General features: G+C 59.6%; 101 protein-coding genes, 1 tRNA gene and 4 pseudogenes (1 of these 106 running past the window's edge). 45 read left to right on the top strand and 61 right to left on the bottom strand.

Annotation, left to right across the window (positions count from 1 at the left end; all coding sequences use genetic code 11):
* From LRP59_RS07415 to rpsA, 7 genes are all read right to left on the bottom strand, one after another.
* Positions 1-210, bottom strand: the start of a protein-coding gene (locus tag LRP59_RS07415; RefSeq protein ID WP_187361744.1) for an amino acid ABC transporter ATP-binding/permease protein. It extends 1,461 nt beyond the left edge of the window; 210 of the gene's 1,671 nt are visible here — the first part of the coding sequence; its start codon is at positions 208-210; its stop codon lies off the left edge, out of view.
* Entirely contained in the window at positions 207-1,937 is a 1,731-nt protein-coding gene (locus LRP59_RS07420) for an ABC transporter ATP-binding protein/permease (protein WP_002513897.1), read from the bottom strand. The genes LRP59_RS07415 and LRP59_RS07420 overlap by 4 nt, the downstream gene beginning before the upstream one ends.
* On the bottom strand, positions 1,916-2,719 hold the full coding sequence (locus LRP59_RS07425; RefSeq protein WP_002521824.1) for a heme ABC transporter ATP-binding protein: 804 nt from the start codon (positions 2,717-2,719) through the stop codon (positions 1,916-1,918). The genes LRP59_RS07420 and LRP59_RS07425 overlap by 22 nt, the downstream gene beginning before the upstream one ends.
* Positions 2,719-3,777, bottom strand: a complete 1,059-nt coding sequence (locus LRP59_RS07430) for an iron ABC transporter permease (protein WP_002513899.1) — start codon at positions 3,775-3,777, stop codon at positions 2,719-2,721. Before LRP59_RS07430 ends, LRP59_RS07425 begins: the two co-directional genes overlap by 1 nt.
* On the bottom strand, positions 3,774-4,616 hold the full coding sequence (locus LRP59_RS07435; RefSeq protein WP_002533122.1) for a hemin ABC transporter substrate-binding protein: 843 nt from the start codon (positions 4,614-4,616) through the stop codon (positions 3,774-3,776). Before LRP59_RS07435 ends, LRP59_RS07430 begins: the two co-directional genes overlap by 4 nt.
* 382 nt (positions 4,617-4,998) lie before the next feature.
* A complete protein-coding gene (locus LRP59_RS07440) occupies positions 4,999-6,402 on the bottom strand; it encodes an HtaA domain-containing protein (RefSeq protein ID WP_002532188.1) in 1,404 nt (467 codons plus the stop codon).
* 231 nt (positions 6,403-6,633) lie between these two features.
* On the bottom strand, positions 6,634-8,130 hold the full coding sequence (gene rpsA / locus LRP59_RS07445) for a 30S ribosomal protein S1 (protein ID WP_002513903.1): 1,497 nt from the start codon (positions 8,128-8,130) through the stop codon (positions 6,634-6,636).
* 447 nt (positions 8,131-8,577) lie between these two features.
* Here rpsA and LRP59_RS07450 point away from each other — a divergent pair, with 447 nt between their 5' ends.
* Positions 8,578-9,231: a class F sortase gene (locus tag LRP59_RS07450; protein ID WP_002521828.1), complete on the top strand. Its 654-nt coding sequence runs from the start codon at positions 8,578-8,580 to the stop codon at positions 9,229-9,231.
* A gap of 79 nt (positions 9,232-9,310) precedes the next feature.
* Positions 9,311-12,154 carry an FAD-binding and (Fe-S)-binding domain-containing protein gene (locus tag LRP59_RS07455; RefSeq protein WP_002513906.1) on the top strand — a complete coding sequence of 948 codons (2,844 nt, stop codon included), beginning with the start codon at positions 9,311-9,313 and terminating at the stop codon, positions 12,152-12,154.
* 162 nt (positions 12,155-12,316) lie between these two features.
* On the opposite strand, the gene polA is transcribed toward LRP59_RS07455, so the two are convergent.
* Positions 12,317-14,995: a DNA polymerase I gene (gene polA, locus LRP59_RS07460; RefSeq protein WP_002533126.1), complete on the bottom strand. Its 2,679-nt coding sequence runs from the start codon at positions 14,993-14,995 to the stop codon at positions 12,317-12,319.
* Positions 14,996-15,066: 71 nt separating this feature from the next.
* Between polA and LRP59_RS07465 the strand changes: the two genes are divergently transcribed.
* Entirely contained in the window at positions 15,067-15,480 is a 414-nt protein-coding gene (locus tag LRP59_RS07465) for a PaaI family thioesterase (protein WP_002513908.1), read from the top strand.
* Between the two features lie 19 nt (positions 15,481-15,499).
* On the opposite strand, the gene LRP59_RS07470 is transcribed toward LRP59_RS07465, so the two are convergent.
* A complete protein-coding gene (locus LRP59_RS07470) occupies positions 15,500-16,147 on the bottom strand; it encodes an ANTAR domain-containing response regulator (RefSeq protein ID WP_002521832.1) in 648 nt (215 codons plus the stop codon).
* A 163-nt stretch (positions 16,148-16,310) separates the two neighbouring features.
* Between LRP59_RS07470 and LRP59_RS07475 the strand changes: the two genes are divergently transcribed.
* Positions 16,311-16,393 (top strand) — tRNA-Leu (locus LRP59_RS07475).
* Between the two features lie 8 nt (positions 16,394-16,401).
* Here LRP59_RS07475 and LRP59_RS07480 read toward each other — a convergent pair.
* The 23 genes from LRP59_RS07480 to mraZ form a co-directional block, all read right to left on the bottom strand.
* The gene (locus tag LRP59_RS07480; RefSeq protein WP_002513910.1) at positions 16,402-16,773 is read right to left on the bottom strand and encodes a CrcB family protein; all 372 of its coding nucleotides are present in this window, start codon (positions 16,771-16,773) and stop codon (positions 16,402-16,404) included.
* Positions 16,770-17,276, bottom strand: a complete 507-nt coding sequence (locus tag LRP59_RS07485; RefSeq protein WP_002513911.1) for a CrcB family protein — start codon at positions 17,274-17,276, stop codon at positions 16,770-16,772. The genes LRP59_RS07480 and LRP59_RS07485 overlap by 4 nt, the downstream gene beginning before the upstream one ends.
* A 205-nt stretch (positions 17,277-17,481) precedes the next feature.
* On the bottom strand, positions 17,482-18,915 hold the full coding sequence (pyk, locus tag LRP59_RS07490) for a pyruvate kinase (protein WP_002513913.1): 1,434 nt from the start codon (positions 18,913-18,915) through the stop codon (positions 17,482-17,484).
* A gap of 117 nt (positions 18,916-19,032) precedes the next feature.
* Entirely contained in the window at positions 19,033-19,953 is a 921-nt protein-coding gene (locus LRP59_RS07495; protein WP_002513914.1) for an RluA family pseudouridine synthase, read from the bottom strand.
* 41 nt (positions 19,954-19,994) lie between these two features.
* Positions 19,995-20,510 carry a signal peptidase II gene (locus LRP59_RS07500; protein WP_002513915.1) on the bottom strand — a complete coding sequence of 172 codons (516 nt, stop codon included), beginning with the start codon at positions 20,508-20,510 and terminating at the stop codon, positions 19,995-19,997.
* A complete protein-coding gene (locus LRP59_RS07505) occupies positions 20,507-20,986 on the bottom strand; it encodes a TraR/DksA family transcriptional regulator (RefSeq protein ID WP_002513916.1) in 480 nt (159 codons plus the stop codon). Before LRP59_RS07505 ends, LRP59_RS07500 begins: the two co-directional genes overlap by 4 nt.
* Positions 20,987-21,150: 164 nt before the next feature.
* Entirely contained in the window at positions 21,151-22,236 is a 1,086-nt protein-coding gene (locus tag LRP59_RS07510; protein WP_002513917.1) for a DivIVA domain-containing protein, read from the bottom strand.
* Between the two features lie 151 nt (positions 22,237-22,387).
* Positions 22,388-22,678: a YggT family protein gene (locus tag LRP59_RS07515; RefSeq protein WP_002513918.1), complete on the bottom strand. Its 291-nt coding sequence runs from the start codon at positions 22,676-22,678 to the stop codon at positions 22,388-22,390.
* A gap of 10 nt (positions 22,679-22,688) precedes the next feature.
* Positions 22,689-23,207, bottom strand: coding sequence for a cell division protein SepF (locus LRP59_RS07520; RefSeq protein ID WP_002513919.1), 519 nt, complete (start codon positions 23,205-23,207; stop codon positions 22,689-22,691).
* A 126-nt stretch (positions 23,208-23,333) separates the two neighbouring features.
* Complete coding sequence (locus tag LRP59_RS07525; RefSeq protein ID WP_148378301.1) at positions 23,334-24,119, bottom strand: polyphenol oxidase family protein; 786 nt, start codon at positions 24,117-24,119, stop codon at positions 23,334-23,336.
* A gap of 1 nt (position 24,120) precedes the next feature.
* The gene (ftsZ, locus tag LRP59_RS07530; RefSeq protein WP_002513921.1) at positions 24,121-25,374 is read right to left on the bottom strand and encodes a cell division protein FtsZ; all 1,254 of its coding nucleotides are present in this window, start codon (positions 25,372-25,374) and stop codon (positions 24,121-24,123) included.
* Between the two features lie 122 nt (positions 25,375-25,496).
* The gene (locus tag LRP59_RS07535; protein ID WP_002513922.1) at positions 25,497-26,210 is read right to left on the bottom strand and encodes a cell division protein FtsQ/DivIB; all 714 of its coding nucleotides are present in this window, start codon (positions 26,208-26,210) and stop codon (positions 25,497-25,499) included.
* A complete protein-coding gene (murC, locus tag LRP59_RS07540) occupies positions 26,210-27,625 on the bottom strand; it encodes a UDP-N-acetylmuramate--L-alanine ligase (protein WP_002513923.1) in 1,416 nt (471 codons plus the stop codon). Before murC ends, LRP59_RS07535 begins: the two co-directional genes overlap by 1 nt.
* Before the next feature lie 11 nt (positions 27,626-27,636).
* Positions 27,637-28,755, bottom strand: coding sequence for an undecaprenyldiphospho-muramoylpentapeptide beta-N-acetylglucosaminyltransferase (gene murG / locus LRP59_RS07545; protein ID WP_002513924.1), 1,119 nt, complete (start codon positions 28,753-28,755; stop codon positions 27,637-27,639).
* Positions 28,756-28,797: 42 nt separating this feature from the next.
* Positions 28,798-29,973 carry a putative lipid II flippase FtsW gene (gene ftsW / locus LRP59_RS07550; protein ID WP_002513925.1) on the bottom strand — a complete coding sequence of 392 codons (1,176 nt, stop codon included), beginning with the start codon at positions 29,971-29,973 and terminating at the stop codon, positions 28,798-28,800.
* 106 nt (positions 29,974-30,079) lie between these two features.
* Complete coding sequence (murD, locus tag LRP59_RS07555) at positions 30,080-31,576, bottom strand: UDP-N-acetylmuramoyl-L-alanine--D-glutamate ligase (protein WP_002513926.1); 1,497 nt, start codon at positions 31,574-31,576, stop codon at positions 30,080-30,082.
* Complete coding sequence (mraY, locus tag LRP59_RS07560) at positions 31,558-32,628, bottom strand: phospho-N-acetylmuramoyl-pentapeptide-transferase (protein WP_002513927.1); 1,071 nt, start codon at positions 32,626-32,628, stop codon at positions 31,558-31,560. The genes murD and mraY overlap by 19 nt, the downstream gene beginning before the upstream one ends.
* Entirely contained in the window at positions 32,625-34,082 is a 1,458-nt protein-coding gene (gene murF, locus LRP59_RS07565) for a UDP-N-acetylmuramoyl-tripeptide--D-alanyl-D-alanine ligase (protein ID WP_002521840.1), read from the bottom strand. Before murF ends, mraY begins: the two co-directional genes overlap by 4 nt.
* Positions 34,079-35,578 (bottom strand): UDP-N-acetylmuramoyl-L-alanyl-D-glutamate--2,6-diaminopimelate ligase, encoded by a 1,500-nt coding sequence (locus LRP59_RS07570; RefSeq protein WP_002513929.1) that lies wholly within the window; start codon positions 35,576-35,578, stop codon positions 34,079-34,081. Before LRP59_RS07570 ends, murF begins: the two co-directional genes overlap by 4 nt.
* Before the next feature lie 86 nt (positions 35,579-35,664).
* A complete protein-coding gene (locus tag LRP59_RS07575) occupies positions 35,665-37,452 on the bottom strand; it encodes a penicillin-binding protein 2 (protein WP_002532197.1) in 1,788 nt (595 codons plus the stop codon).
* A 134-nt stretch (positions 37,453-37,586) separates the two neighbouring features.
* On the bottom strand, positions 37,587-37,940 hold the full coding sequence (locus tag LRP59_RS07580) for a hypothetical protein (RefSeq protein ID WP_002521842.1): 354 nt from the start codon (positions 37,938-37,940) through the stop codon (positions 37,587-37,589).
* Between the two features lie 107 nt (positions 37,941-38,047).
* Positions 38,048-39,061, bottom strand: coding sequence for a 16S rRNA (cytosine(1402)-N(4))-methyltransferase RsmH (rsmH, locus tag LRP59_RS07585; RefSeq protein WP_014604503.1), 1,014 nt, complete (start codon positions 39,059-39,061; stop codon positions 38,048-38,050).
* Between the two features lie 142 nt (positions 39,062-39,203).
* The gene (gene mraZ, locus LRP59_RS07590) at positions 39,204-39,632 is read right to left on the bottom strand and encodes a division/cell wall cluster transcriptional repressor MraZ (RefSeq protein WP_002513933.1); all 429 of its coding nucleotides are present in this window, start codon (positions 39,630-39,632) and stop codon (positions 39,204-39,206) included.
* A gap of 275 nt (positions 39,633-39,907) precedes the next feature.
* Between mraZ and LRP59_RS07595 the strand changes: the two genes are divergently transcribed.
* Genes LRP59_RS07595 through LRP59_RS07605 form a run of 3 tightly spaced genes read left to right on the top strand, consistent with a single transcriptional unit; the run spans position 39,908 to position 44,384 of the window.
* Entirely contained in the window at positions 39,908-40,951 is a 1,044-nt protein-coding gene (locus tag LRP59_RS07595) for a MoxR family ATPase (protein ID WP_002513934.1), read from the top strand.
* A complete protein-coding gene (locus tag LRP59_RS07600) occupies positions 40,948-42,174 on the top strand; it encodes a DUF58 domain-containing protein (RefSeq protein WP_148378298.1) in 1,227 nt (408 codons plus the stop codon). Before LRP59_RS07595 ends, LRP59_RS07600 begins: the two co-directional genes overlap by 4 nt.
* A complete protein-coding gene (locus tag LRP59_RS07605) occupies positions 42,171-44,384 on the top strand; it encodes a DUF3488 and transglutaminase-like domain-containing protein (protein ID WP_002513936.1) in 2,214 nt (737 codons plus the stop codon). The genes LRP59_RS07600 and LRP59_RS07605 overlap by 4 nt, the downstream gene beginning before the upstream one ends.
* Positions 44,385-44,410: 26 nt before the next feature.
* On the opposite strand, the gene LRP59_RS07610 is transcribed toward LRP59_RS07605, so the two are convergent.
* Positions 44,411-44,839: a DUF3040 domain-containing protein gene (locus LRP59_RS07610; protein ID WP_002513937.1), complete on the bottom strand. Its 429-nt coding sequence runs from the start codon at positions 44,837-44,839 to the stop codon at positions 44,411-44,413.
* Positions 44,840-44,965: 126 nt separating this feature from the next.
* Between LRP59_RS07610 and gcvT the strand changes: the two genes are divergently transcribed.
* Genes gcvT through gcvP form a run of 3 tightly spaced genes read left to right on the top strand, consistent with a single transcriptional unit; the run spans position 44,966 to position 49,482 of the window.
* A complete protein-coding gene (gene gcvT, locus LRP59_RS07615; RefSeq protein ID WP_002513938.1) occupies positions 44,966-46,081 on the top strand; it encodes a glycine cleavage system aminomethyltransferase GcvT in 1,116 nt (371 codons plus the stop codon).
* 39 nt (positions 46,082-46,120) lie between these two features.
* The gene (gene gcvH, locus LRP59_RS07620; RefSeq protein ID WP_002513939.1) at positions 46,121-46,492 is read left to right on the top strand and encodes a glycine cleavage system protein GcvH; all 372 of its coding nucleotides are present in this window, start codon (positions 46,121-46,123) and stop codon (positions 46,490-46,492) included.
* Positions 46,492-49,482 carry an aminomethyl-transferring glycine dehydrogenase gene (gene gcvP, locus LRP59_RS07625; protein WP_014604506.1) on the top strand — a complete coding sequence of 997 codons (2,991 nt, stop codon included), beginning with the start codon at positions 46,492-46,494 and terminating at the stop codon, positions 49,480-49,482. Before gcvH ends, gcvP begins: the two co-directional genes overlap by 1 nt.
* Positions 49,483-49,538: 56 nt before the next feature.
* Here gcvP and LRP59_RS07630 read toward each other — a convergent pair whose 3' ends face one another.
* Complete coding sequence (locus LRP59_RS07630; protein WP_032501753.1) at positions 49,539-50,267, bottom strand: FadR/GntR family transcriptional regulator; 729 nt, start codon at positions 50,265-50,267, stop codon at positions 49,539-49,541.
* A 169-nt stretch (positions 50,268-50,436) separates the two neighbouring features.
* Complete coding sequence (locus tag LRP59_RS07635) at positions 50,437-51,144, bottom strand: FadR/GntR family transcriptional regulator (RefSeq protein ID WP_002513942.1); 708 nt, start codon at positions 51,142-51,144, stop codon at positions 50,437-50,439.
* A gap of 109 nt (positions 51,145-51,253) precedes the next feature.
* Here LRP59_RS07635 and LRP59_RS07640 point away from each other — a divergent pair, with 109 nt between their 5' ends.
* Positions 51,254-51,838: a gluconokinase gene (locus tag LRP59_RS07640; protein WP_002513943.1), complete on the top strand. Its 585-nt coding sequence runs from the start codon at positions 51,254-51,256 to the stop codon at positions 51,836-51,838.
* A gap of 29 nt (positions 51,839-51,867) precedes the next feature.
* On the top strand, positions 51,868-53,238 hold the full coding sequence (locus tag LRP59_RS07645; RefSeq protein WP_002513944.1) for a gluconate:H+ symporter: 1,371 nt from the start codon (positions 51,868-51,870) through the stop codon (positions 53,236-53,238).
* 72 nt (positions 53,239-53,310) lie between these two features.
* Here LRP59_RS07645 and LRP59_RS07650 read toward each other — a convergent pair whose 3' ends face one another.
* The gene (locus LRP59_RS07650) at positions 53,311-53,769 is read right to left on the bottom strand and encodes an Hsp20/alpha crystallin family protein (protein WP_002513945.1); all 459 of its coding nucleotides are present in this window, start codon (positions 53,767-53,769) and stop codon (positions 53,311-53,313) included.
* A 119-nt stretch (positions 53,770-53,888) separates the two neighbouring features.
* Positions 53,889-54,682: pseudogene (locus LRP59_RS07655) on the bottom strand (alpha/beta fold hydrolase).
* Here LRP59_RS07655 and LRP59_RS07660 point away from each other — a divergent pair.
* Positions 54,668-55,834 (top strand): carotenoid dehydrogenase, encoded by a 1,167-nt coding sequence (locus LRP59_RS07660; RefSeq protein ID WP_148378295.1) that lies wholly within the window; start codon positions 54,668-54,670, stop codon positions 55,832-55,834. The pseudogene LRP59_RS07655 and the gene LRP59_RS07660 overlap by 15 nt on opposite strands.
* 85 nt (positions 55,835-55,919) lie before the next feature.
* Positions 55,920-58,142, top strand: a complete 2,223-nt coding sequence (locus tag LRP59_RS07665; protein ID WP_252236839.1) for a UvrD-helicase domain-containing protein — start codon at positions 55,920-55,922, stop codon at positions 58,140-58,142.
* A gap of 53 nt (positions 58,143-58,195) precedes the next feature.
* Here LRP59_RS07665 and LRP59_RS07670 read toward each other — a convergent pair.
* Positions 58,196-58,524, bottom strand: a pseudogene (locus tag LRP59_RS07670) (methylenetetrahydrofolate reductase).
* A 217-nt stretch (positions 58,525-58,741) separates the two neighbouring features.
* On the opposite strand from LRP59_RS07670, the gene LRP59_RS07675 reads away from it, so the two are divergent.
* Entirely contained in the window at positions 58,742-59,839 is a 1,098-nt protein-coding gene (locus LRP59_RS07675) for a polyprenyl synthetase family protein (protein ID WP_002513952.1), read from the top strand.
* A 24-nt stretch (positions 59,840-59,863) separates the two neighbouring features.
* Here LRP59_RS07675 and LRP59_RS07680 read toward each other — a convergent pair whose 3' ends face one another.
* Both LRP59_RS07680 and LRP59_RS07685 read right to left on the bottom strand, forming a co-directional pair.
* Positions 59,864-60,262: a barstar family protein gene (locus LRP59_RS07680; protein ID WP_002513953.1), complete on the bottom strand. Its 399-nt coding sequence runs from the start codon at positions 60,260-60,262 to the stop codon at positions 59,864-59,866.
* Complete coding sequence (locus LRP59_RS07685) at positions 60,259-60,702, bottom strand: ribonuclease domain-containing protein (RefSeq protein ID WP_002513954.1); 444 nt, start codon at positions 60,700-60,702, stop codon at positions 60,259-60,261. The genes LRP59_RS07680 and LRP59_RS07685 overlap by 4 nt, the downstream gene beginning before the upstream one ends.
* Positions 60,703-60,822: 120 nt before the next feature.
* Here LRP59_RS07685 and LRP59_RS07690 point away from each other — a divergent pair, with 120 nt between their 5' ends.
* Positions 60,823-62,241, top strand: a complete 1,419-nt coding sequence (locus LRP59_RS07690) for a protein kinase domain-containing protein (protein ID WP_002521854.1) — start codon at positions 60,823-60,825, stop codon at positions 62,239-62,241.
* Positions 62,242-62,290: 49 nt separating this feature from the next.
* Positions 62,291-63,247 carry a DMT family transporter gene (locus LRP59_RS07695; RefSeq protein ID WP_312845850.1) on the top strand — a complete coding sequence of 319 codons (957 nt, stop codon included), beginning with the start codon at positions 62,291-62,293 and terminating at the stop codon, positions 63,245-63,247.
* A gap of 15 nt (positions 63,248-63,262) precedes the next feature.
* On the opposite strand, the gene LRP59_RS07700 is transcribed toward LRP59_RS07695, so the two are convergent.
* The 4 genes from LRP59_RS07700 to LRP59_RS07715 all read right to left on the bottom strand — a co-directional run bounded on the left by LRP59_RS07700 (position 63,263) and on the right by LRP59_RS07715 (position 66,985).
* Positions 63,263-63,910 (bottom strand): MBL fold metallo-hydrolase, encoded by a 648-nt coding sequence (locus LRP59_RS07700; protein WP_002513957.1) that lies wholly within the window; start codon positions 63,908-63,910, stop codon positions 63,263-63,265.
* Between the two features lie 103 nt (positions 63,911-64,013).
* A complete protein-coding gene (locus tag LRP59_RS07705) occupies positions 64,014-65,432 on the bottom strand; it encodes a class II 3-deoxy-7-phosphoheptulonate synthase (RefSeq protein ID WP_002530952.1) in 1,419 nt (472 codons plus the stop codon).
* 73 nt (positions 65,433-65,505) lie between these two features.
* Positions 65,506-66,063 carry an acyltransferase gene (locus LRP59_RS07710; protein ID WP_002521857.1) on the bottom strand — a complete coding sequence of 186 codons (558 nt, stop codon included), beginning with the start codon at positions 66,061-66,063 and terminating at the stop codon, positions 65,506-65,508.
* A gap of 166 nt (positions 66,064-66,229) precedes the next feature.
* Positions 66,230-66,985, bottom strand: a complete 756-nt coding sequence (locus LRP59_RS07715) for a 1-acyl-sn-glycerol-3-phosphate acyltransferase (protein WP_002513960.1) — start codon at positions 66,983-66,985, stop codon at positions 66,230-66,232.
* 59 nt (positions 66,986-67,044) lie between these two features.
* Here LRP59_RS07715 and LRP59_RS07720 point away from each other — a divergent pair, with 59 nt between their 5' ends.
* A complete protein-coding gene (locus tag LRP59_RS07720) occupies positions 67,045-67,452 on the top strand; it encodes a hypothetical protein (protein ID WP_252236836.1) in 408 nt (135 codons plus the stop codon).
* A gap of 4 nt (positions 67,453-67,456) precedes the next feature.
* Here LRP59_RS07720 and LRP59_RS07725 read toward each other — a convergent pair whose 3' ends face one another.
* Positions 67,457-68,527 (bottom strand): ROK family glucokinase, encoded by a 1,071-nt coding sequence (locus tag LRP59_RS07725; RefSeq protein WP_002513962.1) that lies wholly within the window; start codon positions 68,525-68,527, stop codon positions 67,457-67,459.
* 6 nt (positions 68,528-68,533) lie between these two features.
* Positions 68,534-69,664, bottom strand: coding sequence for an NlpC/P60 family protein (locus LRP59_RS07730; protein ID WP_214613946.1), 1,131 nt, complete (start codon positions 69,662-69,664; stop codon positions 68,534-68,536).
* Between the two features lie 240 nt (positions 69,665-69,904).
* On the opposite strand from LRP59_RS07730, the gene LRP59_RS07735 reads away from it, so the two are divergent.
* A complete protein-coding gene (locus tag LRP59_RS07735; protein WP_230619653.1) occupies positions 69,905-71,743 on the top strand; it encodes a DEDD exonuclease domain-containing protein in 1,839 nt (612 codons plus the stop codon).
* Here the strand turns inward: LRP59_RS07735 and LRP59_RS07740 are convergent.
* Together LRP59_RS07740 and LRP59_RS07745 are read right to left on the bottom strand one after the other, a co-directional pair.
* Positions 71,663-72,241, bottom strand: coding sequence for a rhomboid family intramembrane serine protease (locus LRP59_RS07740; RefSeq protein ID WP_002521863.1), 579 nt, complete (start codon positions 72,239-72,241; stop codon positions 71,663-71,665). The two genes, LRP59_RS07735 and LRP59_RS07740, sit on opposite strands and share 81 nt — an antisense overlap.
* A 183-nt stretch (positions 72,242-72,424) precedes the next feature.
* Positions 72,425-72,937, bottom strand: a complete 513-nt coding sequence (locus tag LRP59_RS07745; RefSeq protein WP_002513965.1) for a peptidylprolyl isomerase — start codon at positions 72,935-72,937, stop codon at positions 72,425-72,427.
* Between the two features lie 182 nt (positions 72,938-73,119).
* Here LRP59_RS07745 and LRP59_RS07750 point away from each other — a divergent pair, with 182 nt between their 5' ends.
* From LRP59_RS07750 to LRP59_RS07760, 3 genes are all read left to right on the top strand, one after another.
* Positions 73,120-74,235: a DUF5324 family protein gene (locus LRP59_RS07750; protein WP_002513966.1), complete on the top strand. Its 1,116-nt coding sequence runs from the start codon at positions 73,120-73,122 to the stop codon at positions 74,233-74,235.
* A gap of 294 nt (positions 74,236-74,529) precedes the next feature.
* A complete protein-coding gene (locus tag LRP59_RS07755) occupies positions 74,530-75,009 on the top strand; it encodes a hypothetical protein (protein WP_002515220.1) in 480 nt (159 codons plus the stop codon).
* A gap of 9 nt (positions 75,010-75,018) precedes the next feature.
* Positions 75,019-75,729, top strand: a complete 711-nt coding sequence (locus LRP59_RS07760) for a hypothetical protein (RefSeq protein ID WP_002513968.1) — start codon at positions 75,019-75,021, stop codon at positions 75,727-75,729.
* On the opposite strand, the gene LRP59_RS07765 is transcribed toward LRP59_RS07760, so the two are convergent.
* The gene (locus LRP59_RS07765) at positions 75,716-75,883 is read right to left on the bottom strand and encodes a hypothetical protein (RefSeq protein ID WP_002513969.1); all 168 of its coding nucleotides are present in this window, start codon (positions 75,881-75,883) and stop codon (positions 75,716-75,718) included. The genes LRP59_RS07760 and LRP59_RS07765 overlap by 14 nt on opposite strands.
* Positions 75,884-75,993: 110 nt before the next feature.
* Positions 75,994-76,503, bottom strand: coding sequence for a response regulator transcription factor (locus LRP59_RS07770; RefSeq protein WP_002521865.1), 510 nt, complete (start codon positions 76,501-76,503; stop codon positions 75,994-75,996).
* Between the two features lie 286 nt (positions 76,504-76,789).
* On the opposite strand from LRP59_RS07770, the gene LRP59_RS07775 reads away from it, so the two are divergent.
* From LRP59_RS07775 to LRP59_RS07790, 4 genes are read left to right on the top strand one after another with little or no spacing between them, the layout of a single operon-like run.
* A complete protein-coding gene (locus tag LRP59_RS07775; RefSeq protein WP_002513971.1) occupies positions 76,790-77,383 on the top strand; it encodes a heme-copper oxidase subunit III in 594 nt (197 codons plus the stop codon).
* Positions 77,384-77,414: 31 nt separating this feature from the next.
* On the top strand, positions 77,415-78,218 hold the full coding sequence (locus LRP59_RS07780; protein WP_014604512.1) for a c-type cytochrome: 804 nt from the start codon (positions 77,415-77,417) through the stop codon (positions 78,216-78,218).
* Complete coding sequence (locus LRP59_RS07785) at positions 78,185-79,267, top strand: ubiquinol-cytochrome c reductase iron-sulfur subunit (protein ID WP_041444695.1); 1,083 nt, start codon at positions 78,185-78,187, stop codon at positions 79,265-79,267. The genes LRP59_RS07780 and LRP59_RS07785 overlap by 34 nt, the downstream gene beginning before the upstream one ends.
* Positions 79,267-80,946 carry a cytochrome bc complex cytochrome b subunit gene (locus tag LRP59_RS07790; protein WP_002513974.1) on the top strand — a complete coding sequence of 560 codons (1,680 nt, stop codon included), beginning with the start codon at positions 79,267-79,269 and terminating at the stop codon, positions 80,944-80,946. Before LRP59_RS07785 ends, LRP59_RS07790 begins: the two co-directional genes overlap by 1 nt.
* Before the next feature lie 48 nt (positions 80,947-80,994).
* Here LRP59_RS07790 and LRP59_RS07795 read toward each other — a convergent pair whose 3' ends face one another.
* Complete coding sequence (locus LRP59_RS07795; protein ID WP_002513975.1) at positions 80,995-81,312, bottom strand: MGMT family protein; 318 nt, start codon at positions 81,310-81,312, stop codon at positions 80,995-80,997.
* 38 nt (positions 81,313-81,350) lie between these two features.
* Between LRP59_RS07795 and LRP59_RS07800 the strand changes: the two genes are divergently transcribed.
* The 5 genes from LRP59_RS07800 to LRP59_RS07820 all read left to right on the top strand — a co-directional run bounded on the left by LRP59_RS07800 (position 81,351) and on the right by LRP59_RS07820 (position 88,014).
* Positions 81,351-82,832 carry a GuaB1 family IMP dehydrogenase-related protein gene (locus LRP59_RS07800; protein ID WP_032504757.1) on the top strand — a complete coding sequence of 494 codons (1,482 nt, stop codon included), beginning with the start codon at positions 81,351-81,353 and terminating at the stop codon, positions 82,830-82,832.
* A 64-nt stretch (positions 82,833-82,896) separates the two neighbouring features.
* Complete coding sequence (locus LRP59_RS07805; protein WP_002521870.1) at positions 82,897-83,553, top strand: NAD(P)H-binding protein; 657 nt, start codon at positions 82,897-82,899, stop codon at positions 83,551-83,553.
* A 1,026-nt stretch (positions 83,554-84,579) separates the two neighbouring features.
* A complete protein-coding gene (locus LRP59_RS07810; RefSeq protein ID WP_225070436.1) occupies positions 84,580-84,831 on the top strand; it encodes a peptidase inhibitor family I36 protein in 252 nt (83 codons plus the stop codon).
* Positions 84,832-84,904: 73 nt separating this feature from the next.
* Complete coding sequence (locus LRP59_RS07815; RefSeq protein ID WP_014604515.1) at positions 84,905-85,579, top strand: ABC transporter ATP-binding protein; 675 nt, start codon at positions 84,905-84,907, stop codon at positions 85,577-85,579.
* Positions 85,576-88,014: a hypothetical protein gene (locus LRP59_RS07820; RefSeq protein ID WP_002513981.1), complete on the top strand. Its 2,439-nt coding sequence runs from the start codon at positions 85,576-85,578 to the stop codon at positions 88,012-88,014. Before LRP59_RS07815 ends, LRP59_RS07820 begins: the two co-directional genes overlap by 4 nt.
* 55 nt (positions 88,015-88,069) lie before the next feature.
* Here the strand turns inward: LRP59_RS07820 and LRP59_RS07825 are convergent, their stop codons facing one another.
* The 6 genes from LRP59_RS07825 to LRP59_RS07850 form a co-directional block, all read right to left on the bottom strand.
* Complete coding sequence (locus tag LRP59_RS07825) at positions 88,070-88,465, bottom strand: cytochrome c oxidase subunit 4 (RefSeq protein ID WP_002513982.1); 396 nt, start codon at positions 88,463-88,465, stop codon at positions 88,070-88,072.
* Positions 88,465-90,183, bottom strand: coding sequence for a cytochrome c oxidase subunit I (ctaD, locus tag LRP59_RS07830; RefSeq protein WP_148378289.1), 1,719 nt, complete (start codon positions 90,181-90,183; stop codon positions 88,465-88,467). The genes LRP59_RS07825 and ctaD overlap by 1 nt, the downstream gene beginning before the upstream one ends.
* Positions 90,180-90,893: a cytochrome c oxidase subunit II gene (gene coxB, locus LRP59_RS07835; protein WP_002521874.1), complete on the bottom strand. Its 714-nt coding sequence runs from the start codon at positions 90,891-90,893 to the stop codon at positions 90,180-90,182. Before coxB ends, ctaD begins: the two co-directional genes overlap by 4 nt.
* Before the next feature lie 375 nt (positions 90,894-91,268).
* Positions 91,269-91,622, bottom strand: coding sequence for an iron-sulfur cluster insertion protein ErpA (erpA, locus tag LRP59_RS07840; protein ID WP_002513985.1), 354 nt, complete (start codon positions 91,620-91,622; stop codon positions 91,269-91,271).
* 170 nt (positions 91,623-91,792) lie between these two features.
* The gene (locus tag LRP59_RS07845; protein WP_002513986.1) at positions 91,793-92,083 is read right to left on the bottom strand and encodes a PspA-associated protein PspAA; all 291 of its coding nucleotides are present in this window, start codon (positions 92,081-92,083) and stop codon (positions 91,793-91,795) included.
* A complete protein-coding gene (locus LRP59_RS07850; protein WP_002513987.1) occupies positions 92,080-92,880 on the bottom strand; it encodes a PspA/IM30 family protein in 801 nt (266 codons plus the stop codon). Before LRP59_RS07850 ends, LRP59_RS07845 begins: the two co-directional genes overlap by 4 nt.
* Before the next feature lie 198 nt (positions 92,881-93,078).
* Here LRP59_RS07850 and LRP59_RS07855 point away from each other — a divergent pair, with 198 nt between their 5' ends.
* Both LRP59_RS07855 and LRP59_RS07860 read left to right on the top strand, forming a co-directional pair.
* Positions 93,079-93,834, top strand: a complete 756-nt coding sequence (locus LRP59_RS07855; protein WP_002521875.1) for a DUF3043 domain-containing protein — start codon at positions 93,079-93,081, stop codon at positions 93,832-93,834.
* A gap of 43 nt (positions 93,835-93,877) precedes the next feature.
* Positions 93,878-94,096: a hypothetical protein gene (locus tag LRP59_RS07860; protein ID WP_252236837.1), complete on the top strand. Its 219-nt coding sequence runs from the start codon at positions 93,878-93,880 to the stop codon at positions 94,094-94,096.
* Here LRP59_RS07860 and LRP59_RS07865 read toward each other — a convergent pair.
* Positions 94,066-94,545, bottom strand: coding sequence for a hypothetical protein (locus tag LRP59_RS07865; RefSeq protein WP_002521876.1), 480 nt, complete (start codon positions 94,543-94,545; stop codon positions 94,066-94,068). The genes LRP59_RS07860 and LRP59_RS07865 overlap by 31 nt on opposite strands.
* Positions 94,546-94,580: 35 nt before the next feature.
* Here LRP59_RS07865 and LRP59_RS07870 point away from each other — a divergent pair, with 35 nt between their 5' ends.
* The 6 genes from LRP59_RS07870 to lipA all read left to right on the top strand — a co-directional run bounded on the left by LRP59_RS07870 (position 94,581) and on the right by lipA (position 103,864).
* Positions 94,581-96,107, top strand: coding sequence for a leucyl aminopeptidase (locus LRP59_RS07870; protein ID WP_032504758.1), 1,527 nt, complete (start codon positions 94,581-94,583; stop codon positions 96,105-96,107).
* Positions 96,108-96,265: 158 nt separating this feature from the next.
* Positions 96,266-97,636 (top strand): 2-oxoglutarate dehydrogenase, E2 component, dihydrolipoamide succinyltransferase, encoded by a 1,371-nt coding sequence (gene sucB, locus LRP59_RS07875; RefSeq protein ID WP_002513993.1) that lies wholly within the window; start codon positions 96,266-96,268, stop codon positions 97,634-97,636.
* Positions 97,637-97,809: 173 nt separating this feature from the next.
* Complete coding sequence (gene lipB, locus LRP59_RS07880) at positions 97,810-98,628, top strand: lipoyl(octanoyl) transferase LipB (RefSeq protein WP_032499643.1); 819 nt, start codon at positions 97,810-97,812, stop codon at positions 98,626-98,628.
* 49 nt (positions 98,629-98,677) lie between these two features.
* Entirely contained in the window at positions 98,678-100,621 is a 1,944-nt protein-coding gene (locus LRP59_RS07885) for a cytochrome c oxidase assembly protein (protein ID WP_032504759.1), read from the top strand.
* A complete protein-coding gene (locus LRP59_RS07890; protein WP_002521882.1) occupies positions 100,618-102,861 on the top strand; it encodes a cation-translocating P-type ATPase in 2,244 nt (747 codons plus the stop codon). The genes LRP59_RS07885 and LRP59_RS07890 overlap by 4 nt, the downstream gene beginning before the upstream one ends.
* 10 nt (positions 102,862-102,871) lie before the next feature.
* Positions 102,872-103,864, top strand: a complete 993-nt coding sequence (lipA, locus tag LRP59_RS07895) for a lipoyl synthase (RefSeq protein ID WP_002513997.1) — start codon at positions 102,872-102,874, stop codon at positions 103,862-103,864.
* 286 nt (positions 103,865-104,150) lie between these two features.
* On the opposite strand, the gene LRP59_RS12030 is transcribed toward lipA, so the two are convergent.
* Together LRP59_RS12030 and LRP59_RS07900 are read right to left on the bottom strand one after the other, a co-directional pair.
* Positions 104,151-104,276 (bottom strand): hypothetical protein, encoded by a 126-nt coding sequence (locus LRP59_RS12030; RefSeq protein WP_002513998.1) that lies wholly within the window; start codon positions 104,274-104,276, stop codon positions 104,151-104,153.
* A 162-nt stretch (positions 104,277-104,438) separates the two neighbouring features.
* Positions 104,439-104,662, bottom strand: a pseudogene (locus LRP59_RS07900) (hypothetical protein).
* A 593-nt stretch (positions 104,663-105,255) separates the two neighbouring features.
* Here LRP59_RS07900 and camp2 point away from each other — a divergent pair.
* The gene (gene camp2 / locus LRP59_RS07905; RefSeq protein ID WP_002514000.1) at positions 105,256-106,059 is read left to right on the top strand and encodes a CAMP factor pore-forming toxin 2; all 804 of its coding nucleotides are present in this window, start codon (positions 105,256-105,258) and stop codon (positions 106,057-106,059) included.
* A 103-nt stretch (positions 106,060-106,162) separates the two neighbouring features.
* On the opposite strand, the pseudogene LRP59_RS12135 reads toward camp2, so the two are convergent.
* Positions 106,163-106,516 (bottom strand): annotated as a pseudogene (locus LRP59_RS12135) (hypothetical protein); the annotation flags it as partial.
* A gap of 256 nt (positions 106,517-106,772) precedes the next feature.
* Between LRP59_RS12135 and LRP59_RS07910 the strand changes: the two are divergent.
* The 5 genes from LRP59_RS07910 to LRP59_RS07930 all read left to right on the top strand — a co-directional run bounded on the left by LRP59_RS07910 (position 106,773) and on the right by LRP59_RS07930 (position 115,244).
* Positions 106,773-108,305 (top strand): MFS transporter, encoded by a 1,533-nt coding sequence (locus tag LRP59_RS07910; RefSeq protein WP_002521889.1) that lies wholly within the window; start codon positions 106,773-106,775, stop codon positions 108,303-108,305.
* Positions 108,306-108,377: 72 nt separating this feature from the next.
* Positions 108,378-110,693: a sialidase family protein gene (locus LRP59_RS07915; RefSeq protein ID WP_002514002.1), complete on the top strand. Its 2,316-nt coding sequence runs from the start codon at positions 108,378-108,380 to the stop codon at positions 110,691-110,693.
* Between the two features lie 248 nt (positions 110,694-110,941).
* Entirely contained in the window at positions 110,942-112,459 is a 1,518-nt protein-coding gene (locus LRP59_RS07920) for a sialidase family protein (RefSeq protein ID WP_032502403.1), read from the top strand.
* A 201-nt stretch (positions 112,460-112,660) separates the two neighbouring features.
* Complete coding sequence (locus tag LRP59_RS07925) at positions 112,661-113,431, top strand: DUF4191 domain-containing protein (RefSeq protein ID WP_002514004.1); 771 nt, start codon at positions 112,661-112,663, stop codon at positions 113,429-113,431.
* A 7-nt stretch (positions 113,432-113,438) separates the two neighbouring features.
* Positions 113,439-115,244, top strand: a complete 1,806-nt coding sequence (locus LRP59_RS07930; RefSeq protein ID WP_002514005.1) for an ABC-F family ATP-binding cassette domain-containing protein — start codon at positions 113,439-113,441, stop codon at positions 115,242-115,244.
* The last annotated feature ends 99 nt before the right edge of the window (positions 115,245-115,343 follow it).

Below are 115,343 nucleotides of genomic sequence, written 5' to 3' on the forward strand. Positions count from 1 at the left end.
TGCCAGCCCGACAACCCATCCCAACCACGCCCACGCCGACCAGCCAGCGGTAACAACAGCGACCATTCCCCCGGCGGCCATCGAGAACAGGCCGATGTCGGCTAGCAGGTGAACAACCCTCATGAGGGTCGAAAAGTACAGCGGTGGATGCACTGGACGGGTGATATTGGTGAGCCACCTCACGACTTGGCGGGTCGATGGTTCAGTCATGCCCAGTCCTCCGTCTCAGTTCGGTCATCCTCGATGGAATCGACATCGTCAGCCGGTGAGAGCGTGCCTGCGCTGACCCGCTGGACGTCGTGGGCCAGTCTCAACAACCGGCGACGATGAGTCACCATCACGACGGTGGTGCTGTCACCAATCTGCGAGATAGCGTCGATAATGCGGCGCTCGGAATCAGCATCGACGTGAGACGTCGGCTCATCAAGCAGCAGGATGTTACGTCCTGACAGGAAAGCCCTGGCTAACGAGATCCGTTGAGCCTGCCCGCCCGACATCAATCTTCCTTGCTCCCCCACATCGGAGTCCAGACCCTTCGGCATCGCCTCAACTTCGTCGGCCACGCCAGCTCGTCGTAATGCATCCCGCATCTGCTCACGTGTGGCGCTCGGGTTCGCGATCGCAAGGTTGTCTGCCACAGTGCCCGCAAAGAGCCAGGTACGCTGGTTCACTGAAGCACTAATACTCCTGACTGCCCCCGGTGCAGCTGTTAAGGCGTCGAAACCACCGACATAGACCTCCCCGCTCTTAGGAGGCAGAGTCCCGCTAAGGACAGAAAGCAACGTCGACTTGCCAGCCCCAGAACGGCCAATGATGGCGGTACGACCACCGTGGGTAATATCGAGGCTGACCCCGTGCAGGACCTCGGTTTCACCGTATCCGACGCTGACGTTACGCAGCCGAATAGTTCCGTCCTCTGACACAGGGACATGAGCTGACCGCTGCGATGTCGGCATCGAGGATGCGGAATCCGAAGTCATTAGCGCTGACGGAGCCGCGTCGAACCACTTCCTCAGCGCCTTCTGGGAGGCGATACCCCCCATGCCGATGTAGAAGAAAGCAGCGACCTGGTGCAGCGGTTCCAGCAGCAGCACCGACAGCAGCACGATGGTAATCGCCGAAGTCGCCGAAATATCGTCACCCTGCCACCTCGTCATGGCCAAACCCGCAGCCATAGCGATGAAGAGCAGGGAGAACAGACCATCAACGACAACAATGACGATCTGATTGCCAGCCAATAGCTTCATGATGGTCCTGCGGTTAGTCTCACCTCGTCGACGCAGATCGTCCTCCACTCGCCGTCCCGCACCCAGCATTCGGATGAGGACGAGATTTGACAGAGCATCCAAGTAGTGAGCAGTAAGACGGGCACGCTCACGATGAGAATCTGACGATCGCTTGCGAAACAGCTTGACGAATCCACCAATCAGCGTCGGAATGAGGGGGCAGGCTAGTAACACGACCAGGCCGGTGAGCCAGTCCAAACCGACGAGGATAACCAGACACACCAACACCGGAGTGGCCAGGGCCGCAAGGATGTCAGGGAGAAAAACTTGACGATACTCACTGACCCGCTCAGCATTATCGGTAGCTAAAGTAATGACTCGTTCCCCCTCGTCTGCGGCAGGCGGGCCAGTGAGGGATCGACGGTAAAGAACATCGAGAACTTTGGGGTGCAGAGCTGCCTCCTCAGCACGGGCATGACGGCCCGACATCGACACCGCAGCCCCAGCCGCAACAGCAGCCACCACCCCACCGATGCCCATCGCCCAGCACCAGCCAAGAGCCGGGGCGAAATCCTCGAAACGACCACCGATAATTTGGCCTACTGCGACGAGGAAAAGGCAAGTAGCGACGACCTCCACAATATGAACGGCAGCCACACGTCGGGCTCGCGAACCCGACTGTGGCGACATCACCGATACTGAACCCGACATGGCTTCCTTCGCTCATCGTGGCTGGCGGTTCGGGCGCGTCTCGGCAGGATGACGAGCTCCCCTCCCGGCAAGGTGACGACCTCGATGGGCCATCGATACACCGTGGTGAGATTATCCTCGGTGAGCACCTCCACAGCTGGCCCCACGGCCAGTATTTTTCCTCCGGACAACAAAGCGATCCGGTCGCAGCACGCTGCCGCCAACGCCACGTCGTGCATGACGGCAACGACCGCGCACCCCGCATCGGCCAATTCGTGACAGATCGCCATAGTGCGTTCCTGATGACAGATATCGAGGGCAGCAGTCGGCTCATCAAGGAAAACACAGGGTTCCTGCTGGGCAAGCACCCTGGCCAACGTCACCCGGGCGCGTTCGCCACCTGATAGACGCGTCACCTCTCGATCGACAAGGCCAGTGACCTCGGTACGTTCCATCGCCCTATCGACGATGACGGCGTCGTCAGGGCCGCGTGGATGTGGGGATCGTCCCATCATGACAATGTCGTGAACGAGATAGGAGAAAGGGAACTCGCTGAACTGGGGCATCACTGAGCGACGCAGCGCCAGCTGGGGACGAGAGAGCTTTTGAAGAGGCGCTCCGTCGAGTTCAACCGTTCCCTGCCAACCCTCAAGGTCACCACAGAGCACGCTCAGTAGGGTGGATTTACCCGCGCCATTCGGCCCCAGCAAACCGACGAATTCACCTGCTTGGACGTCGAGGTTGATCCCGTCGAGGATCCTTCGCTCCCCGTAACAAAAGGTCACGTCCCGCGCACGGATCATCACAGGGCTTTCTCACCACCCATGCCTCGTCTCAACAATATGAAGAAAGTAGGACCGCCAACGATGGCAGTAAAGATGCCAATGGGCAGATCGGCGTAGGGCACCACAGTTCGAGCAGCGATGTCGGACAGTGTGACCAACAGACAACCTCCCAACAAGGCAGACGGGATGAGCCATTTGTTGGCTGGCCCGATGAGCAGCCTCAAAACATGCGGCACTATGAGCCCCACAAATGTGATAACTCCGGCATAAGCCACCGCCGCCGAAGTAAGCAGTGCTGTCAAAGCTATCGATGACAACCGTAACCGATTGACGTTGACTCCCAAGTGCCCTGCAGCCCTCTCGCCCAAGGCCAGAGTGTCGAGCTTGCCAGCAATAAGGATGGCCCAGACAATCCCGACACTGGCTACCGTCCCGACCGTTGCCACGTGACTCCAGGTTGTCCCGCTCAGGGATCCCATCTGCCAGAAGACAATTTGGTCCCGGGCGGTAGTCGGCGCAACATAAGTGGATATTGAGGTGATAGCCGAACACACGGCCGTCACCGCGATGCCAGTCAGAACTAGGGTCGTCGACTCAGCTCGTCGTCCGGACCGCGCCATAATGTAGACCGAACTGGCCGCAAGCAGTCCGGACACAAATGCCGCTGCCGGCACCCCGAACCCGGACAAAAAATTGGGGGCGACCACAATCATGATCGATGCCCCCACAGCCGCCCCCGATGACACGCCAATGACACCGGGTTCAGCGAGCGGATTGGAAAACAGCGCCTGCATGACGGCTCCGGCCACAGCAAGACTAGCCCCCACTAGCAGGCCAAGAACAATGCGCGGAAAGCGGATCTGCCACAGCACCGACTCGGCCATGGCATCAGTGGCCGACCTCCCGAAAACGATTTTGATGACGTCGGTGGCCTCGACGCGGTACTGACCAACCATCGCTGACAACAGCACTAAACCACACACGATGATGACGAGGCAGATGGTGGAGATAACGCGAACCCGAGTCCGTCGCTCAATCCCAGAACGCTGGACAACCGGCTGTGACAGGGCGCTCATTTGACTCCGTACAAAGCCTTGGCCACAGCGGTCAGGACCTCCCCGGTTTGGGGCCCGAAAGACAGCGAGATTCCATCAGGAATGGAAATAACCCGTTGCTTGCGCCCTGCGGTGGTGTTAGCGACGCCAGCTCTAGCCAGCAGTCCCTTCATCCCCCCGGTGGAAGCAAGCCCATCCCTCATGACGAAGATCGCATCCGGGTTGATGGAGACCAGGGATTCGGCGTTGGCAGGTACGAGGGTCTTTATGCCTTTGTCGGAGGCGACGTCATCGGCACCCACCCCCTGGATAAGCTCGTTGGCCCCGTTCTCAGAACCAAGAATGAAGAAAACGCCAGCACTTCCGCGAACGTAGAGGAAAGCGACTCGCATCGGCTTGGCAGGTTTCCATGCTGCTATCTGCTTTTTGGCCTGGTCGATCTGCTCTTGGGTACGTTTCACCAGGGCTTCGCCTGCATCAGGCTTTCCGACGGCCTCGGCAATAGTGCGAATAAGCTGAGGAGTGGAGCCGACACTGCGGTGGGGATCTACGAGCACCACCGGAATCCCGGATTTACGGAGCTGATCGAGGGCCTCCTTCGGACCCACGCTGCGGTCGGCGATGATGACCGACGGTTTCAGACCTGCGACGGCCTCGACGTTAAGAACGTGTCCGTTTTCTGTCACCACGGGGCGGTCATGCAACTGCTTTTCAGTGGAGGAAACAGTGCGCCCGACGATCTTGTCGCCCAATCCAAGTCCAATGAGGGTGCGTGACAAGGTGCCGTAGAGGTCAAGAGCGAGAATTCTCGAGGTGCTTTTGATCGTCACCTTGTTCCCCTCGACGTCAGTGACGGTCACTGGAAGCTTTTGGGCAGACGACCCCTCGACTGGCTTCGGATCAGGTAGTTCTGGCACTTCCGTGAGACCGCGAAGGGTGTGCGGGTCAGGCAAATCCCGCGCTGCCTGTGAAGTGGCTGATGCCGCCCTCGTCGACGATGTCGCGACGGACGGTACCGGCGTGGAGGATGTGGCAGGACCTTGGGAGGTCGAGGAGGAATGACCACAGCCGGCCACCAACATGGTCAGAGCCAAGCCGACTCCGGCAACTCGACGGTACATCCGGATCATGGTTCTCAACTTTCGAAACTCGTTTTCGGGAATGTGGCAGGGATGGGGACGAGTGCCCCCATCCCTGCCGGCACTTTGTCTGCGTGCGAAATGACGGCGTTCGACGAACGGATCAGATCCGGGCAGCGTAACGACGGCAGACGACCACCGTCGAGACCATGGCGGTGAGGGCGAGCCCTCCGACGATACCGAGATCGATTTCGTCACTGGATGGGCCCTCAGCACCGGTAACGGGCAGTCCCCGTCCCGCACCCTTACCGGAGTCGTCACCGATGACCTTTCCGGTGACAGCGTCAACAGTGACGTTGTGGCAGACCTTCTCCGCTGACAAGGTGAGGTTCGTCGACAACGGGTTCATCGGCTCACCAGCCCTGTAAAAACCGGCAAAAGCCTTGGCACCAGTCGCGGTCAGCTTGACCGGCGAACCTTTAATGGCGGCGTTACCGGAGACCGATACCCCGAAAGTGGCAAAATCAACGCGACCATAGTTGGTTTTCTTTCCATCCATCGAAGAGGACTTGACGTCAAGATAGAGGTGACCAGTCGAGCCCTTGATCTGTAGGGAAGGCTCAGCCAGCGTCATGTCCAGAATGCCGTGATGGCCAGTCATGTGAACCGAGCCGGAGTACTTAAGAGATCCAGACTTGGTAGCGGGATCGAATGAGCCGCTGGTGAGAGGGAAAGTGAAGGCCGAACCGTTCCAGTTGGCGCCGCCCGAAAGCTTCCACGAGCCATTGGCAATAGGACCACGCAGGTAACTGGTGAAGGATGTTCGGATACCCCAGGTCAGCGAACCCGAGGTCACCTTGGACGCACCGATTGTGCAGACCTGTTTGGTCATGGTGCGATGGGCGGCCGGAGTCTGGGACCTGTGTTCTACCGTCTTCTTCTGTGGTGTCGTGCTCTGCTTGTTCGGGCCAGCCTGCTTACTGGGCTTAGCCTGCTTCGACGGGGCAGCTTGCTTACTCGGCTGCTTCGATGGGGCAATTGGGGTCTTCGGCCCTGTAGGAGCCGGTGTAGCTTCCCGATAAGTCACCGGAGTACGGGTATCGTCAGAGTGATCTGTCTTACCAACTCCATGAGCCTTCGTGGTGAGGACGACGAAATCCTTGCCTTGTTCAAAGGGAGGGGCTTTCATCGTGATGGTAAAAGACCCATCGTTATTCATCGGCCTACCTTGAGCGAACCGGGAGCCAATAGCTTTTTGACTCGGGGTATAGACCCAGATTGTCGATGGGGACTCCGTCGTGTCCTTGCTCGGGTCATAGCCGTAGAACTTGTCCGAATTGCCATAGAACTCGGTCACCGAGGCCAGTGCCACAGCAACGTAGACACCGAAGCCAGTAGTCGAGAATCCCTTTCCACTGATGGTGATATCACCTCCCTCCCGACCTACTGGTATCACGGTTACCGTCGGACCAGCTGCCCATGCCGCCGGAGTGATCAACACTCCGGTAAGGGCCAAGATGGCCCCGAGCACACTGGCGACGATTTTGCGCATGGCCGATGTGGTCATGAGACGTCCCCTTCGGTTGTGAATACGGCCCACCTTGGGCCACCCATAGGGTTAGCCTTGCCTAATTCATACGCGCAAGCATGAAACCGCGCCCCATAATCGGACTCCTGACACCGAGGAACATCGAGCTAGCAAAAGGAAGGACCGTTCGCCTCCGAGCAGCCCAAGAAACACAAACGAAGGGCTCCGCCATTATGGCGGAGCCCTTCGAAGTTTCGACGAAAAGTAGAATCAGTTATGGGTCAACTTGTCACGAAGAGCCTGCAGAGCCTCATCGGACGCCAGCGAGCCCTCAGCCGGGCCACTGGTGTAGGACGACTGGGCGCCACCATCGGTAAGAGCGGCTTCCTGGTCGGCCTGCTCGGCCTCAATGACCTGCTTGCGGTGAGCCTCCCAGCGAGCCTGAGCCTCGGCGTACTGCTGCTCCCAAGCGATGCGCTGCTCGTCGTAACCCGGCTTCCACTCATTGGTCTCCGGATCAAAGCCCTCGGGGTAGATGTAGTTACCGTCCTCATCATAGGAGGCAGCCATCCCGTACAGCGACGGATCGAACTCGTCAGACTCCACGTCGATACCCTCGTTGGCCTGCTTAAGGGACAGCGAGATGCGGCGACGGTCGAGGTCGATGTCGATGATCTTGACCATGACATCGTCGTTGACGCTAACGACCTGCTCAGGGATTTCGACGTGGCGCTCGGCCAGCTCGGACACGTGGACCAGACCCTCAATGCCGTCCTCGACGCGGACGAAAGCGCCAAACGGAACGAGCTTGGTGACCTTGCCAGGAACAATCTGACCAATCTGGTGCAGACGGGCGAACGCCTGCCACGGATCCTCCTGGGTCGCTTTGAGGGACAGCGAGACGCGCTCACGATCCATGTCGACGTCCAGCACCTCGACAGTGACAGGCTGACCAACCTCGACGACCTCGCTCGGGTGGTCGATATGCTTCCAGGACAGCTCGGAGACATGGACTAGGCCGTCCACACCGCCCAGGTCAACAAAGGCACCGAAGTTGACGATCGAGGAGACAACGCCCTTGCGGATCTGACCCTTCTGCAGCTGATGTAGGAAGTTCTGACGAACCTCAGACTGAGTCTGCTCGAGCCACGCACGACGCGACAGCACAACGTTGTTGCGGTTCTTGTCGAGCTCGATGATCTTGGCCTCGATCTCCTGACCCACGTAGGGCTGGAGGTCACGGACTCGGCGCATCTCAACAAGGGAAGCGGGAAGGAAGCCACGCAGGCCGATGTCGACAATAAGTCCACCCTTGACGACCTCGATGACGGTACCGGTGACGACCCCGTCTTCTTCCTTGATCTGCTCAATCGTGCCCCAGGCGCGCTCATACTGGGCACGCTTCTTGGACAGGATCAGACGACCCTCCTTGTCCTCCTTCTGCTGAACGAGGGCCTCGATCTCATCACCGACATTGACGACCTCAAAGGGGTCCACGTCGTGCTTGATCGACAACTCTTTGGACGGGATGACACCCTCAGTCTTGTAACCGATGTCAAGGAGGACCTCGTCGCGGTCCACCTTGACGACGGTCCCAGAGACGATGTCGCCGTCATTGAAGTACTTGATGGTGGCGTCCACAGCGGCCAGAAAGGCCTCCGGGCTACCAAGGTCGTCAACCGCCACGGATCCATCGGCGGTGTTGGCGGCATTCTGCTGGTCGGTGTCGACCGGGTTCGAGGTGGAGGCCTCAGTGGAGGAGGTCATGTAGTAGGACTCCGATTTGATGTCATATGGCTTGAAACACGCCGCAGCCCCGACCGTGGGGTCGAGCACGATCTACTCCCGTCCGAGATCGCACAGACCACAACGCAGTAGCCAGCGTAATACCCGAAACCCCGAAGGGTCAACCAACCTCCTTTTCAAACGGGTCTTGCCGTGCTCACCGTCAACACGGAAGTTGAGCACAAATAGGAGGTCTATTGTACAAGAGGGTAGCCTATATCCGGATCCGTTCCCTCGGACCCCGTCCGCATTCGGGAAATCCATCCCGAGCCTGAACCCTCGCAAGCCCTGGAGGACATCACAGTTATGACCGATCGGTCTCCCCGACGCCAAGAACCTTCCACCGGGTCAACCCCGTCGAACAGTTCGACTACCCATGCCGGCGACAGCGCACAGTCGGGCAGTCCGAAGTGGCGAATCGTTGCGCTCGTGGTGGTCATTGCTCTCATCATCGCCGCTATCGCCGTTATCTTCATTCAGCACAACAATAACAGCGACTCTGCTGGTGGAGCAGCATCATCAACCACCGCGACCACGACATCTAGCACATCAGGCATTCCCGCCGCTTCGGCTGTGAAAAAAGGCCCGGTCCCAGCCGGCTGCATGAAAACCCCCAAGCCGATCATGCCGGTGAAATATTCCATCGACGGGATGAAGGTGTCCGCGAAGGTACTATCCCGAGGCGTAGATGAGACTGGGGCCGCTGGAGCACCGCCAAAGAATGATCCCTCGTCAATGGCTTGGTTTAACCAAGGCCCGAAGATCGGTTCCGACAAGGGGAACGCTGTGCTAACCGCGCATACTTACCACAAGGGCGGGGCTCTTGGTAACCGCCTCTACGACAAAAACAACGGCATCAAAAAGGGCGACATTATCCGCCTGACTGACAAGGCGGGGCAGACCGTGTGTTACCGCTACGATCACGACATCAAGGTCATGGTCAAGGACTACAACCCTAATTCAAATATTCTTTACGACAACAATGGTCCAGCCCAGGCCGCCATCGTGATCTGCTGGGATTACGTCAAAAAAACTGGAGAATTTGACTCTCGCGTCATCTTCTACGCATATCCAGTCGCATGATCTTTATCAGGCTCCATAATTTCACCTAAGGCCACCCTGAGGCGAGCGTGCATATTCGACCACTTCTATTCTGAAGCTTATGAACCGTAGTGCGCGCTCGCCCCTTCCATCCTCGCTCCTCACAGATCTTCTAGAGGCCCTTGGAGAAAGCAAGGTCAGCCAAGATCCGCTCGACCTCGCCGCAGTAGCTCCTGATGCATCCCACTACCTGCTCACTCCTAGCGTCCTCGTCCGCGCCGAATCCACCTCCGACGTCGCTGCAGCCATGGCGGCTGCCAAACGCTACAAGGTGGCTGTCAATTTCCGCTCCGGCGGAACGAGTCTGTCCGGGCAGGGCTTGACGAACGGTGTCATGGTCGACACCCGACGGTCCTTCCGCGGCATTGAGGTGCTCGACGGCGGCCGCAAGGTTCGCGTCCAGCCTGGGGCGACGATCGTCGCCGTCAATTCCGTCCTTGCCAGGTACGGACGCAAACTCGGCCCCGACCCGGCGTCGTCAGTGGCATGCACCCTCGGCGGAGTGCTGGCCGACAACTCCTCAGGTATGAGTTGCGGCACCGTCGCCAATTCTTACCGCACCCTCGACTCCATGGTCTTTGTGTTGGCATCAGGCACCGTCATTGACACCGCTGACCCACAATGTGAGGACAAACTGGCCCATGACGAGCCCGAACTCGTCGAGACGCTCATGGCACTACGAGACCAATGCCGAGAGCAGGCCCGTGCCGACGAAATCGCTTTCCAATTCTCGCGCAAGAACACGATGGGTTATGGGCTCAACGCCTTCCTCGACTACGACACTCCAGCGCAGATCCTCTCCCACCTCATGATCGGTTCGGAGGGAACCCTTGGATTCATCTCCTCGGCCGTTATGAACACCGTGAAGATCATGCCAAACCTGGCCACCGCCTTGCTCCACTTCCCCACTCTTGACGCTGCCACCAAAGCACTACCAGCTTTAGTGAAATCCGGGGTGACCGTCACTGAGCTGATGGATTCCTCGTCCCTCCAGTTGTGTCGCGATGACCCGGCCCACGGTCACATCATTCCGCCAGCTCCCGGGAGCGGAGATGCTGCTCTTCTCGTCGAGTACCACTGCCCAGATCAAAAATCACGAGATGAGGCTGTCACAGCTGGCAACTCCGTCATCTCCGAGCTGGATCTGGTCAATAAGCCCACGTTCACCGACGCCCCCGCTGTGCGTGGCCCAATCTGGACCCTGCGCAATGGCCTTTATGCCAAGGTCGCCGGCACACGGCAGTCAGGCCAGACAGCCCTGCTGGAGGACATCGCCGTTCCCGTCGAAAACCTCGCCGCGGTGTGCGAAGACCTGCAGCAACTTTTCAGCGAACACAATTACCCAGAGTCGATCATCTTCGGCCATGCCAAGGACGGGAACATTCACTTCCTCGTCGTCGAAGACTTCCGCAACAAAGCAGGCTTGGATCGTTACGAAAAATTCACCGAGGACATGGTGACCCTTGTCCTCAATACCCACGGCACCCTCAAGGCCGAGCATGGCACCGGACGCATCATGGCGCCCTTCGTCGCACGTCAATACGGGCCTGACCTTTACCGAATCATGCGTCAGGTCAAAAAATCAGTGGACCCAGTAGGAGTGCTCAACCGCGGAACCATCATCACCGACGACCCGAAATTACACCTCAAGGAGGTCAAGCTCACCCCAACTGTCCAAGATGAGGTCGATCGGTGTGTCGAATGTGGGTACTGCGAACCGGTTTGCCCGTCACGGGATCTCACATTGACGCCTCGCCAGCGGATCGTCATGCAACGCGCCATCGCTCAAGCACGAGCTGACGGGGATGAAGAGCTCGCGACCGACCTTGAAGAACGTGCGACCTACCCGGTAGTGCAGACCTGTGCCGTTGACGGCATGTGCCAAACCAACTGTCCTGTACACATCAATACCGGCGATCTGGTACGGCGGCTCCGTGCCGAACATAACCCAGCAGTCTGGCAGGCCACCTGGGATCTAGCGGCTAAGGGATGGGGGCCCTTCGTCACGGCGGCAAGCGCCGGGATGTCAGCGATCAAACCTGTTCCCGCAGCAGCAACCAATGTCCTCACCGGAGCTGCCCGTGCTGTCTTGGGAGCCGACCGTATTCCGCAAGTTTCCGATGAGTTGCCTGGTGGTGGTAAACGACGCAGCTCCGGTCACCGCAGCGTCCCGCATGGACGCCCCGAGGTGGTGTACCTGCCGGCCTGTGTCAACACCATGTTCGGTGGCGTCATGCCGGGCGAGAAGACAATCGAATTTGCGATAATTTCTCTGCTCACCGCGGCTGGGATCGGGGTGACTGTTCCTGAGGGGATCAACTCGCTGTGCTGCGGCACCCCATGGAAATCCAAGGGGATGACACAGGGGTACGCGACGATGCGTCGTCGTGTGGTTGACATCATGCGCCAAGCTACCCGAGACGGCGAACTGACGGTGCTCTCCGACGCGGTGAGTTGTTCGGAAGGCTTCGTCCACGAGCTCGAGTATGAAGGTGTCAAGGACATTCGAGTAGTCGATGCTGTCCAGTACGTCGCCGACGAGGTTCTGCCCATCATGCCAGGGCTACCCAAGGTCGCGTCGGCGGCACTCCACCCAACATGCTCGTCAACCCGGATGGGCTGGAACGACTCGTTGCAGCGCTGTGCCGAAGCGGTGGCAGACGAAGTCGTCGTCGCCAACGCCTGGGGCTGCTGCGGGTTCGCCGGGGACCGCGGCATGCTACATCCAGAGCTCACCAAGTCAGCCACTCGCCGCGAGGCAACGGAGCTAGCAGAACGAGAATTCGACCTCTATCTGTCCGCCAACCGCACCTGCGAACTCGGCATGAAACGAGCTACGGGCAAGCCCTGGCGTCACGCCCTCTCGGTACTCGCCGAGCGCATGGTGGAGTATGCCCCAGCATGACCCCACGCATGAGAGCTTCTTCCGACGCTGCACGTCGGCACCGTCATCCACCGGGTTCGCAATGGCCACTTCAATCCCGCGTAGTTCGACGTGGAACGACGGTCGAGGTATGAGGGGCGTCTCAGGTGCCCCCATGCCGAATCCGGCTGGTTGGGAGTGGTATCAGTGCGCAGCATCGAACCAGGACCGTCCGACCCCAATTGACACCGTCAACGGGACCGATAGGTCCATGGCATGTCCCATAGCGTTGGTAACGATCTCGCGAACCTTCTCCTCTTCACCCTTGGCAACCTCAAGGATGAGTTCATCATGAACCTGCAGCAAGACCCGGCTTGTCAAAGCTGCCTCAGCAAGTTTCTGGTCGGTGGCGAGCATGGCCAGTTTGATGAGGTCCGCTGCCGATCCCTGAATGGGAGCGTTGAGGGCGGCACGCTCGGCCATGTCTCGGCGCTGACGGTTTGTTGAGGTGAGGTCAGGAAGGTAACGACGACGTCCCAGGAGAGTCTCGGTGTATCCCTGACGACGCGCCTGGTCAACGACTTCTTCGAGATACTCATGTACCTTTCCGAACCGGCTGAAGTAGTCGGCCATGAGTTCTTTAGCCTCACCCACGCTGACCTTGAGCTGGTTAGATAACCCATAGGCGCTCAATCCATAGGCCAGTCCGTAGTTCATGGCCTTGATCTTGGAACGTTGCGCCACGCTGACATCCTCGGGAGCAACGCCGAATACGTGTGATGCCGTCACGGTGTGGAAGTCCTGACCCGACTGGAAAGCGTCAATGAGAGATTGGTCCCCAGATACGTGCGCCATAATCCGCATCTCGATCTGGGAGTAGTCAGCGCTCAAGAGGGATTCGTACCCCTCACCGACAACAAACCCTTCGCGGATGCGTCGTCCCTCTTCGGTACGCATCGGAATGTTTTGAAGGTTTGGGTCCTTGCTCGACAATCTTCCAGTCACGGCAACCGTCTGCATATACGTGGTGTGGACTCGACCGTCATCACGGATCTCCTTGAGCAACCCATCAACGGTCTGACGCAACTTGATGGCGTCTCGGTGCTCGAGAAGATGGGCAAGGAAAGGATGCTCGGTCGTCTCGTACAACCCAGCCAGAGCGTCTGCGTCAGTCGTGTACCCGGACTTAGTACGCCGGGTCTTAGGCATATCGAGCTTGTCGAACAGCACTCCCTGCAACTGCTTAGGCGAGGACAGATTGATCTTCTCACCAGCTGCTTCCCACGCAGCCTCCTCGGCTCGTGTCACCCGCTCGTCAAACTCGGAGCGCAGCCCTTCAAAGATGTCCATATCGGCGGCGATACCAGCGCGCTCCATGGAGATAAGGCACCTCTGTACCCCCATCTCGACATCATGCAGCAGCTCGGACCCGCCGCGCGCCTCGACCTCTTTCTCCATGACGTCGGCCAGCCTGGTGACGGCCACTGCTCTCTCCATCGACTCAGCAAAATGGTCTTCCCCAAAATCGAGCATGGCCTGGTCAGAATTATCCTCTACCTCACCCAAGGCAACGTTAAGGTGGGTACGTACCGCATCGTCAAACTTGTGGGCACGGCGATCTGGATGCAGCAAGTAGGAGGCAAGCTCAGTATCACAGGTCAGGCCCGCAACCTCCCAGCCACGCTCGGCGAGAGCCTCCACCGGACCCTTGGCTGAATGCATGGCCTTAGGACGGTCTTTGTCAGCCAGCCAAGCGGCAAAAACGTCCTCGTCTTCAGGGCTCAACTCGGCGGCGTCGAACCACACTGCATTACCGTCGACGCCTCCCAGCGCGACAGCTTCCACATCTCCAGATCCACTTCCCCAACTACCAGTGACGTCGACGCCTATGCGACCTGCAGTTGTGGACAGCCAATCATTCAATGTCCCTGGTTCCAGGACCGTCCCTGAGATCTCGAGGGTGTCGTCGACTTCATCGACCCCATCGGCATCAGATTCGGTGGCCAGGGCACGAACGCGGTCCCACAGGGTGCGAAATTCCAGGGTGTCAAAGACCGCGCGAGTAGCCTTCGGGTCCCAGGGATGACGGGCAAGCTCGGCCAGGGTGACGTCAAGGTCAAGGTCACGGACCAAGGCATTGAGCTTGCGGTTACGGATGACGTCGTCGAGGTGATCGCGGAAGGACTGTCCCGCCTTCCCCTTAACGGTGTCGGCCTGACGGATGAGGTTTTCCAGACCGTCATAAGCCGTCAGCCACTTCACCGCTGTCTTAGGGCCAACACCGGGAACCCCGAGCAGATGGTCGGCGCTCTCCCCCACCAAAGCTGCCAGCTCCGGGTACCGTGCCGGAGACACCAGGTATTTCTCCTCAACGGCCTCCGGCGTCATGCGAGCAAGGTCTGAAACGCCCTTGCGTGGGTAAAGCACCGTCACCTGGTCGTTAACCAGCTGCATGGCGTCACGGTCCCCAGAAACCAGCAGCGTTTTGAATCCCTCTGTAGTCGCCCGGGTCGACAAAGTGGCAAGGATGTCGTCGGCCTCGTAGTTCTCCTTAGACAAGTGAACGATGTGAAGAGCATCGAGGACCTCTTTGATGAGGTCAATCTGGCCGGGGAACTCTGGCGGAATAGCGGCACGACCGGCTTTGTACTCGGAGTATTCAGTGGTGCGAAAAGTGCCTCCGGCAAGATCCCATGCCACCGCGACGTGGGTGGGCTTCTCGTTACGCAGCAGGTTGATAAGCATCGCGACGAAGCCATGCACTGCATTCGTGTGCTGCCCCGTCGAGGTGGTGAAGTTCTCGACCGGCAGGGCGTAAAAAGCCCGGAAGGCCATCGAATGCCCGTCAAGGACCATGAGGATGGGCTGCGTCGTCTCGCTCATACCGTTGACTTTAGAGGACGCCACGGACAACGAGATGCGATCACGGTGGCGCACGGTGGCATGCTTCACCTGTGACGTATTCCGTTCCTGAACATCCGCTTCCCGACTGGCTGGCACAACTCGTTAGTCCTCTTGACGACAAGCTCGGCGTCAAAGTCCGAGAGATTTCACCTCACCGCTGCGCCGTCACCGCGCCGCTCGACGGCAATACCCAACCTATGGGCCTGTGGCACGGTGGCGGCTCGGGAGTCCTGGTGGAGACCGCCGGGTCGCTGGCAGCCATGGCCCACGCACGGACCTTCGAGCATTCAGCCGTGGGAACCGAACTGTCAGTCTCGCACCTGCGCCCGCCCCACGGCCATCAAGTCATCGCTACCGCGACAGCCGTGCATCTCGGTAAACGCACAACAACCCACACCGTCGAAATCGTCGACGATGAGGGCCGCATCTGTGCCATTGGAAGGATGACATGTCAGGTCATCTAAAAGGACCAGCAGCCCGAGATCACTTCTCGCTCTCGGCGTGATCGATAACTCCTTGAGCGACCTCTCGCATTGACTTACGCAGATCCATGGCGGTCTTCTGGATCCACCGGAAGGCCTCTGGCTCAGTAAGGTCAAGGCTGGCCTGCAAAATACCCTTGGCCTGGTCGACAATCTTGCGCGACTCGAGGCGCTCCTCCAGATCCATGACCTCGTCCTCAACGCCGCGGATCTCGGCAAAACGGGCCATAGCAATCTCGATAGCCGGAATGACATCCGAAGCATCGAAAGGCTTGACGACGTAGGCCATCGCACCCGCTTCTTTGGCACGTTTGATGAGGTCACGCTGTGAGAAAGCGGTCAGCATGACGACAGCACAGATACGGTCTTCGGCAATCTTGTCGGCTGCAGTGATGCCGTCCATCTTAGGCATCTTGACGTCCATGACGATTAGGTCGGGCTCGAGCTCATTGGCAAGACGGACAGCCTCCTCGCCGTCGCTAGCTTGGCCGACGATCTCGTAACCATGCTCCTCGAGCAGCTCGACGAGATCGAGACGGATAAGAGCCTCGTCCTCGGCGACTACGACACGTGGATGTTCCGCCTCCGCCCCCGAGTCAGAGGTTGACCGAGTGAGGTCCTGTGGCTTACTCACGGTGATTCCTTGCATGTCGAACGTTGACAACTCGGTTCAATCTTAGTGGTTATGAGGTCTTACCGCACATGCACATGTCTCCGACTAGCGGATCCCCTCGTCTAGAGTGCCCGCCCAATCGACCCTCGTGAGCGGCGAATCGGCATCTGGGCGCAACTGTGGCACAATAGGCAAGCCGGCCCGAGTGGCGGAATGGTAGACGCGGCGCACTCAAAATGCGCTGTCCTTGCGGGCGTAGGGGTTCGACTCCCCTCTCGGGCACCGTCGGCTTATACCCGTGATCCCAGGGCTAGTCCCAGGATCGCTGCCAGTACTCCCGCAATCGCCATTCCCATACAGTGCAGCGCTCCCACGCGCTTCCGGCACCCGCATGCAGCACGCGCTGTTTCAACAGAGGCTGTGCTGAAGGTCGTAAACCCACCACAAAAGCCCGTTCCCAATGGCTCTTTGAGGTTTTGTGAAAATCCCAGATGGTTGAGAGCTGCCGCAGTAATGAGCCCCAACAACAGCGATCCCACCACATTGATAACTAGGGTTCCTAGCGGAACTGGAGCTGAGAACCGCGAGTTAATGCGCGATTCAAGCAGGAAACGCGCTACCGCCCCAAAACCACCAGCCAGGCAGACCCACAACATCGTCATGACGATCTTTTACCCATGACACACCGCACCGCGGCGATCATGACCCATGCCAACAATGCACCTGCCACGACACTCGTCAAAAGATAGGCAATACCCCATAACCACTGCCCTGACATCACACGTTGGCCGGTTTCCACCGTGAGGGCGGAATAAGTCGTAAATCCACCTAACAATCCGGTACCGATGCATAGCCGCACCGCTCGACGAACCCCTTGGCCAGGGCCAGCGTGGACGAGCAGCTCGAGCAAAGTCGCCAGTACGAAAGCTCCGACAAGATTGATAGCCAACGTCCCCCACGGAACACCGTCTGCCCGGGACGGCCACGCATGAGCAATTACGGAGCGTATGAGAGTACCTAGGCATCCCCCCAGAAATACCAACCCCACCAGCACAGGACGACGATCGAGGAATCCCGATCTCATTGCCATAGTGAGGAATCCTTCCACTCGACGATAGCGGTCAGCACCAGGAGTACCAGACGATGCTGATGATGGGATGCCCATAGAAGTCGACCATCTGGGAGGGGCACGATTGAGGTACTACGAGACCATTCATGCCCGATCTCCGTATGAGCCACGTATCTGCTCTATCACGAGGTCCAGCCAGGTCTCCTCGGAAACGCTAGGCCGCTTCGGGATGGCCGTCCAGGAAAGCGACGACGTCCCTCACGGAATGAGGGACGTCGTAACGATCGAGGTATACCCGTAATCAGTCATCTTCCTTGATACGAAGGATGCGCAGATCGTTAGTTTTACCCGGAATGTCCATCGGGGAACCGGACAACACGACGACGCGGTCACCGACCGGCACGAAACCCTTGTCGCGCAGGTACGCGTTAACCCAGCGGTACAGCTCCTCCGCATTCTTAAACACCGGGGTAACGACGGCGTGAGCACCCCAGACCCAGGCGAGGGTCTTGGTCGTGGTCTCATCAGAGGTGAAGACGATGAGCGGTGTGCTCGGACGCAGACGAGCGATGCGACGGGCGGTGTCACCGGACTTGGTAAAGGCCACGATGAACTTGGCCTCGGCGCGCTCAGCGATCTCAGCAGCTGCCTTCGACATGATGCCACTGGTGGTGTGCGGATCCCAGTCGATCTTGGCGATCTTGTCCAAGCCACGGGCTTCAGTAGACTCAACGATCTTGGCCATGGTGCGGACAGTCTCACCCGGGAAGTCACCAACGCTGGTCTCAGCGGACGTCATAACGCCGTCGGCGCCGTCAAGGATGGCGTTCGCGACGTCGGCGGCCTCAGCGCGGGTCGGACGGGGAGCGTGGATCATCGACTCAAGCATCTGGGTGGCCACAATGACGGGCTTAGCCTGTAAACGAGCCTTCTCGATGATCTGCTTTTGGATCAGCGGAACTTCCTCGAGCGGGCACTCGACGGCCATATCGCCACGGGCAACCATGACGGCGTCAAAGACGTCAATAATCTCGTCCAAGTTCTCGATAGCTTGCGGCTTCTCGAGCTTGGCTATAACGGGGACGGTACGTCCCTCCTCGTCCATAATCTCGTGAACACGGTCGATGTCAGAGCCGTGTCGGACGAAGGACAGAGCAACAAGGTCGATGCCAGCCTTGAGAGCCCAGCGCAGGTTCTCCTCGTCCTTTTCGGTGAGGGCGGGAATAGACACGGCAACACCGGGGAGGTTGATGCCCTTGTGGTCGCCAACCGGGCCAGCGACAGTGCAGTGACAATTGACGTCGTTGCCGCTCACAGAGTCAACCTGGAGGACGGTCTTGCCGTCGTCGATGAGGATGACGTCGCCGGGCTTGCAGTCCTGGGGCAGACCCTTGAAAGTGGTGGAGACGCGCTCCTGATTGCCCACAATGTCGTCAGTGGTGATAGTGAACTTGTCACCAATCTTGAGATCGATCTTGCCGTTCGACTCTCCTTCAGCCTTCTCGAACAGGCCGGTACGGATCTTCGGACCTTGGAGGTCGGCCAAGGCTGCCACGTTGAGACCAAGTTCTTTCGAGACCGAGCGAACCAGGTCAAGACGCTCCTGGTGCTCGGAGTAGTCGCCGTGGCTCATGTTGAGACGGGCAATATTCATGCCAGCCTCCATGAGCTTCTTCATGGCGTCATGGCTGGTCACAGCGGGCCCGAGGGTATTCACAATCTTAGCTCTACGCACGCCTACACGATACCGCTCAAGGCAACGCGGACCCGAGCCGGAATGCCAGTCACCGTCGGATGTACACTAGACGTTCACCTATAGTGCACAAATGACCACCACATACCGAGCGACTGCTCAGGCTTGCCTCACCACATCGAGAGCATTCTGGAGATCCGCCGGAAGATCAGCATGAAACGTTACCCACTCGCCACTGCCCGGATGGGTGAAAGACAGCTCACCAGCGTGCAACCATTGCCTCTCCAAACCCAATTCCTTCGCAAGCGCGGGGTCGCAACCGTAGAGCGGGTCCCCACAGCAGGGGTGCTTGATCGCCGCCATGTGCACGCGAATCTGGTGAGTCCGACCGGTTTCAAGGTGTACTTTGAGCAAGGTCGCATGCCGGAACGCCTCCACCGTCTCATAATGGGTCACCGAGTGACGACCCCCATCGACAATGGCCATCTTCCAATCATGACGGTGATCGCGGCCGATCGGAGCGTCGATAGTACCTGTGAAGGGATCAGGGTGGCCCTGCACCAGGGCGAGATAGACCTTGTCAACGGTGCGGTCCCGAAAAGCCTGCTTCAACAAGGTATAAGCGTGCTCGCTTTTGGCCACCACCATGAGTCCGGATGTACCGACGTCAAGACGCTGAACGATTCCTTGACGCTCCGGTGCACCACTTGTGGAAATTGCGAATCCAGCTGCCGCGAGATGCTCGACGACACTTGGCCCCTCCCATCCCAGGGACGGGTGGGCAGCAACCCCGGCAGGCTTGTCAACGACGACAATGTCCGAGTCGTCGTGGATGATCCGCATCCCCTCAACGATCTGCGGGGTAATGGACGGCGTCGCGACAGGATCACAGAGATCGACGTCAAGCATCTGACCGGTGGCTACCCGGACCGACGCCCGAGAGACCAGTTGGCCGCCCAAAAAGACCCCGCCGTCTTCAATAAGGCTGCTGATCCGGGACCGGGATACCCCACTCATGCGAGCAGCAGCGACATCGACCCGTTCCCCGTCAAGACCGTCGGGTACTAACAGGACGCTCACATCCCCTCCTACTCATCACATCTCATGAATGGTCATCTACCTCAACCTGCATCGTCCTCGTGATGCCCGAACACAGCCACCACTACAACGAGTATGGCGGTGCTCGTGATGAATATGTCGGCAACGTTGAATACCGCGAAATGCGGCAGGCTCATGAAGTCGACAACATGGCCACGCAGTGGACCAGGGGCTCGGAAAATCCGATCGGTCAGATTGCCGCAGATCCCGGCAATGAGCATGCCGCAGGCAATAAGAGACCAGCGATGACGAGCGCGGGGCACCCCCCACACGCATACGGCAATAAGCATGGCGATCGCAAAAAGGCTAATCAGCACAGTGACTGTCGAGCCCATCGAAAAAGCCGCCCCGGGATTGCGGATCAGGCGCAGGGTGAGGAAACCACCGAACCAGCTCGGCGGGCCGTAAGGATCAAGACGGGCAACTGCCTCAGCTTTCGTCCATTGATCAAGTCCGTAGCCGAGCACACCTATGGCGACCATGACGACGCGCCAGCGCTTCAGCTGCCCTCCTACCAACACGGTCGGGTTAGAACTCACCGACGCTCTTGGCGCTGCTTGCACTTGACGCACATGGTGGCCCGCGGGAACGCCTGCAGCCGAGCTTTTCCAATCGGCTCGCCGCAGGATTCGCAGGTTCCCCAGGTGCCCCTGTCGAGAAGTTGAAGGGCCAGCTTCGACTGGTCGTACACAGCGCGAGCGTTACGGGTGACGGAGATCTCCTGATCGCGCTCGAACTGAGAGGAACCGACGTCGATGGTATCCATTCCAGCACCGTCATTCCCCTGCTTCATGAGGTCAGCAAGATCATTCTCGGCTTTGGTAAGGGCCGTGCCCATCCTCTGAACATCGGATTCAAGAGTGCCGACGATTTCGCTAATCTCATCAGCCGTCCACGGCTCATCGCCGTCACGCACCGGCAGGGATGCAGCAATCGCCTCGACATCGTGGTCTGACATGGAACTCTCCGTCGTCATGCGGGGATTGTCCCCGGCTCCGTGGTGTGTGCCGTTCATATCATCACCTACATGGGGGTGTCATGAACTGTGGGCCGACATTACACCCATGGCACTCACTCGTCATCCTCGTGGGTCTTCTCTACCTCAACACTGTATGGACAACAACTCCGTGCCCCCGATCCTTCGACCGAGAGCACGGAGCTTTACGACGTGTGCGCTTGTCAGTTCTGCTGCTGGCCGCGTCCGATGAGGGCATCCAAACGCGGGGTGGAGGAGCCGCCGGGAGCAACACGGTTCTCAGACTTGAGAAGCTCAGGCAACTCTGCGGGCTCAAAAACGCCCTGGTCAAGGTTGTCGGCCTGGGCACGCAGGTGGGAAGTGAGGGCCTCGCGGTAGCTAGCCTCGAAGGAACGCAAGTGATCAACCCTCCCCGCAAGGTTGTCGCGCTCAGCCTCAAGCTCACGGAAGAGCTCCGTGCGGCGAGTCTGAGCGTCAGCATTAACCCTGTCGGCGTTGCTCTTAGCGTCGGAAGTCAACTTCTCAGCATTGACACGGGCACTAGATTCGATGCGGTCAGCGCGGGTCTGGGCATCAACGGTAAGCTCATGGGCCTTGGTTTCAGCGGCCTGAACCTTGCGGCCAGCCTCACTCTCAGCCTCATGGACGACGCGCTCGGCATCCGCAAGAGCAAGCTCAACCATCCGGACGACAGCCGGAGAGGCCTCAGCACTGGTGGTGACAACGAGCTTCCTGACCCCGTCGTCGGTAGTCGTAGGCTGCTGCGCGACGGAGGACGTCCGGCTACGGGCGGCAAGGGTCTGGGCATCACGAAGCTGTGCGCCAAGACGCTCATTTTCGCTGCGCAGGCGGGCGACCTCAGCCGGGTCAATATCTTGGCCAGGACGCCGTGCAGCCTGACGCAGCTCCTCGATCTGGGACTGCAGGGAGACCCGCTCCTGCTCCAACTGGCGGGCACGTTTCTCGGCGTCTTGCTGAGCAGCTTTGGCACGGTCGACCTCGCCGGAATTGACCGTGCGCCCATTCTGCTGGGAGCGGAGTTCCTCAACCTGAGCACGCAGGTGCTCGTTCTCGTTAAGGAGATCCTGATCCGGCCTCTGCTCCCCCGGCTCACCCGACCTGAGAGCCTCGACCTGGGCTTTGAGACGCTCATTCTCATCGGTGAGGGTCATAAACGCCGCTTCAACCTTGTCGACGAAGTCGTCAACTTCAATGGCGCGGTAGCCCTCCCCGGGGCGTTTGACCATCGGGAAACGAACCTTACGCACCTCTTCGAGGGTCAGCGTCATTGTGCACTCCAAGATGTCGGGAACAGTCAGGACCCGTGAGGCGGACCTAGATGGCCCGGGGTGGACACGAGATGACTTTAAGGCTACTCCACCAAGGCGCTCGCGTCACTTAGGAGGCTCAACCTCACCTTCGGAGTATGGATTCGTCTCATCACCAGAAGATGGCGATAACAACTCGCTGGAGTATCGCCAATAACACAAAAACGATGATGAACCCCACCGAGAACCCGACGTTGCCGAATCTCACCGGCGGCACCAGACGATCGAAGAACTTGATCGGTGGATCAGTCACAGTGTAAACCGCCTCAAACACTACAGCAAGGACACCGCGCGGCTCGAAACCCCGTATCAGAAGCGGCACCCAGGACATCAACATCCGCACGATGAGTAACACCGTGTAGATCTCAATGATCCAGGTGAGGATGGTGCCAGTCAGGATCATGGTTTCCTCGTCAAGACTGGTTGAAGAATCCGCCGCTAGCGATGCGGGCCTTGTCCTCCGGAGTGACATTGACGTTGCGCGGGCACAGCAGGAAAACCTTGCTGGTCACCCGCTCGATGGTTCCGCGCAGGCCAAAGATGAGGCCGGCAGCGAAATCGACGAGACGTTTGGCGTCTGCATCGTCCATCTCAGTGAGGTTCATGATGACCGGAATACCTTCGCGGAACTGCTCACCGATGGTCCGCGCCTCGTTGTAGTTACGCGGGTGGACGGTCAGGATGCGGTTAATGTCAGCGATGCTCGGCTCCTCAAGTTCCGAACGGCGACGGTATTGAACCGCCTTGTGCCCCCGAGCGTGCTGCTCATTGGAATCGTGATGATGCAACTGGGTCACCTCCGAAGATGGCTCATACCCGTCGTCGGAGTAGACCTCCGTGGTGAGCTCCTCGTCGGGAAGATCCTCCTCGTCGTACCGACGATCGTCAACGATCCCGACGTACGAGGCAATCTTCCTGCCGATTCCTGCCATCTGGAGCTCCTTCTCGTGGGCTTATCCCCGGGCGGGGTTCTCACCATTCAAGCCTGCCACTGATATTGCCACGGTTTGGCGGGACACGCGAACGTCTAAGACATCGTGGACTGAGTACATCTGTCGTCAATGGGCGTCGTGAGCATTCCACACTAGGCCAGCTAGCCGACCAGCGCCATGATCTCGACGATGGGAAAAGAAGTCATCCCCTTCAAACGTGCAGGGATCTAGCCCCACAGCGGCCACACCCAGTGACTCGAGCTGAGCTAACGCACCCGCACCTAGATCAAGGGCCGGAGTGCCCTGTCGAGTGACCGCACGAGTAGCTGGATACTCGGTCCAGACTTGCTCGGCCATCTCTGCGGGAACCTCGTAACACCTACCGCAGATATGGGGACCCAACCACGCAAGCAACTCCGTGGCCCCCATGTCATGCATGGACTTGACAGTCGCGGGCAACACACCTGCTAAGAACCCCACTCGCCCGGCGTGAGCAGCACCAACCACTCCAGCCTTTGGGTCTGCCAGCATAATCGGCATACAGTCGGCCACTCGAATAGCCAGCGCAACTCCGGGCAGATCGGTGACCATCGCGTCGGCAATGGGAAGCTTCGGCTGTCCCTCAACGTGATTCCCAAGATACCTCTGGGGAATCCATCCCTCGACGTCGTTGAGGCCGATCCGCCACACTTCGTTGCCATGTACTTGATGGCAGACCATCACCGGGCCCAGGCCAAGCCGAGAACGAAGGGATTCAACATGCTCGAGGACAGTGGGGTCTTCATCAGCGCGACCGAGGTTAAATCCTTCAAAACCAGCACCCCCGCGTCCTTGCCCGGAAGCGTCGACACGATCAGTGAAGGCGACCCCGACGCCATGATTGGCACCGGGGTCGATAACGAATCTCAGCACGTCACTTCAGGAAGTCAGGGATATCAAGGTCGTCATCCGGCTCCTCAGGCGGATTAACAGGCTCCACAGGATGACTCTGCTGCTGTGACTGGGCCTTTCCGAACGGGCTGCCTTGGGTCTGCGGACGGATCGGCGTCGGCCGCTGGTTATCAGCGGGCTGACGACTCGCAGACGAACTCGACCCAGCCGAGGTTGATGCAGCAGAACCCGTTCCAGCGCCAAAAACTCCCGCTGAAGACCGGTTGCTCATGGCAGGGCGGGAAGCAGGACGCTGACTGATTCCAGGCTGCTTGGTGCTAGTGAGCTGGCCGTTCTCGAATCCAGCCGCGATAACCGTAACGCGCACCTCGTCACCGAGGGCGTCGTCGATGATCGTGCCGAAGATGATGTTGGCCTCGTCATGGGCAGCAGCCTCAATGAGATTGGCCGCGCTGGCAACCTCGAACAGGCCAAGGTCGGAACCACCAGCGATAGACAGCAAGACGCCGCGAGCGCCGTCGATGGACACCTCGAGCAGCGGAGACGAGATAGCCATCTCTGCGGCTGCCCGTGCACGGTCCTCTCCAGATGCACGACCAATACCCATGAGGGCGGATCCGGCATTCGACATGACCGATTTGACATCGGCGAAATCCAAGTTGATCTGGCCAGGGGTAGTGATGAGGTCAGTAATACCCGAAACACCTTGCATCAGCACCTGATCAGCCTGCTTGAAAGCGTCAAGAATGGCGATCTGCTGGTCGGTCATGTCCAGCAACTTGTCGTTCGGGATGACGATGAGGGTATCGACCTCATCGCGCAGATTATCGATGCCCTGCTCGGCCTGGGAGGACCGACGGTGACCCTCAAAGGAGAACGGACGGGTGACAACACCAATCGTCAAAGCGCCGAGGGATCGAGCGATCTTAGCGACGACGGGAGCAGCACCAGTGCCGGTTCCGCCGCCCTCACCAGCGGTGACGAAGACCATGTCGGCACCTTTGAGGGACTCCTCGATCTCGTCAGCATGGTCCTCGGCAGCCTGGCGCCCCTTATCCGGGTCAGCGCCGGCCCCCAAACCTCGAGTGAGGTCCCTGCCGATGTCAAGCTTAACGTCGGCGTCGCTCGTGAGGAGGGCCTGGGCATCGGTGTTGACGGCGAGGAACTCGACTCCCTTGAGCCCCGCCTCGATCATGCGGTTCACGGCATTGCAACCGCCACCGCCTACCCCCACGACCTTGATCACGGCGAGGTAGTTCTGGGATGGAATAGCCACTGGAGTTCTGCCTCACTCTTGTCTGACGGACCGGTCTAGGGGCAAGGCTATGAGCACGTCAAAAGGGTGTCCAACGCTGCAGCCAACCTTGACCTTGACCCTCAACCGTAGCTTGAGACTACTCAGCGAGAGGTCGGATGCTCAGGGGACGAGACGTCATAACGAGTCGCCTTGACGTGGAGCATCGCTGTGGTGACCTTGGCCTTGAGAACAGATTGATCCGCCGATCCCCACACCACCGTTCGCTTGCCCGACAGCACCACGACAATGGCATCGCGAGATGTGGCCTCGATGTGGTCAACATGGCGTCTAAGCTCGGTAGGAAAGGAATCAGCGACGGTTGCGACGTCTCGCAATAAGCCACGATTTCCAGATGAGGTCGTCGCCCACACCACGTTCGGAGTGGGTTTTGCGGTTCGGTTAAAGATTCTCCCGGAGGGATCGATCCAGAGGTAGCCCCCAGGGGTCTTCACCTGATACGAGATCTTCAACTCGGTGATGTCAATGACGACAGTGTGCGGCCACTTCCGATACACCTCAGCCTGTTGGACAATATCCATGCGCGTTACGCGCGCAGCTACGTCGTCGGTGTTCACCCTGGCCAGCGGCTGACCCTTCGGGATCTTGGCGGCTTGCTCGACTTGGGACGCCGTCACAAGGTGAGTGCCGTGTACCTCGATGGTGTTGACGCACAACACCGACGAGCTGCGGACGATCCACATCGCCACAAGGACAAGCACCACCACAGCGGCGACAACACCCGCAATGATCCGGTTACGCTTCCTACAGCGTCGACGTCGTAGCTCCATCGCGACGCTGATGTCGGAAACCGGCATCAGGCCTTGCCCTCCAGTAGGCCCACCAGAACCGGGCCAACTAAAGTGACATCTCCTGCGCCAAGGGTGATGACGAGGTCCCCAGGACGCACCTCTTCGGCGAGGGCCTCGGGAAGGTCCTGCTTATCGGGCACATACCGGGAGTCCCCGCCTGCGGCGAGAACGGCGTCGTGCACCATCTCGCCGGTCACACCGGGAATCGGATCCTCACGGGCCGGATATATGTCGGAAACGATGACCCGGTCTGCAAGGGTAAGCGCCGATCCGAACTCCCCGGCGAAATCCCTGGTACGGGAAAACAGATGAGGCTGGAAGCAGGCGATGACCCTCCCCTGCCCCGTCACGGCACGACGTGCCGCACCAAGGGTGGCGCGCAATTCGGTCGGGTGATGGGCGTAATCGTCAAAGACTGAGACGTCAGCAACCCGACCAACCAGTTGGAAGCGTCGCAACGTCCCCGTGAAGGATGCGATCCCGGTCAACAGATCCTGGTGACTAATTCCCAGCAGGGAACCGACGCAGTAGGCGGCTGCCGCATTAGAGAGGTTGTAGCGACCGGGCACCTGGAGCTCCAGGCGTCCCTGGGTAGGGCCATGAACGAGAGTCGCCGAAGCCGTCGTCCCATTCAAGTCAAGATCAACGAGCCTGACCTCAGCTTGCTCAGATTCTCCGTAAGTAACGACTCGCACTGTGCCGGTGCTTTCCAGTCGGCAGGCCAATTCGGCTGCCCCCGGATCGTCGGCATTAGTCACGACGTAGCGCACCTCGGGACGGGTTGCCATCGACACGAAGCCGTCGAAGTACGCCTGCGGGGTACCCCAATTGTCTAGGTGATCGGCTTCCACATTGGTGACGACGACGATCTGGCTTGGGTACTGCAGGAAAGACCCATCGGATTCATCAGCCTCCACCACGAAAGCTTCTCCCCCACCAAGATGGGAGGACATGCCCGTGGCAGCCAGTGGAGAGCCAATGACATAGGACGGGTCAGCTCCGGCACAATCGAGCATGGTCGCAACCATGCCGGTTGTCGTTGTCTTGCCGTGCGTACCAGCGATTGAGACGCCTTCCCGGCCGAGCATGAGTGCCGCCAAAGCAGCCGAGCGATGCCAGATCCGCAAACCCAGCCGGTGTGCCTCGACCAGCTCGGGGTTGTCAGGACGAATAGCCGAGGAGACGACCACGGTACGAGCCCCCGCCAGATGGGACGGATCATGACCTACCCAGGTCTGAACGCCTAGACTTGCAAGGTCACGCAAATTAGCCGAGTCGACCTGGTCGGAGCCGCGCACCTCAACTCCCATGTCGTGGTAAATCCGTGCCACACCGCTCATTCCGACTCCGCCGATGGCGATGAAGTGGACCGGCCCTACGGCGCTAGGATCAAGTAGCTCGACAGGTTCCCGCAGTGACATGAGATATCTCCTCAACCAATCGTAGGGTCTATCGACGTCGCCGCCGAGATCACCCGGACCGCCATCTCCTCGGCAGCGTGAGCGGGCATAAGTCCCCGTCCCGCCGCTGACATCTGGGCAAGAACATCAGCATCATGGATGCGGGCAGTCTCCGCAAGGAGGCGCTCAGCGTCCAGATCAGCATTGGCGACAACAACGCCAGCTCCAGCGTCGACCGCCGGGGTGGCATTGCGCGCCTGCTCGCCATTACCGTGCGGCAACGGCACATAGATAGTCGGCAAACCGACGGTCGCTGTTTCCACCACTGTTCCAGCGCCAGAACGGGCCACCATGAGGTCGGCAGCTGCATAAGCACTCGCCATGTCGTCAACGTATCCCACAGGCAACCATGACGCTCCGGTCAACTCGTCGGTAATCCTCGTAGCCTCCCGGATGTTCTTCGGCCCGAGCACGTGAAGAATCTGCACACCGTCTGCAAGTAGACGTGTCCGCGCAGCAACAACAGCCTCATTAATGGCCACCGCCCCCTGAGAGCCCCCCGACACCAACAAAGTTGGACGGTTGATGTCAAGACCAAGGTCAGCACGGGCACGGGCACAACGCTCAGCTCGGGCCTGCCCACTAGCGTCAGCCAAATCGGTGATCTGGGAACGCAACGGCATGCCAACAAACCGCACTTTGGGCAAGGGCGTGTCGGGGAAAGCCGTACCGACGAAGACGGCAAAGCGTGCGGCAATCTTGTTCGCCAACCCCGGCACAGCATTCTGCTCGTGGATGACGACCGGGATCTTGGCTCGCCTGGCCGCTAAATACGCAGGCAACGACACGTAGCCACCAAACCCGACGACGACGTCGGTCTGGCGGCGCTGAAGCACCTCGCCAGCTTTACGCACCGCCCCGGCTAGCCGAGCAGGAACCTTGAATAGGTCAGCATTGATAGCACGGGGCAACGGCACTGGCGGAATCATGTCAAGTTGCAGCCCCGCTTCCGGGATAACTCGTCCCTCGAGTCCCCTCGGCGTACCAATACACGAGACCGTCGCCCCACGTTCCTGCAGCGCCATCGCAGTCGCGATCAACGGCGATGTATGGCCAGCCGTTCCTCCGCCAGCCAAGACAACGTTTACCATGAGTACTCCTCTGGGGAAGAAAGACGGCAAATGAGGTTCAGATCAGCCACGGTTGCCACCGTCGACGACGCTCGTTACTCGGGCCGGCTCAGTGCGTTGCGAGGCCGCAGTACTTCGTCGGGCATCAGGCTCGGTGCGGGCACATGCCAACAAAAGCCCCACTGCTAACAACGCCGACACTAGTGCAGAACCACCGATAGAAATGAACGGAAGCGGGACGCCCACGACCGGCAAGAGGTTCAGCGATACAGACATGTTGATGAGGGCCTGAACTGCGATCCACACGGTGGCAGTCGACGCGGCTGAACGACGAAACAGCGAATCCTGCCGCATCGCTGTGCGCACGCCAGCCCATATCAGCAAGGTAAACAGCAGGATGATACCCAGGGTACCCAGCAGGCCCATTTCCTCACCGAGAACGGCAAAGACGAAGTCGTTCTGAGCGCCATCATAAAGTCCGCCCCATTTCTGCCGGGAGGCACCGATGCCAACACCCCACCAGCCACCGGTCGCCAGCGCATAAATCGCCGAAAGAGGCTGCTGGGAGGTGCTGGCGCCATTGTCTGGGTGCAGGAACGACAACACGCGCTCGGCGCGATAGGGGGTGATGGCAATGAGCAGCAGCACCGCCAAGAGACCCAGGCCAATGAGGGCACCCAAATAACGCTTGGGCACTCCAAAGTTCCACATCTGGGCCAACATGATAAGGCCAATAATCATCGTTGTGCCGAGGTCTCCCTGAGCTACAACAAGCAGACCGACGACCCCATATAGACCAAGGTAACCCCCTACGCCCTTCGGAGTCGCCATCTCATCACGTCGTGAAGACATGTAACTCGCCCCAAGGAGCACCAGGGCGAATTTTGCGAACTCTGAGGGCTGCAAACTAACCGGTCCGAGAGACAGCCATGACTGGTTTCCCTTTCCAGCGTCTGAACCCAAAAAAGTCAGCACCAAAACGAGCATGAGACACACAACGGCATAGGCGAACCCACCAAGTTGCCTCAGATGTGTCTCCGAGAGCCGCGACACCACGGCTGCCGCAATAGCGCCCACTACCAGGAACAGGATCTGACGAATCGCAAAGTGATAAGGCCCGTGGCCCAGCGACTGAGAGTACACCGACGAGGATGACAACCCCATCAACGCGCCAATACCGCACAGCAGCACGGTAGTAGCCAGGATGACGTAGTAATCCAGGAACGGCTGAGCCAGCAATCGGCGAGAGGAACCGTCACCACCGTCAAGTCGCAGTAAATGCCTCAACCAGCTGCCGGGAGTCCGGCGTCGGGTGGTACGGAGAGCCCGTGAACTTACCGATTTCTCAGCCATCGGCATCTGGCCCGTCAACGTGTCGAGCAGCATTGGCAAAGTCCTCACCGCGTGCGGCATAGCCGGGCCAGATATCCAAGCTGGCACAGCCAGGTGCCATCAAGACGGTGTCCCCAGGACGAGCCATCTTGGCAGCCTCGTGGACCGCACGAGCCATCGCCTCGCGGGACATGTCGTCAATGACGACGACCGGAACCTGTGGAGCATGCTCGGCCAAAGATCTCGCGATGATGCCGCGGTCAGTTCCCAGCACTACTACGCCACGCAGCTTGCCAGCATGAGTGGTCACGAGGTTGTCAAAATGCGTGCCCTTGGCCTGCCCACCAGCGATCCACACGATGTGCTCAAAGGCCCGCATCGAGGAGTTTGCAGCATGGGGGTTCGTCGCCTTGGAATCATCGACCCAGGTAATGCCACTGGCCTGGTGCACCGTCTCGATGCGGTGTCCACCAAGATGCAAGTCACGCAAACCTTGTCCGACGGCAGGAGCAGGAACACCAAAGGAGCGGGTCAGTGCCGCAGCAGCCAACGCGTTTTCGACATTGTGCGGAGCGAAAGGGTGCACGTCCTCAAGGCGAGCCAGCTCCATCGCCGAGGTCGCGCGCTGCTCAACGAAGGCGCGATCGACGATGAGGTCGTCCACAATTCCGATCATGGACGGCCCCGGGGTCCCGGTCGTGAACCCGATAGCGCGAGCCCCCTCAACGACGTCGGCATCCTCCACCATGTGTTCGGTGGCGGGATCGGCAACGTTGTAGACGCAGGAGTTGGTCACCTGGTGGTAGATCCGAGCCTTATCGGCGGCGTACGAACCGAGCGGATCCGATTCGTGGGCGTACCACTCCAGGTGGTCTTGGTGAAGGTTGAGCACTGCCGCGGAATGGAGAGACAGTGAGTTTGACCAGTGCAGCTGGAAGCTGGACAGCTCCACTGCAAAAACATCGTAGTTGATCTCGTCAGCCATGGCCTCAAGGATGGGGCGGCCAATGTTACCGACAGCACATGCCTTCAGACCTGCCGCATGAAGAATCGACTCGGTCATCTGGGTAGTCGTCGTCTTGCCATTGGTGCCGGTAATCGCCAGCCACGGAATAACACGGTCGGGATGCATGAGGCGCCAGGCCAGTTCAGGCTCACCCCAAACGGGAATCCCTCGGGTAAGGGCATGAGCTACCAGCGGTTGGGTAGGACGCCAGCCAGGAGAGACGACGACGAGGTCCGTTTCCTCCGGCAAGTCGGATGCTGATCCGGGGCCCAAACGCACTTCAGCCCCGAGAACCTCCAGCAGACCACCTTTGTCACGGTGGGAGTCGTCATCGCAGTCGTCAAGGACGAGGACCGTGGCGTCAAGTTCAAGTAACGCGTCAGCGGCGGCATAGCCGGACGTGCCTAAACCAGCGATGACAACATGCACACCAGACCAGTCGAAGAGCCGGTCAGCCGCGCTGAGATCAACCTTTCCGGAGAACGTCATTGCCCTGCCACCCATTCTGCGTAGAAGATTCCTAGGCCAGCCGAAACAGCAAGGCCGCAAATAATCCAGAACCTGATGACCACCGTCACCTCAGCCCACCCCTTCAGCTCAAAGTGGTGGTGCAACGGGGCCATTTTAAAGACACGTTTTCCGCCAGTGATCTTAAACACACTGACCTGCAACATAACCGAGACCGTTTCGATGACGAAGAGAGCACCAATAATGACCAGGAGCAGCTCAGTGCGACTGACGACGGCCATACCGGCAACAGCGCCACCAAGAGCCAACGATCCTGTGTCGCCAAGAAAAATCTGGGCGGGCTTAGCATTCCACCACAGAAACCCAAAACACGCTCCGGCGATAGCGATGGCGACCACTGCAATATCGTGAGGGTCACGCACTGCATAACAGTGGTTTCCTGCGGTGGTCGGGCGAGAGCACCACTGATTGAACTGCCAGATGCTCAGCACGGTATAGGCGCCGAAAACCATCGTGGACGCACCGGTAGCTAAGCCGTCAAGGCCGTCGGTGAGGTTGACAGCGTTGGAACTTCCCGCAATAAGCAGGATCACCCAGACGATGCCCAACCAGACGGGTAGATAAAGCCACGAAATATCACGCAGGAAGGAGATAGCTGGCGACCCTGGCGTCACACCGTGGACATCAGGGAAATACATCACCCCGATAGCAAAAGTGATAGCGACAAAAGCCTGGCCGAGGAGCTTTCCTTTGGGTTTAAGACCCAAGGAACGCTGTTTAGAAATCTTTGTCCAGTCGTCAAGAAAACCGATAAAACCCAATCCTGAAAACAGCCACAACACCAACAGCGCTGAGATGGAGGGGTGGGTCCACGTCACCAGGTGTGCCACGAGGTACGCCAGCAGTACGGAGACAATAATGACAGCACCGCCCATGGTCGGGGTGCCCTTTTTCGTCTTATGGGTTGTCGGGCCGTCGTCACGAATGAACTGGCCATAGCCCTTCGCGGCGAGCCAATGGATGAACCACCGCGTGCCGACGAGAGTGCCGATCATTGACACCGCACCGGCGAGCAGGATGTTCTTCACGCCTGGGCCTCCCTTTCCTCAAACACGTCGCGTCCTACTCGCTCCAAGGCCAGACCTCTGGAAGCTTTGAGTAAAACGACATCGTGTGAGGTCCAACCTAGTGACCCAGAAGCATCTTCCACGGTGGAAACAATCACACGTGCGCCTTCGGCCCGGGCACCTTCGGCAATGTTCTTGGCCTCATCGCCAACAGCGATAATGACGTCGAATCCAGCGTGGGCTGCTCGCCGACCGGACTCTGCATTGAGACGAGCAGAGTCCTGTCCAAGCTCGAGCATGTCGCCCAAAACGGCGACGCCCCTAGTCTGAGGGTCCCGAGCTCGGCGCGTCGCCAAGACATGCCCCATCGCTGTCAACGAAGCGGCCATCGAGTCAGGGTTGGCGTTGTAGCAGTCCTCGACCAGCACCAAGCCATCGGCGCGTTCACGCAACTGCATTCTCATAGCTGACCTGGACACGGCGTTGCTGAGCGCCTCGGCGATCCGAGTGACAGATTCGTCATCGATGTCGTCATTCATAGCCAAGGCTGCCAGCGCAGCAGCAGTAGCAGCCACGGCATTTGCAACCTGATAAGCGCCCATCGTCATCAGCCGGACAGGGCTACGCCAGGTGGACTCACCCCGGCGGGCGGCAAGGGTAAAGGAGTGACGATCCAGGTCGTCGGCATGGGTTGATTCGGCCCACACCTCAATGTCGGCGTCTGGGCGACGATGGTCAGCATCGGGGCTGAACCATGCAATATGCCCACGGGTGCGCGGTGCCATCCCGGCGACAAGGGTATCGGCGGCGTTGAGCACAGCCCAACCGTCAACGCTGAGGGCCTCAACGATCTCACCCTTAGCCTGAGCAATGATCTCTCGCGAACCAAACTCGCCCAGGTGGGCACTCCCGACGTTGAGGACCATGGCTACGTCGGGAGTAACGATGGAGGTGAGCCAGGAGATATGACCCAAACCGCGAGTCCCCATTTCCGACACCAAGAAAGAGGTGTTCTCGTTACTGCGGCACGCCGTCAGAGGAACTCCGATTTCATTGTTGAACGACCCCACCGGAGCCACCGTTGGGCCAAAAGTCTCAAGGATCTGGGCCAGCATGTCCTTGGTGCTTGTCTTACCGCTGGAACCAGTCACAGCGATGGCACGCATGCCACGTTCTCGTTCAGTCGCCACGACATGACGCGCCAGTCGAGATAGGCCGGCTTGACCATCGTCAACAACGAGATGGGGCAACTGTGCGTCGGTGCGCCGAGTGACCAGGACAGCGGCAGCGCCCATGTCCTGAGCCGCCTGAGTGAAGTCATGACCGTCTACCCGGGTGCCGGGAAGAGCGATAAACAGAGCGCCCGGAGTTACCTTCCGGGTATCAATGACGACGTCCGGGCCCACCTGGGCAGAATCATTAACCGGTGCTGCTTCGACCCACTGCGCGAGGGTAGCAACGTCGAGAACTCTCATCGTGCCTGATCCTCCTCGCTCTGCCGGGCCATGATCTTCCATTCGGCCCGGATAACCTCACGATCGTCGAACGGCAGCACCTCACTGCCAATGCTCTGCCCGGTCTCATGTCCCTTGCCGAGCACGCAGATAACGTCGCCAGCCTCCGCCATCCGCAGGGCCTCGTTAATCGCCTCACGACGACGTCCCCCGTCGATCACAATGACCCCGTCACCAGCAGCTTCATGGGCCCCCTCCAGCACGGCTGCACGGATCACCGCAGGATCTTCGGTACGCGGGTTGTCATCAGTAACGATGACGATATCGGCACGCTCAGCGGCAATCTGGCCCATTGGACCGCGCTTGGCCACGTCACGGTCTCCCCCAGCACCGAGCACGGCGATAAGACGGCCGCCATCGACTGACGACCGAGCGGCATCAAGAGCTGATGCAATCGCTTGCGGAGTGTGCGCAAAGTCCACGAGGGCCGTCGGGGCGTCATCTGCGAGATCGACCCGCTCCATACGGCCAGGCACCTGAGCGGAACACAAACCATCTGCAACATCGTCAAAAGCGAGCCCGGCAGCCTCGAGCATGGCCAGAGCCATAGCTGCGTTGCGGACATTGAATTCGCCGGGCAAGGACAGCTCGAGGGTGCGCTCCCCCGACGGAGTGCTCACGTCGAAAATCGCCCCGGCACGCGCGGCATGCCATGACGTCACCTGATAGTCAGAGGGCTGATGGATTGACGTCGTCACGGCCTTAACCCCGTTGGCTTGCATACGCTCAACTAGCTGACGACCACGCGGGTCATCGACATTAATAACGCCAACCCGAGCCAGATCGGGGGTGAACAAACGGGCCTTAGCGTTGAAATAATTATCAAGGGTGTTATGGAAATCCAGATGGTCACGGCCTAGGTTGGTGAAAGCCACGACATCGAAACAGGTTCCATCCACCCGCTGCAAGGCCAGAGCGTGCGACGACACCTCCATCACGACGTCAGAAGCACCTCGCTCAGCCATCGCCGCGAATAGCCCTTGCAGATCTGGGGCCTCCGGCGTCGTGACGGTGGTGCGAGCACTAGGCAACTCCTCACCGTCGAGCCGGAATCCAATCGTCCCGATAGTCCCAACATGGTGGCCAGCCGCACACAATCCGGCCTCCACGAGGAAGGCCGTTGTGGTTTTACCGTTAGTCCCCGTAATACCAAACATCGTCATGGCATCCGAGGGGTGTCCAAAGACCTTAGCGGCCGCAACAGCCATGGCAGCGCGCGGATCGTCAACGACAATGATCGGCACACCCGCCTCCGCCGCCAGTATGGCACCATCCTCGTCAGTGAGCACTGCGACTGCACCCGACTCAACAGCAGAGGCAGCGAAACTCGCCCCGTGAGCATGCAGGCCGTGCAGACCGACGTAGAGATCGCCCGGGCGAACCTGGCGGGAGTCCAATGTGATCCCGGTGATCGCAGGACCGTTGTCATTAGCTCGGCAGCTGTCGAAGGAGGCCACTAGGTCGGTCCACCCGACAGGATCACCCTGGGATGGTCGGAGGGCAGCACCAGCAGGTGGAGTGGGGGGGACAGTAGATTCAGGGCTCACGGCTGGTACTCCAAGGGTTCCTTGCGCGCTTTGTCGGTGGACGGTTGCACACCGTATCGCGGCAGGGCAACGGACATGAGTTGCCGCGCCGCTGGCTGTGCCACCGCCGTGCCAGTATGCCCGTTGGTGGGCTGATTGATGACAACGTACGTGAGAATACGCGGCTTCTCGATAGGAGCGACGGCAATAAACGACGAGATGTACCCGTGGTAGCAGTGACACTCAGGGTCAATCCGCTGGGCAGTACCCGTCTTGGCACCCATCCGGTAGTCCGGAATAGGTCGGCCCTTGGCGGTAGATACCACGTTCTCCATCATGTCGCGAACCTCCTCAGAGGCTCGTTGCGAGATCACTCTGCGGGTAGTCGTCTTAGGAATCTCGGAAGGCTCCCCGTGGCCGTCAACGGCAGACTTGATAATCGTCGGCGAGTGGTAGACCCCGCCATTGACGATTCCGGCAACGGCAGCGGCCTCCTGAAGAGCCGTCACCGACAGCCCCTGGCCGAACGCAACCTGGTCCCGGGTATAGTCAGGCATAGTGGGCTTCGGTATCTGACCACTCGCCTCACCGGGCAGACCGATTCCAGTAGGAGCCCCTAGCCCGAATGCCTTGAGATAGGACACCATGGTCGCCTTGTCCAACTTTCGGGCAAACAATGCCGTCCCAATATTTGACGAATGCACTAGCACCCCACGGGCGGTGAGGTACTCGGTGCCGTGAGGCTCAGCATCAGTGATCTTGCCGCCACCAGACGACAAAGCACGCGGAACGACGACGTGGCTATCGGGAGTAATGATCCCCTGATCGGTCAGCGCAGCCATAGTCAGGACTTTTTGCACCGATCCTGGCTCGTACGCATCCTGGATGGCCCGATTGCGGGTCTGGCTCTCTTTGGCTTTTCCGGGCTTATTTGAGTCAAAAGTGGGCATTGACGCCATTGCCAGGACCTCACCATTAGTCACGTCCATCATGACGATCTCGCCACTCTTTGCCTTGGCATTCTTAATCGCTGTACCGATGGCTTGCTGAGCCATCAGCTGTAGCTGAGCGTCGAGGGTCAGAGTGTAACTTGTGCCGTCGACCGCAGGCACCAGAGTGTTAGAACCCAGCGGAATACGGCCCCAGGTCGAAGCCTCATACGACTCTTTACCCGGCACACCGGCAAGCTGTTTGTTATGGGAGTATTCGAAACCGCCAGCTCCTTTGCCCTCGGCATTCACGAAGCCCACGATGTTGGAGGCAACCTGCCCCGACGGATAGGTACGGATCGGGTCATTTGAACTAAACACTCCGTACCAGCCACCTTGCTTCATGTCCTTCTTGATGAGGTCGAAGGTGTAGCTGTCAACGTGGTGGCGTACGACCGAGTAGCGGCTCAGCTTTCCCTTAGCATCAGTGGCCGTTACCGCCTTGCGGTAATCCTCCGGCTGCCCGCCCAATCGCGTAGCAAGGATCTTCGCGACAGCCTTAGGCGCAGCGGCTGCCTTCTCCTGTTGTTCACGAGTCATCGTCACCCGCTCGTCAACGCCGTTGCGGGAGATCATCCGAGGGTCCACAAAAACCAATACCGCAGGCTGGGTTTGCGCCATCACAATGCCATTGCGATCGGTGAGCTCGCCTCGGTTAGGCTGAAGAGCGTAGGTGTACTTCATCCTCGCCGCCGCCGACGCCGCATACGCAGGCGCCTCGATCGCCTGCAGTTGCAAAGCACGGCTAGCTAAGCTCACCGCAAGCACGAGGAATACCGCCATAACGATCGTCAAACGGCCCCGTTGGGAAGCCATTTCGGGCACGGGCCTACTATGCGGCTCCCGACCCTCCACGCGAGACCCAGGTCGCGCTCGCCCAGGACCACGGTTGGACGTGGGCCGCCTGGCGGACCCGGGCCGTGAGTTCGGGCCCGTGGGATGCCGGGAACTCACGGCTGGCCCACCTCAGGCTTAGCCGTCTCCCCGATGACTCCTGGTACCTCCTTGCCGTCGACCTTGGTCTGGGTTCCGATGACCTTGCCAGTACGCAGGTCAATATAGGAGCCGTAAGGATTCGGCCTCATGCCGAGCTTCGTGGCCTGTTCCTGGAGGTTCTGCGGACCACGAAGGTGATCGACCTCAGCAGCCAGAACAGCCTGCTGGTGTTGCAAGACGTTGAGATTGCGCGTCTCCTGCGCAATCTGCATGGACTGCGCCTGGATGGTGGTGTTGAGCACCAACAGCCCGGCCAATCCAGCAGCTAACATGACAACAATGAGAATGGCAAAGCCCAGTCGCCCCATCCGCTGCTGACGCACCCGTTGCGGCAGTGCACGTAATACTGGACGCAACGAGGTAGGCCGTGCAGCAGCAGTCCTGGCCTGATGTGGACGCGGTGCTGGTTCAGCGCTCATCGGCTCTCCTTGGTCGCATGCTGACGGTTGACGGGCCCAGGTCGAACCCGCCCAATGACCCGCAACCGTGCCGAGGCGGATCGTGGATTGGTGGCCACCTCATCGGCGTCGGGACGTTCCGCCCCCCGAGTAACAGGGTTGAACTTTGCTGCCATCGACTCGGGGACCATCGGCAATCCGGTTGGGGCTGTATCCGCACATGCGTCGCGGAAGGCCTCCTTGACGGGGCGGTCCTCCAGGGAGTGATAGGACAACACAGCGATCCGGCCGCCGACATCAAGACGATTGAGAGCTCGCGGGAGCACCGCGGGCAAGGTCTCCATCTCACGGTTAACGGCAATCCGCAGGGCCTGGAAGGTACGCTTGGCGGGATGGCTGTGGCGCTTGCGACGCACTGTGGCAGGAATAGCCTCGGTAATAATCTCAACGAGCCGCCCGGAAGTCTCGATGGGTTGGCGGTCACGTTCGGTAACGATGGCGCGAACAATGCGGTCAGCGAACTTTTCCTCACCGTACTCGCGAAGCATACGCACCAAGTCACCAGGATCAGACTCATTGAGGATCTGGGCAGCAGTACGACCACTGGACTGGTCCATCCGCATGTCTAGTGGGGAATCAACCGAGTACGAGAACCCGCGCTCAACCTCGTCAATTTGGAAAGAGGACAGCCCAAGGTCAAGCAGTACGGAGTCGACATAGTCCAGGCCGAGATCGTCAAGCACCTCAGGAAGTTCGTCATGAACAGCGTGGACGAGATGAACGCGGTCTGCAAAAGGCTCAAGCCGCGCCTCGGCCATTGTCAGGGCCTGCTGATCGCGATCGATACCGACCAACTCAACGTCAGGGAATCGCCTCAGAACAGCCTCAGCATGACCTCCCATACCGAGGGTGCCATCAACATGGACACGTCGACCACTCTTGAGAACGACAGCAAGAAGGTCGAGGATGCGGGCACGCATGACGGGGACATGGACAGCATCGCTACCAATGGCATCGGTCGCCATGAGCATCCCCTCCCCGGCATGATCTGCCAGCAACGTCTTCGACCGGTGTCGATGACCCGTGATCCGAGGTTCCGTTCCGGCTGAACCACCTGGCACAGGGGAAGTTGTGTCAGGGGGCCCGGTCGGCCCGGACCCGCGGACCGCGAGATCACTGTTCGGCGAAGACCTCCTCGTTCATATCGGCGAAGGCCTCCTCCTGAGCTTCGGAGTACTTCTCCCACTCGGTGGCGTCCCACACCTCAACTCGAGTAATCGCTCCCACCACGACGATCTCCTTATTAAGAGCGGCGTAGCGCCTCAGCATCGGCGGAATCATGACCCGCCCTTGCTTGTCAGGAGCGGTGTCGCTAGCCCCGGCTGCCAGCATGCGCTGATAGTCACGAACCTTCTTGACGCTCACCGATCCCTTGGCGATTTCCCGGGTCATCTCCACGAAAGTTTCGGTCGGGTAGATCGCCAGACACCTGTCCTGGCCTCTGGTGATGACCAACCCATCGTCCAACTCGTCGCGGAACTTCGCCGGTAGGAAGAAGCGGCCCTTCTCGTCGAGCTTGGGAGTATGCGTACCCAGAAACACCGGGCACCTCCTTGCTCCACGATCGAGGCAATTTCCTCCACTTGCCTCCACCATACTCCACAACGCTCCACCCCGTCACCTCCCTTACACCCTTTTCTCCGCTTCTCCCCACTTGCATCGCGTCATACAGCCGTCGCATGACAACGAAGAATGTCGATATGAACTTGAGCAGGTCGCACGAACCTGTTCCACGGCTCCCATCGCGATGGAAATAGCGTCACCGCTGCCAGATAGCATGGGCTCCGGTCACTGCCGCGCACGCCAGGAGGATCCCGTTGAACCACCGAGAATCACAGCCGGTCATTCCGGCACACGCCCAGCCTCTTGAGACCGTCGATCCGCGGGCCGCATCAATTGATGGTGTGGTGGCCATCACTAACGCGGTCCGGTCGGCCGTCGCAGGGGCGATTGAGGGAAAGAGTGAACGCATCGATACCGCGCTTGTCGTCCTTCTTGCCCAAGGGCATCTGCTGGTGGAGGACGTCCCCGGTGTGGGTAAGACGACACTCGCTCGAGCACTAGGGCGCGCCATTGACTGCACCGTTCACCGCATTCAGTTCACTCCTGACCTACTCCCGTCAGACATCACCGGCGTCAGCGTCTATGACCAAGAGAAGCGGGAATTCGTCTTTAAACCTGGCGGGATTTTCGCCAACATCGTGGTGGGTGACGAAATCAACCGCGCCTCTCCCAAGACCCAGTCAGCTCTGCTCGAGGCCATGGGAGAACGTCAAGTCTCAGCAGATGGCCTGACTCATCCCCTCGAAGCCCCGTTCATGGTGATGGCCACTCAAAACCCCATTGAGATGGAGGGCACGTACCGCCTACCAGAGGCCCAACGTGACCGATTTATGGCTCGTATCACTATGGGTTACCCGACGCGATCAGCAGAGCTTGCCATGCTCGAGCATCATGGCGCCACCTCTCCTCTTGATGAGGTCAGACCAGTTACCGACACTCAGACGATCCGAAGGCTCATTTCGACCGTACTTGGAGTGCACGTAGCCGTTGACATTCACGAGTACGTCCTCGACATCATCGGCGCCACCCGTTCACACGAGAGCATTCGGTTGGGAGCATCTCCTCGCGCAGCCCTCCACTTGGTCCGTGCGTGCCGAGCTCGCGCGGCCATGAGTGGACGCGACTACGTCATCCCCGATGACGTCCAGGCTCTCGCTGCCCCGATCTTGGCTCACCGACTGGTCTTTTCTGGACGCAGTGGAATCGCCAGCCATGAGTCTGCCCGGGCAGCCGAGTCAGTCATTGAGTCGATTCTGCGTCAGGTTCCCCTGCCTGAGCGGGCGCATCAAGACCGATGAGCGCCGCCTCAACGTCCAGCGCCCCTCGCCGTCAGGGACTGCTCACACTACGAGGACGCACGGTCGGGATCGTGGGGATCGTGCTCACGATCATCGGCCTCAGCATTGACCAGCGTGGCCTGGCGAGAATTGGGTTTCTCCTTATCCTGCTGCCGCTGATGGCCATTAGTGTCGTCGCATGGTTTCGACCACGCGTGCAGACCGCGCGGAGTCTCGCTCCGGTGCGGATAGCGTTAGGCTCCCAAACCTGTGAAACCGTCACGGTAGAGCGTCATGGCGGGCTACCACTTAGAGCGGCCCGATTCACCGATACCATCCCCGCGCCGCTAGGCCAGCCACGATGGTCGACGGCCACCATCCAGACCCCAGTCATACCTACTACACGTGGTCGATTCGTGATCGGCCCCGTCATGATGCGCACCATCGACCCGTTTGGCATGGCCTGCCATCACACCGATCTCGGCCAGGTTGCCGAAGTCATTGTCACGCCAAGGATCGTCGATTTGGGCGCCTCCGGGGAACTCGGGGGTCAGGGATTCGACACAAGGTCCTCAGCGATCCATGCCGGACGACGTGGCCCCGACGACGCCATGGTGCGCGATTGGCACACCGGAGACTCGGTGCGACGCATTCACTGGCGCTCCACCGCTCACCGCGGGGACCTCATGGTCCGACGCGAGGAGCAGGCCTGGAACCCATCCGTTGTCATCGTGTTGGATTCTCGGGCTCGGCGTCACGCTGGAACTGGCCCCGACGCATCCTTTGAATGGGCCGTCAACGCGGTGGCATCCATCTCGACGCGTCTGACCTCCGACGGATACGTCACTCACGTGTGTGACTCATCCGGCACGCTCAAGGGCGACATTCTCGACGCCCTCGTCGACGAACCGCTGCGTCCCGACACCACCCTGACCAAGGCTATCGAGTCATGCCAGGGAATTGACGGCCCGGCGATCGCCATCCTCGGTCGGTTGGAGACGGCCGATATTGATCCTCTCGTGGACTTGAGACGGGACCGGGTCGCTGGCCTTGCCCTTGTCCTAGATTCCAATACCTTCACCGCTCGACGGTTCCGCAGCTCCCTTGAGCAGGCCGAGGAGCACGAGCGTGCCGTCGCAGAGTTGGATGATGCTGGGTGGGCAGTCGTTCCCGTCGATTCTCGCACCTCCATCGATTCGGCATGGCAGAACTTGCTGCAGACCGCAAGGACGGCAGCTTTATGACAAACCCACGTCGCGCCGCTCAGCCTGCCACCCAGCTGTCCGAACATCTCGATCTGACCAAGGCATCTGAGTACCCCGACCTTCTGGCTATTCACCTCGCGGTAGCCCTGGCCATGATCTTGGCTACCTTCTCGCTGATAGGGCTTACTACTGATCCGTCTTTTTGGATCGGTCCGACTGCCATCATCGTCGTCCTCGAAGTTGTCGGCCTGCTGTGCCGACGCCACCACTGGGACCACGCCGAGGTACAAGGCGTGCAAGCCATTCTCGTCGTCGTCATCGTCGTGATGATGGGAGGCATCAGTGCATCAGCGGTTGGCTCCTCCGGCTCATTCCCGGTTAATGCCCTTCATCTGTATCGCGACACCCTCACTCTGATTCAGACGACCGATGGACATCTTCCCCCGTCAATCGGGGTTATCTGGTTGACAACGTCCGTGGTGGCGGTTCTGACTGTTCTGGCAGACCTGCTAACCATTACTCTCGAAAGCCCTGGGTGGTCTCTCGCTCCGCTGCTAGTTATCCATCTTGCGGCTGTTCTCATCGTCAGACACGACACGCCATGGTGGAGTTTCGCCTTGGTCGCGACGGGCTGGCTCATCATCCTCACCGTCGATCATGCGCTTCGAGGAGGTGGCCCTCTGACTTGGTTGGCCGCGGCCATATTCAGTCTGATCGCCATCACGATCGCTACAGTTGTCGCCGCGATCGCACCCGTCTGGGGACATCTTGACTTCTCTCGCCCGGCAGCGGCCCTATCGAGCCCCGTACGGATGAGTGATCCGACCATCGAGCTGCGTCGAAATCTCCATAACACATCAACGGCGTCAGTCATCAACTACACCACTAATAGCCCTGACGGTGAATACCTGCGCATGACCTCCCTATCGAAGGTGACTGATCGAGGGTGGGGCCTCATCCCAGTTGATCTGGAACACTTCGCCCCTGGATCTGTACCGGGATTGTCTGGCCCGTCACAAACTCGTACGGTCGATATCAATATCACTGGGTTTTCTTCACAGTATTTACCCGCTCCTTATGGACCAATTGCTGCGGACGTCGATCAGACCTGGGCGTGGAGCCCACAGGATCTGACGATTGTCTCAACTTCTGCTGATCACGACCATGCAACCTCCGATATGCAGTACAGCATTTCGGCGCAGGAGCCCGACCCCGATCCAGTAACCTTCGATAACGCGAAAGCCGGCACCCCACATAACTCGGTGTACACCGAAGTCCCTGCCAACGTTCCATCCGACATAGGGGAGTTAACTAACCGAATTATCAAGGGGAAATCTACCCCCGTAGCCAAGGCCATCGCGATTCAAAACTGGCTTCGTGACAGCGCTCGATTCCATTACGAGATCAACGCACCCGAAGGTGACGGCTATCAGGTACTGGAAAACTTCCTGCTGCACACCCACCGCGGTTATTGCATCCATTTCGCGGCGTCAATGGCACTCATGGCACGACTTGAAGGTATTCCGTCACGCGTATCCGTGGGGTTCCTTCCCGGCGACCATGGAAGAGACACCTGGAAGGTACGCGCCAACCAGATGCACGCTTGGCCCGAGTTGTACTTCCAGGACTACGGATGGGTTAGGTTCGAGCCGACCGCAGCGGTGGCGCCAGCTCCAGCCTGGACCAACAAGGAAACCACTACTTCTTCCCCCTCCTCCACCCCATCGTCATCCCCGACTCCTTCGACACAGACCTCCACCTCATCGCCTGAGCCATCCCCGGCAGCTGCACATACTTCGACGCCCACCAGCAGCCCCGCACCTAGTAGTACCGCCGGCCATAAAGGCTTCAATTGGGCACCTCTCAGTGCAGTCCTCGTCATTCTCGTCGTACTCGCGCTGCCAATGCTCATTCGCATGCTCATCTCACGCCGCAGGATCACCCGTGGTTCGATAGCCGGCATTTGGCGGGAAATCCGCGACCTGTGGATCGATCACGGTTTGGCCTGGCCTGACGGTACCCCTCGTCGTCAAGCCGCGGCCTTAGTCACCGACATGGATCCGGACACTTCCGCTGCGGTCAAGAAGCTGGCCCTGGCAGAGGAAAAGGACCGCTGGTCTAGCAAGGATGGTCATGACGACTCCCTTACCGACGATCTCGGGGCAGTCAAGGCCTGGTTGACACGGACCCCCACCCCCAGGCCACACTGGCTGGCGACCTGGTTACCGACATCCCTTGTCAAAAAGTGAAAGCCACCGCGACTGACGACGGAGTATTACCTCGACTGACGTCGACGCCAACGCTCTTCCATTCGAGCGGTGAAAGATTCGCAATGGGGCTCGCGTTGCCCACCACGTGGCCTAACTCCGCTGCTCCGTGGCATTACACCTCCACCGGTCGACAGCAGTACTCCGACGGCGAGGACCATAATGGCGAAACCGACAACAGCAAGAACTCCACTGGCGAGGACCACCCCACCGACAACGCCCGCTAAACCCAGCAGCACCATGACAGACCCGATGAGAATCTGACGGCGTCGAGCCCGACGATGCTGCATACGTCGCTGCTCTAAAGCATTGTGACTGGGGTGAGGACAAGTCGCGGAAGCCCGCCGAGAGAAAGATCGAGCAAAGTCAGGGTCGTCAGTGGACAGCGCCTCCTCAAGCTCGGCGAGCCGCCGCTGCTCCTCTGCTGACAAGGGCATCTCGAACTCCTACCTGACCTGCCACGGAGTTCGCTGGAATGGACTCCGTCGTACGCCGCTCAGTCTACTTCTTCAGTTCTCCCTACGAGCAAGCACACGGTCCCTCGTCATGCCATACTTCGAATCATGACTACGCTTCGACGTACACCACTGGCGGCCGTACACGAGAGCCTCGGAGCATCCTTCACCGATTTCGCGGGCTGGAACATGCCCGTGCGGTACTCCTCCGACCTGGCCGAACACCACGCCGTCCGCAAGAATGCCGGCATCTTCGACCTATCCCACATGGGAGAGATCAGGATCTCTGGCCCTGATTCTGGAGCTGCCCTCGATTACGCCTTGGCCGGTAAGCTCTCCGCTGTGGCGGAAGGCCGCGCGAAGTATTCCCTCCTACTCACAGACGAGGGGGGTGTCGTTGATGACCTCGTGACCTACCATCTGCCTGACGGTGACTACCTCGTCGTTGCCAATGCTGCCAATGCCGAAACTGATCTCGCGGAATTCACCAAGCGCTGCGCACGGTTCGACGTCACCGTCACAGACGAGTCAGCCCAGACCGCCCTCGTCGCCGTGCAAGGCCCCACAGCCGTGAAGATCGTGCTGGCGGCCCTCCAGAAGGGTAATACCACCCTCGACTCCGACGAGGTCCGCGACGTCAAGTACTACCGCTGCCTCACCGGAGAACTGGATGGTTTCCCCGTACTCGTCGCTCGCACCGGTTACACCGGAGAGGACGGCTACGAGCTATACGTTCCGGCCGAAGCCGCCGAGCATCTGTGGCAGCTCCTCATGGACGCTGGCGGCGAAGATCTCACACCGTGTGGTCTCGCCTGCCGTGACACTTTGCGCCTGGAAGCTGGGATGCCTCTCTACGGACACGAGTTGGGCACCGACATCCATCCCTCTCAAGCCGGGCTTGGGCGAGTCGTCAATTTCAAGAAGGAGGGCGACTTTGTCGGTCGCTGTGCCCTCGAGAACCGCGATACCACTGCCGATCGTGTGCTAGTCGGGGTGGCCGGGGAAGGACGCCGAGCAGGGCGTGCCGGATATGCTGTCGTGAACGAAGACAAAACGGTCGGAGCCATCACCTCCGGCATCCTCTCCCCCACTCTGGGCCATCCCATCGCAATGGCTTTCGTTGATCCTGACGTCGCCAAGATCGGCACCTCGCTTAGCGTTGATGTGCGGGGCAAAGCCCTCAACACTACCGTCGTCGAATTACCGTTCTACAAGCGGTCCTGACCCCAACCACAATCCCCACACAAATACCTAGGAGCAGACATGGAACTGTCCGAACTTAAGTACTCCGCCGAGCATGAGTGGGTCGCCGTTGATGGTGACACCGTGACCGTAGGAATCACCGACTACGCCGCAGAGGCCCTGGGGGACGTCGTCTTTGTCGACGTCCCCGAGGTCGGCAGCGATGTTTCTGCCGGATCCGCCATTGGCGAGGTCGAATCGACTAAATCGGTCTCCGACCTCTTTAGCCCCGTGACCGGCACCGTCTCGGAAGTTAATAAGGCCATCACCGAGTCTCCCGAGCTTGTCAACTCCGATCCGTTCGGACAGGGATGGTTGTTCAAGGTTTCCGGTGGTCAGCTGGGTGACGACCTCATGGACCGTGACGCCTACCTCAAGCTCACCGCCGAGTGATGATCATGACTGACCACGCTGAGAATCGGTGCGGCCTCGAAGGGCCGCGCCCTTTCTCGAGCCGCCACGTTGGATCCGTCGAAGATGACCTGCGATACATCGCCGAGACCATCGGGGTGACGAGTCCCGAGCAGATCATTCGCGACGCCATCCCAGCCTCTGTGCTCGACTCCAATGAGGGGGGCTCCTCCGTTCGCACCCCGAGCTTTCCCCCTGCCGCCGACGAAACGACCGCTCGCGCTGAACTCGTCGAGATCGCCTCAGGAAACCGTGTTACTCGTGCCCTCATTGGGCGTGGCTACTACGGCACGCTTACCCCGCCGGTGATTCGCCGCAACATCCTGGAGAATCCCTCCTGGTACACCGCCTATACCCCGTACCAGCCCGAAATCTCCCAGGGCCGACTCGAGATGCTGACGATCTACCAGCAGCTCATCACCGACCTTACTGGGCTCGCCCTGGCAAACTCTTCCCTCCTCGATGAGGCAACCGCCGCTTCCGAGGGGATGCTGCTAGCCCGTCGTGCCGCTCGCAAGGTAAAGTCCAACCGCTTCTTGGTGCATACTCACCTCTTTGACCAGGTGCGAGACGTCGTCCTGGGCCACGCTGAAGCAACTGGAATTGAGGTTGTTGAGACTGACCTTCGTGACCCACAGTCGTGGCGCCCCGAGGTTGAGGCTGGCTGCTTCGGCGTCCTCGCCCCCTATCCCGACAGCACTGGCGCACTGTGGAGCCCCTCTGAAGTATTCGACGCTGTTCACAAAGTTGGCGGTATCACCATCGCCGAGTGTGACCTGCTCTCGCTAACTCTGCTGGCTCCGCCGGGTGAGCTAGGTGCTGACGTCGCCGTCGGCTCGTCGCAACGCTTCGGCGTCCCGATGGGTAATGGCGGACCGCACGCGGCTTACATGTCGGTTCGCTCTGGCCTGGAGCGTCAGATCCCGGGACGACTCGTCGGTGTATCAACTGATGCCGACGGGAACCCCGCTTACCGGCTGGCCTTGCAGACCCGTGAACAGCACATCCGCCGTGACAAGGCCACGAGCAATATCTGTACCGCTCAGGTGCTCCTCGCTGTAGTCGCCGCTGCCTATGCCGTGTGGCACGGGCCGACGGGACTAACACGTATCGCCAGACAAGTCACCGATCGAGCCCATCAGCTTGCTAGCGCCTTGCGCGCAGCGGGTCTTGACGTCGCCGATCAGCAGTTTTTCGACACCATCCGCATACGCACGAAAGGCGGAGCGAAGGAGCTGTGGAACCGAGCCCGCGAAGGTGGGTACACCCTCGATCTCGTTGACGGGGACATCCTCCAGATATCGGTTGACGAGACCGTCACCGACGACGAGCTTCGGGAACTCACCCAGCTCCTGGGTGGCAGCACTGACGAGATTCGTGGCCCGGTCGACAAGGCGTGGCCGGAGGATCTGCGCCGCACTTCCTCCTTCATGACGCATCCGGTCTTTTCTAGCTACCACACCGAAACCACCATGATGCGCTATCTCAAGCGTTTGGCGGACCGCGATTATGGCCTGGACCGCGGCATGATCCCGCTCGGTTCGTGCACGATGAAACTCAATGCCGCTGCCGAGATGGAGGCTATGACCTGGCCGGCTTTCTCGCAGATGCACCCCTTCGCCCCGGTCGAGGACCAAGCCGGTAGCCTGCGCCTCATCCGTGACCTCGAGATCTGGTTGGCCGAGCTCACCGGCTATGACACTGTCTCCCTGCAGCCCAATGCAGGTTCCCAGGGCGAGTACACCGGTCTGGCAGCCATCCGTGGCTATCACGTCTCTCGCGGTGATACTGAGCGTAATGTGTGCCTGGTTCCGGCGTCCGCGCATGGCACTAATGCCGCCTCGGCCGCTTCGGTAGGCCTCAGGGTTGTCGTCGTCAAGTCAAATGACGACGGCACTATCGACCGTGATGATCTGGCTGCCAAGATTGCTGCTAACGAGGGGCGCATCGCCGCGATCATGATCACCTACCCGTCAACTCACGGCGTCTATGAAGACGGCGTGCGACAGGTCTGCGACATGGTCCACGAGGCAGGCGGACAGGTCTACATCGACGGAGCAAACTTTAATGCCCTCGTCGGATGGGGACAGTTCGCCCGCATCGGCGGTGACGTGAGCCACCTCAACCTGCACAAGACCTTCGCCATCCCGCATGGAGGCGGCGGTCCTGGTGTTGGACCGGTTGCAGCCAAGGCTCACCTAGCTCCCTTCCTGCCCGGCCATCCCCTCAACCCGCGCAACGAGCATCCACTCAATGACGGCGGGACGGTTACCCACGACGGACATGCCGTATCTGCTGCGCCGTTTGGGTCGGTGTCCGTACTTCCTATTTCCTGGGCGTATCTGCGGCTCATGGGCCTAAAAGGATTGCAATTCGCGACTGAAATGGCGGTTCTCAATGCCAACTACATCGCCCACCGGCTCCACGACAAGATCCCGATCCTCTACACCGGACAGAATGGCTACGTGGCTCACGAATGCATTCTTGATCTACGTCCGTTGACTACCGAGACAGGGATCACCGTCGACGACGTCGCCAAGCGCCTCATCGACTACGGATTCCACGCCCCGACGATGAGCTTCCCGGTAGCTGGGACCCTCATGGTCGAGCCCACCGAATCGGAAGACCTCGCCGAGCTGGACCGCTTCTGCGACGCCATGCTAGCGATCGTCGAAGAAGCCCGAATGGTGCAGTCGGGCCACTGGCCGGCTAACGACAACCCGTTGATTAATGCTCCGCATCCAGCGGCTCGTCTGGTAGCCGACGAGTGGAACCACCCTTACTCCCGCGAGTTGGGCTGCTACCCCGGTATGCGTTTGGGGATCCAGCGTGACCAAGAACGTGGCCTGGACGTCAACACCGTCACCCGCATCCAAGCTAAGTACTGGCCGCCGGTGGGTCGTGTCGACAACACCTACGGTGACCGCCACCTGGTGTGCTCTTGCCCGCCTCCGGAGGCATTCGAAGACTGATCTGACGCACAGCTGGCCGGGCCCGGTCCAGATCGGACCCGGCCAGCTTGATGTATTTACCCGGTTTGGTGTGCTACACCGGCCGGACCGCTCGCCACCGTGGGCTGAGGCAATACTCGTCCGAGCCCCAGGACGAGGACCCGGGTGGACTGCTCAGCCGCGTCCGGATCACTCATCGTGATAGCGTCAAGAATGTCGCGGTGCTGGACGAGATCGGCCCCGTCTTCACTTGTAAGGTTGCGGTCATCGTGTTGTTCAGCAAAGTAGCTAAGCAACATCGGAGCATGGGCGATGTACAGCGGATTGCGAGTAGCGGCCAAAAGGCTCCGGTGAAAAGCGTGGTCGTGTTTGGCGAAACTAGTCGAGTCATCATTTCGGATCGCCTCGGTCATACCGGAGACAGCGTCTTGTAATCCCTTGAGATCTGCGCCGTCGGCACGCTCAGCTGCAAGTCGAGCAGCCGTGGGTTCCAAGGCTATCCGCAATTCGTTCGTCCAGCTCATCGCCTGCTCACGCTTGTTGCCAGACATGTGCCAGTGCACCACCTTGGGTGACAACACGTCCCATTGGTTGGAAGGTAGGACCGTCACGCCGACATGACGCCGGGAACGTACCAGGTTTAGGGATTCGAGGATCTTGACTGCTTCACGGCAAACGGAACGGGACGCTGCCGATTCCTGCTCAATGTCCCCCAACCGCAGTACGTCACCGGCTTGCAAGTCACCGTCGACAATGCGAGCACCTAGACGACTGGCCACCGATGAAGCAAGGAATTCCTGAGGCATGACAGGAACGATAACGCATGCCAAGCCGACAAGGCTCGATACCCTGAGGGAGCGATCACTAAAGTGCATCTTTGGGACCGTGCAACAGCATCTTAGCAGCACTAATAACTTGCCCCAGGCCACAAAAATATGATTTCTTCTGCATTAACTCGACTCACCTCGTTCCCCGTTATTTTGATGCTGCATGCATTGAGGAACTCATAGCCTCGTGTGCCTCAGTGACGATCTGACTCATCGCTGCGGCAGCGGCTTTGGCGTCATGAGCAGCTACGGCATCAGCAATGCTGCGATGGAATCCGATGGCTTCCTGTTTGGGCTCAAAGGGCATGAGACGGGTGCGCCCCTCTAACACAGCAGCAACGATCTTGACATGGGATGCCACCAACGGGTTATGAGAGGCCTGGAGCAAGACGGTGTGGAAATCAATGTCCCAACGCAGGTACTCGTCAAGGTCACGGTCAGCAGCGGCCGCAATCATCCCGGTCACTGCGAGAGCCATCGTGGTCACCTCTTCACGAGTTGCTCGCTTAGCAGCCAGTTCAACGGCCAACGGTTCGACAGCCGACCGCAGCTCGCTAATCCAGGAGATCACTTCGTCCCGTCTAGGCCCGGACAAAAACCACTCAATGACAGCCGGGGAGCTAACGTCCCAGGCCGATTCCTCAGTGACTACAATGCCGATTCGACGCCGAGCCCTCACCACATGGAGAGCTTCCAGGAGCTTGACAGCTTCCCTTGTCACTGACCGGGAGACGCCAAATTCTGAGTCAAGTTCCTCAAGCTTCATGACAGTCCCAGGAGTGACGGCACCACTCACAATTCGTGCCCCTAAGACGTTTGAGACCGTGATGGCCAGGGAGGAATCCATCATGCCCATCAGCCTAGCGAGATCGCAGTCTCGCTCGTTGCCGCGGGCACCCTGGAAAAGCGCTCTGCCACGACAGCACCCCAAAATATGAGTACAACTACTAAATACCTGTACAAATATGATCCCAACACATACGCTGGGTCAGGTCAACGAGGACCACGATTTCTGGGAGACCACCATGAGCGTCAACCACTTACACCGCCGCATGCCACTTATCGTCATCATGGGTGTAGCCGGAGCTGGGAAGACGGACATTGATTCCATGCTTGCCGAGCGTTTTGGTGTGGATTTCATGGACGGCGACGACCTTCATCCCCAGGCCAATATCGACAAGATGACATCGGGTTATCCTCTCAACGATGAGGACAGACGCCCCTGGCTAACTAATATCGCCGCTTGGATGGCCGAACGTGCTGATAACGGAGCAGTCGTGGCATGTTCCGCTCTCAAACATATCTACCGCGATCAGCTGCGAAAGACCTGCCCAGATCTGGTCTTCGTCCATCTCGCTGGCGACCGCAAGATCGTTGCCAAACGGGTCGAGGCTCGCACCGGCCACTTCATGCCAACCAGCCTCATTGACTCCCAATACGCCACCCTCGAACCACTGGCCGCCGACGAGGCCGGCATCACTCTCAATTTCGACGATACTCGTGAGGAACTCACCACGATGGCAGCAACCTGGTTGGCCGACGTCAACTGACATCGCACCCCGGACTCAAGGAGGAGTCAATGCCCGTCATCCTCGAAACCGCAGCCAGTACCGGCCAACTGATTATGGCCACCCTCATCGGCTTCGCCACCATCGTTGCCCTTATAACCAAGTTCAAACTCCACCCCTTCCTCTCCTTGACGATCGGTTCTTTAGTTGTCGGAGCTATCGCAAAGCTGCCCCTGTCGGAGATATTGGCGTCCTATTCCAAAGGAGTCGGGTCGACGGTCGCTTCTGTCGGAGTCCTCATCGCCCTAGGAGCGATTATCGGCAAGTTGTTAGCAGATTCCGGTGGCGCCGACGAAATCGTCGACACCCTAGTCTCTCAGGCTTCTCCCGCCACCTTGCCATGGGCGATGGCCCTCATTGGCGCTGTCATTGGACTGCCCATGTTCTTCGAGATCGGTCTCGTCCTGCTCGTTCCGGTCATCCTGCTGGTAACCCGCCGTTCCAAGCTGCCCCTCATGAGAGTAGCTATCCCGGCCCTGGCTGGCCTATCGACGATGCATGCCCTTGTTCCACCTCATCCGGGCCCATTGGCCGCCATTGGGCTGCTCAAAGCAGACCTCGGCATCACCCTCGGGTTCGGTGTCCTTATTGCCATACCGACGGTTGTTGCTGCTGGCCCGCTGTTCTCGCGGCTCGCAGCTCGGTGGGTGCCCGTTGATGCGCCTGACCTCTTCCTTAATTCTGACGAGAATGGCCGTTGCGGTATTGCCCCTGGTCGCCCAAGGTTCTCCGTCACCTTGATGACCGTCCTGCTACCTGTCGTCCTCATGATGGGCAAGGCCCTCGCCGATATCTTCGCTCTCAAAGGCACCGCCGTCCGCAGTATCTTGGATTTCCTTGGCGAGCCGATGTTTGCTTTGCTGCTGACAACCCTGCTGGCGATCTTTACCCTGGGCAAGGCTTCCGGCATCAACCGGGACGCTATGAACAACAGTGTGGGGGCAGCGCTGCCCCCAATCGCTGGCATCTTACTCATCGTCGCCGCCGGCGGTGGGTTTAAGCAGATCCTCGTCGACACTGGTATTGCCAAGCTACTAGGCAACGGCATTACCCAGTCCTCGATCTCCCCGCTACTGATGGCCTGGCTCGTCGCTGTCGTCATCCGGTTGGCGACCGGCTCAGCGACGGTGGCAACCGTCACCGCGGCCGGCATCCTGGAACCGGTGGCAGCCAGCTTGCCGCCCGCCCATGCGGCATTGCTGGTTCTAGCGATCGGCTGCGGTTCGGTTTTCTTCTCACACGTCAATGACGCCGGTTTCTGGCTCATCAAGGAATACTTCGGTATCTCGGTGGGACAAACCATTAAGAGTTGGTCGCTCATGGAGACGGCGCTGTCAGTCTGCGGAGTGCTCCTGGTGCTGCTGGTCTCCGTCATCGTCTGACCTCACCGATACCTGACGCGCGACGGCCGGTCCCCGGATGAAGGAACCGGCCGTCACGTCAATCTGAGAACGTCACTGTTCCTGGTGCTCACCTGAACCGACCTGAGCCTGGTCGGTCATGGCGTCGATGGTGGTCGAGCCATGTCGGACCTCTACCTTGCGAGGCTTAGCAGTCTCAGCTACGGGGATCGTCAAGGTCAGCACGCCGTCGGTGTACTCGGCGGTGATGCGATCGGTAGCCAGGCCATGACCGAGGGTGAGTTGACGGGCGAAGGTGCCCATAGCCCGCTCACGGGACAGCCACTGCGCCTCCTTAGCCACCTTGGCGGCACGCTCGGCGCGAATCGTCAATGTGCGATCGTCGACATCGATATCAATGGACGCTGGATCAACTCCTGGAAGGTCCACGGCGACGGTGTAGTCATCCCCTTCACGGTAGAGATCCATGGGAACGGCGACAGTCGCCGGCGTCCTGGTGACGTCGGAGAGCAGCCGGTCCATTTCACGGATGGGGTCAAAAGTACGAGTCACGTCAACACTCCTACGGCTTCAGCAGATTCCTACCTCGACTCGGTTTGAGTCGTTATGACTCAAGTTTAACCATGAGCACCCCGGCTCAATAACCAAGTTGAGCGCAGTTCGCTCAAGGCTCACATGTCCTGGATCCCGTTATGCCGACGATTGGCGTATTTCCCATTCGTCAGGAATGGCACGGCGATGTCGCAGAACTCATCACCCTTGGTGATGTGGGTGCGGTGTCCGCCGTCAATGGTCACGGTCCGAGCGTCAGGAAGGGCATGTGCCACGTCACTCAGCCGGTCCTGACGTAGGTACGACGCCTTACCACCTCCGATGACAAGGACTGGCATGATCATCCGAGACAATCCATCCCACCACTGGGGGTGGGGTTTCAGTAGCTCACGGCTGACCTTCCACACCATTTTGGGTCGAACCTCTTGCGTCCAGCAAACGCCGCAACGTCCATGAAGATGGCGTCGACGTATGTCCGCATCGGAGGTGGATCCTGACGAACTCGACGCGGTACGGGCATCTCCTCTAGCAAGACACGGTCGACGCGATCCGGCTGACGTTGCGCAACCATGGACGAGACCAGAGCCCCAAGGGAATGGCCTACTAAGGCGCACTTGTCGACCTTCAAAGCATCCATCTGCTCGATGACATCAGTCGTAAAAGCCTCAAGGGGATAGTCGGTCCCTACCCCCCGACGGATGCCAATTGGGCCGTGTCCGAGTAAAGAGAGCTGATGGACGATGACACCTTCAATATTGAACGCCAGTACGAGCCCGCCCCAGGTCGTTGGCGAGCTGGTGATTCCATGGATGGCGACAACAGGAAGATCCGTGTTCACCTCTGGCACGATACCGTCAGTCGTTGGTTCAATCGGATCGTTGCAGGAGGCACAGATACGATGGGAACGGTCCATATCGTCGGAGATGAACTCGTCGCTCTGGCCGCCGCCTTACGGCTAGCCCAGGTGAGACATAAGGTCACCATCATCTCCTCCTCCCCGCGTTGGCTCGAGAGCGCTGAGCGTCCTCTTGCCCCTGAGCTCGGCTCTACCCTCCAAATCCCCTCCGCGTGGCGAGACCTGTTCGCCAAGTCAGGCCGGGCAATGGAAGCTGAATTGATAAGTATAGGGCTCAATCTCGTTACAGAGCCCGATACTCAGATCAGCTCAAGTGTGGCGGATATCTCCCTACCGACGGACAGAGGTGCACAGATCCACACGGTCCGTGACAGGTACGGACACCGCATCGCTCATAAGTGGCGTAATGTTCTCGATCACGCCGACACTATCTGGCAAGCTCGGCGCCAGTACGGGGTCGAGCATGCGGTGACCTCCCGACCCGAGCCACTCCCCGAGCCACTCCACGTCGACCTTCCCTCCCCGCTGGCCGAGCTGTCAGCTGACGAAACGAGGCTCGCCATCACCCGGATCTTTGGCTGCTGGAATCTCGTCGGCCCTGATGGCCCAACTGATCTGCAACCCCTGTTGACCTTACTGAACAAGCGGCTGACCCGACGCGGTGTCATCGTTGATCCTTCACCGAATGACTCCCCCAACGCGATCATCGACACGACGGCACCAGCTCCCCGACACTCCCGGTGGCATCGCCCGGCTCGTCCATGGAGTTCTCCCACCATCACTGTCAGCACCTCAAGCGAGATGCCCTCGAATCATGGCATGGCCCACCAGCTGGACTGGAAGGCCGAAGGGCTCGTCGAAACGTGGTCCTGGTGGGATGGCGCACGAACCCACCGGATCTGTCACGATTACACCCGTCCCATCCCGAATCCAGAACTGGGTACTGCGTGGTCGGCTTGGCGAAACCGTCCTCCCATGGTCTGGCGCCAAGAAGGATCAATCCCGGTACTAGCGGCCTCCCCCGCATCACATGGCGGCCCAGAACCTTGGGCCCGGCTACTCACTGGGGCATTGGCTGCATACCTGACCCACGAAAGACTCACCGGGGAAGATATCCGGCCAAGCAATAAGGTCATTGGCGCAGCCGGGCGCCCCAGAAGAAGTCACAGTTCCACTGACAGGGTCTCGACGCGTAGACTTGACCGTTAGCCCCACGGCACCGCGCCTGGAGGCAAACATCTCGTGAAGGACGACTTTGACCGCACACGATAGTTCGACCACCGACCCCCGCGTTGTGGAAACTGAGATCGCCAAGGAACAGGACCACGTCGACCGCGTCCGCGCCCAATTGGAGATCGACGAGAACAAAGCCCGCATGCTAGCCAAGGCCGGCCAAGACATGTACCGCTCGGACCGCACCAGTTGGGTTCGTGAAGAGGACGGCACGGCGATGTTTGAACGCGACGCCTTCTCTTATAACGCGGCAAAGAGATTAGCGGTCCTTGACGCTGAGCATGAAGGTCTGGTCTTCGGCCGACTTGATCTGGCTGACGACGAGGTGCGTCACATCGGGAGAATCGGGGTACGGGACGCCGACTATGAGCCTCTCGTCATCGACTGGCGTGCCCGCGCTGCCGAGCCCTTTTACCGAGCCACCCCGTCTGATCCGATGGGTGTTGTTCGTCGCCGCGTCTTGCGCTGTCGCGATGACAAGGTCCTCGGCATCGAAGATGACCTGCTGGATTCCACCTCGCAGGCGAATCTGCCGATTATCGGCGAGGGAGCCCTCATGGCGTCTCTCTCTCGGGCCCGCGACACTCGAATGCATTCAATCGTCTCGACGATCCAGGCCGAGCAGGATGAGGCCATTCGCGCCCCTTACCAAGGCGTAACGACGATTATGGGCGGACCTGGCACCGGCAAGACGGTCGTCGCTCTGCACCGCGCAGCATTCCTGCTTTATTCTCATCGCACTCGGCTGGAGAATGGCGGGGTGCTCGTCATCGGGCCGTCATCGGTTTTCATGAGCTACATCGAGCGGGTGCTACCCAGCCTCGGGGAAGACTCCGTAACACTGCGCTCAGTAGGCCAGGTGCCGTCGGATATCCTGCGCTTCTCCTCTGACCGTCTCGATGAGCCCCGTACTGCCAATATCAAGGGCAGCCTTGAGATGGTTGACGTGCTCACCCGACTGGTCAATTTGCCCATGTCGGCGGATCCCGATTCCTTGCAGCTGCGAGTAACGGTCAAAGGCGAGGTTCTTACCCTCGATGCCTCCATCCTCGCGACGACCCGTCAACGCATCCTCAAGCGCAATCGCTACAACGACGGCAGGGAGGCCGTTGAGGTCTCGCTGCGCGACCAGCTGTGGGCAAGAGTCCCGGCCGATGTCCTCGCCGCCCATGACCTCACAAGGGACGATTTCGACGAGCTAGTGTCCTCCCAGGCATCCTGGCGGATGCTCCTCAACGCCTGGTGGCCCGCCCTGTCGGCCTCCGACGCCCTCGCTCGGTTGGCCGATCCCGCGGTCGCCGAAGCAGTGACCCCCGACTGGAACGAGGAAACCCGTCAGCTTCTCGTCAGCTCTATCCCGACCGAAGCGGATCGACGTGGACGGCGCAACTGGTCGATAGCCGATATGGCCCTGCTCGACGAGTTGGCCGCTCTGCTCGGCCCAGTTCCCCCCGAGCCCGATGCCGACGACCCGGTCTTTATCGAGGGAGGTGACGCCGAGGAACTCGTCACCCTCGGCGATCGTCTCCATGAGTCCCGCCACATTGACGAGGACGAGCCTCGCGATACCTTCGCTCACGTTCTCGTCGACGAGGCCCAAGACATCTCCCCCATGCAGTGGCGGATGATCGGACGTCGAGGCCGCCAGGCTTCCTGGACGATCGTCGGGGACCCGGCCCAGTCTGCCTTCCCCCATCCCGACCAGACCAGAGCGGCCTTGGACGAATTGGTTGGTAATTCCCCGTCACGCACCTTCACCCTGACCAAGAACTACCGTTCCCCGGCCGAGGTTTTCGATATCGCCGCCGACGTGGTTGTCACCGTCCAGCCCGACGCTGATCTTCCACAGGCGGTGCGCTGGGTTGGTGTCCGTCCCACGGTGGTACGCACTGACGACCTATGGGCACAGGTGCGCTCGCAGCTGGACGAGATGCTCACATCGGTGGACGGGACGATCGGTCTGGTGTGCCCGGCTGGCCTCTTCGAGCAGGCGCGCCGGCTTGCCGATGATCCTCGCATCATCACGGTGACGACCATGCAGGCCAAGGGTCTTGAGTACGATGGTGCAGTAGTCGTCGATCCCGAGCGCATCGTCTCCGAGACCGGTAATCCTGCCGGTGGCGTCCGGTTGCTCTACGTCGCTTTGACCCGCCCTACCCAACGGTTAACGGTAGTCGGGCTCAGGAAGCAGAAATCGCCTCATCGTTCCGAGGCGAACCAGCCCGTTCGAGGCGCCGCCGCGCCAGCATGGTCCGAAGCTCTGTGGTCGCACGAGACCTGTTGAGGGTGTAGTGGTGGAAGCCGAGAGCGCCAACATTAAAGAGCTCACAGCCCATGTCACGCACCCTCTCTACCGATGCATGTCTCTGGGTGAACCCGCTTAACGAGGCGGACAAGCTCAGTAGCGTTAGGTAATCCCCAGGGATGATCCACCCAAGGCTGTCCCACCCCACCCAGCATGACACCGCGAGTAGCCAGGATGTGGTCGATCCTGGACTCGGCGTAATCAGCGACCATCTGCTCCAAATCAGCTACCGATTGGCGACGCAGGTGAGATGACCGACGGTACGCAGACCGGTCGACACCATGTGCTGGGTGCACCGCAAAGTGCGGTCACACCGCGACCCATTCGCTCCATAGGTCATTGAAATGAAGTCCGGTGCCATCCCACGAGAGCATCCGTGGCACTCCACAGCCGAGCGCTCGCTGTGGGGGTCATAAACCCGAAAGAGTGCACAGGGCGCTCCCCCAAGGCCAACAGGTCAGCAGTGGTCGGCTTCTGGGACTACATAGGTGCGAGGCTAGGCGGCGCTCCCACCAGGTGGGCCAGACGTCCAGCGTACGGACTCGTTTCCGACCATCCGACGCCTCTATGCTGGCGCTATGTACCCCTTTGATCCGTCCTCTCCAGTCAGCGCTGACTTCCGCGACTCCGTGAGCGCAAGGATCCTCTCCTTCCTCGACGACGAAAAGCGGGTCATTGACGCGATCGGCGCCGAGCTGTCCCCCGTTCTCGATGCCGCTCGTGATTACACCGCAGGCGGCAAGCGATTGCGCCCGGCCTTCTGCTATTGGGGTCATGCAGCTGCGGCGGACCAACCCACTGAACCCGCCGGCCTGTTACAGGCGGCGGCGAGCCTCGAGTTTCTGCACGTGTCCGCCTTGGTCCACGACGACCTCATGGACCACTCCGACACCCGACGTGGATTGCCTTCGGTGCACCGTCATTTCGAGGCGGCCCATGGCATTGCCCACGGAGACGGACCCGCTGAGCAATTCGGATTTGACATCGCGATCTTGCTCGGCGACCTGCTACTCATGTGGTCGTCGCAGATGTTCACGTCCGCCCCAGTCAAAGCTGACAGGCTGGCGGCCGCCACCCCGCTGCTTGACGCCATGCGCACCGAGGTCACCTGCGGCCAGGTCCTCGACGTCACCTCACAGTCGGGAATGGCGGGGTCCGACTCCGAATCCGCTCTCGACCTGGTCGGCCGGGTTGTGGAGTACAAGTGCGCCTCATACACGGTCGTTCGTCCATGTCAGATTGGTGTGGCCTTGGCTGGGGGCTCTGACCGTCTACAACAGACGATGGCCGACTTCGGCTCCCCCATCGGACGGGCCTTCCAATACCGCGACGATCTTCTTGGCGTCTTCGGCGACGCCGAGCTGACTGGCAAGCCCGCTGGCGACGATCTGAGAGAAGGCAAGCGGACTGTGCTCGTCGCCCATGCGCTCAATCGGGCCGACTCCCACGACGCTGCTCGCTTGAAGTCATTGCTGGGTCGCCCCGACCTCGACGATAACGACGTCGCCACCGCCCGTCGTATCATCGAGACAAGTGGAGCCCGGGAGGCTGTCGAGTCAACAATTGTGCAGTGCCATGATCACGCCATCGCAGTTCTCGACGACGCCGAGATGACCGATGCCGGCCGAATTGCCCTGCGGGAATTAGCCCGCCAATGCGTCGAGCGTCATTTCTGATACCACGATCCCGCGGCCTGAGTTTCACACCAGGAGGAGAGCGAAACCGTTGACCTCGTCCTCATCGAGACGCTGACCAATGACCTCAACTAGCCGACCCCAGTCCTGGGGATTGTCTCGCTCAAAGGGCTGCCATCCGGTCCATAACACTGCCGTGTCTCCTTCCAGGTCAGCTAGGCAGTCACGCAGTGCGTCAAGGTTGTGTCCGTACCAGCTAGGAAATGACAGAGCGTGTCCAAAACCGGCAAGAACGGACCCTAAATCAGCGCCTCCACTCATGTGCATGACGCGCCACCCAGCCTCGCGCCACGCCGTTGCCACCTTGATGGGGTCACAACTATGCGCCGGATCAACAAGAAGGATCCCTGAACCAATGGGGCCACCAGCTTCAGGACCCGAACCTGACTGAACGTCGGCTGTCATCGGACGATCCTCTTAAACGTTGAGTAATGGTCCAACGTCCAAAAACAGGTAGAGTCTGAACCGCACACGATGCGACGCGGTCCTCGACCCTGCGCTCCAGGAGTGGCGGCGGTGTACTCGTGGTACCAGCCGTCCTTGTGATGAGGTAGTGCGCCACTGTTGTTGTGGTAGACAATTCCGTCCCGACTGAATGGGAAGGGCCCACCGGAGTCAATGAGCTTGAGAGTCTGCCGAGCCTGGGTAGGCAGCTCGTTTTCCTGGATGGTGGCCAACCCAACAGACGACTGTGTGGTGGCCATGACGGTCATGGGGGCCGTGGTCGCGTTCGAGCCTGCCGCAGCTACATTACCGGGCGTTGAACAGCCTACGACGACAGCTGCTAGCAAGGTCACAATCCAGACGGACCACCGGTGAGACCGGAACCAGGTTGCAACAGTCATGGGACCAGCCTATGGACTCGCCGGTTCATCTTCCGATGCCCTCCGAAAGACTACGCATACACTTTGGAGTGGGCCGCACACCCCTTCTTCCCCGACCGTGCGTGAGGCGTAATCGTGAGCATGACCATGAGCACTGACCCCCTAGTGGGTCATACCCTCGAGGGTCGCTACGAGATCGTGTCCAAAATCGCTCGTGGCGGGATGGCGACCGTCTATCGAGCTCAAGATCTATGTCTTCCCCGCATCGTCGCAGTCAAGGTGATGCATGAGGGGCTCGATGCAGAACTCGCTGAGCGATTCGATTCCGAAGCGAAGGCCGCGGCCCGGCTCGTCAATCCCCATGTGGTATCAGTTTTCGACCAAGGAATGGACGGAGATCGTCCCTTCATCGTCATGGAGTACGTGCCCGGATGCACCCTACGTCACATCATCACCCAGGAGGCGCCGCTCACCCCGGTGCGCGCTTTGGATCTCCTCGAGCCAGTTGTCTCGGCCCTTGCCAGCGCCCACGAGGATGGCCTAGTGCATCGTGACGTCAAACCCGAAAACGTCCTCATCTCTGATCGTGGTCAGATCAAGGTGGCTGACTTTGGTCTGGCCCGAGCTGTAGGCAACCACACGATGTCAGCAACATCTGGGCAGCTCATTGGAACGGTGTCCTACATTCCACCTGAGCGGGTAACACGCGGTAGCTCCGATGAGCGTTCGGACATTTACTCAGCCGGCATTGTACTTTTCGAGATGCTCACTGGGCACAAGCCCCATACTGGCGATTCCCCCATTCAGGTGGCATGGGCCCACGTCAATAAGGATGTTCCCGCGCCCTCACAGTACCTAGCCAATGGCACCAAAGCTGAGCACGATATCGCATGGCTCGTTCCGGGATACCTGGACAGCTTGGTACGTGCCTGCACCTCGCGCGATCCCGGGAAGCGCCCTGCGAATGGGAGGGCCCTACTCGACCTTCTTCGTCGTGTACGTCACGCACTGACGACCGGCCGCACGGACGATCCGGCCCTGGCCGCCCTCCAGAACACAGTGCCCCAGTCGAATGTTGTCATCGCCAATCCGGTAGCTCATGCACCCGCAGGTTCAACAGATCGATCCGCCCGCAGACGGAACGAACCGGTACGACCTGGCACGGCGTCAGTTCCGCCATGGTCTCGCACTGGTACTCCGGTTTCGCCACCTACACCGGTCTCAATTCCGGATTCTCCACTGTCTCCTATAGACTGCCCTCCGGAGCGCATGCCGACGCAACCAGCCAACCACTCTCAGCCGCGTCCGCGGCCGATACACCGACGTGCTACCCAACCGGCATCCCGTTCCAGGCTGACTCAGGACGCTGTTCATCGTCGCCGCCGCGGCGTCATCGCGGCTGTCTTCATTGTCCTGGTGGCAGTGTTGTGCGCCTACCTTGTCTTTCACTTCACCTCTTCCCGGTACTCCGCGAGCGAGTTGCACAGTACAAATTCAGTCGCACGGACGTGCGTTCACGGGGAATCATCCTGCATGCACACCGTCTCACAAAATATTTGATGCCAATCCGGGTTGCGGGGCGAAGATTCTCCGGCGTATCATGTGATTCGTGGTTGGTTTTCGTTCTTCGCGCCTTGCTGTGCCCGCCCTCCTTCTCATGGCTGCTCTGTGGGGTTCGACCCTCGTCGTCATGAAGGGTGTCTATGCCCACATGAGCCCCGAGAACCTGCTGGCGTGTCGTTTCGCCATGGCAGCCGCCGCATTCGGAATCCTCTTCCCGAAGGCCTGGCGCGCCAATATGCGCACCATAGCCAAGGGGGTTATCCTCGGCGTGCTCTTTGCTGCCGGCCAGCTACTTCAGGCCATTGGACTCGGGACCACTCAGGCTGCCATGAACGGGTTCATCACCAGTCTCTATGTGGTCTTCACACCGCTATTGGCCGCTGTGATCTTTCGCAAGAAGGTCTCCACCGCCATCTGGGGAGCTGTGGCACTGGCGACTGTCGGCATGGGAGTGCTGGCTCTTGATCCCTCTACCCTCGGTAGCGGATTCGGTATCGGTCAGCTACTGACTCTGGCTTCCGCCGTGGCCTACGCCGGCCACATCGTGGCAACTGGACGTTTCGCCAACCCGTCCAACGTCACATCCCTCGGGTTGTATCAAACGATCACCGTCGCCATCGTCTGCACCATTGCAGCCCTGCCTGGAGGTCTGAGCGCCCCCACCCACATGGAGGATTGGTTTGCCCTGGCCTACTTGGCCATCATCTGCGGCACTTTGACAACTTTCATGCAGAGCTGGGGTCAGGCCCGGGTGGAATCGACCCGTGCCGCCGTCATCATGTGCACTGAGCCGCTGTGGGGCGCCGTCTTCGCTATTGGTCTCGGCGGCGAGCCACTCACCGGGCGCATTACGATCGGCGGTATCGCCATCCTAGCCGCCATGGCCTTAGTCGTCCGTCCACCTCATCGTCGCCGCGGCGCACCGCAGCATCACGCCGAGCCCCCGGTAGTCCAGGTCGATCCGGCCTGGACTCCGAGGTTCGGCATGGACCGCATGCTTTGATCCCCGGCCCCGAGGTCAGTCTTGCGGCACCTCCCACGGCTGGCCGTTGCGTAGATCGTGGAAGGTGGTCGGCACCATCTCCTGATGCCGATCAAAGGACAGTTGCCAGCCTCGCCCATTAAGTAGCCCCTCATGGATGAGAAAACCGTGCCGAGCCCCCACCGACCTCGCGAAGTCGACAGTTTCTTTCATCGCAGCCCACGGGGCATGAGCCGGGCAAGCCAACACGTCAACACCACGCGGGGTCTCATCGAGTTCGTCACCAGGGTGGTACAGGATCGTCCCAAGCCCCTCACCGATGAGGTATCCGACATTGCCGATCGGTTCCAGATCACGATGAATGACGGCATGGCGGCCTCCTACCGCCTCAATTCTCACCTCACCGATCTGCAACACGTCGCCCGGGGCAACAGGGTCAGCATCAAGAGCCGGAATCTCGTGGCAGGCCCCTTCTTCAGCACGCACCACCGCACCTGAGTTTGCGTCGACTAAGGCACCGATGTGCTCTGGGTCGACGTGATCGGGATGGCGATGGGTGACAAGGATGGCATCGAGATCAGTAAGTCCACGCCAGGACCGGCTGAGGTTACCGGGGTCGACGAGGATTCGCTGCCCAGCTGCTTCAACGAGGATGCAGGAGTGTCCCAGATGCGTAATTCTCATACCTTCAGTCTTCCGCCAGCATCACGTGGCGGCAACCAGTTCAGTCACATTCGCGACCGGAACAATCCCACCGATAGGGACCTTGAGGGGACGTCCGGATCGATCATAGGTCGATGCTGCGGAATCTTGCCAGCGGGCTGACGGCATCGCGCTTGATACGGCTGTCAGCCAATCTCTCAGCGATTATGAAGGCCAGTTCCAAGGACTGGTTCCGGTTCAGACGTGGATCGCAGGCGGTCTCGTAGCGGTTTGTCAGATCGGACTCTGCTAGCTTGTCGACCCCGCCCAAGCACTCCGTGACGTCGTCCCCGGTCAACTCGATGTGCACACCGCCAGGCCAGGTACCTAACTCCTCATGGACGTCGAAGAACCCGTTAACCTCGTCGCACATGTCAGCAAACGACCGCGTCTTGTAGCCGTCATTCGTTTCGAAGGTGTTGCCGTGCATGGGGTCGCAGCTCCACACCACCTTGCGTCCAGTGGCTTCCACTGCCTCGATGACTCTGGGCAGGTTAGTACGCACAGCCTTGCTTCCCATTCGGGTGATGAAGGTCAGACGGCCAGGCTCGTGATCGGGGTCAAGGGCATCAGCGATAGCAACGGCGTCCTCCCCAGTCGTCGTCGGGCCAAGCTTGACCCCCAGCGGATTGCGCACGTGGCGCAGGAACTCCACGTGGGCACCATCAATCTGACGGGTCCGCTCACCAATCCACAGCAAATGGCCAGAGCAATCATAGGGTAGCTGGGAGCGCGAGTCGATCCGCGTCATAGCGTGCTCGTAGTCGATGAGCAGGGCTTCATGGCTAGCGTAGAAGTCAACGGTGGAGAGCTGATCGCCCTCGACTCCGCACGCCATCATGAACACCAACGCCCGTTCGATCTCCGCGGCCAGCGCCTCGTAACGAGTTTCCACATTGGAGTTACGCACAAAGTCAGCGTTCCACGCGTGAATGCCGCGAAGATCCGCAAAACCGCCGGTAGCGAAAGCTCGTACCAGGTTGAGAGTAGCTGCCGAAGCGTTGTACACCCCAATCAAACGCTTAGGATCGTGCTCCCGAGCTTCCGGTGTGAACTCGAATCCGTTGACGGCGTCACCTCGGTAACTGGGCAGAGTGAGGCCGCGACGGGTCTCGGTATCCTTAGATCTCGGCTTGGCGTACTGCCCAGCAATGCGACCCACCTTGACCACCGGAAGCTGACCTGCGTAGGTCATGACGACCGCCATTGACAATAGTACTCGCAGCTTACCCTTAATGTTGTCGGCGTTTACTCCTGCAAAAGTCTCAGCACAATCGCCGCCTTGCAGCAAAAACGCCTTGCGGTTAGCCACTGCCGCAAGATAGGCACGAAGGTCATCGCATTCTCCGGCGAAGACCAACGGGGGCAAACTACGTAGCTGGTTGACGACCTCAACGGTTGCCTGAGGATCGGGGTACGACGGCTGTTGCACCCGTGGCAGGGCATTGAGGGCCTCAAGACTGGGAACGCTCTGAGACATGGCGGGGATTCTACTTCCCGCCATGACCTTCTTCAGTTCCGTTCCACCCCTCTGACGAAGCTAAGCCACCGCATCGGAAACACCAGCCCTGGGATTTTCACCTACCTGGGTGAATATCGCGCTCAGCAAGCCGATCGGCCAAGGAAGCTTGTCGAGCTTGAAGCTGAGCGGCAAGACGGGCGTTCTCCTCCTCCCGGGCCAGTTCCTCGGCATCGCGAGCGCTCTCCTCTCGCGATCGCTCCTCGGCATCGCGACGATGCCTCCTACGGTCACGACGCAACTTTCGCATCTGAAACAGCCAGATGATCGGGTGAGGCCGTTGATCTGCCCGCACTGCTGGATAGTCCTGGTACGGCAAGCCTGTGAGCTTGCATAAAGCGAGCGCGACATCGTCAGCCGCAGCCCGCAAGACAGCGTGAGAATGGGGTGTCGCCGCGTGACGCGACATATCAACCGATGTTCCCAGGTTGAGCTGTCCCGCAACAACCTGAGCCGGCACGACGAGGGCTTCAGCATCGAGAGCCAGCCGCGCTACCTCAACGTCTAGACGATGAACCTGACTAGCCCAACTGCGTATCCCCTCGGGAGCCATAAGGACTACAGAGCCCTCACATAAGTGGCGTAGCGCCTCAGCGTGGGCCTGAGTTCTCTTCATCCGACGACCCGACATGACATACACCTTGCTGACGCGTCCCGACAGGCAATGTTCGGCCGCAGCAAGATCACCGGGCCGATGCAGATGGATAGCGACGATGGTTGGTTGGGCAGGAAGAGGATGACCCGTCACCTCACCATGGGATCGACGCAACCACTTCATGACATCAAGCCTTCGCCACACGAGGCGGGGGCAGGGGCTTGCCGCCGGGCCTTGGTTTCACAAATTTCGAGACATCTTTGCCCTTGAGGTTGCCATGCTTGACCCGGAAACCATAAACATCGACGTAGCTCTGTCCGGTGAGATCGCTGATAGCACCCATGACCTCATCAGTAACCCACCGTAGGACGGCCGTTTCCTCAGTGCGGTCTGCCAGCACGTCGAAGTGCATCGGTTTACCGAAGATGAGGGTCGGATGGTCGAGCAGCGGGATACCCAACACCTTGCGTCTCACTGTCGTTCCGCTGATACCTACTGGGACCACAGGGGCTCCAGACCCCAGAGTCATCCGGGCGACGCCGGTCTTACCCTTGTATAAGCGGCCATCTGATGAGCGGGTTCCCTCCGGGAAAATTCCGACGAGGCCCCCCTCGGCAAGTCGGCGTTCTACTGGACCCATGGCATTGACGCTAGTACGGCCACCCGAACGATCCAGCGGCACCTGCTCGACTGCGCGCAAGAACCACGCGACGACCTTCGACCAGAAGCCTCGGTCGCCAGCAAAAAGCTCTTTTTTCGCCGGATAGGTGAGTTTTCTGTCAATCATGGACGCGACGATGATGGGATCCAAGGCCGCAATGTGGTTGCACGCCAGGATCACCCCTCCTTCGGTGGGAATGTTCTCCTCACCGACGACGCGGGGGTGCCATAAGGCTCGCACTCCTGGTCCAAAGAGCGCATACTTGAAGAACTCGTACCACATGGGGCCTCCTCGGCGACCAAGCCTAGCGGCACCTCGAGTTCCCTAATGGGTGGAGGGATATGGAACACGACGGCAACGATGTCGATGCCGCCTTTGAAGCGCTCATCGCTCGCGAATTTGGGGAGGTCGTCACCGCCCCAGGTCGTCCTCGCCCGAATGGTTTACCGGCCCAACGGGCGCCGGCCCATGTTCCGCAAGAGCCACCCCGTGACGCCGACGAGATGGATGAGCCGCTGCCCATGGAACCGGCAGCGCCTCCCAGTCCAGCGACGAAGGGGGGATTGGTTCTAGTGGCGATATGCATCGTTGCCGTCCTGCTGGACATGGGCGGAGTCAATGTGCCCCAGACCACGCTGATACTAGCCACCACATCCGGAGGAGCAGGGATTAGCCTGCTCATCTGGCGGGCCATCACTCGGAAAGACCGCGATGATGAAGGTCCCTGGGGAAACCACTCACGTTTGTAGCGAGTCACTTGTCCCGAACAACCGGGCCGGCGAGAGTTTCACTCAGGCTCTGACGCAAAGTACGGCGTGGCTTGCGAACAGCAGTACGACGACGTGGCCAGAACCCGCGAGCCATGCCCGGCGGTTCGTTGATGGAGTGGCGAGCCAAGTCTGCGGCGCCGATAAGCCCAGCATCGTTACCGAAATGTGCCTTCTGAATATCGGCCATCGGGCGGAACCCCCGACCCGTCAGCGTGCGGGCATATACAGTGCGCGCAGGTTCAAGCAAGAGGTCTCCGGCGGCGCTCACTCCCCCACCAATGACAAAGAGATCTGGATCTAAGGCAGCTGCCAAGTTCGCCATTCCACGGCCCAGCCAGATGCCAATGTCTGCAATGAGCTCAATAGCAAGACGATCGCCATCGACCGCTGCGCGTGTGACATCAGGACCAATGAGGTTATCGGGATTGCGGTCAGCTACATAACCCAACAGGTCCTGAGCACCGGGAGCTCCCTCGGCAAGCAACGCTCGAGCGTCCCTCACGAGGGAATTTCCAGAGGCGTATTGCTCCCAGCAACCACGGTTGCCACATGGGCACCAGTGGCCATCGGGAACCACCGTCATATGTCCGAATTCTCCGGCCATGCCGTATCGGCCGCGGAACATCCGCCCATTGATAACGAGTGCACCCCCGATACCCGTTCCCAACGTCAGGCACACCATGACCCGTGATCCTTGTCCGGCTCCAAACCGGAACTCAGCCCACGCAGCCGCATTGGCGTCATTATCGACGAGAACAGGCACAGTGACGCGCTCAGACAGACGATCGCGCAGCGGCTCATTACGCCATGCCAAATGCGGGGAAAACCGCACGAGCGCCTGCTCAGTGTCTATCCAGCCGGCTGCCCCGATGCCTACAGCACAGATAGGAAGGTTACGAGCCAGTTCACGGACCGACTCAACGATAGCGTCCTCAACAGCCTCGGGGCTGCGCGAGGGTGTCAGGCGCTGAATACGCCGAACAATCTGGCCACTTTCATCTACGACACCAGCGGCGACCTTCGTGCCGCCAATATCTATGCCAACGCTAAGCAATGAAAATCAGCCGAAACGACGCGCGCCCTGGTATGAGGGCTGTTGCGCTAGAACGGAGACTTTGATGCCAGTTCGCGGACTGGAGGCGTGAATAAACTTGCCATCACCGATGTACATACCGACATGGGTAATGCCCGGGTACAAGAAGACCAAGTCGCCCGGCTGCAAATCGGAGGTCGATACGGGGGTACCGGCTGCGTACTGAGCAGCCGCGGTGCGGGGAAGGCTAACCCCAGCCTTGCCCCAGGAAGCCATCATGAGGCCAGAGCAATCGTAGCCGGTCGGGCCGGTGCCGCCCCAGATGTAGGGCTTACCGAGTTGAGCCAGCGCGAAATTGAGGGCGCTCTGAGCGCGCGATGAAACTCCATGGGAGGGGTCAGGAATCGGCACTTGACTACCAGTTTGGGAAGCCTGGGTAGAACTGCTGGACGGCTGCCCCAGGGCACTCTGCTGATCGGTGGGACGTCCGGCAGATCGGGACACCGCATGTGCAGCGGCGGCCTGGGCCTCGGCAGCTTGTTGACGCTTAAGTTCAGCGCGCTGCTGGGCAGTCAGACGGTCAACAACCTGCTTGGCCTCCTGTTCCTTCTTCTTCGCGTCGGCCAATAGCTTGGCCTGTTGATTGCGCTGACTCTCAATCGTCGCGCGATCAGCCTCAGCCTGGGACTTCATGGATTTCAGCCTGGCCTGCTCAGCCAGGAAATCCTGGAACTGCACGCTGGTGCGCTCCGTGACGTTTTGAATGGTCGCCAATTTGGACAGAAACTGCCCAGAGTCGCCACTTGCCACAAGCTGAGTAGTCATTGAGACACCGCCGCCGCTCTGGTAGTCGCTCAGCGCAACGCGGCCGAGAGCCTTGCGCATGGTGGCAACCTTGTCTGACTGGGTCTTAAGGTCTCTTTGCGAACGATCGAGATCCTTCTGAGCTTTGTCGAGGGCAGCCTGGGCCTCGGTGTAGTCCTCCTGTACTTTCGAGGTCTGCTCATCGAGCTGAGCCAAGCGAACCTTCGCCTGATCAATAGGATCAGGAGCGGCCTGAGCCCCAGGATCAACCGATGCCACTGTGCCGAGAAGGATTGCCCCCGTGATGGCAGCAAATGCGACGCCACGTCCACGTCGAGGTGCGCTACCGCTCACCTGAGAAGCTCCATACCTGTGCTCCACTGTCTACCCTTCACCATCACCTGACCGCCCCTCGCCGCGTCATCACGCGGTGCGAGCCAAGTCATCCGTCCACCTGTGATTTGGTCGATCGGACCAGGACCATCCCTGCCGACTGAGAGAATCTTATGCGATCCTCAGGAGCGGGGCAACTTGTTACCAAAAACCGCTCACCATGACGCTCGCTCGCCACCTCCATCCACATGGAATACTGCGCTGACTAGGTTGTTCTCCCTACTCTGCTTGTATTCGCGGTGTTTTTTGTCGCCACGCCTACCTACCGTGCCGATTATGAGCGCCGCGCCCCTTCAGCCGTCTTTCGACGACCTGGGAACTTCCCTGTCCGAGGTCACTTTCTGCGTCGTCGACCTTGAAACTACCGGTACTAGCGAGGGCTCCCAGATCACCGAGATCGGAGCCGTGAAAGTGTGTGGAGGCCGCGTCGAAGGCGAGTTTCAAACCCTCGTCTGCCCAACCGGATCTATCCCAGCTTCGGTACAGGTCCTCACCGGCATCACGGACGTCATGGTGCGCTCGGCTCCATCACTGAACGCTGTACTACCTAGCTGGTCAGAATTTAGTCGCAGCACGGCACTTGTAGCACACAATGCTCGTTTTGATATTGGTTTCCTTCAACGCGCCTATGCTCAACATGATTATCCTTGGGACGACCCAGCCGTCGTCGACACCCTCGCATTAGCTCGGTCAGTGCTTGCCCGCGGAGAGGTCCGAAACTACAAGCTCAGCACCCTATCTCGGCTATTCCACACCACGACGACGCCCTCACACCGCGCCCTTGCCGATGCGAGGGCCACCGTCGACGTCCTTCACGGACTCATCGACAGAGTCGGCAATCTCGGCGTGACGACCCTTGAAGACCTTTTAGAAATGACCCATCGGGTACCGCAGGCTCGGCGTCGCCGACGGGTGTGGGCTAAGGACCTTCCCGAAAAGTCCGGAGTCTATTGGTTTTGCCTGGATAAACCTGCACCAGCACATCCGGAGGTCCTCTATGTCGGTAAGTCGGTCAACATCCGACGCCGAGTATCCCAATACTTCACAGCATCGGAAACACGACGCCGCATGGACGAGATGGTGCGAATAGCTACGGGCGTCAAAGCTCGCGAGTGCTCTACTCAGCTAGAAGCGGGGGTACGCGAACTACGCCTCATTGACGCTCACCAACCGCGCTACAACCGTCGCTCTCGTCGGCAAGGATCGGTGTGGTGGGTTACCCTCACTCATGAGGCTCACCCGAGACTCGCCGTCGTGCAGCGAGCTCACCACGATTCCCAACCGCCGTGGGGCCCTTTCACTAGCCGTCAAGCAGCGACTCGCGCGGCGATCATACTGGCTGAAGCCTTTGGCCTGCGACAGTGCAGTGGAGCTATGTCACGGCACCCTGATGGCTGTCCTCTCGCAGAGATGGGCCGTTGCTCAGCCCCATGTTTGGACCCCCACATCGACTACTCCACCATCGTCGGCTTTGCTCGTCTCGCCATGACTGACGACGTTCGCGACCTCACTGATCGGCTTGCTCAACGCATCGCACGGCTGTCCGCGGCAGAACGTTTCGAAGAGGCCGCAGAGTTCACCGAGGACGCCCAAGAAGTGCTGCGCGCCACCCGACGTCGTTCCCGACTGGTCTCCCTGGCGTCCTGCCCTGAAATTGTCGCGGCGCGGCGCGATGGCGCCTCCTGGGAGATCCACGTCATTCGACATGGCCGCCTAGCGGGAGCTGGACGATGCCGTCTGGGTACTGATCCAATGCCCGTTATTGACGCAGTGTGTGCCACCGCAGAAACCGTTTCTGCTTCGCCAGCCGGGCTACCAGCCTGCACTATTGAGGAGGCCGAGCTTGTGGCGTCCTGGTTTGAAGAACCTGGGGTACGACTGGTTGACGTCATCGGAGAATGGTCCTGGCCCGCCCACTGCTGGATGGACACCAATGATCTCGCTGCCCGGGTAGCCGCTTTACATCACCCAGGTCACAACGAGAGCGACGAGGCAGACAGCCAAGACCGCCAAGCCCGCCCCCAACTGGCGCAGGTATGACGACCACCGGGTCTGCAACCATGCCCAGCCAGAAACGGCTCCCACAACGACCGCACCGATGTCAGCGACCCATGTATTGGAACCGACGACAATTGCCCAGATGATGAACATCGTTAATAACACGATGTCGGCACGAATGTCCTGCTTTTGAACATATTTAACAACAGCCGATGCCGCCATCAGCCCAAACAGACCGCACATCGACCCCTCAAAGGAGTACAGCACCCCAGCCAGGCTGATGGCCGCTGACCCACCCACGCCACACAACAGGTACAGGAACGCAAACTGCACTGAGCCGATCATGGGCTCAATCTGGTACCCGATGAGAACAAGGAGCAGGCCGGTCAGGACTGCACTGATAACCGAGGAGGTCGTCAAGGAGAAGACGAGTGGCCGCCAGACCTGGAAGTCAAAAGCCCTGGCAGACCCTGACGCCAACAGCGACGACAGCGGCGTCAATCGCGCCGCGATCGCGATGAGTAGGGTCACGACGGCCATAGCTACCGACGCCGGACACCTCACAGGAACCGGACGGACGGGATGCTCACTCCAGCGGTCGAGCATGAATCTCCTCTGGCTCATGACCGTCAATCACAGGGAAATCAGAATATTCAGAATACTTAGAAGGGCCTCGAGGTGCGGTCGCCTCGAGGCAGTATCCATTCCTACCAGGCTAGCTACTCAGGCCAGCTCGACGCTTTCAATAACGACCGGCTCGACCGGACGGTCCATGCGGCCAGTGCGGACCTGGGCGATCTCGTCGACGACCCTTCGGGACTCTTCGTCAGCGACTTCACCAAAGATGGTATGACGACGGTTGAGGTGCGGCGTCGGGGCCACAGTGATGAAGAACTGGGACCCATTGGTACCCGGACCGGCATTGGCCATAGCCAGCAAGTAGGGCTTCGAGAAAGTAAGCTCTGGGTGAAACTCGTCGGCGAATCGGTACCCGGGACCGCCCGTACCGGTGCCGAGCGGGCAGCCGCCCTGAATCATGAACCCGTCAATGACGCGGTGGAAGGTCAAGCCGTCGTAGAACTTACCAGTGGTCGGCTGACCGGTGTGCGGATCGACGTACTCCTTCGTGCCGCCGGCCAGACCGACGAAATTGTCGACAGTCTTGGGAGCCTGATCGGCAAAGAGGTTAACGACGATGTCGCCGTGATTGGTGCGCAGAGTCGCGGTAGAGGCCACCTGCCTGCCTTCCTGTGAGAAACGATGTGGTCCCCTCTAGAGTACTGACTGTTGCGTCAAACCGATCAGAATTATTCCGCCAGCCGCCGTTTGAGCCCCGAATCTCTGGTCTATGGACCATTTGGTCGATACCGTGGAAGGTGCTCGATCACGAGCCATATCCCATACGAATTGGAGGAACCGTGTCCTGCAAGAAGAAAGCTTCCCGCAAGACCGCCGCCGCAAGCAGCCCCAGCACGCTCAAGGAGCAGCGTGCCCAGGCGCTGGAGACCGCCGCCGCGTACCTCGCCGCCGCCCAGGACAAGGCTGCTCCGCTGGCCGCGCAAGTCAACGACAAGCTCGGTCCCCTGACTGATCAGATCTCGGACAAGCTTGGTCCCCTCTCTGATCAGGCTGTTGAGGCTAGCAAAAAGGCCCTTGACGCTTCGAAGGAGTACACCCAGGAGAAGGTCGTTCCAGCCCTTCATCAGGCTTATGACACCTTCCAGAAGGATGTCTTGCCTGACCTTGAGGAGCGTGCCGAGAAGGTCATCTCTCACCCAGCCGTTGAGGAAGCCACCCGCCGTGGACAGGCTGCCTTCTCAGCCCTCAAAGGCGAGTCGACCGAGCTGGCGGCCAAAGCCGGCATCGAGACGAAATCAGTCAAGAAGGCCAAGCACCGCAGCAAATTCGGCAAGGTGTTCGGCACTCTCGCCGTCCTCGGCGGCATTTCTGCTGCGGTAGTTGTGGCCAGCCGCCGCTTCCTGAGCTCTTCCGACGACGGTTGGACAGCTCATGAGCCCAAGGTCACCTACTCTTGGACCCCTGGCGATAAGGACAACACCGACAGCCCCGCCCCGAACACTGACGAGAAACTCAAGGACACGCCATCCCCCAAACCCGAGACCAGCCACGGTTCGAAGCCCGTTGCCAAACCGGCAGATAAGCCCGAGCCGAAGGAGGACAAGTCGGTTCCGGCTGACCCGGTCGCCGCCATGGCCGATGAGGGTGGACCGGCTGCTGCTGCATCGGAGACTACCGCCGAGACCACTGCTTTCGTTGATGAAGGTGCCCGCTCCGAGACCACGACCAAGGATGGTGCAGTCAAGGCTCCTGAACAGGGCACGAAGGATGAGGGCAATAAGGCCACCTCATACGTCGGGGATAACCCGCCCGAGAACTACGTGATTAAGGGCAACGACCGCTCGATGAAGTACCACGTCCCGGGCTCGGGTGGTTACGACCGCACCATTGCTGATGTGTGGTTCGCCACCGAGGAGGCTGCCCGGGCTGCCGGGTTCACCAAGGCCCAGCGCTGAGAGCCACTCCCGCCATCTCGACGGGGCTCGCCACCATGGTGGCGAGCCCCGTCGTCGCATATTTTCGTGCCAGCGCATTAGGGGCGGAATGACAACGTTCAGATTCCGAAACAGTCCGAACAAACCCTAGCGTCAATTGTGATATGTATCACTTTAAGTGACACAATACGTAACAGTTTTATAACAACACGCTATCGATGTCACGATAAGTGCCCGTGACAGCACTTATGCCGGTTAGAAGAGTGTTCTGCCCACATCGTGCGGACACAAGCCACCGACAGAAAGGCCTGTCACATGATCACTATGGATCTCGAGTCCTCGAAGACGTCGACTGCATGGGTCGACGCCCGCTTTTTCTCGCTCCATGTCCGTTCCCTCGTCCATGAATGCCGCGTTCCGTGGCGTGTCGTCGCCCTGCTCGCGCATGTCCCCAGTCGAATCGTCCAACGACTCGCTGGCCAGGGGGACCGTCCAATTCACCGCATCCGCGTCATCGACGCCGTGCGCATCCTGCATATCAGTATCGACGACATCAACGCAGCACGTGAACGCATCGTGCCAGCAGGAAGCACGCGCGCTCGGCTCCTCGCCCTCCACAAGGCCGGCTGTGACATCGCTGAGATCGCCACCATGCTGGACGTAACGATGTCCTACGCCGCGAACCTCATGAGCGGGGAAGAGCAGATGTGCACTGAGATGACGCGACTACGCAGTCGGGCCGCATGCGAAGCTCGCGGCCTGCTCTCCACTGCCGAGTCCATGGCGTCCATGTGAGTCGAGCCCATGTGGATCATCCTCGGCTCCGCGGTGGCGTGCGGCCTGGCGCTGTGGCATCTACGCGTCACGGTCCCGAATCTCGTCGAGCCAACCGTCGAAGAAGTGGGGGACGCGGTCCTGGCAATCAAGCCCACATACGCCTCCCTCACCACTCCGACGCATACCTTCGTCGTCGCCATGACAGCAGCCGTATGCGGGGCCGCATCGGTCTGCGCGCCACCATGGGCATGGGGCGTGTGGTGGATCTGGTCGGGATCGGTGACCACTCTGGTCATCGTCGATTATGCGACGACCTTCCTACCACTGAAGTTATGGCGTCGCTGCGTCGCCGAGGCTGGGGTAGCGCTCCTGGGCGGAATCGTCCTGACGCGGCCGCCACGTGCACGGTGGCTCGTTGCGTGTGTTCTGATCGCGGCAGTGTCAACAGGGTTCTTCTGGCTCATGTGGCGACTCAATTCATCCCTCGGATACGGCGATGTCAGGCTTGCGGCGGGCACCGGCTTCCTGGGAGCGACGACGGCCGTACTCTCCCCATACCCAGATTTCGTCCGCGCCGGGATGACGACTTTGCTCTCCTCCACCATCCTCGGAGCCGTTGTGGCCGTCATCGTCACCCTTGTTCGCAAACATCGCCCCTCACCATGGGGGTCGGCATTTGCCTATGGCCCAGCCCTATGGGCGGGCCCCTGGATGGCATTAGCAATCAGCCTTGGGTAGCAGCTATCCAACGGTCGAGATGGTCGTGTGCCGCTCCCGAATCAATCGATTGAGCGGCACGCTCCAACCTCTGGGCAAGCTGTGGAACGACGCCGTCATCAACCTGCAGGCCGTCTGCAGCAGTGTTGAGCAGCACGACGTCACGCCTGGCCACGAGATCGGCTAGTAGGTCAGCCCAGGTGAATTCATCAACGCGGAACCTCGAACACGGACCTCTTTCGAGCTACATGGTTTGTTCAGCGGGGGCTTGTCACCTCAGGGGACTCAGTGGTGCCCGGCAGTCTCACGCGGCTCAGCGGCATCGCCACGAATGCCACGAATCACTGAAGCCACCGTCTGAGGCAACGCCACCGGATCAACAGGGTGGGTCGCGATGGCGTCTGCATGGGACCAGGACGCCAACCAGGCGTCCGCGACGCGAGCCACCAGCAAGACGACGGGCGGGCAATTGTCAACCTCGTCCTTGAGCTGATGGCACACACCCATCCCACCGTAAGGAGCAGATTCGCCATCAGCGATCAGAACGTCGTAATGACCACTACTCACGGCGTCAACCACCGAGGCCTGAGTAGCTGTCTCAACGACCTCGGCACGCGGAAGGTCCGGAGCAATCATCCCGGTCAAAGCGACCTTCACCTGCTCGCGGACAGTGTGATCGTCAGAATAGACGAGAACCTTGAGAGCGCCCGACAGCTCCCCGTGTTTGTCGCCCATGAGCGGTCCTTTCCCTCGAAGGCGTGGGACTGACATCTCGGTCACGACCGGATGCAACATGGCAGATGCTACAGCCTGAGGGCTATCTCTGCGCTCAGCACCGTCCTGCCTACTGAGACAAGCGGTATCACGAAAGTAGGTAAGTCACCACATTGTGCCATCTAAACCCTTTCAGTCAACTCCGAATCAAACTGGAACAGCGAAACAGCATGACCAATGACACATTTCCAGCCATAATGAGGCCGTGGCCACTTCAGCGCAGACTTCACAACGACCGACGGGAGCCATCCATCCGATCGCGCCGACACGACTTAACGCGCCGACAGGTCGTCCCGATGCCCTACCTATGGGTGTCTGGGTGTGGCTGGCCAGCGAACTCATGTTCTTCGCTGCACTCTTCGCGGCGTATTTCATGATTCGCCAAACAACCAGCGACATGGCCACAGCAGGTCAGCAGACCCTTTGGCAGAGCGAGTCCTCTCACCTCACAGTGGGGGCCGCCGCCATCAACACCCTGATCCTGGTGTTGTCCTCGGTTACCTGTCAGATGGGCGTTCACACCGCTGAGCATGGCCAAGTTAAGCGCGCCAAAGGTCTTGGAGCGATCACCTCTTGGGGCATGCGCGAGTGGTACACCCTGACCTTCATTATGGGCGCGGTGTTCATCGCTGGACAGCTCGCGGAGTACATCACTCTCATCGGTGAAGGCCACACCATCTCCTCGAGCGTCTATTTCTCGGCCTTTTTCATCGCTACCGGTTTCCACGGCTTGCACGTAACTGGCGGTTTGGTTCTGTTCTTGTTCACCCTTACCCGCACCTACATGGCTCGGCGGTTCACCCACGAGCAAGCAGTCACGGCAATGGTCGTTTCCTATTACTGGCACTTCGTTGACGTCGTGTGGATCATCCTGTTCTCGGTGATCTACATCGTGCGCTGACGCCCCTACTCCAAGAAAGGTGACTGTGGTGATGAGATTCCTCTCCACGAAACGGCACAGCCGGGCAGCTAAACCCGTACTGTTGCTGCTGGCCTTGGTTCTGGTGGGGTGCGTGTACGCCTTCGTCAGTCCTTCGGCCTCTGGCCGCGCGGATACGAATGCGTCAGCCCAGGTAGCCCGGGGCAAGGAAATCTTCCAGCAGAACTGCTCGTCTTGCCACGGCTTGAACGGCGAGGGCACCACTCAGGGCCCGTCTTTGGCCGGTGTAGGCGCAGCCGCAGTTGACTTCCAAATGGGTACTGGCCGTATGCCGATCGCGCGCCCCGAGGCCCAGGCCCCATCAAAGAAGACGAAGTTCACTGACGAGGAGACTGCCTCAGTTGGCGCATACGTTGCTTCCCTCGCTCCCGGACCGAAGGTCCCCTCCTCCCAGAGCCTCAATACCTCAAACTTGAAGGCTGAGGAACTAGCTCGAGGTGCTGAACTGTTCAAGACTAACTGTTCGGCCTGCCACAACATCGAGGGTCGCGGTGGCGCCCTCCCCGAGGGTGCTTATGCCCCCTCTCTCATGAAGACTTCCAACAAGCACATCTACGAAGCTATGCGCACTGGCCCGCAACAGATGCCGGTGTTCTCCAAGTCCGTCATTACCGATCAGGACGCCCGCGAAATCATCGGCTACCTGCAGACCACTCATAGCGAACCCAATAATGGCGGCTTTGCCCTTGGCGGTATCGGTCCGGTCACCGAAGGCCTGTTCGGTTGGATCGTTGGCATCGGCGGCCTGGTCCTGATCGCTGGATGGCTGGCACGGAAGGGGGCTCGCGCGAAGTGAGCGATAAATACACCGAACGCGATGACTTGCCGGTCGACAACCCGGGGGTCGAACCCCATGTTGAGCGTTACACCGACGCTAATCCAAAGGCCGGAAACCGCGCTTACCGACAGGTATTGACCCTCCTCGGCCTGGTCCCAATCCTCGCTATTGCGTTCGTCGTCGTGTACTTCGCGGTCCCGCGTGACGCGACCGTCGAAATCGGTCCGTTGTACATGAACGCCTCTACCTTCGGACTGGGCCTGTGTGCAGGGCTCGCGGTGCTATTCATTGGCATCGCGTGCATCCACTGGGCCAAGCAGATCATGGGTGACGAAGAGATCATCCAGGAGCGGCATCCGGTCAATTCCGATGCCGCTGATCGTAAGGAGTTCGCCAAACAGTGGCGTATTGGCGCTGAACAGTCGGGACTTTCTCGACGTAAACTCATCGGTGGAGCTCTCGGCGGCGCCATCGGCATCATGGCCGTACCGGCTATCGTCACCCTCGCTGACCTGGGTCCCAGGCCTGGACCGGGAACTCGTCGCGCGACGATCGAACGGACCATCTGGGCCGAAGGTGTGCGGCTGGTCAACGACGTCACCTACCAGCCCATCAAGGCCTCCGATCTAGAGATCGGCCAGCTCGTCAACGCTGAGCCCGAGAACCTCAAGGAGCTTGAGCGAGTTGAGTTCCAACGCGCAAAGGCCAAGGCTGCCATTCTCATCGTCCGGATGGATCCTGACTCCATCAAGATTCCTGAGTCCCGTAAGGACTGGCAGGTCGGTGGCATCCTGTCGTATTCCAAGATCTGCACCCACGTCGGTTGTCCTGTCAACCTCTGGGAGCAGCAGACGCATCATCTGCTGTGCCCCTGCCACCAGTCAACCTTCGACCTGAGTGACTCCGGTGTTGTCGTCTTCGGCCCTGCCGGACGCTCACTGCCACAGCTACCCATCACCGTTGACGACAAGGGGTACCTGGTCGCTCGAAGCGACTTCACCGTTCCGGTGGGCCCGTCTTACTTTGAACGAGATTCTCGTCACGACTACAAGAAGGGTGACAACTGATGGCCCGGCCAACTGGCATCGCCGAAGAATCACCCACCCTGCGCACCGCAACGGCTGATGACAAGCCATCGGGTCGCGGGATACGGATCGTCAACTGGCACGACGACCGTCTGGGTCTGGCCAAGATGGGTAAGGAAAATCTGCGCAAGGTTTTCCCTGACCATTGGTCATTCCTACTGGGCGAGATTGCCTTGTACTCGTTTGTTGTTCTGTTGCTCACAGGTGTATTCCTGACCATCTGGTTCAAACCGTCAATGGCCGAGGTCGACTACACCGGCCCATATCAGCTACTCAAGGGAACGCCCATGTCGGAGGCCTTCGCCTCCACTCTGGACCTTTCCTTCGAGGTGCGTGGTGGCCTGTTAATTCGTCAGATCCACCACTGGGCCGCCATTCTCTTCGTGGCAGCGGCCACTGTGCACATGCTGCGTATCTTCTTTACCGGTGCCTTCCGCAAACCCCGTGAGATCAACTGGTTGATCGGCCTAGGCCTGTTCATGCTGGCCATGGTCGAGGGCTTCGCCGGCTACTCGCTACCCGATGACCTGCTGTCCGGCACTGGCCTCCGGTTCGCCGATGGTCTAATGCGCGCCATCCCGCTAGTAGGCACCTGGGTTGAGTTCTTCGTCTTCAACGGCGAGTTCCCGGGCACTGCAATTGTCCCCCGCCTGTACATGGTGCACATCCTGCTCATCCCAGCCCTGCTCCTGGGACTAGTGGCCGCCCACCTCGCGCTGGTCGTCTACCACAAGCACACTCAGTACCCGGGCCCCGGACGTACCGAGAAGAATGTCGTGGGTTACCCGCTGTTTCCGGTGTACGCGGCCAAGGCTGGCGGTTTCTTTTTCGTGGTCTTTGGCGTGTTGACTCTCATGGGCACCTTCCTTCAGATCAACCCGGTCTGGAAATTCGGTCCCTATAACCCAGGTGAGGTAACGGCCGGGTCCCAACCCGACTGGTACATGGGCTGGCTTGAAGGCGCGGTACGTATCACCCCTAACTGGGAATGGCACATCGGTCATACCACCTGGAGCTGGAACATTTTCCTTCCCGGCGTGTGCCTCATGGGCGTGTTGTTCACCCTGCTGGTCGCATGGCCCTTCGTTGAAAAGTGGATCACCGGTGACGAGTCTGAGCACCACCTGCTCGACCGCCCGCGCAACGTCCCGACTCGTACCGCACTCGGCGTCGCCGCCATGAGTTGCTACGCCATGTTCTGGCTCTCAGGGGCCAACGACATTATCGCGACCCACTTCCACCTATCGCTGAACTCGATCACATACTTCATGCGTGGTGCGATCTTCGTCGTCCCGATCATCACCTACCAGATCACCAAGCGCATCTGCGTAGCCCTGCAGCGAGCAGACCGCCAGCGCCTACTCCTCGGGTCGCCCTCCGGCGAAATCATTCGCGAACCTAATGGTGCATTCCACGAGGCCCACGTACCGGTCAGCGACAATGAGGCCTGGACCCTCACTCAGCAAAAGACCTACCCCATCCTTACTGCCGGCTCGATCGATGATCGTGGTCGTAAGGTCAGCAAGAAGCGTGCTCGCTGGATGAAGTGGTTCCTCGGTGACAACGTCCCCAAAGTAACCCGTGAAGAACTGGAGGCAGCCCGTTGTCACGCCGAGATCGGCTCCGGCGACTCCGCCCCCCGGGCAGAGATCGCCGACTGACCCCCCGCTCTACCTAGCGCGGAGGCCCTGTCGCTATGGGGGCCTGCGTCATATCCGGCCACGTAACTGCTGCCAGTTACGCTCCCACTCGGCTGGGTCGGGCGCATGGTCACGAAGCATCGTCGTTCCCCCGCCAAGGCCCTCTTCGTCCCAATGCTGACGAGCGTGAGCCATAAGGTGTTCAGGGAGAGTCCCCCGAACAGTCGTGACCCGCCACCAGTCCACTTCCTGACCCTCACACGCCATGATCGTGCCGACCCGCCGCGGCGACGTGCCCACGAGTTGGGCAACATCGGAATAGGACACTACGGTACCGGCGGGCAGAGCTTCTACTGCCGCGAGCACGTCGTCCACCGTCGAGGTCATGGTTCTAGTTTGCCGCGTCGCGGCATGACCCGAGGATAGTGACGTGGGACAATGGCTACGTGCGTTTTCTCAACGAGCAGCCGAACTACGACCTGACGTATAACGACGTCTTCATGGCACCAAACCGTTCCTCGGTGGGGTCCCGCATGAACGTCGACCTCACGTCAACAGACGGGCTAGGCACTCCTCTGCCCCTCGTAGTGGCCAATATGACCGCAATTTCCGGACGTCGCATGGCAGAGACCATCGCCAGGCGCGGAGGCATTGCTGTTCTGCCCCAAGATATCCCGGCGGTTTTCGTCGCCCGGTCCATTCGGCGCGTCAAAGATGCGCATACTCGATTCGACACCCCAGTCACCGTCAACCCGACAACGACTGTCGGTGAGGCCATGAACTTGCTCAACAAGCGCGCTCACGGCGTCGTCCTTGTCGTTGAAGATCATCGTCCGGTTGGTTTAGTCTCCCCCATCGAGGCTGAGGGTGTAGACCGATTCGCTCAATGCCATGAGAGCATGACAACCGACCTCACCTTGGTTGGTCCACAAGCAAGCCCAGACGACGTTTTCCAGACCCTTGCAGAGCGGCATCAGAAGGTCGCGGTAGCTGTTGACGAAAACGGTCTTCTCGTTGGCATTATGACGTCACGAGGTGCCCTACGCACCGAGATCTATCGTCCTGCTGTGGATCCGGACGGACACCTCATGATCGGCACCGCAATTGGCATTAACGGTGACGTCGCCGAACGCGCCCGCAATGCCCTGCAGTCCGGTTCAGACGTGCTCGTCATGGACACCGCTCATGGCCACCAGGACCAGATGATTCGCGCTATCGGGATCGCCGATGAGGCCCGCACAGCTTTTGAAACGAAGACTGGCCGACGAGTTTCCATCGTCGCCGGCAATATCGTTACCCGCAGCGGCACCCTCGATCTGCTGGAGGCGGGTGCGGACATCATCAAGGTCGGCGTCGGACCGGGCGCCATGTGCACCACTCGGATGCAGACCGGGGTGGGGCGTCCGCAGTTTTCGGCAGTGTTGGAGTGCGCCGAGGCTGCTGCTGAGGTTGATGGTGCCGTCTGGGCTGACGGTGGGGTGCGTCACCCCCGCGATGTTGCTCTTGCCCTTGCTGCAGGCGCCGGGTCGGTCATGATTGGCTCGTGGTTCGCAGGTACCCACGAATCGACCGGGGCCATGCTTATCGACCACGATGGCCGGATGTACAAGGAGTCCTTCGGCATGGCCTCGGCTCGCGCCGTGCGTCACCGTACCCGTGAACGCAGTGCTTTCGAGCGAGCCCGCGCCGCCCTCTTCGAGGAGGGGATTTCCCAGTCCAAGATGTACCTGGATCCCCAGCGCCCTGGCGTCGAGGACCTTGTCGATTTCATCACCTCCGGGGTACGTTCCTCATGCACCTACGCCGGAGCTGCTAATCTCACGGAATTTCATGAGAAGGCCGTGATTGGTGTGCAGTCGCCCTCTGGGTACGAGGAGGGCCGCCCGCTGCAACGCAGCTGGACGTGAGCCCACGGCGAACGTGTCTATATGTGACCTCCAACCCGAACCATCCGGTCCTAGTGTGGCCTCCATGACAGCACATCGGATTCTCGTGATTGGAGGCCACGGACACGTGGCCAAGCACTTCACCCAACTCACCGCATCTCAGGGACGTCAGGTCGACTCGATCATCCGACGCAACGACCAGGCACACGACGTCACCTCGTGGGGAGGTAACCCGGTCGTGGCGGACGTCACTACCTTGCGCCCTTCACAGTGGGACGACCTCATCAGTAACCACGACGCTGTGGTGTGGTCGGCAGGAGCCGGTGGTAAGGGTGCGCCAGAAGACACGTACGCTGTCGACCGCGACGCGTGTACCGCCCTCGTTGACGCTATCGGACGGTCCCCTCACGGTCCGCGTTTTGTGCTTGTGTCCTGGTGCGGCAGCCCGAACCACGGTGTGCCCTCCGACAACTCTTTCTTCCCCTACGCCGACGCCAAAGCAGCCGCTGACCGTCACACCATGGACTCATCGATTCGGTGGACCATCCTTGGGCCGGTGACGCTGAGTCATGATCCGGCCTCGGGCGTGCGGATCCTCACCGAGGGCGAGGAATACGCTGGCACCACAGTCTCGCGTGAAACGGTCGCACAGGCCGCTCTAGCATGCCTTGACGACGACGCCACAGCGGGCAAGTTCATTCGGTTCTGTGACGGGCCAACGCCCATTGCCGAGGCGTTCTAGTCTCCCCCACGACATCATTGTCGTTCGGTAGGCGGCAGGTCTCGGCATCGTTAACCATCGGGGCTTCGGCATTCCCACGATTCCGCAATACCGGCTGATCTGAGACGTCCAGCCTGAGCTTATGCAGGGCCCGTAGCGCGCTGTGTCATCAGAACGTCACGTGCTTGTCGGGGTCAGCCAATACCCAAGACCCAAAGCATCTACAGATGCTAACTGCATACTTGTCTAACGCACCATGGGCTTAGGAAACGAACACGTTCATAGCATTCCTAGGTTCTCAACGGACGTGCAACCCTTACCGTGTCGACGTTCAGGCCAGACACGAAAGGGATTGCACATCCTTAACTGCGCGATTTCGGCAGATGGCGTCGAATGAGGACGACCACATCGACAAGTGACGAAGCGAACACTGGAGGTACCTCAGATCGCTTGGCAACTGGATCGGTCCCGCCGGTCGTGTCACACAGTCTGTGTAGGTGGTCGAGGATGACTGGGAGAAAGTCTAGCTGCACGGGAATCCATCAATGGCGAGGTCGATGCAGATCTTCGAGCAAACTCATCGAACGTGCCACCGGAAGAAGAGACAATCCAAGGCCGGTCCGCAACCTTATAGAGGTTCGCGCTCAACTACCCTGATCGATTCCCCAATCGCTAAAAAGCCCGATCCATTTACACAGAATGCCTGGCACGCCCTGACAGCCTCGTGTTATTACGCACACCCCACGGTGGCCGTACGAAGGGTTCGTGATAAAAATATATGTAATATGACTCCTCGCTTCCGTGAATTTACCTGAGTGTCATCACCCTTCTTGACCAGCCACGGTTCCATCGGATACTGTTTATCTCAGCGTTGGACGTTGCCGCCCAACCAGTCGGGCGATAGGCCCATCCTATTCCACAGATAGGGAAAAATAATGAAACAAGAAGGTCGCGACTATTGTCGCGGGATTGACCGTGGTGATCCCCGTGAGCTTGGCAAGCCAAGCGAACGCAGGGAGTAACCTTTGCCCCTCCAAACAGGTTTGTATCTACGAGGACAATAATTTCGTTGGCCTCATGGGATACCGACGCGCTGGCCTCGGCATTATGAATGTCAGTAGCAAAAATAATGACATTATGTCGTCATATGAAAACAAGTCAGGCACCAATGCGCGTTGGTACCATGATGCCGACGGCAAGGGTCGTTGCGTAACCATGCTCGCCTACCGGTCGGACAACGACATCAACACTTGGGATGATGATGAACTGACCTCGTGGGCAACGAACGGATCCTGCTAATAGCAAGAGGGGCGGCGTGCGTAGCTACCAGCACGCGCGCCGTCCCGCCTCATCACACAAAGGCAAGAATCATATGAATCCCACAGTCAGCGGGGAATCGCTGTCCAAAACGTTCATATCAGGCAGTACCCGAGTCCATGCGATCAACAACGTCAGCGTATCTTTCACCCATTCTGGAGTGCACCTTCTCATGGGAGAAAGCGGATCAGGAAAAAGCACCCTCATCAATCTCCTAGCTGGTCTGGATACCCCAGATTCGGGGTCCGTCTACGCAGAAGGCGTCACCGTATCTGATCAGAGCGAGGCGAGCAGAGCCCAATTTCGATTACGCCACATCGCCGTCATCTTCCAGGACGACAACCTCATCGCTGAGTTGACCAATACCGAGAATATTGCGCTACCCCTGTGGGCGCAGGGCACATCGAAGTCCGATGCCACTGAAATCGCCCACGAAGCCATGCGAAAACTAGGAATCGAGTCATTGGGCAGACGCCACCCCGGCGAGGTCTCGGGTGGCCAACGGCAACGCGTCGGGGTTGCGCGGGCACTGGCCAGCGGGCAACACATCCTCCTTGCCGACGAGCCAACTGGGGCGCTCGACTCCACGACGTCCGAAGGGCTCTTCGAGCTGCTGGGAGACCTCGCACACGACAACCAGATGTGCGTCATCGTGGCCACACACGATCCACTCGCCATGAAGCACTGCGACTCCGTCACCACCCTCCTGGACGGGCAAATCGTCGCATGAACAGAAGACTAACGGCCCAGACATTCCACATCTGGACGCGAAACAAGCACCGTATCAATTTGTCATGTCCATTCGCAGTGGTGATTGCTTGCTTCATCGCCCTGTATCTGACGCTGTCATCCTTCGCCCTCACTGGTTCACAGAAAAGAATTAGTTACCTGGATGGTCATGACGCATCCATCACCATCAGCCAGGCACAAACAACTCTGCACCCTGCCCAGGGCACGGTAATCGATCGACTGAGAAAATCCGGGGCACGGAACATATCCGTCATCACCACTGGTTCCAGCTTCCAAATTGACGGCCTTCGTACCACCGGATTGTCGACAGGTTTCCACGATCGAATTCAATACATGGAATGGGCCTCGGGCTCACCCGCATCGCGATATCACCTGACCGCTGGCCATTGGCCCTCCAGTCCGGGAGAAGTTGCCCTGTCCGAGCCTTTGGCCGCACGTCTCCACGACCCCAGTCGCATCCACGTCTTCTCCGACACCTCACGATTGCGGGTCGTGGGGACATTTCACGATGCCTACGCCACAGACGCTTTGGTGGCCATCGGCGCCGCGAGCGGTTGGAAATCCATGTCTGCCGCAGCATCCAAAGGATACCCGTCACTGTCGCCCATCGTGGAATACGTCTGGGATGGTCTGCCGCTCAGCACCGCCATACCCTTATTCAGCACGCTGTACGGGACTCCGACTGACTCACTTGTCACATCCAGCCGTGATGGAGCAAAGATCTCCGCAAGCCCCCAGGTATCGTTGGCCTCTCGAAGCCCTTATCTCGTGATGATCCCTTGCCTTTTGCTCACAGGTGCCGTCCAACTCACCGTGATGGCTAGGATCGCCACATCCATCCGCGCACAGCGGCAATCAATGCTGAAACTGGGGATCCCGCTATCGGCAACGCTCGCGTCCGCACTCGGCTCGGTCCTCGCCATCTGTCTGGCGGCATGGTCGGTAGGTGTATGTGGAGGCTGGATACTCGGAATGGCCCTTCGCAGATTCCTGGTGCCTCACCTACTCACACAACCCATCAGCCCACCGGTGTCGATCGCCCCATTAGCCGTGACACTCCTGGCACTCACTGTCGCCATGAGTATCGCGGCCATTCCACTGACCGGCCCGCGGGCTGATGGGCGAAACAGGACAACGCCGCACCATGCCCGGGCGGCAACAACGCTACGGTGGGTCAGGCGAGTGGCTGGTGTCCTTCTCATTATCGGCGGACTATTCGCACTCCAAAACCGGACCCAACTCGACGACGTCATGCATGGCGCCATCTTCGTCTCATCCGGAGCCGTCCTCCTCATGCCCGATCTCATTTCCGGAATCATCTCGGTCGTCAAGCTTCCAACACCCGCTGGCCTGCTGGCCGTAAAGACGCTGCACTTCAACGATGCACGAATTCGGATCATGGGGTCAGCGTTGTGTCTATGCCTGGTGATCCCTGCCAGTGTCAACGTCATCATGACCTCATACCAGCAGTCAACGGCGGCGCTGAGCATGGCCCCACCGGACACCTTGATCCTGCAATCGCCAGATGGCAACCCTGTACCAAAAGACCTTCCCCGAAGCGTGCAGACTGCGACCGGCATGAAGCGTGCCGTCAAGGTCGACATGCTCAGTGGCGAGATCACGTCGAACCATCACTCCGGAACCGCGCGGGCCGTCATGGTCGTATCATCCCCGGAAGACGCCGAACGAGTACTGAATATGAAGCTCACGACCGAGGAGCGAGCACATCTCAATAACAGTTTCATGCTGTCATTTTCAGATGGCCCAGCAAAGACAATCCTCGCCCTAGACGATGGCCGCCAGGCCGCAATCCCATCCAGCCGGGTCGAGGTCAACCCGACATGGGCATACATCTATGGCGGCGTCATTGTGAAAGGGACCCTAGACCGAATCCGAGCCCAATCGATACCACACCAGTGGGTATACACGGGGGTCCAGAAAAGCGACATCACTCAAGCCGTCAACTATGTCCACCGCCAAGGCCTCGATCCACAGCTACTCACCTACCACGTGGAACCGGAACCTCCTCAGATGCCGTTCGCTTGGTGGACGGTGTGCCTTACCCTCGTCATCATCGCAGCGGGTATCACCGCCAGCGTTTCCGCGTCATTGGGACACATTGCACGAAATCAGAGCCGGCAGCTACTCGCCATAGGACTCCCGAAACGGCTGGGGGCAATGATCCCCATCCTCGAAAGCATGCTTCTGGTCGGATTGTGCTCCGTCATCGCGAGCGTCCTGGCCATCGTTCCGGTCGTGGTCGGGCAAAGCCTGTCTGAGTCCTTCACATTATGGGTGCCGAAAGATTGGGTCATCCTGTGGTGTGCCGGGCTTGGACTACTGATTGTGTTGTCCCCTTTAGCAGGGCTCCGCGCGATCAGGGCACGAGAGCGTACCGTCGATGCCCTGATCTAGCCCAAACACGGACATCGCCGCCGCGGTCTGATCCGTGGCGGCGATGGTCGATACGTCAGTGAGCGTAATCCCCGCGGTAGTACTCAAAAGCCCAACCCGAGGCGGCCCAGATACCAATGCCCAGCCCGAGCAGAGAGATCCACCAGCCGAAGATCGGGCCGAGGCACATGATGGCGACAACGAGCGCGCACCAGAACGGCCAGATACTCTGTGGCGGGAAGAAACCGACCGGACCAGCCCCGTCGATCACCTCGGCGTCCTTCTCGTCGGAGGGTCGAGGATTGATCTTCTTGGCGATGACCTGGACGTAGAAAAACACCATCAGGGCCATCGCCGCCGACAGCCCGAGCACCCAGGTGCCGGCCACTTCATGTGCCGTCAACCAGTACACCGGGGTGACGACGACGTAGAACAGGCCGAGCCCGCCGAATACCCAACGTTCCGGTTTCATCAGGCATCCTCCTTACCGGAGTGGACGAGTTCTCGCGGATTAGCTTCCCCAGTCTCGGGGGCCAGAGCGGCCTCCGGATGATTGATGTCGAAGGCCGGAGAGGTGGAGCGCACGCGGATCATCTTCGTGAAATTGTGAGCGGGCGGCGGGCACGAAGTAGCCCACTCGAGGGTACGGCCCCAACCCCACGGGTCAGCGACCTCGATATTCGGATCGTGACGAGTAATCCAGACGTTCCATGCGAACGGCAGCATCGAGATGGCCAGCAGGAAGGCACCGAAGGTCGACACCTGGTTGAGTAAGGTGAATCCCTCCCAGGCACCGTAGTCGGCAATACGACGCTGCATACCCTCAACACCAAGCCAGTGCTGAACGAGGAAGGTGGTGTGGAAACCGACGAACAGACTCCAGAAGTGGATCTTGCCCCAGGTCTCGTTAAGCATGTGCCCAGTGATCTTCGGCCACCAATAGTAGAACCCGGCGAACATCGCGAAGACCACTGTGCCGAACAGCACATAGTGGAAATGGGCTACCACGAAGTAGGTGTCAGACACGTTGAAGTCCATCGGCGGGCTAGCGAGCATGACACCAGTAAGACCGCCGAACAGGAAGGTCGTCAAGAAGCCGATAGCAAAGAGCATCGGCGTGTCAAAACTCAACGAGCCGCCCCACATGGTGCCAATCCAGTTGAAGAACTTCACACCAGTCGGAACAGCGATCGTGAAGGTCATGAAGGAGAAGAACGGCAGGGAGACCGCGCCAGTCACGAACATGTGGTGGGCCCACACAGACACCGACAGACCACCAATAGCCAGGGTCGCGAACACCAGGCCGACATAGCCAAACACCGGCTTGCGACTGAACACTGGCAGCACCTCAGTGATGATGCCAAAGAACGGCAAGGCGATGACGTACACCTCCGGGTGCCCGAAGAACCAGAAGAGGTGCTGCCACAGGATCGGGCCACCGTTCGCAGCGTCGAAGATATGGGCCCCCAGAACCCGATCAGCCTCGAGGACGAGCAGACCAGCCGACAGGACTGGGAAGACGACCAGCACCATGATCGAGGTGATGAGGATATTCCAGGAGAAAATCGGCATCCGGAACATCGTCATGCCGGGGGTACGCATGAGAATGATCGTCGTCACGAAGTTGACAGCACCGAGGATGGACGACAAACCAAGGAGGTACAGGCCCATCACCCACAGGTCCCCGCCGACACCCGGAGAGTTGATGGCGTCCGACAGTGGCGCATAGGCGAACCAACCAAAACTGGCAGCACCACCAGGGGTGAGGAAGCCGCTACAGGCCATCAAGGAACCGAAAAGGTACAGCCAGTACGCAAACTGGTTAATACGCGGGAATGCGACGTCCGGGGCACCGATCTGAAGCGGCATGAAGAAGTTCGCGAACCCGGAAAACAGCGGGGTGGCAAACATCAGCAGCATGATCGTGCCATGCATCGTGAAGAACTGATTGAAGGTCTCCTGGTGCATGAACTGCATGCCTGGATATGCCAACTCGGCGCGAATAAGCAGGGCAAGGATGCCGCCAAAGGCGAAGAAAAACAGCGACGTACCAAAGTACAGCCGGCCGATTTTCTTGTGGTCGGTCGTCGTCATGTAATCCCAAACGAGGGCACCGAAGCTGGCCTTGCGACGCTCCTGGCGAGTAACGGCAGGAGGTGCGCTCCGCTGAGCAATGGATGCGCTGGTCACTTCTTCTCCCCCTCATGTGAGTCGGTGGTGGTGAGGGCAGCAACCGAGTTCGCAGGCTTGATCTCACCGGTGTCGCCCTGAGCTTTGAGCTGCTGAAGGTGCTTGTTGTAGTCCTCAACCGACACCACGTGCACCTTGAAGATCATATTTGCGTGATAGGTTCCACACAGCTCGGCGCACTTACCGTCGTAAACACCGATCTTCGTCGGGGTGAGGTCAAACTGGTTGGGATGGCCCGGAATGACGTCCATCTTGAAGTAGAAGGCCGGCACCCAGAACGAGTGGATAACATCAGCGGACTTGAGGCGGAAGCGCACTGACTGGTTCACCGGAAGGTACAGATCCGGAATCTTCTCGATAGTGCCAACCTCATGGGTGACAACACCACCGGCGTCAGGATTATTGGCCTCCATATAGTTAAAGGTCCACGACCACTTCTGGCCGACAACATTAACGACATGTTGAGGGTCAGGATCCTTGTCGAGCACCTTGTTCTCGGTACGAACGGTATAGAAGAACAGCACGCCGATCACGAGGAAAGGAACGATGGTGTAGAGCACTTCAAGCGGAAGGTGATAGCGAGACTGGCGCGGAATCGCCGGGTCACCGTCCTTACGACGGAACTTGAAAGCGGCAAATCCGATGAGCCCCCATACGAATACGCCGATGACAAGCGCCGCAACCCAGGCGCCAATCCACATATTGCCCATGTGCACGGCGCGATCGGACGCCGGATCGACAAGACCGAGACGAGCTGCGCGCCCGGGGCCAGTACTGCCACAGCCGCTGAGGGCCACCACCGCAATCACTGCGGCACAGATGCCACCGGCTTTTCCGGCAGCACGCCTGCCACTTCGGGGCACGTCCCGGACAAGGTCGTGTCGCCAGCTGACTCTGCGTCCCACGGTTCACCCTCCCCATTGCAAGCCCGCCCCCGACCCGACGATGGGAACAGGTAACTGTTGTGTCCGTCACATCGAACAATAGCGAAAATAAGGCGCTTCGTCCGCCCAGTAGGACTGACGAAACGCCTTAATGACTCCAACGAGCCTGCCTGGGAAGAGTTCCCGATCCCCAGAACCAGCTCAGTGGAAAGAGTCCCCACAAGCGCAGGTGCTAGTCGCGTTAGGATTGTCGATAGTGAACCCCTGCTTCTCGATGGTGTCCGTGAAGTCAATCGTGGCACCAGCTAAATACGGGGCGCTCATACGGTCAGTAACCACATCGACCCCACCGTAGGTCTTTACAACGTCGCCCTCGAGGTGACGCTCGTCGAAGAACAGCTGATACCGCAGCCCCGAGCAACCGCCAGGCTGCACAGCCAGACGCAACGCGAGGTCGTCACGACCTTCTTGATCGAGCAACGACTTCACCTTCGCGGCAGCCGCGTCGGTAAGGATGATTCCGTCAGTGGCGGGAGGGGTAAGGGCGTCGGTCATATGGGCTCCAAGAACGTGTGATGGACAGTCCCGGGAGATGACCCGGGTGGTCGATCTTGATGGATCGGGCGGGTGTGTCGTCCCGTCGCATTATCCACTGTATCCGCAGCACGCTGTCCACACCGAACGGTACCGGTTCAGCGCGCAGCGGAACAGGGACATTCAGGGGATCAACCGGGGATAAGACCGTCGCCGGCCGGGTTCTCCGACAGCCAGACTGAGACTTCCTCGATCGTCGCAGAAACGTCAGGAACGATGAGGTCCGAGTCGATGATGTTGTCGTCAGCAATCGGAGTACCAACAGTCCGCACCGTCGTCACCAGCTCAGTTAAGGCCTCGGTGAGCTCATTTTGCGAGGTTGTCTCGATAGCGTGCTCGACGCGGGCATCGATGCGATTGAGATGACCCATTTCGATGTCGGGCACCTGCCACTGGCCTTCACCAACAATGCGAATGATCATGACTGATCCTCCTGACGTCGCACAGATCGCGATCCCGTATGCGGGTCCGTTCCGTTTTCGGCGCCGGACTCGAGCTCCGGGGCGGAATCACGCCCTGCCCCCAGCTGAGCCTTCAAAGCCGACAGCTCAGCGTCGATGGCATGGTCGTTGGCCAGACTGTCGAGCTCCCGGGTGATGTCGTCGCCGTAACTGCGAGTGGGATCCTCAATAGCACCACTGGCAATAAGCTCGTCCATGGCTCCAGCACGAGCCTGCAGTTCCATCGTCTTGTCCTCGGCGCGGGTGATCGCCATGCCGATGTCGCCCATTTCCTCATTAAGACCTGTGAAGGCCTCGTTGATGCGGGTCTGGGCTTCAGCTGCGGAGTAGGTAGCTTTGATGGTCTCTTTCTTGGTGCGGAAGGCATCCACTCGAGCCTGGAGGCGCTGCGACCCGCGGATGAGTTTCTCTTCCTCAGCCTGCAGGGTGGCGTGCTGGGTCTGCAGATCATTGAGCTGGGCCTGCAGAGTTGCCTTACGGGTCAACGCCTCACGGGCGAGATCCTCACGACCCTGCTCGAGTGCGCGACTGGCAGCGTTCTGTATCTTGTCGACATCGGTCTGTAATTGATTCATCTGCAGCTCGACGCGCTTACGGCTCGTGGCGACGTCGGCGACGCCCCTGCGCACCTTCTGCAGCATATCGAGCTGACGCTGGTAGGAGTAGTCGAGGGTCTCGCGCGGATCCTCGACCTTGTCGAGGGCCTTGTTCGCCTTAGAGCGAAAAACCGTCGAAAGTCGTGCAAATATGCCAGCCATAGGTGGAGTCGAATCCTTCCCCTTCGGTGCTTGAGGACTCCGGGAAGTCGTCAGCGTTGCGGTTGCCTGATCATTAGGGTACGGGACTGCGCAACATCGGCAACAGCAATACCCGTACAATCTTCTCAGCCCAGACAGGGTCGCGCCAGCTGGAACAAGCCACCGGGCGCGCGAGGACGACACATAAAAGGATGGATCGTGGGACTGTTCCGCCCCTACGAGCAGGGAACCAGCAAGAAGACCGGACCGACGGAGGAGACCGTCGAGGCAGAGCCGGGATCTAGTACTGAGTCCTCCTCTTCCTCGGCTACCGCAGCTCCCAGACGCGCTCCGAAGACCTCGTCAACCGGCAAAAAACAACGGGCTAGTAGGGGGGGTCACGCCGGTAAGGAGCACCAAACGGCTGCCCATAAGGCGCCTGTTGCACAGCAGAAGACCGTATCCCGGCACACCGCGAAGAAGGGGCCGACGCCAACCCGCGCCGAAGCTGAGGCTGCCCGTCGTCACCGTCTCAATCCGACGCTGAGTAAGAAGGAGGCCCGCAAACGCGAGCGTCTGGCCAAGCGTGAGCGCCAGGCCGCGGCTATGGAAGCGGCCGAGCGACGCCCAGAGCGGGGCTACCTGCGCGATTACATTGACTCGCGTTGGACTTTCAGCGAATTCATTATGCCGATCTTCCTAGCCGTCATGGTGATCTGGTTGGCCATGCTCTTCATCGCTCCAACCGCCGTTGGCGCCATCAACGCCATGTCCATGGGCATGCTGATCGTGATGATCTTGTGGCTCATTGATTCCTGGCGCCTGTGGCACGGGGCGAAGAAGGGGATCCGAGCCCGTTACCCCAGCGCTTCCCTGCGTGGACTGTGGTCCTACCTCAACAATCGCGCTATGACGGTGCGTCGCTGGCGCAACCCGGCACCGCGCGTCGAACGTGGCGAAAGAATTGACTCATAGCTTTGTGGGACGCAGACGTGGCAGACGTGATTGTCTTGTAGGTATGAGTTACTCGTGGCTTTTTAAGCAGTCCCGCATCACCGTCAAAGGCTCCGAACACCTCGGTGAACTCGGAGCCGAGCAGCAGTTCAAGTCCCAGGAGGAGGCCGAAGCATGGCTCTCTGAAACTTGGCCCGAGCTACAAGATGCTGGAATCGACGAAGTCACCCTTATGAAGGACAACGATGTCGTCTACGGCCCGATGGAACTATCGGAAGAGTGATCGCGGACCCTCACGGTCTGCCAAGTCATCACCGCACCAAAAACTGTCAAGGCGATCCCCAGCCCAATAACAGTCGGACGGGACTGAGCTATAGAACGACGCCGTTGCTCGTACGTCTGCACGGTGTCGGTATGGGTTGCCGTGTACGTGGCCTTGTGACAGGTGTCCCCCGGATGCATCTCGACACCTCGACAAGAGATTGTGGGCGAGGCCATCACCATAATTCCCCACACCAGCAAGGTAACCCCGGCCGCAGCAACAACGATGTCGAGAACCAACCGAAGCTTGGGATGACTCGCACGGCCTAACGGTGCGCTGTGCTGTGCCGACGTTGTAGAGCTCACAAACTCACCATACTGGCGACTCATTACGACCGCGCCGCCACGCACTTGACATCCCTCGACTAGGCTGACCGACGAGGTGTCGCCCCGGGGAATGACCGGGCCCATCCCGAAATTATCTACCGAATGGAACCTTCCACCGAATGAGAGGAATCCTCGTGGCCAACAGCACCCAGCTGCCCATCCGCCCGCGTCCCGACCTCAAGGTGTCGCGAAATGCCAACGGCGCCGACGTCGTGATTGCCGGTCTGGTCGAGGGTTCCCAAGGCCCCACCGTCCAGGGGCTGGCACCGCGCGCTGTCAAAGAAGCTGAAGAGACCTTCGGCGCCCCGCTCGTCGAAGTGGCCATTCGGGCCGGCGGATCTACCAAACTTGGTTCCACCGTGGTGCTGCCATGGTTTCGAAACAGCCTCGTTCTGGTTGGCTGCGGAGCTGAGGGATTCGATGGCGAGTCCCTGCGCAAGGCTGCCGGTTCGGGCGCTCGTGCCGCCGCTGACCTATCACACGGCAGCAGCCTCAAAATAGCCGTTGACATGGGGACAGTCTCGGCCGAGCAGGTTCGAATCGCCGCCGAGGGGGCCTTACTCGGCTGCTATAACGTGCCGACCATTACCGCAACCTCGAATGAGCCCGAGATCTCGACTGTCACGATCGTGTCCAATGCCCATGGCGCTAAGCCCGAGCTCAACAAAGCCCGTATCCTTGCTGATGCCGTCTACACCGCCCGCGACTGGGTGGACGCTCCAGCCAACTTACTCTACCCGAAGACTTTCGCCGCCTCGGTGCAATCCTGGTGCAACAACCTCTCGGACGTCACCGTCGACGTGCTCGACGAGAAAGCCCTGGGGCGTGGTGGCTTCGGCGGCATCCTCGCGGTAGGCGGAGGCTCAGCCCACTCCCCACGTCTGGTCCGCGTGGAATACGCCCCGGAAGGATCCACCACCACGCTGGCTCTAGTGGGCAAGGGCATTACCTTCGACTCTGGCGGCCTCAATATCAAGACTGCTGCCAACATGTACACCATGAAGTGCGATATGGGCGGTGCTGCTGCGGTACTCGCCGCTATCGGCGCGATTGCCCGCCTCGGGCTCAACGTTCGCGTGGTTGCTTACGGGTGTTTAGCAGAGAATATGCCGTCTGGATCAGGGTGGCGCCCCTCTGACGTCGTCACTATGTACGATGGGACGACAGTCGAGAATGGCAACTCCGATGCCGAGGGACGCATCGTGATGGCCGACGGCCTGGCCCGCGCGTGTGAGGACGACCCTGACTTCATCGTCGACATTTCCACCCTGACCGGCGCCTGCATGGTCGCTCTCGGTAACCACACCGCAGGTGTCATGACCTCGGGGGCCCAGGCGGCAGACACCTTGCTCGACGCTTCCGAGGCTGCCGGCGAGGACTTCTGGGAGCTTCCGATTACCGACGAGGTTCGCGAAGGCCTGCATTCCGACATTGCCGACGTCAAGTCCTCCGGCGCTCGCGAAGGCGGCGCGATGCTCGCTGCAGCTTTTCTGCAACGTTTCGTGACCCCAGGCACCGACTGGGCCCATCTCGACATCGCCGGCCCGGCGTACAACGAGGCCTCGGCCCATGACTACACCCCGATTCAAGGAACCGGATTCGGAGTGCGCACTCTGGTCCAGCTCGCCGCACATATGGCTGGCTGATCATAAGTATCACCATTGGGGCAGGGGCCATGGCCCCTGCCCCTTGCCGTATTCGGATGACATTTTCTGAATCCAAAAATGGGACCAACTGCACATTTGGCCACAGTCAAGCTAGGCTTGCCACGAATCCGTCGCGGCTTGCAAAGGAGCTCCAACACATGTCGACCGAAGTCACTCTTCCTGCACTGGGCGAGTCCGTCACCGAAGGCACCGTGTCCCGCTGGCTCAAGGCTGTCGGAGACACCGTCGAGGCCGACGAACCCTTACTTGAGGTGTCCACCGACAAGGTCGATACCGAAGTCCCCTCCCCCGCCTCCGGCACCCTACTTGAGATCAAGGTCCCCGAAGACGAAGACGCCGAAGTCGGCGCCGTCCTAGCCATCATCGGCGACCCCTCCGAGTCGGGCTCTGCGCCTGCTAAGCCGACGGCTGAGCCCGCAGAAAAGGCCGAGCCTGAGCCGGTGAAGAGCGAGGCCGAGGAGGCCCCTGCGCCGGCCGCGCCGAAGCCCGCCGAGGCTCCCAAACCCGCCGGGACCAATGAGGTCGCCCCACGCGCCACCAACCCATCGTCGGACGTCTACGTCACCCCGCTAGTCCGCAAGCTCGCCCGGGAGAACAACGTCGACCTGTCGACGATCACCGGAACTGGTGTCGGGGGTCGTATTCGCAAGCAAGACGTACTAGCTGCAGCCGGTAAGTCTGGAGAGGCTCCCTCAGCTCCTCAGGCACCGGCTGCCCCTGCCCCGGCTGCTCCGAAACCGGCTAGTTCAGCCCGTAAGGCCTCCCAGGAAGTCTCTCCGGAGGCTGCCGCTCTGCGCGGCACCACCGAAAAGATGAGCCGTCTACGCAAAGTCATCGCCTCGCGGATGGTTGAGTCCCTACAGATCTCGGCTCAGTTGACGGCCACCGTCGAAGTGGACATGACCGCTATCTCCCGCATCCGCAACGCTGAGAAGGCTGCTTTCAAGGCTCGCGAGGGAGTCGGTCTGTCCTACCTGCCTTTCATTACTAAGGCCGTCGTTGAGGCCCTCAAGGCCAATCCGACCTTCAACGCAAATATCGACACCGAGGCGGGGACGATCACCTACGGTTCTTCTGAGAACATCGGCATCGCCGTTGATACCCCGCGCGGGCTGCTGGTTCCGGTCATCAAGAACGCCGGTGATCTCAATATCGCTGGGTTGGCCCACCAGATTGGCGATCTCGCTGCCCGCACCCGCGACAACAAGGTAACCCCTGACGAGCTGTCCGGCGGCACCTTCACCATCACCAACTATGGCTCGGCCGGTGCCCTCTTCGACACCCCGATCGTCAACCAGCCCGAGGTCGCCATCCTCGGCACCGGTGCTCTGGTTAAGCGCCCAGTCGTCGTCACCAACGAGTTCGGCGAGGATACCATCGCAGTCCGCGACATGATGTACCTCTCGCTGTCCTACGACCACCGGCTCATTGACGGCGCCGTGGCGGCTCGCTTCCTATCGGGCATCAAGGCTCGTCTGGAAGAGGGCGACTTCGCCGGAGAGTTCTGACCTTTGGAGGCTAAGAAGAACGCGGGCCCGGGAAGCTGAATACCCAGGGCAAGCCCGAGGCGGTGGGATCGATCCCACCGCCTCGCCGTTTACGCCCGCCCCTTGCGAATGCTGCTCGAACTCGGCGGCTACGTCACCTCATTGCATGGCCGACACTATGATCGCAAGATGTGATGCAACAGGACCCTCCCACGCCTCAGCCCCACACTCCACAGATAGTTGAGGGGGTGAAGCCCCGCGGCTGGGTTGATCATCCCGCCGGACTACACTTCGAGTACCTGGGGATTGCAGATAGCCGTCCCACCCGCACTGAATACAACAAGTGCTGGGCGCATCAGCGCGAGGTGCACGCTGAGGTGTCCGCCCACCAGCGCCCCAACACGGTCATTTATGTCGAACATGATCCCGTCTACACAGCCGGACGACGCACCCGCAAAGAGGCTTATCCTTTCGACGGCACCCCGGTCGTTCCAGTGGACCGAGGCGGTGAAATCACCTGGCATGGCCCTGGTCAGCTTGTCGGCTACCCGATTGTCTTCTTGCAGCGCGGTATCGGCGTTGTCGATTATGTGCGCCGAGTAGAGGAAGCCATTATCCGGCTCGTTGCCCAATACGGATTGCGTGCCGGGCGCGTCCCTGGACGAACCGGAGTGTGGTTCCCGTCCGATGGAGTGGGACCCGAGCGAAAAGTGTGCGCCATCGGCATCCGCGTCTCTCGACAGACAGCGATGCACGGTTTCGCCCTCAACATCGACCCCGACACTGCTGGCTTCGACAACATTATTCCGTGTGGCATCTCCGACGCCGACGTGACCAGCATGGCACGCGAACTAAGACGTCTGTACGGCCCCGACGCCGAGGTCCCCTCTCTGCTAGAGGTGGCTGGCAACCTCGAGCCCATCCTCACTGAGATGATGTCGTTTCAGCCGTATGAGATGAGCCCAGACATTCCGCGTCGGGAGCACCCGGCGTTCCTGCATCCCATGTCATGATCCTGTCCGTTCCCTCGGCTACAGTTCCCTCTACCCTGCCCCAAAGGAGATGTCGGTGACGTATCCCAGCCACGCCCGCACCACTGGACCGCTGTTAGCGGCCACAGGTGTCGCCATGGCCATCGTCGCCGCGGTGATTGGACGACTCCGTCCCCTGGAACCTCGTCTGCTGGGCAGGGAGAATCCAGACACCCTCACTAGCGTCCTGCATGCCGTCGTCGAAACCCTGTTTTGGACAGCCCTGGTGTGGACGCTAACAGAGCTTGTTCGCGCCACCTTGTGCTCGCCGCATCGGGATGTCGTCGATTCCACCCGCACCCGCGGACGCCGGGCATGGTTAGCCGCACAGATGTGGGTTGCACTGGCCCTGCTCATGATCCCCCTGGAATCCGCTGATTCCGCCGGTTTGACCGTCGAGCAGGCGTTCCTCGATCTCCCGACCTACATCACCTCAACCCCATCTGTAGCGGCTTGGCTCGTCGTCGCAGTCTTGGGGCTGCTGGTCGGCCTGCTTGCTCTACTGAGCACCCATCTCGGCGGCCTCGTAGTGGCAAGCTTAATGACGGTCCTGGCCGCATTGCCGGTTCCCGTCACCGGGGCAATTTCGGTGGGCCTTAACCACGATTTCGCCACCGACTCCGGAGCTCTGGCCACCATCGGCATGACAGTCGCCGCTGCTTGCGTTCTGGTCGAGGTCCTTGACGGCCCGCGCCCTGCCCTCACCAACCGTCTTATCTGGAAGCAACGCATCGGCGCCGCCGTAGCCCTTGCTGGAGGCATTATTGTCACCTGGCAAGGTCAGGCTGAGCGTTCCTGGGGCTCTGACCGATGGGGCGTGGCCCGCATCATCGTGCTCGTCGCTACAGCTATCTGGGTCGTCATCACCTGGCTGCCACGTACCAGGATGCTGAGCTGGCTCGGGGTGACGATGGTGGCGATCGTGCTGATTGTGACGGGAGCATCAAATCAGCTTATACCACCGCGCTACCTCATTGGTCAAACCCCGGCTGTCAATTACCTCGGTTATGAACTACCACCGGCACCCACAGCCGCCATCCTGCTGGCTCCCGGCCGTCCCAACATCGGTTTCTGGACTCTGTCAGTCCTCGGAATTGTTGGCTATTACGTCGCTGTTAGGACCCTCAAGCGTCGTGGCGAAGCCTGGTCTGGGGCATGTATAGGCTCATGGATCGGGGCTTGGGTCGTGGTGATATATCTTGCCAGCACCGGGTTGTGGGAATACTCCTCAATGCAGTTCAGCTGGCACATGCTCGTTCATATGACCTTCAACATGCTGGTTCCGGCCCTACTGGTGCTGGGAGCGCCAATCACCCTCCTAAGACGGGTATTGCGTTCCGGAGACCAGATCAACGATGGTTTCAACGGACCCCATGACTGCCTCATGGCGACGCTGGAATGGCGTCCCACAAAGATCCTATTCGGCCCCTTCGCCGCATGGATCGTCTTTATTGCCAGCTTCTACGTCGTCTATTTCACCCCGATATTCGACTACCTCATGCGCTACCATTGGGGACACCAGTGGATGCTGCTGCATTTCCTCATGGCCGGGTTCATGCTGTTTGAATACGTCATTGGCTTGGACGATCTACCAGTGTCACTGCCCCACATCGGCCGATTGGGGTTCGTTATTACTGCAATGCCTTTCCACTCGTTCTTCGCCGTCATCACGATGAATGCCCACCAGATCATCGGCAAGGATTTTTACGAGGCACTATCTATTCCGTGGGTTCCCAATCTGCATGACGACCAGAACCTCGGTGGCCAGATCACCTGGGCCACCGGCGAGATCCCGATGGCGCTGGTCCTCATCGCGCTGTGCGTGCAGTGGTTCATCTCGGACTGTCGCGACCAGCGGCGGGTCGATGCTTCTGAGGACGCCGGCCTTGATGAGTCCCTGGCCGCCTACAACGACATGCTCGCCCGAATGGCTGGTCAGGAGATCAAGCCGCACGATCCAGGGACCAAGTCATGAGCACGGCCGCAATGAGTCCCCCTGACGAGGAGCAAACCGTCCTACATCCGCCGGTGCAGTTGCAAATCAGCGGGATGACCTGCGCTGCGTGCGCCACAACGATCGAGAAAAGGCTGTCCCGCATTGACGGGGTGCACGCGAGTGTCAATTTCGCCTCTGAGCGGGCGACGGTAACTGGCATGGGCGTCAAGGATGCGATAGCCGCTGTCAAGGATGCCGGCTACACCGCAGCCCTGCTCTCCGACATCGATCTAGCAGCCGAGGCAGAGCGCCGCATCACCATGTTAAGGCGCCGCCTCATTGTGGCCGTGCTCCTGACCTTGCCCCTCATGGACATCGGCCTGGTCTTAGCTTTGGAACCACAATTACGTTTCCCCGCGTGGGACTGGCTACTCGTCTCCCTCTCCCTGCCGGTGGTTTTCTGGTCAGCGTGGCCATTCCACAAGGCAACATGGACGAATTTGCGCCACGGTGTGACCTCCATGGATACCCTAGTTTCACTAGGGGTTTTATCCTCTTTCGGATGGTCGTTCATCTCCATCCTCATTGGAGCTCAGGACCACGAGAGGTATTGGCTGGGCTACGGCATCACCCCGGCGGGGGCTGACACCCTTTACCTTGACGTCGCCGCCGGGGTGACCTGTTTTCTGCTAGCCGGACGCTACTTTGAAGCCCGCGCCAAGAGGTCGGCACGGTCTGTGCTAACAGCTTTGAGGCAGCTGGCTGCCAAGAATGCGCGGGTGTTGCGTAACGGAATCGAGACCGTCGTTCCCGTTGAGCAGCTACACCAGAGTGACCTCTTCATTACCTTGGCCGGAGAGACTTTGGCCGCCGATGGGGAGGTTATCGAGGGGTCTTCCAGTATCGATACGTCGATGATGACCGGCGAACCGATGCCCGCCGACGTAACTGTAGGGTCAGCGGTGCTCGGCGGAACGATGAACCTTACCGGGCGGATCGTGGCCAGAGCTACCGGAGTCGGTGACCACAGTCAGCTCGCCCGCATGGCGGTGTTAGCCGAGGAGGCCCAAGCTCGCAAAGCCAACGTCCAGCGTCTGGTGGACAAGGTCGTCGAGATCTTTGTGCCAGCTGTTCTTGCCATCGTCGTCTTGACCTTCTTCGGTTGGTGGATCGCCGGGGCAGGAACCCGGCATGCCCTCTCGGCAGGCCTCTCGGTGCTTGTCATAGCCTGCCCGTGCGCCCTGGGTTTAGCGACGCCGACTGCCCTCATGGTTGGGGTTGGCCGAGGTGGTCAGCTGGGCATCCTCATTAAGGGGCCAGAAGCTCTGGAGGCGTCCGGTCGCATTGATACCGTGGTCTTTGATAAAACCGGTACTGTCACCAGCGGGGAGATGACTCTCGTCGCGACGCTCCCTGCCAACGGGCAGGACGTCGATCGCGCCCACCGTTACGCCGCCGCCCTGGACCAACACTCCACCCACCCGGTGGCCAAAGCTGTGGTAGCAGCTGTCAAAGGCACCATTCCAGCGTGCCCCAGCCCGCGCACCCTCGCTGGACGAGGCGCCAGTGGCGAGGTTGAGGGGCATCGTGTCATGGTTGGCAACCCTGCCTTTCTCACGGAGGCAGAGATCAAGATTCCCGCCGAGCTGAGCCACACCGTTGAGAAAGCAGCCGAAACAGGCCGTTCCGCCGTTCTGGTAGCGATCGACGGTCAGGCCGCAGCTGCCCTTGTCGTCGCCGACACCGTCAAACCCGAGGCCTCGGAAGTCATCGCCCAGCTCAAAGATATGGGGCTACGAACAGTTCTCCTCACTGGTGATTCGAAAGCCGCCGCAGAAGCCGTCGGAACACAACTTGGCACCGACGAGGTCCTGACCGAGGTCCTACCCACCGACAAAGCCGGGGTCGTTGAGAGACTTCGCTCTGAAAGCCGCGTGGTAGCCATGGTAGGCGACGGCATCAACGACGCCGCTGCCTTGGCAAGCTCCGATCTTGGCATGGCGCTGGTCACCGGCACTGATATCGCGATGCGCAGCGCCGACATCATCTGCGTACGCCACCATCTCGGGGTCGTCCCGGACGCCATTGGGTTGTCGAGACGCACTCTAAGGACCATCCGCGGCAACCTTGCATGGGCTTTCATCTACAACATTGCAGCGATCCCGATCGCGGCCGCCGGTTTCCTGAACCCGCTGATATCTGGGCTTGCCATGAGCCTTTCGAGCCTCTTCGTCGTCACCCATTCCCTGAGACTTCGCAACTTCGGCACGCGCAGTTAAACTGGCCGGCGTGAGTGTCGAAGCAGACGGTAGGAAGCTCCTCCGAGTCGAGGTCAAGAATTCTCAGACGCCCATCGAGAACAAGCCCCACTGGATCAAGACTCGGGCCACAATGGGTCCGGAGTACCGCGACATGCGTCGCCGGATGATCGACGGAGATCTGCACACCGTGTGTCAAGAGGCTGGCTGCCCCAATATTTTCGAGTGTTGGGAGGATCGCGAGGCCACTTTCCTCATCGGCGGCGACCACTGCACCCGCCGTTGTGACTTCTGTCAGATCGAGTCGGCCAAGCCGGAAGGCTACGACAAAGACGAGCCGCGTCGCGTCGCAGAGTACGTCAAGCAGATGGGGCTGCGCTACGCTACCGTGACGTCGGTATGCCGAGACGACCTCGAGGACGAGGGTGCCTGGTTATGCGCCGAGACGATTCGTCAAATCCACCAGGTAACTCCCGGCGTCAGCGTCGAGATGTTGGCCCAAGATTTTTCCGGCAAACAGGACCTGCTCGACATCGTCTTCGAAGCACGCCCGGAGGTCTTCGGTCACAACCTTGAGACAGTCCCCCGCATCTTCAAGCGCATTCGACCCGGATTCCGCTACGACCGTTCTTTGGCCGTCCTGGACTCTGCACATGAGGCCGGTCTGATCACCAAGTCAAATCTCATTCTTGGCATGGGCGAAACCCGTGAAGAAATCTCACAGGCCATGCGGGCACTCCATGACGCCAACACCGACCTGCTGACGATCACCCAGTACCTGCGCCCGAACTCCTACCTACACCCCATCGACCGTTGGGTGACGCCTCAGGAGTTCGATGAGTTAGCCGAAGAGGCCCGCGAGATTGGATTTGTCGGTGTGATGAGCGGACCGCTTGTGCGATCCTCCTACCGGGCTGGCCGCCTCTATCGGCAGGCTATGGAAGCTCGCGGCGAGCGTCCGGTGACGATCGTCACCGGGTACCGCGACGGTGCGAAACCTGCACCATTCGCGGCCAAGGAGTGACGGTGCGACCTCCTAGAGCTGGGACGCACGTCGAACGGCTCGCATGAGGTGGGGCCGCCCCTGCATCAAAAAGACACAACATCGAATAGCCAACGCTTCAATATCGTCGGGAACACGTCATCGCAGAACCCTTCCGGTCACGGCGGACATCGTCTACTACGCAGGTCCCGCTCGGGTGTGCGGTTGTCGATGTGAGTCGAGCCGCAGGACGACCGTATCCGACACAGATACATCACTGCCAACGATCCCGGACATCCAACGTTCCCTCTTGACCAGGACAGCCACATCAAGGAAGGCACCCATGAGCCTCAGTGGAATTGAGAAGTATTCTCAATTCGTCGATATCATCGACGCAACCAACGTCATCAGAGTGGAGATGAACAGTGACGACGACAGCTATGAATTCTCCCATAAACCTCCTTACTGATTCCGTCGTAGGCCTGCATATACCATCACCACGGAGAGCACGGCAGCGGCTCATCAGGTGAATTGACCCGCTCGAGAGTGTCAATCATTCCTTTAAAACATCAACTTGGCCATGAAAAATGGTTTTCTTATTTCCCATAGCATTGTACTAGCGCACCTGCCCTTTTCCACGCCCACCACCTTGGAAGACATGCGCATCCTGATACCCAACCCTGACCCAGTCATTCCCTCTCTTTACCCACAACCACACACGGACCCCAACCTTCCACTCCTTAACGGACTCCAACTCCACCATCCGCATGCACCCCAACCACGGGCTTAGAAGCGCACCTGCAGCAAACACTTTGGTCGAACCACCCCCAGGAGCAGCATGACCACCACGTAAACCAGCAAACCCGGTTTTACGGCTTCACATTGAAAATATGTACTGAAATCTCAACCAATGTCAATTACCACATTGACTCAATCAGCGATAGCCATATGACGTGCTTCATTGGCCTAACGTGACCGATCCAGTGCCACGCAAACACGTGATGATGAAGTTAACCTGGACACGCATCCGACACCCGATCAGCGAGGATTATTCCTGAAGACCAAAAGCTCCACACTGCGATGAACTCAACCATATCGTGGGCACCTTAGAGCAGATTCTCGCAAGGCACTTTCACCAGTTCTTGACCTCCAAGATTATGAAACAGAAGATCTCGAATTGCCCGCGCATTAACTTCATATTCGGTGTGTTAGGCATGCCATCTGGCCACGCTTGCAACACGCCTGAACGGGTCTATGCACCATCGTAGCCATACACCACACGGGGCCCCTACCGGAATGACGCACGCATGATCACAGCTCCAACAAATGTTGGCGGCGTACACGCCGTTCATCACATCGCCCCCCATCCAAATATCCGATACACTTCGCTTGCCTCGACCGGGGCATCCGCAACCAATAAACGGAGAACCTTTATGAAGAAGACCCATCTTGTAGCTCCTCTCCTTGTCGGCGCAATGCTCGTGCCAGCGGCGCTGTCAGCTCCCAGTGCTCATGCTGTCGAGCCGACGACGACCATCTCGGCGACCAGCACCCACGAGCTCTCGGCCAATGAAGCTCGCAATAGTATGCAGCTTCTGAACGCACGTATTGCGACCCTTCAGTCAGTACAGAAATCCGTCCCCGGTTCTGACTACTCTGACCAGATCCGAGATCTTCTCAAGGCTGCCTTCGACCTGCGTGGCCTCATCGAGACCCTCGCTCATGGGGGGATCCCGTTCTACGACCCGTCGACGATCATGCCGAGGATCAAGTTGGTCGCCACCACTGTTGACACCATTCACACTGCTACGACCACTCTCCAAAACAAGGTCCGCCCCGCCCACGTCGAACTCGGTCTCGAAGTCACCAAGGCCGTCCTGCTGACCGCTAACCCAGCGTCCACCGCCAAGGAACTCGACGCCGAGGGCGCCGCCCTCAAGGCTCGCCTGGAAAAGGTCTCGCAATACCCCGACCTCACCCCGAATGACGTTGCCACTGTGTACGTACGCACCAACTTCAGCAAGACAATCTGGCAGGTGCGCGCCGACCGTGACCGGTACATCCTTGGTCACAAGAGCGCCGCAGTGTACAAGACGCTCAATCACGCCATCACCAAGGCCGTCGGCGTTCGACTGGACCCAAAGACGACCGTCGGGAACATCCAGGCTGCACGCACCGAGCTCCTTGCGGCCTATCAGACCGCATTTAATTCCCCTGATGTCAAGAAGGCTGCCTGAGTCAGAACGCACTCGCTAATTGACATCAACACTCGGTGCCTTGCCCGCCTGCGTGCGGGCAAGGCACCGAGTGTGCTGTGCAGAAAATGATTGTCTTTACGCGAGCCGCCTCCAGTAACACACATCTTCTCTCCAAGGCAGTGCGCACCACTGTCACCACCCTCATCCCTCGGGACAACTTACCGAACGTTTCCGGTAGCGTCGCCGCACGGCTTCAGCAATGTCCATTCATGGGGGCGACAACCGTGACAACGCGCTTTGATACCCGGGGTCACAACGGCGTTCAGCACCATGGCGAGACCCACGTGTACGTAACCGTTGTCCAGACAGCTCATCGTCTCACGCGAGATCGCGGCATGATCGGCTACCACCGCCATAGGCAGGCCAACGGCTTGTACCAGGTCGCCAGGCGCGCGTGAATCGACATATTCACCTGCACAGCGCGGAGAATACGGATCCGTCAACCATGAGTCATCATGTCAGGGACGTACGTACGCGGCATCGTAGCCTCGTACAGCCCATGTATTCAGCACGATCTCAGCTGGGTCGCAAAACTCATCCCGCAGAAACCGTGCCGACAATCACGGATCACCGCCACCGATCATTTAGCGTGAGCGACCGGGAACATCGACTTGCCAACATATCGGCGACCACTTATCTTCAAAATGTTGGACGTCTAACGTACTTCCTGGATCAACGACGATTGGGGGCTTATGGCCAGCTCAGACGACATCGTCACCATCAAGGAGATGGGTGACAAAAGACCATGGTGGCAGTACTTAGACGCCACCAAATGGAAGCTCTTCATTGCAGCCCTTATTGGTGTCACCCTTGACGGCTACGACTTTGTGCTCATCACCTTAGCACTGCCAGAGATCAAGGCAGCCTTTGGCCTCACCCTGGTGCAAAGCGCAGCGTTAGTGTCAGCAGCCTTCATCACACGGTGGCTGGGCGGACTAATCCTGGGCGGTGTTGGCGACAGGTTCGGACGCAAGCCAGCCATGATCATCGCAACCGTATTGTTCGCGATCGGCTCGCTCCTCATGGGATTTTCGCCGAACTTCATGTTCCTATTCGTCATGCGCATGGTCGTCGGCTTCGCGATGGCGGGAGAGTACGGGTCATCAGCAACATATGTCATCGAATCATGGCATCCCCGAATCCGCGGCAAGGCATCGTCATTTCTGTTGTCAGGCTATGCGATAGGCGCCATCCTGGCCGTCCAGGTCGACAAGTACTTGGTCCCATGGGTCGACAGTTGGCATGCCGGATGGGGTTGGAGAGCCCTGTTCATCACCGGAATCGTGCCCATCGCAGTGGCACTGTACATGCGACGTCGCCTCCCCGAAGCTAGCGACTGGGAGACGGCAAAGTCACGCGAGCGCGAAAAATCGTCCGAATCACGTGACGCTTTCCAGGTGCTGTTCAGTGGAAAGCGCATGTCGCTAAACATCACACTCGTCATCGCGGCAATGGCAGGTCTACTAGCCATCTTCGCCCTCGACATCCTGCCTTTCTGGGGCGTCCTCGCCGTGGCCACAGTCTGCGGCGCCATCTTCATGTGTCTCATCGTGCAATTTGATCCTCGACGCTGGGTCATTGGCATCGGAATCATGATCGTCATCCTTTCTGCCTTCATGTATGGATGGCCCATCCTGGGACTCTTACCTACATACCTCACGGGTGCAGGATATGCAGCTTCCACCGTCGCCAATCTGCTGACGATCGCACAATTCGGCAACATGATCGGTTACTTTGTCACAGGCTTCATGGGAGACTGGATAGGAATGCGAAAGTGGTACTTCACGAGCATTCTCATAGCGCAGATCATCGTGTTTCCGCTATTCTTTGCGGGAATTAAGTCAGCATGGCTCATTGGGCTTCTACTGTTCTTCAACCAGTTGTTCGGCCAAGGTGTTTCAGGGCTGGCCCCTCGGTGGGTATCGAGCTATTTCCCCGTCGAGCAGCGAGCTGCCGGAGTGGGGTTCATCTACAATGTCGGAGCTCTCGGCGGTGCAATTGGACCATTCGTGGGCGCCTCACTGGCCAAGAGCCACGGTCTGGGATCGGCTCTAGGGGTGTTGTCCGTGGGCTTCGGCCTAATTGTTATCCTTGGCGTTGGGCTGAATCTGCCACGCAAGCTCCAGGCTCTCGTCAATCCAGAGGCTGTCCGGCCCGAGGACGGAGATGACCGGTACATCAACAGTGGCGACCTTTCAAGCGAGTTTGCATCCAGCGAGTGCTAAATCGACAGCCAGAACACATATTCACATTCTCCAGCCAGAACGAGTCAGGGAAGCCACGAGGAGACGTCAATCATGACTATTACTGATACTTATACCGAGGAATTGGCGATTGACCTCACCGGAAGCGCCTTGCTGCCGGCCCGAAAGGGCATGGACGTGCAACGAATCGACGGCGAGGACGGCTCACTTCTCGTGGAATTCAGCGCGACGTCCTCCGGATGCCTGTTCGAGCTTGTCGGAAAGAACGGACGGTTATCAGTCGATGTGGATGCAGACCGCTTGCTTGGCCGTATAGATCTGAACGGAGAAACTCGCAGTCTCGACGCCGAGGATGCGCTAGGCATGGCAGATGGCACGATTCACTCCGTCGGACTCACCGCCGATGAAACTGGGACGCATTTGTTTGCAGACGGTTACGAAACATTCTCCGCCACATTGCGGGCATGGTGCCAGGACCTGGGAGCAACCAATGTCGTCATCAATCCGTCGGGCGTCCTCGACGTACGGCGATTCAGGATGTGGAACTCAGCCCTATCCTTGCAAGCTATGGCGGCCAAGGCGCCGGCGGCAACACCGTTCGTCGAGTTCGCTGGTTCTGAGCTGTCGGCCCGCGACGCACGCCGTACCGGAGAACTCACTCATGGCGCACTCCGAGCAAGGACCCGCCTTCGTGGCAAAGGCCAGGGTGGAACCGTCCTCGCAGCCCAAGGGAGCGCCGGTGAACTGTCCTTCGAGATCGTCGACGGCGACCTGCTCCTGCACGTGGAAGTGGACGATGAACCCATCGCCCACGTGCGCGCTCCAGGCAAGTGGGACGACGGAAACTGGCATGACCTGGTAGCAATCAGTGGCAGGGGCGCCATTGATCTCTATGTTGACGGTTTCCTCGTGGCTCACGAGCCTGGTGAGGCATTCCTTGCCGATCTTGGCAAGGTCGAAAGGGTGACCGTCGGGAAGGACCTCGAAGGAGCACGGCTATTCGGGGAAGCGCAGACGGCATCCATCTTCAGCAGTGCGCTGACCGACGCCCAAGTCAAACGCCTAGCCAACGTGGCTCCTCTACGTACCCAAGCTCTCTTCGACACGGGATATTTGGGCTCGAAAAGTTACCGGATCCCATCGCTAATCAGACTTGATTCCGGAAGCTTTATCGCCGGGGCAGACCAACGCGTCAGCATTGCCAACGACAGCCCTAACGACATCAATTTCGTCATCCGTCGCAGCGAAGACGGTCGTCGGTGGGACGAGGCTCAGATAGTCCTCGAGTATCCCGGCGAGGGCGCCCTCGGAGCATCGGTTATCGACTCAGTTCTGTTCCAAGACCACAACTCGGGACGCGTGTTCTGCTTGATCGACCAGTTCCCGGGTGGCGTAGGGCAGCCTAACGCCGAACCAGGGTCGGGCTTCGATGAGCAAGGTCGGCAGCTTCTGTTCGACCGCGATGCAACCGCCTACGTCGTCGATGCAGAAGGCATCGTGACAACCGAGTCGGGGGAACCCACGGACTACACCATTGACGAAACCGGAAACGTCTTCGTGGCCGGTACCCCCGCCGGCAATATCCACTTGGCCGCCGGAGTGGACCCCCACGAGTCTCTGCTGACCCTACGGACCTGCAACCTCATCCTCATCCACAGTGATGACGACGGACGGACGTGGTCACGACCTATCAACCTGAACCCGGCTCTCAAACAGCCTTGGATGCGGTTCCTCGGTACTTCACCGGGCAACGGAATTCAGTTGGAACACGGGACGCACCGAGGCCGACTCCTGGCACCGGTTTACTACAACCATGAGGAGGGAAAAACCTTTTCATGTGCCGCGGTGTACAGCGATGACGAGGGCCAGACATGGAATCTCGGTAAGTCACCAAACGACGAGCGCGAACTGTTCGGAAAGATCGTCAGTTCTCGACATCTCAACGATGATCGCGGCTCGACCCATGAGTCAGCGTTGGTAGAAACCCCTGACGGTGTCGTGCACTCCTTTATGCGCAACCAACATCCCTCCGGACGGGTGGCGCATGCAGCCAGCATCGACGGTGGCGAAACATGGGGCGAGGTGACGTTCGTCGAGCAGCTGACCGAAATCTTCTCCCAGCCCAATGCCATCTCTGTCCGGGATGAGTGTGGAACCGAATCGGTGGTCTTCGCCAATGCGTCGATGATGCTCCCGTTCCGGGGTTGTGGTGTATTGCGTCAAAGTTTCGACGGAGGCAAGACCTGGCCGCACAACCGCGTGCTCAACCCTCGCCATCATGTGTACCAATGCATGACCCAGCGAGACGAACAGACTCTGCTCGTGTTGTGGGAACGGGAGTGGCAAGGCCTGTTCCTGACAGAGGTCCCGTTGTCATGGCTCACCACTTCGCGCAGCACGCTGGAGTAATTCACACAGCAACACCAGATATCACCCACCCCATGTAATCACGCTATGGAACACTTGACGTTTAGGGATTCAGCATGCACCAAAGGATTTCACGCCGATCCGCATTAATCTCTGGTGGAGCAGCCTTATTCTTGAGTGTGACAGGGCAGTTCTCTGAGCACTCTCCTGCACTTGCGACACACGAGGAAGACATACTCGAGGTGTTCAACAGGGAGAATTCGCCATCACATTTTTTCCGCATACCGTTCATGGTGTCTACGGCCAATGACACATTGGTCGTAGGCTGCGATGCAAATCGCGCGACAACAGGCGACTCCGCCGACAATATCGATGCCCTGATTCGCAGAAAACCCAACGCATCCCGTTACTCAATCTCCGACGGCTGGGAAGCCCCGTCACTGATCAAACCATTGGAGATGCGAGATTATTCGAACAAGTATGGGTACGCCCCCGCATCATCCTCCGTCATCGACGGCGCCATCATCGAGGACTCAGTTCGACATCGACTGATGATCGTCATTGATCTCTGGGCCTGGAACGGCGGAGTATTCGAACACCTCAACGTCTCCCCAGATGGCTCCGTCAACGGTGGACGCCCGCGAAAATTCCCCCTGGGAGATGGCTTCGCCACCGTTGCCGGACGTGACATGCTCCTGCTCTCGACGCACAACGTCACAGGGGACGCCGACGGATTGAGGGGAAATATCAATCTGAACATCGACCGTTCACAATTCGACCTCGTAGCTGACCTCGACGGCCCCCGCGACAAGCACGGCCGCATTCGGATTTATGAATTAATCGGTATACCTCGCCCGTACACCACCGCCGGAGTCGATGACTCAAATCTCGCTCTAGGACGACAATCAAGATACTCCTTGGACGACAATTTCAACCTCTTCGAGGCAGGAATCCCTCTGTACGTGTTCCAGCACGGTTCAGCTCGCATCACTCCGATGCGCGTCTTCTACAAGGACTCGATCCTTCAGGTCTTCAACACCAATCACATCGTGGAGATCTATTCATATGACGATGGCCGAACTTGGAACATGGGAAAACTGGTGACACGGCAGTTCAGACCCGTAGATTCTCGATACACGCTGGTCGCACCAGGTCGGTCCATTCAAATCCGCGCAGGGGAACATGCCGGACGCATCGTCGTTCCGACTTACATGATGCTACCTGCAGGAGTTTCGTGCACCACTGTATACACCGACGATGGTAGGAAAACGTGGCAACGGGGAATCCCGATGCCAGCCACTATCGACCTCCACGAAAGCGCGATCATAGAGGTTCTACCCGGCGTATTGCGCAGCTTCAACCGACATTCCGCTTCTTCCGGTGGCAAGGTACTGACCGCCGAGAGCGTGGATGGGGGCCATTCCTGGAGCACGCTGACTTCCGCGTTCGGCGACGACGACCAAGGCGTCGCATGCCAAGTCTCCGCGCTCATGCTGAAGCAAACCATCGCATCACCTACGACCGGGGAACAGCTTCCTGCGCTCATTGTCGTCTCAGCAGATGACCGCAGGCGTCGACATGGCATTGCCCATGTGGCAGTTATCCATCGATCCTCGAGGACGTCCGGACCGCGCTCCAAACTTGAATGGGTGAGTCACACCGACATCACGAGCCCACAGACCCTCTTCGCCTATTCCTCGATTGCCCAGTTGTCTGACGGACGTGTTCTCGTGCTCTTCGAATCGTCACCTACGGACTCGTGGGCAGACGGGCTCCAACGTATGTACCTGCAGGAACTGGCGTCCTGACACCATATCGATGGGCACCAGCATCAGCCATGCTCTACCAGCATGAAGGCCCTGTGTTGCTTTTGGACTCCAGTTCTTCCTTGCCTCACCTGCGACGAGACGACGGGAATGGTCCGGCGGTAGAATTCACTGGTCACGGGGCGACCTGCGCCTCAGGAATTTGTCCCGCACACATCCATCGATCCCGAGGAGCCGCGCACCATGCCCAAGAGCCAGGCAGCCAAGGAACTCGCCGCGAAGCAGAAAGCCCAGGCAAAGGCTGAGAAGGAGCGCCGCAAGCACTCCGACAACCCCAAGGACTGGGGCACCGGAAAGCAGCTTGTCGAGACGTTCAAGCTAACCCGCCAGGTTGATCCTCAGCTCCTCTGGTGGGTCATTGGCTCCTTTGTAGCAGGCGTCGTGGTGTTCACCGTCCTCGGTCTTATCCTCACCGATCTGTGGTGGGCGTGGCTCATCGTTGGCATCTTTGCTGGTGCCGCTGCCGCTATGTGGGTCTTCCAGTGGCGCGCTAAGCGTTCCATGTATGCCCGGTTCAAGGGCCAGACCGGGTCAGCCGAGGTTGCCCTGTCTCTGCTCGACAAGAAGAAGTGGACCTCCACCCCCGCGATCGCGTTTACCCGGCAGCAGGATGTCGTTCACCGCGCTGTCGGTCCGGGCGGAATTGTCCTCATCGGCGAGGGGCACGGAAACGGCCTGCGTAACCTGCTGGCCACCGAAACCAAGCGCCACGAGCAGGTCGCCTACGGCACTCCGGTGACGTCGATCATCATGGGCGACGGCAAAGGCCAGGTACCGCTAGAAGACCTCGACAAGCACATTAAGAAACTCCCCAAGGCCCTCAGCACGAGTCAGGTGGACGAGGTCGTCAATCGTCTCAAGGCCCTTGACGCCATGCGTCCCAAAGTGCCACTTCCTAAGGGCCCCATGCCAAATTCTATGAAGGGCGCTCGCGCCGCCATGCGAGGACGCTGAGCCTCCGTTGGCCGGCACAAATATCGTCAACGCCGATCGCATCTCAAAGTCCTGGGGCACCCGAACGGTCCTCTCAAAGGTGTCTCTGGGGCTATCAACCGGGGACGTCATCGGCGTCGTGGGCCGCAACGGGGACGGCAAATCTACCCTCTTAGCCCTCCTCACTGGTTCCCTAGAACCCGACTCCGGGACAGTGACGCGTACTAATGGCATTTCCATAGGAGTGCTCGCCCAAGCTGAGACCCGCAGGGATCAGACCGTCCGCGACCTCGTCGTCGGAGGCCAACCCGACCACGTTTGGGCAGCTGACCGCGAGGCTCGTCCCATCGTCGAGGACATGCTTTCCGACATTGACCTCGACCGCGCTATGGCCGATCTTTCCGGTGGGGAACGACGGCGGGCTGCACTGGTTTCAATCATGCTCGGAGACCACGACTTACTTGTTCTTGACGAGCCCACCAACCACCTCGACGTCGAGGCGGTGGCCTGGTTGGCCGGCCATCTGCGCCACCTACAGGAGCGCGGCGTGGCAATGCTCGTCGTCTCACACGACCGTTGGTTTCTTGACGAGATCTGCACTGACATCTGGGAGGTCCACAACGCCACCGTCGAGGCTTATCAGGGCGGATACTCGGCCTACACCTTAGCCCGGGTAGAACGAGCCCGCGTCGCCGCCACTAATGAGGCCAAGCGTCAGAACCTGGCACGTAAGGAATTAGCGTGGTTGCGTCGAGGCGCCCCTGCCCGTAGCTCCAAACCGCGTTACCGAGTCGAGGCAGCCAATGCCCTCATCGCCAATGTTCCCGAGCCGCGCGACAAGTTGGAGCTAGCACGCTTTTCCGCAACCCGGTTGGGCAAAGATGTGCTGGACCTCAACGAGGTTACCGTCACCGTCTCCTCCGATGAGCTTGGCGAGCGTACTCTATTTGACAAGGTGACATGGTCGATCGGCCCAGGCGACCGGATCGGCCTGATTGGCGTTAACGGAGCTGGCAAGACCACCCTGCTCAACCTTTTTGACGGCTCTCGTAAGCCCGATTCTGGCCGGGTCAAACATGGAAAGACCCTGCGACTGGCCCACCTGCGTCAGGAAGTTGACGACCTCGACTCAGCGATGACCGTTTTGGAATCTGTCAACGACGTCAAGGCGAGGACGAAACTGGCCACCGGTCGCGACGCCTCCGCCACCGACCTCTTGGAAGGATTCGGGTTCACCGGGCAGAAACTTGTCACCCGTATCGGCGACCTTTCCGGTGGCGAACAACGCCGCCTTCAACTGCTGCGCCTCCTCATGGACGAACCCAATGTGCTCCTCCTCGATGAGCCGACTAACGACCTCGACATTGACACCCTGCGCCTACTCGAGGACTATCTCGATTCTTGGCCCGGCACGCTGATCGTCGTTTCCCACGACAGGTGGTTCCTGGAGCGGGTCTGCGACGTCGTTTGGGCCCTCATGGGAGATGGCACGGTGGCCTTCCTCCCAGGAGGAATTTCCCAATACCTAGAGCACCGCCGCAACCGTAAACCCAGCCCGTCGAAATCAAGCCGGGTAGGCAGTACCTCCCAGGTCGCCGAGCCAAAGATGGGTGCCGCCGAGCTGCGTCAGGCCCGTAAGAACATGGACAGGCTCGATCGTCAGATGGGAAAGGTCCGCGATGAGCTAGCTGCCCTGCATGAGGAAATGGCCGCCAAGGCCGACGACTACCAAGCCCTGGTAGATCTCCAGGCGAAGGCCAATGAACTCGACGAACGGATGACTAACCTTGAGGAGCAGTGGCTCGAGACCGCCGACATTGTGGAGGATCAGTGACCCTTGAAGGCGATGGCCCGGCCGTTCCCACGAAACGAGAAAGTTTGTCCTTCTTCTGGCCGACAATCGCCGTCATCATGACGACGGTGACGCGGACGC

Origin of the sequence: Cutibacterium sp. 37298 (assembly GCF_023838685.1) — a bacterium.
GTDB classification, from domain to species: domain Bacteria; phylum Actinomycetota; class Actinomycetes; order Propionibacteriales; family Propionibacteriaceae; genus Cutibacterium; species Cutibacterium acnes.

Excerpts from the sequence above, each read along its gene's own strand:
- LRP59_RS07420 (WP_002513897.1), bottom strand. The coding sequence starts at position 1,937 with ATGTCGGGTTCAGTATCGGTGATGTCGCCACAGTCGGGTTCGCGAGCC.
- LRP59_RS07425 (WP_002521824.1), bottom strand. The coding sequence starts at position 2,719 with ATGATCCGTGCGCGGGACGTGACCTTTTGTTACGGGGAGCGAAGGATC.
- LRP59_RS07430 (WP_002513899.1), bottom strand. The coding sequence starts at position 3,777 with ATGAGCGCCCTGTCACAGCCGGTTGTCCAGCGTTCTGGGATTGAGCGA.
- LRP59_RS07440 (WP_002532188.1), bottom strand. The coding sequence starts at position 6,402 with ATGACCACATCGGCCATGCGCAAAATCGTCGCCAGTGTGCTCGGGGCC.
- rpsA (WP_002513903.1), bottom strand. The coding sequence starts at position 8,130 with ATGACCTCCTCCACTGAGGCCTCCACCTCGAACCCGGTCGACACCGAC.
- LRP59_RS07455 (WP_002513906.1), top strand. The coding sequence starts at position 9,311 with ATGAACCGTAGTGCGCGCTCGCCCCTTCCATCCTCGCTCCTCACAGAT.
- polA (WP_002533126.1), bottom strand. The coding sequence starts at position 14,995 with ATGAGCGAGACGACGCAGCCCATCCTCATGGTCCTTGACGGGCATTCG.
- LRP59_RS07470 (WP_002521832.1), bottom strand. The coding sequence starts at position 16,147 with ATGCAAGGAATCACCGTGAGTAAGCCACAGGACCTCACTCGGTCAACC.
- LRP59_RS07480 (WP_002513910.1), bottom strand. The coding sequence starts at position 16,773 with ATGACGATGTTGTGGGTCTGCCTGGCTGGTGGTTTTGGGGCGGTAGCG.
- LRP59_RS07485 (WP_002513911.1), bottom strand. The coding sequence starts at position 17,276 with ATGGGCATCCCATCATCAGCATCGTCTGGTACTCCTGGTGCTGACCGC.
- LRP59_RS07505 (WP_002513916.1), bottom strand. The coding sequence starts at position 20,986 with ATGAACGGCACACACCACGGAGCCGGGGACAATCCCCGCATGACGACG.
- LRP59_RS07510 (WP_002513917.1), bottom strand. The coding sequence starts at position 22,236 with ATGACGCTGACCCTCGAAGAGGTGCGTAAGGTTCGTTTCCCGATGGTC.
- LRP59_RS07515 (WP_002513918.1), bottom strand. The coding sequence starts at position 22,678 with ATGATCCTGACTGGCACCATCCTCACCTGGATCATTGAGATCTACACG.
- LRP59_RS07520 (WP_002513919.1), bottom strand. The coding sequence starts at position 23,207 with ATGGCAGGAATCGGCAGGAAGATTGCCTCGTACGTCGGGATCGTTGAC.
- LRP59_RS07535 (WP_002513922.1), bottom strand. The coding sequence starts at position 26,210 with ATGCCGGTTTCCGACATCAGCGTCGCGATGGAGCTACGACGTCGACGC.
- murC (WP_002513923.1), bottom strand. The coding sequence starts at position 27,625 with ATGTCACTGCGGGAACCTGTCGAGCTACTTGATCCTAGCGCCGTAGGG.
- murG (WP_002513924.1), bottom strand. The coding sequence starts at position 28,755 with ATGGTAAACGTTGTCTTGGCTGGCGGAGGAACGGCTGGCCATACATCG.
- murD (WP_002513926.1), bottom strand. The coding sequence starts at position 31,576 with ATGGGTGGCAGGGCAATGACGTTCTCCGGAAAGGTTGATCTCAGCGCG.
- murF (WP_002521840.1), bottom strand. The coding sequence starts at position 34,082 with ATGAGAGTTCTCGACGTTGCTACCCTCGCGCAGTGGGTCGAAGCAGCA.
- LRP59_RS07575 (WP_002532197.1), bottom strand. The coding sequence starts at position 37,452 with ATGGCTTCCCAACGGGGCCGTTTGACGATCGTTATGGCGGTATTCCTC.
- LRP59_RS07580 (WP_002521842.1), bottom strand. The coding sequence starts at position 37,940 with ATGGGGCGACTGGGCTTTGCCATTCTCATTGTTGTCATGTTAGCTGCT.
- rsmH (WP_014604503.1), bottom strand. The coding sequence starts at position 39,061 with ATGCTCATGGCGACCGATGCCATTGGTAGCGATGCTGTCCATGTCCCC.
- LRP59_RS07600 (WP_148378298.1), top strand. The coding sequence starts at position 40,948 with ATGAGCGCCGCCTCAACGTCCAGCGCCCCTCGCCGTCAGGGACTGCTC.
- LRP59_RS07605 (WP_002513936.1), top strand. The coding sequence starts at position 42,171 with ATGACAAACCCACGTCGCGCCGCTCAGCCTGCCACCCAGCTGTCCGAA.
- LRP59_RS07610 (WP_002513937.1), bottom strand. The coding sequence starts at position 44,839 with ATGCCCTTGTCAGCAGAGGAGCAGCGGCGGCTCGCCGAGCTTGAGGAG.
- gcvT (WP_002513938.1), top strand. The coding sequence starts at position 44,966 with ATGACTACGCTTCGACGTACACCACTGGCGGCCGTACACGAGAGCCTC.
- gcvH (WP_002513939.1), top strand. The coding sequence starts at position 46,121 with ATGGAACTGTCCGAACTTAAGTACTCCGCCGAGCATGAGTGGGTCGCC.
- gcvP (WP_014604506.1), top strand. The coding sequence starts at position 46,492 with ATGATCATGACTGACCACGCTGAGAATCGGTGCGGCCTCGAAGGGCCG.
- LRP59_RS07630 (WP_032501753.1), bottom strand. The coding sequence starts at position 50,267 with ATGCCTCAGGAATTCCTTGCTTCATCGGTGGCCAGTCGTCTAGGTGCT.
- LRP59_RS07635 (WP_002513942.1), bottom strand. The coding sequence starts at position 51,144 with ATGGGCATGATGGATTCCTCCCTGGCCATCACGGTCTCAAACGTCTTA.
- LRP59_RS07640 (WP_002513943.1), top strand. The coding sequence starts at position 51,254 with ATGATCCCAACACATACGCTGGGTCAGGTCAACGAGGACCACGATTTC.
- LRP59_RS07645 (WP_002513944.1), top strand. The coding sequence starts at position 51,868 with ATGCCCGTCATCCTCGAAACCGCAGCCAGTACCGGCCAACTGATTATG.
- LRP59_RS07660 (WP_148378295.1), top strand. The coding sequence starts at position 54,668 with ATGGGAACGGTCCATATCGTCGGAGATGAACTCGTCGCTCTGGCCGCC.
- LRP59_RS07675 (WP_002513952.1), top strand. The coding sequence starts at position 58,742 with ATGTACCCCTTTGATCCGTCCTCTCCAGTCAGCGCTGACTTCCGCGAC.
- LRP59_RS07680 (WP_002513953.1), bottom strand. The coding sequence starts at position 60,262 with ATGACAGCCGACGTTCAGTCAGGTTCGGGTCCTGAAGCTGGTGGCCCC.
- LRP59_RS07685 (WP_002513954.1), bottom strand. The coding sequence starts at position 60,702 with ATGACTGTTGCAACCTGGTTCCGGTCTCACCGGTGGTCCGTCTGGATT.
- LRP59_RS07690 (WP_002521854.1), top strand. The coding sequence starts at position 60,823 with ATGACCATGAGCACTGACCCCCTAGTGGGTCATACCCTCGAGGGTCGC.
- LRP59_RS07700 (WP_002513957.1), bottom strand. The coding sequence starts at position 63,910 with ATGAGAATTACGCATCTGGGACACTCCTGCATCCTCGTTGAAGCAGCT.
- LRP59_RS07705 (WP_002530952.1), bottom strand. The coding sequence starts at position 65,432 with ATGGCGGGAAGTAGAATCCCCGCCATGTCTCAGAGCGTTCCCAGTCTT.
- LRP59_RS07710 (WP_002521857.1), bottom strand. The coding sequence starts at position 66,063 with ATGAAGAGAACTCAGGCCCACGCTGAGGCGCTACGCCACTTATGTGAG.
- LRP59_RS07715 (WP_002513960.1), bottom strand. The coding sequence starts at position 66,985 with ATGTGGTACGAGTTCTTCAAGTATGCGCTCTTTGGACCAGGAGTGCGA.
- LRP59_RS07720 (WP_252236836.1), top strand. The coding sequence starts at position 67,045 with ATGGAACACGACGGCAACGATGTCGATGCCGCCTTTGAAGCGCTCATC.
- LRP59_RS07740 (WP_002521863.1), bottom strand. The coding sequence starts at position 72,241 with ATGGCCGTCGTGACCCTACTCATCGCGATCGCGGCGCGATTGACGCCG.
- LRP59_RS07755 (WP_002515220.1), top strand. The coding sequence starts at position 74,530 with ATGATCACTATGGATCTCGAGTCCTCGAAGACGTCGACTGCATGGGTC.
- LRP59_RS07760 (WP_002513968.1), top strand. The coding sequence starts at position 75,019 with ATGTGGATCATCCTCGGCTCCGCGGTGGCGTGCGGCCTGGCGCTGTGG.
- LRP59_RS07770 (WP_002521865.1), bottom strand. The coding sequence starts at position 76,503 with ATGTTGCATCCGGTCGTGACCGAGATGTCAGTCCCACGCCTTCGAGGG.
- LRP59_RS07775 (WP_002513971.1), top strand. The coding sequence starts at position 76,790 with ATGGGTGTCTGGGTGTGGCTGGCCAGCGAACTCATGTTCTTCGCTGCA.
- LRP59_RS07780 (WP_014604512.1), top strand. The coding sequence starts at position 77,415 with ATGAGATTCCTCTCCACGAAACGGCACAGCCGGGCAGCTAAACCCGTA.
- LRP59_RS07785 (WP_041444695.1), top strand. The coding sequence starts at position 78,185 with ATGGCTGGCACGGAAGGGGGCTCGCGCGAAGTGAGCGATAAATACACC.
- LRP59_RS07790 (WP_002513974.1), top strand. The coding sequence starts at position 79,267 with ATGGCCCGGCCAACTGGCATCGCCGAAGAATCACCCACCCTGCGCACC.
- LRP59_RS07795 (WP_002513975.1), bottom strand. The coding sequence starts at position 81,312 with ATGACCTCGACGGTGGACGACGTGCTCGCGGCAGTAGAAGCTCTGCCC.
- LRP59_RS07805 (WP_002521870.1), top strand. The coding sequence starts at position 82,897 with ATGACAGCACATCGGATTCTCGTGATTGGAGGCCACGGACACGTGGCC.
- LRP59_RS07815 (WP_014604515.1), top strand. The coding sequence starts at position 84,905 with ATGAATCCCACAGTCAGCGGGGAATCGCTGTCCAAAACGTTCATATCA.
- LRP59_RS07820 (WP_002513981.1), top strand. The coding sequence starts at position 85,576 with ATGAACAGAAGACTAACGGCCCAGACATTCCACATCTGGACGCGAAAC.
- LRP59_RS07825 (WP_002513982.1), bottom strand. The coding sequence starts at position 88,465 with ATGAAACCGGAACGTTGGGTATTCGGCGGGCTCGGCCTGTTCTACGTC.
- coxB (WP_002521874.1), bottom strand. The coding sequence starts at position 90,893 with ATGGGCAATATGTGGATTGGCGCCTGGGTTGCGGCGCTTGTCATCGGC.
- erpA (WP_002513985.1), bottom strand. The coding sequence starts at position 91,622 with ATGACCGACGCCCTTACCCCTCCCGCCACTGACGGAATCATCCTTACC.
- LRP59_RS07845 (WP_002513986.1), bottom strand. The coding sequence starts at position 92,083 with ATGATCATTCGCATTGTTGGTGAAGGCCAGTGGCAGGTGCCCGACATC.
- LRP59_RS07850 (WP_002513987.1), bottom strand. The coding sequence starts at position 92,880 with ATGGCTGGCATATTTGCACGACTTTCGACGGTTTTTCGCTCTAAGGCG.
- LRP59_RS07860 (WP_252236837.1), top strand. The coding sequence starts at position 93,878 with ATGAGTTACTCGTGGCTTTTTAAGCAGTCCCGCATCACCGTCAAAGGC.
- LRP59_RS07865 (WP_002521876.1), bottom strand. The coding sequence starts at position 94,545 with ATGGGCCCGGTCATTCCCCGGGGCGACACCTCGTCGGTCAGCCTAGTC.
- LRP59_RS07870 (WP_032504758.1), top strand. The coding sequence starts at position 94,581 with ATGAGAGGAATCCTCGTGGCCAACAGCACCCAGCTGCCCATCCGCCCG.
- sucB (WP_002513993.1), top strand. The coding sequence starts at position 96,266 with ATGTCGACCGAAGTCACTCTTCCTGCACTGGGCGAGTCCGTCACCGAA.
- lipB (WP_032499643.1), top strand. The coding sequence starts at position 97,810 with ATGCAACAGGACCCTCCCACGCCTCAGCCCCACACTCCACAGATAGTT.
- LRP59_RS07885 (WP_032504759.1), top strand. The coding sequence starts at position 98,678 with ATGTCGGTGACGTATCCCAGCCACGCCCGCACCACTGGACCGCTGTTA.
- LRP59_RS07890 (WP_002521882.1), top strand. The coding sequence starts at position 100,618 with ATGAGCACGGCCGCAATGAGTCCCCCTGACGAGGAGCAAACCGTCCTA.
- LRP59_RS12030 (WP_002513998.1), bottom strand. The coding sequence starts at position 104,276 with ATGGGAGAATTCATAGCTGTCGTCGTCACTGTTCATCTCCACTCTGAT.
- camp2 (WP_002514000.1), top strand. The coding sequence starts at position 105,256 with ATGAAGAAGACCCATCTTGTAGCTCCTCTCCTTGTCGGCGCAATGCTC.
- LRP59_RS07910 (WP_002521889.1), top strand. The coding sequence starts at position 106,773 with ATGGCCAGCTCAGACGACATCGTCACCATCAAGGAGATGGGTGACAAA.
- LRP59_RS07915 (WP_002514002.1), top strand. The coding sequence starts at position 108,378 with ATGACTATTACTGATACTTATACCGAGGAATTGGCGATTGACCTCACC.
- LRP59_RS07920 (WP_032502403.1), top strand. The coding sequence starts at position 110,942 with ATGGTGTCTACGGCCAATGACACATTGGTCGTAGGCTGCGATGCAAAT.
- LRP59_RS07925 (WP_002514004.1), top strand. The coding sequence starts at position 112,661 with ATGCCCAAGAGCCAGGCAGCCAAGGAACTCGCCGCGAAGCAGAAAGCC.